This window comes from Pseudofrankia saprophytica, assembly GCF_000235425.2.
In the GTDB taxonomy this organism is placed as follows: Bacteria; Actinomycetota; Actinomycetes; order Frankiales; family Frankiaceae; genus Pseudofrankia; species Pseudofrankia saprophytica.
On sequence record NZ_KI912266.1, the window covers coordinates 333,684 to 447,475 of the forward strand.

At 71.1% G+C, this 113,792-nt stretch carries 104 protein-coding genes, 4 tRNA genes and 1 pseudogene (1 of these 109 only partly in view); 25 read left to right on the forward strand and 84 right to left on the reverse strand.

The window, feature by feature from the left end; all coding sequences use genetic code 11:
* From FRCN3DRAFT_RS0201385 to FRCN3DRAFT_RS0201395, 3 genes are all read left to right on the forward strand, one after another.
* On the forward strand, positions 1-1,461 hold a 1,461-nt coding region (locus FRCN3DRAFT_RS0201385), incomplete at its 5' end, for a hypothetical protein (RefSeq protein ID WP_007520528.1).
* Positions 1,462-1,662: 201 nt separating this feature from the next.
* Positions 1,663-5,322 carry a hypothetical protein gene (locus FRCN3DRAFT_RS53805; protein ID WP_131803355.1) on the forward strand — a complete coding sequence of 1,220 codons (3,660 nt, stop codon included), beginning with the start codon at positions 1,663-1,665 and terminating at the stop codon, positions 5,320-5,322.
* A gap of 165 nt (positions 5,323-5,487) precedes the next feature.
* On the forward strand, positions 5,488-7,044 hold the full coding sequence (locus FRCN3DRAFT_RS0201395; RefSeq protein ID WP_007518656.1) for an ABC transporter substrate-binding protein: 1,557 nt from the start codon (positions 5,488-5,490) through the stop codon (positions 7,042-7,044).
* 168 nt (positions 7,045-7,212) lie between these two features.
* Here FRCN3DRAFT_RS0201395 and FRCN3DRAFT_RS0201400 read toward each other — a convergent pair whose 3' ends face one another.
* The 4 genes from FRCN3DRAFT_RS0201400 to FRCN3DRAFT_RS0201415 form a co-directional block, all read right to left on the reverse strand.
* Positions 7,213-7,809, reverse strand: a complete 597-nt coding sequence (locus tag FRCN3DRAFT_RS0201400) for a GTP-binding protein (RefSeq protein ID WP_007518658.1) — start codon at positions 7,807-7,809, stop codon at positions 7,213-7,215.
* Positions 7,790-8,137, reverse strand: coding sequence for a DUF742 domain-containing protein (locus FRCN3DRAFT_RS0201405; RefSeq protein WP_035925779.1), 348 nt, complete (start codon positions 8,135-8,137; stop codon positions 7,790-7,792). Before FRCN3DRAFT_RS0201405 ends, FRCN3DRAFT_RS0201400 begins: the two co-directional genes overlap by 20 nt.
* Before the next feature lie 127 nt (positions 8,138-8,264).
* Entirely contained in the window at positions 8,265-8,687 is a 423-nt protein-coding gene (locus FRCN3DRAFT_RS0201410) for a roadblock/LC7 domain-containing protein (RefSeq protein WP_007518662.1), read from the reverse strand.
* Positions 8,684-12,541, reverse strand: coding sequence for a nitrate- and nitrite sensing domain-containing protein (locus FRCN3DRAFT_RS0201415; protein WP_232793886.1), 3,858 nt, complete (start codon positions 12,539-12,541; stop codon positions 8,684-8,686). The genes FRCN3DRAFT_RS0201410 and FRCN3DRAFT_RS0201415 overlap by 4 nt, the downstream gene beginning before the upstream one ends.
* Positions 12,542-13,050: 509 nt before the next feature.
* On the opposite strand from FRCN3DRAFT_RS0201415, the gene guaA reads away from it, so the two are divergent.
* The 4 genes from guaA (at position 13,051) to FRCN3DRAFT_RS0201435 (ending at position 17,044) form a co-directional block, all read left to right on the forward strand.
* Positions 13,051-14,634 carry a glutamine-hydrolyzing GMP synthase gene (gene guaA, locus FRCN3DRAFT_RS0201420; protein WP_007518666.1) on the forward strand — a complete coding sequence of 528 codons (1,584 nt, stop codon included), beginning with the start codon at positions 13,051-13,053 and terminating at the stop codon, positions 14,632-14,634.
* Positions 14,635-14,730: 96 nt separating this feature from the next.
* Positions 14,731-15,006: a type II toxin-antitoxin system Phd/YefM family antitoxin gene (locus FRCN3DRAFT_RS42155; protein WP_051466106.1), complete on the forward strand. Its 276-nt coding sequence runs from the start codon at positions 14,731-14,733 to the stop codon at positions 15,004-15,006.
* A complete protein-coding gene (locus tag FRCN3DRAFT_RS42160; protein WP_007518669.1) occupies positions 15,003-15,452 on the forward strand; it encodes a PIN domain-containing protein in 450 nt (149 codons plus the stop codon). Before FRCN3DRAFT_RS42155 ends, FRCN3DRAFT_RS42160 begins: the two co-directional genes overlap by 4 nt.
* A 350-nt stretch (positions 15,453-15,802) precedes the next feature.
* Complete coding sequence (locus FRCN3DRAFT_RS0201435) at positions 15,803-17,044, forward strand: threonine ammonia-lyase (protein WP_007518671.1); 1,242 nt, start codon at positions 15,803-15,805, stop codon at positions 17,042-17,044.
* Positions 17,045-17,095: 51 nt separating this feature from the next.
* On the opposite strand, the gene pcrA is transcribed toward FRCN3DRAFT_RS0201435, so the two are convergent.
* Positions 17,096-19,603, reverse strand: a complete 2,508-nt coding sequence (gene pcrA / locus FRCN3DRAFT_RS0201440; protein WP_007518673.1) for a DNA helicase PcrA — start codon at positions 19,601-19,603, stop codon at positions 17,096-17,098.
* A 268-nt stretch (positions 19,604-19,871) separates the two neighbouring features.
* The gene (locus tag FRCN3DRAFT_RS0201445) at positions 19,872-20,576 is read right to left on the reverse strand and encodes a DNA alkylation repair protein (RefSeq protein ID WP_007518674.1); all 705 of its coding nucleotides are present in this window, start codon (positions 20,574-20,576) and stop codon (positions 19,872-19,874) included.
* Between the two features lie 132 nt (positions 20,577-20,708).
* Between FRCN3DRAFT_RS0201445 and FRCN3DRAFT_RS0201450 the strand changes: the two genes are divergently transcribed.
* The 3 genes from FRCN3DRAFT_RS0201450 to FRCN3DRAFT_RS0201460 all read left to right on the forward strand — a co-directional run bounded on the left by FRCN3DRAFT_RS0201450 (position 20,709) and on the right by FRCN3DRAFT_RS0201460 (position 24,782).
* Positions 20,709-21,578, forward strand: coding sequence for a hypothetical protein (locus FRCN3DRAFT_RS0201450; RefSeq protein WP_007518676.1), 870 nt, complete (start codon positions 20,709-20,711; stop codon positions 21,576-21,578).
* 41 nt (positions 21,579-21,619) lie between these two features.
* Complete coding sequence (locus FRCN3DRAFT_RS0201455) at positions 21,620-23,266, forward strand: NAD(P)H-hydrate dehydratase (protein WP_007518678.1); 1,647 nt, start codon at positions 21,620-21,622, stop codon at positions 23,264-23,266.
* Positions 23,267-23,396: 130 nt separating this feature from the next.
* Positions 23,397-24,782, forward strand: coding sequence for an alpha/beta fold hydrolase (locus FRCN3DRAFT_RS0201460; protein ID WP_007518680.1), 1,386 nt, complete (start codon positions 23,397-23,399; stop codon positions 24,780-24,782).
* On the opposite strand, the gene tsaD is transcribed toward FRCN3DRAFT_RS0201460, so the two are convergent.
* The 5 genes from tsaD to FRCN3DRAFT_RS53810 all read right to left on the reverse strand — a co-directional run bounded on the left by tsaD (position 24,765) and on the right by FRCN3DRAFT_RS53810 (position 28,215).
* Positions 24,765-25,844, reverse strand: a complete 1,080-nt coding sequence (tsaD, locus tag FRCN3DRAFT_RS0201465; protein ID WP_007518682.1) for a tRNA (adenosine(37)-N6)-threonylcarbamoyltransferase complex transferase subunit TsaD — start codon at positions 25,842-25,844, stop codon at positions 24,765-24,767. The two genes, FRCN3DRAFT_RS0201460 and tsaD, sit on opposite strands and share 18 nt — an antisense overlap.
* Positions 25,841-26,467, reverse strand: a complete 627-nt coding sequence (rimI, locus tag FRCN3DRAFT_RS42165; protein WP_007518684.1) for a ribosomal protein S18-alanine N-acetyltransferase — start codon at positions 26,465-26,467, stop codon at positions 25,841-25,843. Before rimI ends, tsaD begins: the two co-directional genes overlap by 4 nt.
* Positions 26,464-27,168: a tRNA (adenosine(37)-N6)-threonylcarbamoyltransferase complex dimerization subunit type 1 TsaB gene (gene tsaB, locus FRCN3DRAFT_RS0201475; protein ID WP_007518687.1), complete on the reverse strand. Its 705-nt coding sequence runs from the start codon at positions 27,166-27,168 to the stop codon at positions 26,464-26,466. The genes rimI and tsaB overlap by 4 nt, the downstream gene beginning before the upstream one ends.
* Before the next feature lie 123 nt (positions 27,169-27,291).
* Complete coding sequence (tsaE, locus tag FRCN3DRAFT_RS0201480) at positions 27,292-27,831, reverse strand: tRNA (adenosine(37)-N6)-threonylcarbamoyltransferase complex ATPase subunit type 1 TsaE (RefSeq protein WP_007518689.1); 540 nt, start codon at positions 27,829-27,831, stop codon at positions 27,292-27,294.
* Positions 27,832-27,882: 51 nt separating this feature from the next.
* Entirely contained in the window at positions 27,883-28,215 is a 333-nt protein-coding gene (locus FRCN3DRAFT_RS53810; RefSeq protein WP_007518691.1) for a hypothetical protein, read from the reverse strand.
* A 237-nt stretch (positions 28,216-28,452) separates the two neighbouring features.
* Here FRCN3DRAFT_RS53810 and FRCN3DRAFT_RS0201490 point away from each other — a divergent pair, with 237 nt between their 5' ends.
* Positions 28,453-30,048, forward strand: coding sequence for a hypothetical protein (locus FRCN3DRAFT_RS0201490; RefSeq protein ID WP_027140155.1), 1,596 nt, complete (start codon positions 28,453-28,455; stop codon positions 30,046-30,048).
* A 78-nt stretch (positions 30,049-30,126) separates the two neighbouring features.
* Here FRCN3DRAFT_RS0201490 and alr read toward each other — a convergent pair whose 3' ends face one another.
* The gene (alr, locus tag FRCN3DRAFT_RS0201495; RefSeq protein ID WP_007514859.1) at positions 30,127-31,275 is read right to left on the reverse strand and encodes an alanine racemase; all 1,149 of its coding nucleotides are present in this window, start codon (positions 31,273-31,275) and stop codon (positions 30,127-30,129) included.
* A 245-nt stretch (positions 31,276-31,520) separates the two neighbouring features.
* Here alr and FRCN3DRAFT_RS0201500 point away from each other — a divergent pair, with 245 nt between their 5' ends.
* The gene (locus FRCN3DRAFT_RS0201500; RefSeq protein ID WP_007514857.1) at positions 31,521-32,045 is read left to right on the forward strand and encodes an SWIM zinc finger family protein; all 525 of its coding nucleotides are present in this window, start codon (positions 31,521-31,523) and stop codon (positions 32,043-32,045) included.
* Between the two features lie 71 nt (positions 32,046-32,116).
* Here FRCN3DRAFT_RS0201500 and glmS read toward each other — a convergent pair whose 3' ends face one another.
* The 4 genes from glmS to rplM form a co-directional block, all read right to left on the reverse strand.
* Positions 32,117-34,096 carry a glutamine--fructose-6-phosphate transaminase (isomerizing) gene (gene glmS / locus FRCN3DRAFT_RS0201505; RefSeq protein ID WP_007514855.1) on the reverse strand — a complete coding sequence of 660 codons (1,980 nt, stop codon included), beginning with the start codon at positions 34,094-34,096 and terminating at the stop codon, positions 32,117-32,119.
* A gap of 142 nt (positions 34,097-34,238) precedes the next feature.
* Positions 34,239-35,612 carry a phosphoglucosamine mutase gene (gene glmM / locus FRCN3DRAFT_RS0201510; RefSeq protein WP_027140156.1) on the reverse strand — a complete coding sequence of 458 codons (1,374 nt, stop codon included), beginning with the start codon at positions 35,610-35,612 and terminating at the stop codon, positions 34,239-34,241.
* Between the two features lie 393 nt (positions 35,613-36,005).
* Positions 36,006-36,413 carry a 30S ribosomal protein S9 gene (rpsI, locus tag FRCN3DRAFT_RS0201515; RefSeq protein WP_007514853.1) on the reverse strand — a complete coding sequence of 136 codons (408 nt, stop codon included), beginning with the start codon at positions 36,411-36,413 and terminating at the stop codon, positions 36,006-36,008.
* Positions 36,414-36,625: 212 nt separating this feature from the next.
* Complete coding sequence (rplM, locus tag FRCN3DRAFT_RS0201520; RefSeq protein WP_007514852.1) at positions 36,626-37,069, reverse strand: 50S ribosomal protein L13; 444 nt, start codon at positions 37,067-37,069, stop codon at positions 36,626-36,628.
* A gap of 332 nt (positions 37,070-37,401) precedes the next feature.
* Between rplM and FRCN3DRAFT_RS0201525 the strand changes: the two genes are divergently transcribed.
* Positions 37,402-39,030, forward strand: a complete 1,629-nt coding sequence (locus FRCN3DRAFT_RS0201525) for a hypothetical protein (protein ID WP_027140157.1) — start codon at positions 37,402-37,404, stop codon at positions 39,028-39,030.
* A gap of 31 nt (positions 39,031-39,061) precedes the next feature.
* Here FRCN3DRAFT_RS0201525 and truA read toward each other — a convergent pair whose 3' ends face one another.
* The 36 genes from truA to rpsL all read right to left on the reverse strand — a co-directional run bounded on the left by truA (position 39,062) and on the right by rpsL (position 63,638).
* The gene (truA, locus tag FRCN3DRAFT_RS0201530) at positions 39,062-39,898 is read right to left on the reverse strand and encodes a tRNA pseudouridine(38-40) synthase TruA (protein WP_007514850.1); all 837 of its coding nucleotides are present in this window, start codon (positions 39,896-39,898) and stop codon (positions 39,062-39,064) included.
* 408 nt (positions 39,899-40,306) lie between these two features.
* Positions 40,307-40,924 (reverse strand): 50S ribosomal protein L17, encoded by a 618-nt coding sequence (gene rplQ / locus FRCN3DRAFT_RS0201535; RefSeq protein ID WP_007514849.1) that lies wholly within the window; start codon positions 40,922-40,924, stop codon positions 40,307-40,309.
* A 589-nt stretch (positions 40,925-41,513) separates the two neighbouring features.
* Positions 41,514-42,566 carry a DNA-directed RNA polymerase subunit alpha gene (locus tag FRCN3DRAFT_RS0201540; RefSeq protein ID WP_007514847.1) on the reverse strand — a complete coding sequence of 351 codons (1,053 nt, stop codon included), beginning with the start codon at positions 42,564-42,566 and terminating at the stop codon, positions 41,514-41,516.
* A gap of 253 nt (positions 42,567-42,819) precedes the next feature.
* Positions 42,820-43,446, reverse strand: coding sequence for a 30S ribosomal protein S4 (gene rpsD, locus FRCN3DRAFT_RS0201545; RefSeq protein WP_007514846.1), 627 nt, complete (start codon positions 43,444-43,446; stop codon positions 42,820-42,822).
* Positions 43,447-43,484: 38 nt separating this feature from the next.
* Positions 43,485-43,895: a 30S ribosomal protein S11 gene (gene rpsK, locus FRCN3DRAFT_RS0201550; protein ID WP_007514845.1), complete on the reverse strand. Its 411-nt coding sequence runs from the start codon at positions 43,893-43,895 to the stop codon at positions 43,485-43,487.
* 87 nt (positions 43,896-43,982) lie between these two features.
* Positions 43,983-44,363, reverse strand: a complete 381-nt coding sequence (rpsM, locus tag FRCN3DRAFT_RS0201555; protein WP_007514844.1) for a 30S ribosomal protein S13 — start codon at positions 44,361-44,363, stop codon at positions 43,983-43,985.
* Between the two features lie 310 nt (positions 44,364-44,673).
* Positions 44,674-44,787 carry a 50S ribosomal protein L36 gene (gene rpmJ / locus FRCN3DRAFT_RS50935; protein WP_003956441.1) on the reverse strand — a complete coding sequence of 38 codons (114 nt, stop codon included), beginning with the start codon at positions 44,785-44,787 and terminating at the stop codon, positions 44,674-44,676.
* Positions 44,788-45,117: 330 nt separating this feature from the next.
* Positions 45,118-45,339 (reverse strand): translation initiation factor IF-1, encoded by a 222-nt coding sequence (gene infA, locus FRCN3DRAFT_RS0201565; RefSeq protein WP_006541558.1) that lies wholly within the window; start codon positions 45,337-45,339, stop codon positions 45,118-45,120.
* A gap of 370 nt (positions 45,340-45,709) precedes the next feature.
* The gene (gene map, locus FRCN3DRAFT_RS0201570) at positions 45,710-46,546 is read right to left on the reverse strand and encodes a type I methionyl aminopeptidase (RefSeq protein WP_007514842.1); all 837 of its coding nucleotides are present in this window, start codon (positions 46,544-46,546) and stop codon (positions 45,710-45,712) included.
* A gap of 404 nt (positions 46,547-46,950) precedes the next feature.
* Entirely contained in the window at positions 46,951-47,604 is a 654-nt protein-coding gene (locus tag FRCN3DRAFT_RS0201580) for an adenylate kinase (protein ID WP_007514841.1), read from the reverse strand.
* Positions 47,604-48,896, reverse strand: coding sequence for a preprotein translocase subunit SecY (gene secY / locus FRCN3DRAFT_RS0201585; RefSeq protein ID WP_007514840.1), 1,293 nt, complete (start codon positions 48,894-48,896; stop codon positions 47,604-47,606). Before secY ends, FRCN3DRAFT_RS0201580 begins: the two co-directional genes overlap by 1 nt.
* A 263-nt stretch (positions 48,897-49,159) precedes the next feature.
* Positions 49,160-49,666: a 50S ribosomal protein L15 gene (rplO, locus tag FRCN3DRAFT_RS0201590; RefSeq protein WP_007514839.1), complete on the reverse strand. Its 507-nt coding sequence runs from the start codon at positions 49,664-49,666 to the stop codon at positions 49,160-49,162.
* Positions 49,667-49,668: 2 nt separating this feature from the next.
* A complete protein-coding gene (gene rpmD, locus FRCN3DRAFT_RS0201595) occupies positions 49,669-49,851 on the reverse strand; it encodes a 50S ribosomal protein L30 (RefSeq protein ID WP_007514838.1) in 183 nt (60 codons plus the stop codon).
* Positions 49,851-50,462 carry a 30S ribosomal protein S5 gene (gene rpsE, locus FRCN3DRAFT_RS0201600; protein WP_007514837.1) on the reverse strand — a complete coding sequence of 204 codons (612 nt, stop codon included), beginning with the start codon at positions 50,460-50,462 and terminating at the stop codon, positions 49,851-49,853. The genes rpmD and rpsE overlap by 1 nt, the downstream gene beginning before the upstream one ends.
* 28 nt (positions 50,463-50,490) lie before the next feature.
* A complete protein-coding gene (gene rplR, locus FRCN3DRAFT_RS0201605) occupies positions 50,491-50,865 on the reverse strand; it encodes a 50S ribosomal protein L18 (RefSeq protein WP_007514836.1) in 375 nt (124 codons plus the stop codon).
* A gap of 10 nt (positions 50,866-50,875) precedes the next feature.
* Positions 50,876-51,412: a 50S ribosomal protein L6 gene (gene rplF, locus FRCN3DRAFT_RS0201610; RefSeq protein WP_007514835.1), complete on the reverse strand. Its 537-nt coding sequence runs from the start codon at positions 51,410-51,412 to the stop codon at positions 50,876-50,878.
* A gap of 12 nt (positions 51,413-51,424) precedes the next feature.
* Positions 51,425-51,832 (reverse strand): 30S ribosomal protein S8, encoded by a 408-nt coding sequence (gene rpsH / locus FRCN3DRAFT_RS0201615; RefSeq protein ID WP_007514834.1) that lies wholly within the window; start codon positions 51,830-51,832, stop codon positions 51,425-51,427.
* Between the two features lie 115 nt (positions 51,833-51,947).
* On the reverse strand, positions 51,948-52,133 hold the full coding sequence (locus FRCN3DRAFT_RS0201620; RefSeq protein WP_006539145.1) for a type Z 30S ribosomal protein S14: 186 nt from the start codon (positions 52,131-52,133) through the stop codon (positions 51,948-51,950).
* Between the two features lie 4 nt (positions 52,134-52,137).
* Positions 52,138-52,707, reverse strand: a complete 570-nt coding sequence (gene rplE / locus FRCN3DRAFT_RS0201625) for a 50S ribosomal protein L5 (RefSeq protein WP_007514832.1) — start codon at positions 52,705-52,707, stop codon at positions 52,138-52,140.
* 9 nt (positions 52,708-52,716) lie between these two features.
* Positions 52,717-53,043: a 50S ribosomal protein L24 gene (rplX, locus tag FRCN3DRAFT_RS0201630; RefSeq protein WP_007514831.1), complete on the reverse strand. Its 327-nt coding sequence runs from the start codon at positions 53,041-53,043 to the stop codon at positions 52,717-52,719.
* 3 nt (positions 53,044-53,046) lie between these two features.
* Positions 53,047-53,415: a 50S ribosomal protein L14 gene (gene rplN / locus FRCN3DRAFT_RS0201635; protein WP_007514830.1), complete on the reverse strand. Its 369-nt coding sequence runs from the start codon at positions 53,413-53,415 to the stop codon at positions 53,047-53,049.
* 128 nt (positions 53,416-53,543) lie between these two features.
* Positions 53,544-53,849, reverse strand: a complete 306-nt coding sequence (gene rpsQ, locus FRCN3DRAFT_RS0201640; RefSeq protein WP_027140160.1) for a 30S ribosomal protein S17 — start codon at positions 53,847-53,849, stop codon at positions 53,544-53,546.
* Positions 53,846-54,088 (reverse strand): 50S ribosomal protein L29, encoded by a 243-nt coding sequence (gene rpmC, locus FRCN3DRAFT_RS0201645; RefSeq protein ID WP_007514828.1) that lies wholly within the window; start codon positions 54,086-54,088, stop codon positions 53,846-53,848. Before rpmC ends, rpsQ begins: the two co-directional genes overlap by 4 nt.
* Complete coding sequence (gene rplP, locus FRCN3DRAFT_RS0201650; RefSeq protein ID WP_007514827.1) at positions 54,088-54,504, reverse strand: 50S ribosomal protein L16; 417 nt, start codon at positions 54,502-54,504, stop codon at positions 54,088-54,090. Before rplP ends, rpmC begins: the two co-directional genes overlap by 1 nt.
* A 4-nt stretch (positions 54,505-54,508) precedes the next feature.
* Positions 54,509-55,507: a 30S ribosomal protein S3 gene (gene rpsC / locus FRCN3DRAFT_RS0201655; RefSeq protein WP_007514826.1), complete on the reverse strand. Its 999-nt coding sequence runs from the start codon at positions 55,505-55,507 to the stop codon at positions 54,509-54,511.
* Complete coding sequence (gene rplV / locus FRCN3DRAFT_RS0201660; RefSeq protein WP_007514825.1) at positions 55,507-55,917, reverse strand: 50S ribosomal protein L22; 411 nt, start codon at positions 55,915-55,917, stop codon at positions 55,507-55,509. Before rplV ends, rpsC begins: the two co-directional genes overlap by 1 nt.
* On the reverse strand, positions 55,910-56,191 hold the full coding sequence (gene rpsS, locus FRCN3DRAFT_RS0201665; RefSeq protein ID WP_007514823.1) for a 30S ribosomal protein S19: 282 nt from the start codon (positions 56,189-56,191) through the stop codon (positions 55,910-55,912). Before rpsS ends, rplV begins: the two co-directional genes overlap by 8 nt.
* Positions 56,192-56,278: 87 nt before the next feature.
* A complete protein-coding gene (gene rplB / locus FRCN3DRAFT_RS0201670; RefSeq protein WP_007514822.1) occupies positions 56,279-57,112 on the reverse strand; it encodes a 50S ribosomal protein L2 in 834 nt (277 codons plus the stop codon).
* 18 nt (positions 57,113-57,130) lie between these two features.
* Entirely contained in the window at positions 57,131-57,427 is a 297-nt protein-coding gene (rplW, locus tag FRCN3DRAFT_RS0201675) for a 50S ribosomal protein L23 (protein WP_007514820.1), read from the reverse strand.
* On the reverse strand, positions 57,424-58,116 hold the full coding sequence (gene rplD, locus FRCN3DRAFT_RS0201680) for a 50S ribosomal protein L4 (RefSeq protein WP_007514818.1): 693 nt from the start codon (positions 58,114-58,116) through the stop codon (positions 57,424-57,426). The genes rplW and rplD overlap by 4 nt, the downstream gene beginning before the upstream one ends.
* A complete protein-coding gene (rplC, locus tag FRCN3DRAFT_RS0201685; protein ID WP_007514816.1) occupies positions 58,113-58,811 on the reverse strand; it encodes a 50S ribosomal protein L3 in 699 nt (232 codons plus the stop codon). Before rplC ends, rplD begins: the two co-directional genes overlap by 4 nt.
* Positions 58,812-58,827: 16 nt before the next feature.
* Positions 58,828-59,136 (reverse strand): 30S ribosomal protein S10, encoded by a 309-nt coding sequence (gene rpsJ, locus FRCN3DRAFT_RS0201690; protein WP_007514815.1) that lies wholly within the window; start codon positions 59,134-59,136, stop codon positions 58,828-58,830.
* Between the two features lie 240 nt (positions 59,137-59,376).
* Complete coding sequence (gene tuf, locus FRCN3DRAFT_RS0201695) at positions 59,377-60,570, reverse strand: elongation factor Tu (protein ID WP_007514813.1); 1,194 nt, start codon at positions 60,568-60,570, stop codon at positions 59,377-59,379.
* A 123-nt stretch (positions 60,571-60,693) separates the two neighbouring features.
* Complete coding sequence (gene fusA, locus FRCN3DRAFT_RS0201700) at positions 60,694-62,787, reverse strand: elongation factor G (protein ID WP_007514812.1); 2,094 nt, start codon at positions 62,785-62,787, stop codon at positions 60,694-60,696.
* A 6-nt stretch (positions 62,788-62,793) separates the two neighbouring features.
* Entirely contained in the window at positions 62,794-63,264 is a 471-nt protein-coding gene (rpsG, locus tag FRCN3DRAFT_RS0201705) for a 30S ribosomal protein S7 (RefSeq protein WP_007514811.1), read from the reverse strand.
* Positions 63,264-63,638 (reverse strand): 30S ribosomal protein S12, encoded by a 375-nt coding sequence (gene rpsL, locus FRCN3DRAFT_RS0201710; RefSeq protein WP_007514810.1) that lies wholly within the window; start codon positions 63,636-63,638, stop codon positions 63,264-63,266. The genes rpsG and rpsL overlap by 1 nt, the downstream gene beginning before the upstream one ends.
* 827 nt (positions 63,639-64,465) lie before the next feature.
* Here rpsL and mug point away from each other — a divergent pair.
* Positions 64,466-65,107 carry a G/U mismatch-specific DNA glycosylase gene (mug, locus tag FRCN3DRAFT_RS0201715; protein WP_007514808.1) on the forward strand — a complete coding sequence of 214 codons (642 nt, stop codon included), beginning with the start codon at positions 64,466-64,468 and terminating at the stop codon, positions 65,105-65,107.
* A gap of 47 nt (positions 65,108-65,154) precedes the next feature.
* Here the strand turns inward: mug and FRCN3DRAFT_RS0201720 are convergent, their stop codons facing one another.
* Positions 65,155-65,544: a winged helix-turn-helix transcriptional regulator gene (locus FRCN3DRAFT_RS0201720; RefSeq protein ID WP_007514807.1), complete on the reverse strand. Its 390-nt coding sequence runs from the start codon at positions 65,542-65,544 to the stop codon at positions 65,155-65,157.
* Between the two features lie 72 nt (positions 65,545-65,616).
* On the opposite strand from FRCN3DRAFT_RS0201720, the gene FRCN3DRAFT_RS0201725 reads away from it, so the two are divergent.
* Positions 65,617-66,345 (forward strand): SDR family NAD(P)-dependent oxidoreductase, encoded by a 729-nt coding sequence (locus FRCN3DRAFT_RS0201725; RefSeq protein ID WP_007514806.1) that lies wholly within the window; start codon positions 65,617-65,619, stop codon positions 66,343-66,345.
* Between the two features lie 105 nt (positions 66,346-66,450).
* Here the strand turns inward: FRCN3DRAFT_RS0201725 and FRCN3DRAFT_RS0201730 are convergent, their stop codons facing one another.
* The 3 genes from FRCN3DRAFT_RS0201730 to FRCN3DRAFT_RS0201740 all read right to left on the reverse strand — a co-directional run bounded on the left by FRCN3DRAFT_RS0201730 (position 66,451) and on the right by FRCN3DRAFT_RS0201740 (position 68,153).
* Complete coding sequence (locus FRCN3DRAFT_RS0201730) at positions 66,451-66,870, reverse strand: PIN domain-containing protein (protein WP_007514805.1); 420 nt, start codon at positions 66,868-66,870, stop codon at positions 66,451-66,453.
* A complete protein-coding gene (locus FRCN3DRAFT_RS0201735) occupies positions 66,867-67,175 on the reverse strand; it encodes a type II toxin-antitoxin system CcdA family antitoxin (protein WP_007514804.1) in 309 nt (102 codons plus the stop codon). The genes FRCN3DRAFT_RS0201730 and FRCN3DRAFT_RS0201735 overlap by 4 nt, the downstream gene beginning before the upstream one ends.
* 174 nt (positions 67,176-67,349) lie before the next feature.
* Entirely contained in the window at positions 67,350-68,153 is an 804-nt protein-coding gene (locus FRCN3DRAFT_RS0201740) for an SDR family oxidoreductase (protein WP_007514803.1), read from the reverse strand.
* 228 nt (positions 68,154-68,381) lie between these two features.
* Here FRCN3DRAFT_RS0201740 and FRCN3DRAFT_RS0201745 point away from each other — a divergent pair, with 228 nt between their 5' ends.
* Positions 68,382-69,203: a MerR family transcriptional regulator gene (locus tag FRCN3DRAFT_RS0201745; RefSeq protein ID WP_007514802.1), complete on the forward strand. Its 822-nt coding sequence runs from the start codon at positions 68,382-68,384 to the stop codon at positions 69,201-69,203.
* Between the two features lie 81 nt (positions 69,204-69,284).
* Here the strand turns inward: FRCN3DRAFT_RS0201745 and FRCN3DRAFT_RS0201750 are convergent, their stop codons facing one another.
* From FRCN3DRAFT_RS0201750 to FRCN3DRAFT_RS0201790, 9 genes are all read right to left on the reverse strand, one after another.
* Positions 69,285-73,175: a DNA-directed RNA polymerase subunit beta' gene (locus tag FRCN3DRAFT_RS0201750; RefSeq protein ID WP_007514800.1), complete on the reverse strand. Its 3,891-nt coding sequence runs from the start codon at positions 73,173-73,175 to the stop codon at positions 69,285-69,287.
* 97 nt (positions 73,176-73,272) lie between these two features.
* Positions 73,273-76,695 carry a DNA-directed RNA polymerase subunit beta gene (gene rpoB, locus FRCN3DRAFT_RS0201755; RefSeq protein ID WP_007514799.1) on the reverse strand — a complete coding sequence of 1,141 codons (3,423 nt, stop codon included), beginning with the start codon at positions 76,693-76,695 and terminating at the stop codon, positions 73,273-73,275.
* A gap of 2,217 nt (positions 76,696-78,912) precedes the next feature.
* Positions 78,913-79,305, reverse strand: coding sequence for a 50S ribosomal protein L7/L12 (rplL, locus tag FRCN3DRAFT_RS0201760; protein WP_007514797.1), 393 nt, complete (start codon positions 79,303-79,305; stop codon positions 78,913-78,915).
* A 119-nt stretch (positions 79,306-79,424) separates the two neighbouring features.
* A complete protein-coding gene (gene rplJ, locus FRCN3DRAFT_RS0201765; RefSeq protein WP_007514796.1) occupies positions 79,425-80,000 on the reverse strand; it encodes a 50S ribosomal protein L10 in 576 nt (191 codons plus the stop codon).
* A gap of 734 nt (positions 80,001-80,734) precedes the next feature.
* A complete protein-coding gene (rplA, locus tag FRCN3DRAFT_RS0201770; RefSeq protein WP_007514795.1) occupies positions 80,735-81,451 on the reverse strand; it encodes a 50S ribosomal protein L1 in 717 nt (238 codons plus the stop codon).
* A 102-nt stretch (positions 81,452-81,553) separates the two neighbouring features.
* Positions 81,554-81,988, reverse strand: a complete 435-nt coding sequence (rplK, locus tag FRCN3DRAFT_RS0201775; protein WP_007514794.1) for a 50S ribosomal protein L11 — start codon at positions 81,986-81,988, stop codon at positions 81,554-81,556.
* Between the two features lie 52 nt (positions 81,989-82,040).
* On the reverse strand, positions 82,041-82,823 hold the full coding sequence (gene nusG / locus FRCN3DRAFT_RS0201780) for a transcription termination/antitermination protein NusG (RefSeq protein WP_007514793.1): 783 nt from the start codon (positions 82,821-82,823) through the stop codon (positions 82,041-82,043).
* Positions 82,824-83,123: 300 nt separating this feature from the next.
* Complete coding sequence (gene secE, locus FRCN3DRAFT_RS0201785) at positions 83,124-83,372, reverse strand: preprotein translocase subunit SecE (protein ID WP_007514792.1); 249 nt, start codon at positions 83,370-83,372, stop codon at positions 83,124-83,126.
* A 33-nt stretch (positions 83,373-83,405) separates the two neighbouring features.
* Positions 83,406-83,478, reverse strand: a tRNA-Trp gene (locus FRCN3DRAFT_RS0201790).
* Positions 83,479-83,656: 178 nt separating this feature from the next.
* On the opposite strand from FRCN3DRAFT_RS0201790, the gene FRCN3DRAFT_RS0201795 reads away from it, so the two are divergent.
* A complete protein-coding gene (locus tag FRCN3DRAFT_RS0201795; RefSeq protein ID WP_007514790.1) occupies positions 83,657-84,865 on the forward strand; it encodes a pyridoxal phosphate-dependent aminotransferase in 1,209 nt (402 codons plus the stop codon).
* A 122-nt stretch (positions 84,866-84,987) separates the two neighbouring features.
* Here FRCN3DRAFT_RS0201795 and FRCN3DRAFT_RS55765 read toward each other — a convergent pair whose 3' ends face one another.
* Both FRCN3DRAFT_RS55765 and FRCN3DRAFT_RS55770 read right to left on the reverse strand, forming a co-directional pair.
* Positions 84,988-85,512, reverse strand: a complete 525-nt coding sequence (locus FRCN3DRAFT_RS55765) for a MaoC family dehydratase (RefSeq protein WP_342435647.1) — start codon at positions 85,510-85,512, stop codon at positions 84,988-84,990.
* A pseudogene (locus tag FRCN3DRAFT_RS55770) lies at positions 85,489-85,938 on the reverse strand (FAS1-like dehydratase domain-containing protein); the annotation flags it as partial. The pseudogene FRCN3DRAFT_RS55770 and the gene FRCN3DRAFT_RS55765, both read right to left, overlap by 24 nt.
* A 230-nt stretch (positions 85,939-86,168) precedes the next feature.
* Here FRCN3DRAFT_RS55770 and FRCN3DRAFT_RS0201805 point away from each other — a divergent pair.
* Positions 86,169-86,585, forward strand: coding sequence for a VOC family protein (locus FRCN3DRAFT_RS0201805; RefSeq protein ID WP_027140162.1), 417 nt, complete (start codon positions 86,169-86,171; stop codon positions 86,583-86,585).
* A gap of 192 nt (positions 86,586-86,777) precedes the next feature.
* Here the strand turns inward: FRCN3DRAFT_RS0201805 and rpmG are convergent, their stop codons facing one another.
* The 3 genes from rpmG to FRCN3DRAFT_RS0201820 form a co-directional block, all read right to left on the reverse strand.
* Positions 86,778-86,942, reverse strand: coding sequence for a 50S ribosomal protein L33 (rpmG, locus tag FRCN3DRAFT_RS0201810; protein ID WP_007514786.1), 165 nt, complete (start codon positions 86,940-86,942; stop codon positions 86,778-86,780).
* Positions 86,943-87,421: 479 nt separating this feature from the next.
* A tRNA-Met gene (locus FRCN3DRAFT_RS0201815) sits at positions 87,422-87,495 on the reverse strand.
* Between the two features lie 90 nt (positions 87,496-87,585).
* A tRNA-Thr gene (locus FRCN3DRAFT_RS0201820) sits at positions 87,586-87,658 on the reverse strand.
* A gap of 560 nt (positions 87,659-88,218) precedes the next feature.
* Between FRCN3DRAFT_RS0201820 and FRCN3DRAFT_RS42170 the strand changes: the two genes are divergently transcribed.
* Positions 88,219-89,862 carry a GH25 family lysozyme gene (locus FRCN3DRAFT_RS42170; RefSeq protein ID WP_007514785.1) on the forward strand — a complete coding sequence of 548 codons (1,644 nt, stop codon included), beginning with the start codon at positions 88,219-88,221 and terminating at the stop codon, positions 89,860-89,862.
* 206 nt (positions 89,863-90,068) lie between these two features.
* Here FRCN3DRAFT_RS42170 and FRCN3DRAFT_RS0201835 read toward each other — a convergent pair whose 3' ends face one another.
* Positions 90,069-90,617, reverse strand: coding sequence for a gamma-glutamylcyclotransferase family protein (locus FRCN3DRAFT_RS0201835; RefSeq protein WP_007514784.1), 549 nt, complete (start codon positions 90,615-90,617; stop codon positions 90,069-90,071).
* A gap of 41 nt (positions 90,618-90,658) precedes the next feature.
* The gene (locus tag FRCN3DRAFT_RS0201840) at positions 90,659-91,426 is read right to left on the reverse strand and encodes a TIGR01458 family HAD-type hydrolase (protein WP_232793887.1); all 768 of its coding nucleotides are present in this window, start codon (positions 91,424-91,426) and stop codon (positions 90,659-90,661) included.
* 366 nt (positions 91,427-91,792) lie between these two features.
* Between FRCN3DRAFT_RS0201840 and FRCN3DRAFT_RS42175 the strand changes: the two genes are divergently transcribed.
* Positions 91,793-92,812 carry a hypothetical protein gene (locus tag FRCN3DRAFT_RS42175; protein ID WP_051466107.1) on the forward strand — a complete coding sequence of 340 codons (1,020 nt, stop codon included), beginning with the start codon at positions 91,793-91,795 and terminating at the stop codon, positions 92,810-92,812.
* A 397-nt stretch (positions 92,813-93,209) separates the two neighbouring features.
* Here the strand turns inward: FRCN3DRAFT_RS42175 and FRCN3DRAFT_RS0201850 are convergent.
* A tRNA-Tyr gene (locus FRCN3DRAFT_RS0201850) sits at positions 93,210-93,294 on the reverse strand.
* Positions 93,295-93,421: 127 nt separating this feature from the next.
* Between FRCN3DRAFT_RS0201850 and FRCN3DRAFT_RS0201855 the strand changes: the two genes are divergently transcribed.
* Entirely contained in the window at positions 93,422-93,910 is a 489-nt protein-coding gene (locus FRCN3DRAFT_RS0201855; protein ID WP_007514781.1) for a YajQ family cyclic di-GMP-binding protein, read from the forward strand.
* Between the two features lie 173 nt (positions 93,911-94,083).
* Here the strand turns inward: FRCN3DRAFT_RS0201855 and pyrE are convergent, their stop codons facing one another.
* The 3 genes from pyrE to FRCN3DRAFT_RS0201870 form a co-directional block, all read right to left on the reverse strand.
* Positions 94,084-94,626, reverse strand: coding sequence for an orotate phosphoribosyltransferase (gene pyrE, locus FRCN3DRAFT_RS0201860; protein WP_007514780.1), 543 nt, complete (start codon positions 94,624-94,626; stop codon positions 94,084-94,086).
* Between the two features lie 166 nt (positions 94,627-94,792).
* Entirely contained in the window at positions 94,793-95,659 is an 867-nt protein-coding gene (htpX, locus tag FRCN3DRAFT_RS0201865) for a zinc metalloprotease HtpX (protein ID WP_007514779.1), read from the reverse strand.
* A gap of 190 nt (positions 95,660-95,849) precedes the next feature.
* A complete protein-coding gene (locus FRCN3DRAFT_RS0201870; RefSeq protein WP_007514778.1) occupies positions 95,850-96,923 on the reverse strand; it encodes a Rossmann-like and DUF2520 domain-containing protein in 1,074 nt (357 codons plus the stop codon).
* Positions 96,924-97,497: 574 nt separating this feature from the next.
* Here FRCN3DRAFT_RS0201870 and FRCN3DRAFT_RS0201875 point away from each other — a divergent pair.
* The 4 genes from FRCN3DRAFT_RS0201875 (at position 97,498) to FRCN3DRAFT_RS0201890 (ending at position 104,609) form a co-directional block, all read left to right on the forward strand.
* Positions 97,498-99,384 carry a 2-oxoacid:acceptor oxidoreductase subunit alpha gene (locus tag FRCN3DRAFT_RS0201875; protein WP_007514777.1) on the forward strand — a complete coding sequence of 629 codons (1,887 nt, stop codon included), beginning with the start codon at positions 97,498-97,500 and terminating at the stop codon, positions 99,382-99,384.
* Positions 99,381-100,454 carry a 2-oxoacid:ferredoxin oxidoreductase subunit beta gene (locus FRCN3DRAFT_RS0201880; RefSeq protein ID WP_007514776.1) on the forward strand — a complete coding sequence of 358 codons (1,074 nt, stop codon included), beginning with the start codon at positions 99,381-99,383 and terminating at the stop codon, positions 100,452-100,454. The genes FRCN3DRAFT_RS0201875 and FRCN3DRAFT_RS0201880 overlap by 4 nt, the downstream gene beginning before the upstream one ends.
* A gap of 338 nt (positions 100,455-100,792) precedes the next feature.
* The gene (locus tag FRCN3DRAFT_RS0201885) at positions 100,793-102,706 is read left to right on the forward strand and encodes a hypothetical protein (RefSeq protein WP_007514775.1); all 1,914 of its coding nucleotides are present in this window, start codon (positions 100,793-100,795) and stop codon (positions 102,704-102,706) included.
* A 280-nt stretch (positions 102,707-102,986) separates the two neighbouring features.
* Entirely contained in the window at positions 102,987-104,609 is a 1,623-nt protein-coding gene (locus tag FRCN3DRAFT_RS0201890; RefSeq protein WP_007514774.1) for a RodZ family helix-turn-helix domain-containing protein, read from the forward strand.
* A gap of 140 nt (positions 104,610-104,749) precedes the next feature.
* Here the strand turns inward: FRCN3DRAFT_RS0201890 and FRCN3DRAFT_RS0201895 are convergent, their stop codons facing one another.
* The 8 genes from FRCN3DRAFT_RS0201895 to nuoH form a co-directional block, all read right to left on the reverse strand.
* Positions 104,750-105,751, reverse strand: a complete 1,002-nt coding sequence (locus tag FRCN3DRAFT_RS0201895; protein WP_027140165.1) for a polyprenyl synthetase family protein — start codon at positions 105,749-105,751, stop codon at positions 104,750-104,752.
* A 7-nt stretch (positions 105,752-105,758) separates the two neighbouring features.
* Positions 105,759-107,345, reverse strand: a complete 1,587-nt coding sequence (gene nuoN / locus FRCN3DRAFT_RS0201900; RefSeq protein ID WP_007514771.1) for an NADH-quinone oxidoreductase subunit NuoN — start codon at positions 107,343-107,345, stop codon at positions 105,759-105,761.
* Positions 107,345-108,904 (reverse strand): NADH-quinone oxidoreductase subunit M, encoded by a 1,560-nt coding sequence (locus tag FRCN3DRAFT_RS0201905; RefSeq protein ID WP_007514770.1) that lies wholly within the window; start codon positions 108,902-108,904, stop codon positions 107,345-107,347. The genes nuoN and FRCN3DRAFT_RS0201905 overlap by 1 nt, the downstream gene beginning before the upstream one ends.
* A gap of 1 nt (position 108,905) precedes the next feature.
* On the reverse strand, positions 108,906-110,879 hold the full coding sequence (nuoL, locus tag FRCN3DRAFT_RS0201910) for an NADH-quinone oxidoreductase subunit L (RefSeq protein WP_007514769.1): 1,974 nt from the start codon (positions 110,877-110,879) through the stop codon (positions 108,906-108,908).
* Between the two features lie 293 nt (positions 110,880-111,172).
* A complete protein-coding gene (gene nuoK, locus FRCN3DRAFT_RS0201915) occupies positions 111,173-111,472 on the reverse strand; it encodes an NADH-quinone oxidoreductase subunit NuoK (protein ID WP_007514768.1) in 300 nt (99 codons plus the stop codon).
* Positions 111,469-112,326 carry an NADH-quinone oxidoreductase subunit J gene (locus tag FRCN3DRAFT_RS0201920; RefSeq protein WP_007514767.1) on the reverse strand — a complete coding sequence of 286 codons (858 nt, stop codon included), beginning with the start codon at positions 112,324-112,326 and terminating at the stop codon, positions 111,469-111,471. The genes nuoK and FRCN3DRAFT_RS0201920 overlap by 4 nt, the downstream gene beginning before the upstream one ends.
* Entirely contained in the window at positions 112,326-112,883 is a 558-nt protein-coding gene (gene nuoI, locus FRCN3DRAFT_RS0201925; protein ID WP_007514766.1) for an NADH-quinone oxidoreductase subunit NuoI, read from the reverse strand. The genes FRCN3DRAFT_RS0201920 and nuoI overlap by 1 nt, the downstream gene beginning before the upstream one ends.
* 3 nt (positions 112,884-112,886) lie before the next feature.
* Positions 112,887-113,792 carry the 3' portion of an NADH-quinone oxidoreductase subunit NuoH gene (gene nuoH, locus FRCN3DRAFT_RS0201930; protein WP_007514765.1) on the reverse strand. Its footprint extends 417 nt past the window's final position, so 906 of the gene's 1,323 nt are visible here — the last part of the coding sequence; its start codon lies off the right edge, out of view; the stop codon is at positions 112,887-112,889.

A 113,792-nucleotide genomic window follows, 5' to 3' on the forward strand; every position in this document is an offset into this window, starting at 1 on the left:
AGAACCGGCAGCTTCCCCCTGTTCGGTTCCGAGGAACGCACGAGCAGGGACCGGGAGGCGACCTGGTCGCCCGTCACGGGCCCCTATCCGCAGCCCGGCAGGGCCGGCGGCTCCCCGGCCGACAGCCACTCTCCGGACACCGGCGCCGACTGGCGCGGCGGCCCGGCCCCGGCCAGGGGCGGGGCGCCGACGCGCGGCGGATCCCCCACTGGCCACGAGCCGGGCGGCCCGTCGTCTCCCGGGTCGACGGGTGGCGGCGCGGGCTCGACCGGCCAGTCCCGCTCCTGGCCGGCCAGGGACCCGTTGGGCACCGGGTCCTACGACCGGCCCGACCCGCTCGCCACCGGCACGGGCCGTGGCTACGACCGCGACGACCCGCTGACGGGACCGTTCGGCCGTGCCGACCCGCTCGGCACGGGTTCCGGCACCGGCAGCTGGGCGCGGGACGCGGGCCGGGGCGTTCCGGGAGGAAGCGCGCCCGGCACCGGCCCGGGCGCGGGCCGAAGCGGATCGGGCACCGGCCCAGGCGTGAGCCGGGGCGGATCGGGCACCGGCCCAGGCGTGAGCCGAGGCGGCCCGGCGCTGACCGGCCCGCTCGACAGCCCCGGCACCGAGGCGATGAACCGGCCGACCACCCCCGTGACCGGCCGGCCGGACGCGACCGGCCCGTTGCCGGAGGACCCGACGCGTACCGGCGCTCGGGGTTCTGCCCGGCAGGCCTCCCAGGTCAGCTTCCCTGAGACGGCGGGAGCCACGGCCGACCCCGACGCGAGAGGTTCGGGTCGTTTCGCCGCGGCGTCGTTCGCCAAGACCGGCGTAGGCACCGGCCCGCGCGCCGCCTCTCCCCCGGAGGGTCGCACCCTCGACCGGGGCCGCGGTCGCGACCTGGACCGTGACGCCCCCGGCCTGCTCGATGACGACGACCGTGACGACCGCGACGAGGACGACGACCCGAGCGACGGCCCCGGCTGGCGGGGGGCGCGCGACCGGTTGCGGGGCCTGGCCGGCGGGCGGCTCGGTTCCGCCCACGACGAGGACGTCCTCGATGACGACGATGACGACGACGAGGACGACGGCCGGGAGAACGGCGGCGGTCTCGTCGGCAGGCTCAGGACGGGCCGTGGCCGGGTTCTCGTCTTCGGCGCGGCGGCGCTGGTCGTGGTGCTGGTCGCTGTCATCCTGCTGCTGAAGGCGACCGGCGACGACGGCGGTTCGCCCGCGGCGACTGGCGGCTCGTCCACCACGGCCGGCCGGCAGTACGACGCCTCGGTCCGCAAGACCTACCTCGACACCTGCGTCGGGGGCAACAACGGCATGACGAACTACTGCAACTGCACCCTGACCAAGCTCGAGGCCGGCTACAGCCAGGACGAGTTCCTGCGCCTGAACGCCGACGTGGAGTCGGCCGCCGCCCAGCGGGTGATCAAGGAAATCCGACAGGCCTGCGACAAGCTCAAGTAGGGGCCGGGTCGCGCGGCGCCCGGTGGGTCAGGTTCGTGCGCTGGACGCGGCAAGTCATACTGGTTGATGACCTTTGGTCGGCTTCGCCGGGACTCGTGACGTTCCGCCGTCGAGAGACACGACATTGACGCTCCACGGCCGCTAGACGCGACGTGGCACTGAGCAGGGGGGCAGGGGTTGCCCACCGACGACCACGGCCGCTTGCTGAGCGATGACGGCGTCTGGGCCTGGGACGCGGCTTCCCACCAATGGGTTCCGCGCGCGCAGCAGCCCGCCGTCCCCGCCGCACCGGTGACCACCCGCCGCGACGACTTCTTCGCGGTCGAGCGGGTCAACGCGCCCGAACCGTCCGCTCCGGCTCACCCCACCCCGGCCTACCCCACGCCGTCCCATACCGGCCAGGCCGCCACGGCCACCGTCCCCGGCGCGCCCGAGTCCGCGTGGCGCCCGCTCGCGGCGGGCCATCCGCCGGCCGCCACCACCCAGACCGGCGCCACCCAGACCGGCGCCGGCTGGAGCGGGACGCCCGCGCCCACCGATCCGCGCGCGAGTCCCGATCCGTTCGCGGTCGGCTCCCTCTGGAGCAGCTCCTACGTCAGCGGGGACACGGGGCTGTCGGTCACGGCGATCGACGTCGGGCCGGCCCCACCGGCCGTCGTCCCGCCGCCGGTGACATCGAGCCAACGCCCCGAGTCGACCGCCGGATACCAGCCGGGCCCGGCGCGCCCCGCGGCGCGGGACTACGGAACGCCGGCCCCCGCCGCGCCGTATCTCCCACCCGCGCAGTCACCGGCCGCGACCGCACACCCGTCGCCGAGCCCGCACCCCTCCCCGAGCGCCTACCCCTCCCCGGCGGCCTCGCCGTTGCCCCGGCCAGCCGCCGTCGCACCGGCACCGACGCTGTTGCCGTCGTCCTGGTCGGCGCGACTTACCGGCCAGGAGGGCACGCCGACCAGCGGTGCCGCCGCCGCGGCACCCGGCCCCCGCCCGGCGAGCGGTCCCGTCCAGATAGGACCGTTTCAGACCACCCGCGTCGGCGGCGTCCCAGCGGACGTTCCCGATCAGCGTCCGGACCTCCCCGACCGCCTTCGCCAGTCGGGCAGGAGCCCCGGGTCCGACTGGGACCCCGGACCTCGCCGATCCGGCGGGAACCCGGTCTCCGATCCGCCAGGGTCTCGGGGCTTCGCCGACCCGCCGGGAGATCGGCCGGGAACCGCGGGCTTCGCCAACAGTGGCGGAACCCCGGGCTTCGCCGCCCCAGGGAGCACCTCGGGGTCCGTCCGGGTCGGCGGCGACGCCCGTGCCCGCTCGGCCGGCACGCCAGGCAGTGGCTACCCACCCGCGGGGAGCATCTCGCCCTGGGAGCCCGCGCCGAGGTCTCCAGGACCCCCCGGCCCAGGAACCGGCGCCGGGGTGGTGGCTGTCGGTGGCCCGGCCGGCTCCGGCGTTCCTCAGGCGCGGGTGTCTCCCGCCCCGCAGGCTCCCGTGTCCCGAGCGGACGGCGGCTCCAGCCCCCCGCCGGCGAGGGACGAGCGGGCGCCGAACATCTTCTTCACCCCGGCGCGGGGCCTCCCTCGGCCCACGGCCGGAACGCCCGGCCCGGGTGGCCCGGGTGGCCCGGGCTTTCCTGGAGGCGGCCCAGGCTTCCCCGGCGCGGGTATGCCGGCCAGCGCACCCGGTGGTCCGCGTACCCCCACCCGTCCCGGGGAGAGCCAGCCACCTGGCGGTGGGCAGGGCAACCGCGCCGCCGGGGTGTCCGCGCCGCCGTCGTCTCCCTGGCGGGTACCCGAGACGGACCCGAGGTCCACCACGGGGGTCGAGCCCACGGGCGGCACCGGATGGTCGCCGTTCACCAGGACGCCGCCCCAGGACGCGACCGCGAGGAGTTCCGACGGCCCGCCGGGCACAGGCTGGCGCTCGCCGCCTCCACCGGTCACCGATCGGGCCGGCGCGCGGTCTCCAGCGCCCCCCGAGCTCGCCGCCAGCACGCCTGCGGGCAGGCCCGTCATCGACCCGCGTGACCCCCTGGGCACCGGCGACCTCCTCGGCCTGCCCCGGCGTCCTTCGCAGGCGACCGGTGCGCCGAGTGGCCCGATGCCCAGCCGCCCCTCGGCCCCTGGTGGCCCGCTGCCCGGCGGCGCGGCACCAGGTGGCCCGGCCACGGGCGGCCCGTTCACCGGCGGCCGGCCCACCGGCGGTCCGGCCGGCGGCGGTCCGTTCCCCGGGCAGCCGATCGACGGGCTCAGCGGAGCCCACCAGAACCTGGGGACGCATCGTCCCGACGCCGGGCCCGCGGACCGCGGGCTGCCACCGGGGACGGCCGCGCCGGTCCCGTGGGGAAGAACAGGCGCGGAGGCCGTGCCGTCCGCGCGGGACGGCTCCCAGACTCGCGGTGGCGGTTGGCGAGGCCGCCGCCGCGATGGAGAGACCGGCCCGCGGACGCCCGCGGAGGCGCCCGGGCTTCCGACACCCGGGCTTCCGGCGCCCGAGCGGGCTGGGACGGGGCGCCAGCCCGCGCCGCCGACGGCACGCGCCGACGGGACCTCGCCAGCCGACTCGTCGGCGCCGCGGGAGGCTCGGGGCGCCGACGGGCACGGCACGTCGACCAGCGAGCGGTCGACGGCGTCGCGACGGCCCGCGCCCGTCGAGATGACCTCCGTCCTGTCCAGGACGGCTGCCAGCCTGCCGCGGCGCGGCATGATGCGCAGTGTGCCGGCGGACCGGCGCAGGACGCCGAACCCGATGACCGACTCGATGAGCCTGCAGGCGGTCACGCCCGCCGCGTCGCCCGGGGCTCCCGAACGCTCGGCGGGCCGGCGGGCACGCGGTGGGCAGGACCAGACCGGCGCGACGACCGGGTCGAGGACCAGCTCCAGAACCGGCCCCGAGACCAGTCCAGGCAGGAAGTCGCGCGGCGCCGGTGAATCCGACGAGCCGCCCGCGGACCCTGGGCGCTCGGCCGGTCTGGCGGGAGCGCCGCGGGGCCTCGAGGCCGGGGCCGGCGTGGGTGGCGGCCGGGCCGGGCAACGCGAGGACGGGTCACGGCCGCGGCCGCACGACCCCGGGGCGGGCCTCGACCCGCTCACCGGGCCCAGGGGCGCCCAGGAAGCCGTTGGCTCGGACGATGGCGGCCGGCTGGCCGGCCGGGGCGCCACCCAGTCGAGAAAGCCGGCGGGCGGTGCCGGACGCCGCTTCGCCGCGGACGACCTCGAGGACGCGTTGGAGCTGGGCGAGGCCGAGAGAACGTCGCGGCGGCCGCCCACCACGGACGGCGACCACGCGGCGGACGACCGGCTGGCGTGGTTCCGGCAGGGCTGGCTCGGTCCCCTCACGGTCGCGGTCGTCGTGGCGCTTGTCTCGCTCGGGATCTACGTGCTGCTCGCGGGGCGCGGGGGTGGCGGCCGCTCGGGCGCAAGCGGCGCCGCGGCGAGCGCCACGCTCTCGCCCGCCGGGACCAACGCCGACGCGAAGGCCGGCAAGGCGCTGGTCGATGGCACCTACAGCTGCGTGGCGGGCGCCGCTCCGGCCGCTCCCGCCGCGAGCGCCACCGCGGCGGCGGGCGCGACCCCGGGCACCGCCGGGCCGTCGGCGGCCGGGGGAGCCGCTCCAGGCGCCCATGCGGGTGCCCTCGTCATCCCGCCCACGAGCGGGAAGTACCAGTGGAACGGACAGCAGGGCGACTACACGATCGCCACCCCGAAGTTCGATGACGCGTCCAACGTCATCGCCGCCGTGGCGTTCACCAGCGGCCCACTCCAGGGACAGGTCGGCAACAGCATCGCCGTCTGGCCGGCTGGCGCCCGAGTTCAGGCCACCGTGTACGTCACCAAGGGTGGCAACATGTCCTGCGCCCTCGACTAGTGGATTCTCAGAGTCACCAATAGAGCGCGAAACGTCGGATACGGGCGCGGCATGCTCACGCGGCACTACGCAGCGAGTTCTCTCGACCGGCGGCGGGCCGTTCCAGCCACACCGAAATGGACCCAGTCGACAGGTTTAGACCGGGGTGCGGCAGGATCAGAAGCCATGCGCAGGTCTGACCGGTTGACGGGCAAAAAGCGGCCGATCTCTCAGGCAGCCGACGGCAGCGACGCCGCGGCCCGTCCTCAGCTTGCCTCCTCCCCCACGACCTCCCCCACGACGGTGGTCGACGCCGCCCACGGCCTCGCCGCGCCCGCCGCCGCTGACGGGCAGCGGCAGCCCGTCGTGGCCGGTGGCCAGGGTTTCCGGTTCGTCGACCGGCGCGCGCTGCTGCGGCTCGCGGGCACGGCCGCCCTCGCCGCGCCGGCGGGTGGCCTGCTCGCCGCCTGCAGCGGCTCCGACTCCTCGTCGACCTCGAAGATCCGGCCCGTACGCATCGGCCTCGTGACGCCCCAGTCCGGCGCGCTCAGCAGCTTCGCCGACGCCGACCTGTTCGTGACCGACGTCCTGAAGAACTTCTTCACGAGCAACGGCGGACTGTCGGTCGGCGGCACCACCCATCCGGTCGAGATCTACATCCGGGACAGCCAGTCGACCTTCGCCAGGGCGGCCAAGGCGGCGAGCCAGCTGATCTCCGACGACCAGGTGGACATCGTCCTGGTGGGCGCCACCTCGGACACCGTCAACCCGGTCGCCGACCAGTGCGAGGTCAACGGCGTCCCGTGCATCTCCACGATGGCGCCCTGGCAGTCGTGGTTCGTCGGCCGCGGCGGTGACATCAACAAGCCGTTCACCTGGACCTACCACTTCTTCGCCGGCCTGGGCGAGTACTTCAGCGCCTTCTCGTCGATGTGGGGGCAGGCGGAGGTCCCGAGCAACCACACGGTCGGCGCCCTGTGGCCGGACGACGTCGACGGCCGGACCTTCGCGAACCAGGGCCTGCCGTTCCGGCAGAGCCTCGCGGCCACGAACCTCGAGCTGGCCAGCGCGGGCGACGCGGTCGGGACCACGGACTACCACCTGTACCCGCCGGGCACCAAGAGCTTCACCGACATCATCGACCGGTTCAAGGACCAGAACGTCCAGATCGTCACCGGCATCCCCCGCGCGGCGGACTACATCCAGTTCCAGCGGGACGCCGTCGACCAGAAGTTCTTCCCGCGGATCATCACCCTCTCCAAGGGGGTGCTGTTCGACACCGACCTGAAGGTCCTCGGTGGCACCGTCGCGGACGCGCTGACCACCGAGATGTTCTGGTCACGCAGCCTCCAGACCCGCAGCTTCCTGACCAACTGGACGCCGGCGCAGCTCGCCGACCAGTACCAGAAGGCGAGCGGCCAGGGATGGTCGCAGCAGCTCGGCACCTCGCTCGCGCTGTTCGACGTCGCGGCGCAGGCGCTGGCCAAGGTGAACTCCCTCGACGACAAGAAGGCGATCGCGGACGTCCTGAAGAACAACTTCACCGCCCGCACCATCGTCGGCGACGTGAAGTTCGGCGCCCGCAGGGACGTGCCGCAGAACGTCGCCACGCTTCCGCTGAACGGCGGCCAGTGGCGCTGGCACGCGGACACGTTCACGTTCGACCTGGAGCAGATCAACAACTCTGGTAACGGGAACATCCCGAACACCGGCAGCCTCAGGCAGCTCAACCAGGACGCCTAAGCCGTCGCACGCACGAGAAAGCCGTCCTCGGCGAAGACCAGCTCGCCGAGGACGGCTTCTCGTCGTGCTCGTCAGTTCAGCGGCTCTGTGCCGCCGCCCAGGCATACGAAGGCACGCGAAGGGGGAGGGCGCGATGCCCTCCCCCTTCGTGTTGCCGGCGTCGTCGTCCTAGGCGCGCAGGGCGGCCCGGGACATCGTGTGCTCGACGACCGCGATCAGCGCGCTCTTGGTCGAGTCGCGGTTGCGCGCGTCACAGGTGATGATCGGAACCGACGGCCCGATCTGCAGCGCCTCACGCACGTCCTCGATCGAGTGCCGCAGCACCCCGTCGAAGCAGTTCAACCCGATGACGAACGGCAGCTGGCGCTGCTCGAAGTAGTCGACGGCGGCGAAGCAGTCCGCGAGCCGGCGGGTGTCCGTGAGCACGATCGCGCCGATCGCACCGCGGACGATGTCGTCCCACATGAACCAGAACCGGTACTGTCCCGGCGTTCCGAACAGATACAGGATCAGGTCCTCGTCCAGCGACACCCGGCCGAAGTCCATCGCCACCGTGGTCGTGGTCTTGTCGACCAGGTGAGTCAGGTCGTCGACGTGCGCGCCAGCCTCGGTCATGACCGCTTCAGTACGAAGCGGGACGATTTCCGATACAGAGCCCACAAAAGTGGTCTTCCCTGCGCCGAAACCGCCGGCAACCACGATCTTGACCGAGGTGGTCGCGACCGAGGAGTTGACCCTTCTGTTGTCAGAGCTTTCGTAGGCCACTGAGAACCCTTTCGAGCAACGCGAGATCCGGTGCCTCGTCGCGGTCCGGCTGCTGGTGTACGCGGACGAAGCCCTCGTCCGCCATGTCACCGACCAGCACCCTGGCGACCCCGAGGGGCACCCGCAGGCCGGCGGCGATCTCCGCCACGGACCGGACCTGACGGCACATCGCAGCGATGGACTGCTGCTCAATGCTGAGGCCGATCGCGCGTTCCTCGCCGTACTGGGTAGTGATGACGAGCGCCTCGATGGCGAGTTCGTAACGCGACCGGGTTCGCCCTCCGGTCATGGCGTACGGCCGGACCACCGGTCCGGGCGGCCCACCCATGTCACTCACGCTGACTCCCTCGTGGTAACTCCGGGGACAGAAGCCACCGGGCGCGCGCGGGCGGACCGTTTCCGCGCGCCCGGTGGCCCGCTAGCGCCGGACTGGTCCGGGGCGGCCGTGCCCTCGCTCATCGCGGGAGCGTCCCTTGCAGCTCCTGGCGCAGCTGCGGCGTGAGTACGTCCTTCGCCCGGTGCACGAGCAGCGCCATCTCATAGCCCACCAGGCCGATGTCACACGACGGCGCGGCCAGCACCGCCATGCTCGCCCCGTCGCTGATCGCCATGATGAACAGGAACCCGTGCTCCATCTCGACGACCGTCTGGGTGACCATCCCGGCCTCGAAGACCCGGGCCGCGCCCTGCGTCAGGCTGACGAGGCCCGACGACACGGCCGCCAGCTGGTCCGCCCGGTCGCGTGGAAACCCGTCCGACACCGCGAGGAGCAGACCGTCGGCCGACACGACGACGGTGTGCGCGACACCTGGAACCCGGTCGACGAAATTGTTGATCAGCCAGTTCAGGTTCTGCGCCGCTGCGCTCACCGGTCTCACCGTTCCTCCTGCCCGTCACGGCGGGCGCTTCTTGTCTCGGCACCCATGTCCCGTCCCTGCCGGACACCCTGGTAGAAGCTGGCAAGACGCCCGCCTACCGCCTCGGGGGACCTGGCTGCCTCGTCGGCTGGCCGTGGCGGGGCCGCCTTGCGATTGCTTGCCGGCTCGGCCGAGCCGGGCACCAGGTTGCTCATCGGCACCCGCACCGGCAGCCCAGCCCTGGTCGTGGACGTGTCCGACCCACCGGGCTGGCGCAGCACCTCGGCCGCCTGCCAGCCGGCGTCGCCGGCCGACTCCCAGCCGCCCGAGTTGTCTGCGCCACCGCGCCTCGGCAGCGGTTCCACGGGCGCCTGGACGGGCCGAGGGCCAGTCGCGGAGCCGTTCGAACCGTTGTCGGCGTACGCGGCGGGCTGGCGGTACCCGGAGTCCGGCGCCGGCGTCCGCATGGCCGCCGCCGGCCGGACCGGCACGGCGGCCGGCGCCGGCGCCGGCTCCTGACGCTGGATCGGGTGATCCGTGGTGCCGTTGCCCGCCCCGTTGCCCATGATGCGCATGCCCGCCGATGCCCGCGGCGCGGTGAACGCGGGCGGCGGCGTCGCCTCGACGACCGGGTCCGGCGCCGTGGGAACGGCGCGGACCTCGTCGCTGGGCGAGCGGCGCTGGAACCAGGCGGAGACGGAGTCGAAGATCGGCGTGGTGTCCAGGTCCTCGCCGTCGCCGAGGTAGATCTCGCCGGTGTCCTCGGCCTGCGGCCGCGGGTAGCCACCCGTCGCCGCGGCCGGCCGCTCCTCCCAGCGAGGCTGGGGCACGTCGACCGGATCCGGCTCGGGCCGGTGTGGCGGCCTGGCGAAGACGTTCTCCTGCGGGCCCGAGTAGTCCGCCTGCTGACCCGCGTAGTCGCGCTTGTCCGCGTAGTCCCGCGGCTCGGCGTAGCTCTGGGGAGGCTGCTCCGGTGGTCGGTAACCGCCGCCGGCGCCGTTCGACCCGTAACCACCCTGGCGGGCCATCGGGCCGGTCTGGCGAGGCATCGGGCCGGTCTGGCCCGGGGACTCCGGCGCGGCCGGGCGCTGGAACCCGCTGTTCCAGTCATCCCGCGGGCCGCGCGTGTCCAGCGGGCCGGTCGCCGGGCCGCCGGGCTGCTCCGCCCGGTCGGGACCGTCGACGCCCGGCCGCTGACCGGACCTGGCCACCGGCTGCCCGTTGGTGAACGGGTTCGACCCGAGCCGCTGTGTGTCCTGCTCGGTGTACCGGCTGGCCGGCTCCCGGCTCGGCAGCGGGCCGGTCATCGGGCCCGAGGGCGCGCCGTCGCGCTGCTGGGGTCCGCCCGGACCGAGCGCCAGCGGCGGTGGCCCGAACCGGCTGGCGTCCGGGGGTCCCGCCGGATCGGCGGGGCCCGGGGTCGGGGGGGTCTGCCTCGAGGTCAGGGCCGGAAGCGGGCCGCTAGGTGGCGCGAACCGGTCCCGGTCGCCCATCTCCTCGAGCAGATCGTCCGGGTGCTGCCGAGGACCGCCACGCCCACCATCGGCGCCGGTCGTCGGCGGACCGTACTGCTGTGGGCCGCCGTAGGCCGGCTGGCGCTGCGGACCGGTCTGCGGGGTCGGGACGGAACCACTACCGAGCTCCGGCCGGCCGGCGGGCGGGGGCCCGAAGGCACCGAACGCCTGGGCCGGCCGAGCGGGGGCCTCACCGGTCCGGCCGATCGCCGCCGGCCGGGGGGCGGCCGGGCTGGTACCGCCGGCGCCGTCCCCGGTGACCAGCTTGGCTGGCAACCGGATGACGGCGGTGATGCCGCGTGACGGCGACTCGCGCAGCTGGACGCGGATGCCGTGCCGGCTGGCCAGCCGGCCGACGGCGAACAGACCCATCGTCCGGGACACGGAGACGTCCACGACCGGCGGGTTCGCGAGCCGCTCGTTGATCCGCTCCAGGTCCTTGGCCGGCATGCCGATGCCCTGGTCGACGATCTCGATCATCGCGCCGGCGCCGGGGCCGAGGGAGTGGCTGGTGACGACGACGTCCGTCGCCGGCGGGGAGTACGCCGTGGCGTTCTCCAGCAGCTCGGCGATGAGGTGGACGACGTCGCTGACACCGTTACCGGCGATGGACACCGGCGCCGCGTTGGTCTGCTTGACCCGGGTGTACTGCTCGACCTCGGAGATGGCCGCGAGGACCACCTCGTTGAGCGGGACGGGGTGGGTCCAGCGGCGGGCGGTGTCGGTGCCGGCGAGGACCAGGAGCGACTCGTTGTTCCGTCGCATACGGGTCGCGAGGTGGTCCAGCTTGAACAGGTTGGACAGCTGGTCCGGGTCCTGCTCGCGGTTCTCCAGGTCGTCGATCAGCCGGAGCTGACGCTCGACGAGGCCCTGGCTTCGCCGGGAGAGGTTCACGAACATCGCGTTGACGTTGTTCCGCAGGACCGCCTGCTCGGACGCGAGCTTGACCGCCTCGCGGTGGACCTGGTCGAACGCGCGCGCGACCTCGCCGATCTCCTCGTCGGTATCGATACCGACCGTTTCGATCTCGTCGTCGATCACCTGTTCGGACGAGTCTCGGATCCGCCGGACGGCCTCCGGCAGGCGCCGGTCCGCGATGTCGAGCGCCGCGGTCCGCAGCGCGAACAGCGGGCGGATGAGCGACTGCGCCACGATCAGGGTGATGACGAGGGCGGCGGCCAGGATCAGGACGGTGAACAGCGCCGACAGGAGCGCGCGCCGCTGGATGTCACCGCGCAGGTTGTCGACCCGGCTGTCGATCTGGCTGAACAGCTTGTCGACGACGTCGTAGTTCAGCTCGATGTTGGCGCGGGTGTTCTGCAGCCATTTCGTCTGGTCGATGCCGTTGACGCCGGTAAGCGTCCCCTGGTCGCCGGTGAGCGGCCGGTCCGGCAGCGCGTTCAGCACCAGGGCGGTGTACTGCTGCGTCTTGATGACGTCACCGTTGGTGCGCTGGTTGACCGTCGACGTGAACAGCGCCAGCTGCTCGGGCGTCGCCGCCTTGGCGAACTCGTCCAGCTCGGTGCCGCGCTGGGAGTCGAGACTCAGCGCCGCGCGGAAGTCCTCGTTGTTGAACGGTAGCTGCGACGACAGGTAGATCTCGATCTGCGCCTGCTGCTGGGCCAGCATGTCGGTGGCGCGCACGAGGTGCGTCGTCGCCTCGACGGAGCTGTCGAGCTCACGGTCGTCGTTGCCCTGCGGGATGAGGGCGACCAGGTCGGTGAGCGGCTCGATGACGGCGTCATAGGCCTCCATCACGGAGGCCGGCTCGGTCATCTTCACCAGCACGTCGCGCTTGGTGTTCAGGTTTTGCATTTGCAGGGCGACGGCGTCGAGCGCCTCGTTTACCTGGTCACCGAAAGTCCCGCGCTTGCCCTCGGCGACATCCTGATAACCCTTGTAGGCACGGTCGACGTCTGTACGACGGGCTTTGACCGGGTCGAGGGTGGCTGTCGATTTCCGCGGGCTCAGCTGGGCCGCGACATAGTCGACGGTGAAGGTGCGCTCGCGCTCGAGCTCGTAGGTCAGCTCGATGGCCGCCCGGTTGATGGTGACCAGGTTGGACACCCGGTTGATGTCACGGGTGCTGGTGAGCACCGAGCTCGCGTCGATCAGCGCGTTGACGATGATCGCAACGACCGGGATCGCGAGGATCGCGATCAGCTTGGTACGGACCCGCCAGCTCGTCGGGCTGGTCAGGACGCCACCGCGAGCGCGCGTCCCGTTGCCGTCGTCGGGGGGTCGGGCCGCGGCGGGCCGCTCGCCGTGACCCCCGTCGTCCACAACGGGGGAACCCGGTGCCGGCACCGGCATCGAGTCCGCGGCGAGGCCCGTGCTGCTGGCCATCGGTTGTCTGCGCACGTACTTCGCAACCTCTCCGCCGGCCTCCCGGAACAGGGCACTCCCAGGATGGCCCGGTATCGGACCGGATGTCCCTCGGTCGGCACCATAGCGGTACCGAGTTAGCGCGTGAAAGGCGGCTACCTTACGCCATGTTCTAGGAAGCCACGAGTTGTGCCCCTGATGCGAGTGTCATGAGGCCTGACGACACCCCAGACGGGTCCGAGCCCGAGGGTCGATGTCACGTGCGTCACCACCCGCTTACCCACGGGTCATCCACGATGCGACCGCTTCGCCGGCCACGACACAGATCGGTAACAGTATGGGGTGGTCTGGGCGCCACGGGAACTTCCTCCCCGTCAAAGGCCCAAACTGGTCGCCGAACGTCCCATGTCAGATACGGATGGTCGGGGCTCCAGCCAATCTCGACATTCCGATCCAACTCTCGCCGCCACCCCGGCTGATGGCCAGACATCGCGGCAACGCGTCCGCGAAGACCCGCCGCGGGCGCGCCTCCGTAGACTTGGGAGGTGAGCGCACCCTCGGCCGGCCGAGCCGGCTATGACACCGCCCTGGTCATCGACTTCGGCGCCCAGTACGCGCAGCTGATCGCGCGCCGGGTGCGGGAGTGCCACGTGTACTCCGAGATCGTCCCCTGGAACACCCCGGTGTCGGAGCTGCTCGCCCGCCGCCCCACCGCCGTGATCCTCTCCGGCGGCCCCAAGTCCGTGTACTCCCCCGGCGCGCCCCGGGTGGATCCGGCGCTGTTCGACGCTGGCATCCCCGTGCTCGGCATCTGCTACGGCCATCAGGTGATGGCGCAGGCCCTCGGCGGAACCGTCGAACGCACCGGCACCGCCGAGTACGGGGCGACGGAGCTGGCCGTCACCAGCCCCGGCGTGCTTTTCGACGGCCTGCCGATCCAGCAGCAGGTCTGGATGTCGCACGGCGACGCCGTCACCGCGGCACCCACCGGTTTCGACCTCACCGCGTCGACCCGGTCGACCCCGGTCGCCGCGTTCGAGGACGTGCGGCGCGGGCTGTTCGGCGTGCAGTTCCATCCCGAGGTGCTGCACACCGAGCACGGCATGGAGGTGCTGCGCCGGTTCCTGCTGCACGGCGCGGGCGCCCGCCCCGCCTGGACGATGGTCAACATCGTCGACGAGGCGGTCGCCGCGGTGCGCGCCCAGGTCGGCGACGCGAAGCTGATCTGCGCGCTGTCCGGCGGCGTGGACTCCGCGGTCGCGGCCGCGGTCGTACACCGGGCGATCGGCGACGCGCTCACCTGCGTCTTCGTCGACCACGGCCTGCTGCGCGCCGGTGAGGCCGAGCAGGTCGAGCGTGACTTCGTCGCGTCCACCGGCGTCGAGCTGGTGCACATCAAGGCCGCGGACCGCTTCGCCGCGGCACTGGCCGGGGTCACCGACCCGGAGCAGAAGCGCAAGATCATCGGACGCGAGTTCATCCGGGTCTTCGAGGAGGCCGCCCGCGAGCTCGACGCCCGCGCGGAGGCCGCAGGCAGCCGCATCGAGTACCTCGTCCAGGGCACCCTGTACCCGGACGTGATCGAGTCAGGTTCGCCGGACGCCGCGAAGATCAAATCGCATCACAACGTCGGCGGGCTGCCGGAGGACCTCCAGTTCGGCCTGGTCGAACCGCTGCGGACGCTGTTCAAGGACGAGGTGCGCCGGCTCGGCGAGGAGCTCGGCCTGCCCGAGGAGATCGTCTGGCGCCAGCCGTTCCCCGGCCCGGGGCTCGCCGTGCGGATCATCGGCGAGGTCACCCAGGAACGGCTGGACATCGTGCGCGCCGCCGACCAGATCATCCGCGACGAGATCCGCCGCGCGGGGCTCGAGCGCGAGATCTGGCAGGTGTTCGCCGTCCTGCTGGCCGACGTGCGCTCGGTGGGCGTCCAGGGCGACGAGCGCACCTACGGCCATCCGGTCGTGCTGCGCGCGGTGACCAGCGAGGACGCGATGACGGCCGACTGGGCGCGGCTGCCGGCGAACGTGCTGGAACGCATCAGCAACCGCGTCGTCAACGAGGTCCCCCAGGTCAACCGCGTCGTCTACGACATCACCTCCAAGCCCCCGGGCACCATCGAATGGGAGTAGAGGAGTGACGGGCGCTTCGCGCCCGTCACTCCCGCCCTGTTTTGCCGCCGAGACCCGGCCTCGCCAATGTGGTCACATTGGGCCTACAGTTACCACATGGCGAGGCCGGCCCGAGATGTTGATGATGCCGACGACGAGGATGACGAGGAGCACACGGTCGGAATTCGCGATCTGTCGCACCACACCAGCCAGGTCCTGGGCAGGGTCCGAGCCGGCGAGAGCATCACGATCACCGATCGCGGCGAGCCGATCGCGAGGATGGTTCCGGTCCGCGTTCGGGAATGGACGCGGCCGTCTGTAGGGTTCGTCGACAGCGGCGACCCGGACTGGGCGGCTCGCGCCGCCGAGGAGCTCCGAGGATTCGGCGAGTGATCATCGCGGACACGAGCGCCATCCTCGCGTCCATCGACACACACGCGGCCGACCATGCCGCCTGCACGGAGATCATTAAGCGTATCCAGCGTCCGATGCTGGTCTCGCACATGGTCATCGCCGAGGCCGACTACCTGCTCACCACCCGGTTCGGCCTTGCGGCCGCGAACCGGTTTCTGACCGACGTCGCCCGAGGCTCGTGGGAACTGGCGGCCAGCGATACCGACGACATCAACACCGTCGTCACCATCAACACCCGCTACGAGGACCTGAAACTCGGCGCCACGGATTGCCTCAACGTCGCACTTGCCGCCCGGTACGGCGCCCGGACGCTGTTCACTCTTGACCATCGCCACTACCGCGTTACGGCCCAGCTCGGGCGTTCCGAGCCGTTCGCGCTTCTCCCCGCCGACCGCGACTCGTGGCTCAAGCAGCGACGTCACTGAGCCCGTGGTCCCGGGCCACGACCCAAGGCCCAGGGTCGGACGTGTCCTACCGTAAACGGTTTACAGTAGCTGTTAAGTAACGATGGGTAGCCGGTTTGACGAGCGCAGGGGTGGCGGAGCACCGTAGAGGAGTGCAGCGGCACCTCATGGCCATTACGTGGGCGCGCGACTGAGATCGTCACGACGATCTGGCCGCGCGCCAAGCCTTCCGCGTCTGCGGGGGGCTTTTTTGTTTGCCGCGGCCACGGCGCACAGGTGGCCGCCCAGCCACCAGTCACTCTGATTCACGGCCGCCGAGTGTGCGAAGAAAGATCATTTTCGCACACTCTTTGGCCCGAGGAGCAGCCCCGATGACCCAGCCAGCAGCGACAACGCCGTCGCCGCGCGCCTCCGACCCCGCCGGAAAACCGGGCCAGACCGGGGTGTTTCGGACCTCTCGGATCGACTCCGCGAGCTCCCAGACCTCCCCGATCGGCTTCGCCAATCGGGCAGGGACCCCGGATCCGGCAGGAACCCCGACCCCGGCGTCGCCCGTCGACCAAGCCGACGACGTAGCGGGAACTACCAGCCAGCCGGACGACGGCCCCGAGGGCGTCGACGTCGGGACCCTGCTGCGGACGGTCGACGTCGAGCGGGCCGCCGCCACCCTCGCCGGTGTCTCCCGGCTCACCCGGGTCGTCAGGCATCCGGGGCTCGGCCTGCGCACGGGCGCGTCGATCTGGCTGAAGTGCGAGAACGAGCAGCACACCCGGTCGTTCAAGCTGCGCGGCGCCTACAACCGGGTGGCGCAGGCCGACCCGTCGCGACGGGCCCGCGGCCTGGTCGCGGCCAGCGCGGGCAACCACGCCCAGGGCGTCGCGTACGCGGCGGCCCAGTTCGGCGTCGAGTCGACGATCTTCGTCCCGACCGGTGCCAACCCGGTCAAGGTGGCCAGGACTCGCCGCTGGGGTGCCCGAGTGGAGCACGTGGACGGCGGTGTCGACGCGGCGCTGGCCACCGCCGGGGCGTTCGCCGCCGACGGCGGCCGGCTGATGGTCCACCCGTTCGACGACCCGGCCGTGATCGCCGGCCAGGGCACGGTCGGGCTGGAGCTCCTGGAGCAGGTACCCGGCCTGCGTACCGTCATCGTCGGTGTTGGCGGCGGTGGTCTCGTGACCGGGATAGCGGCGGCCCTGGCGGCCCGCGGCGCGGACACCAGGGTCATCGGCGTGCAGGCGGAGGGCGCCCCCGCCTTCGCCGACTCGTTCCACGCGGGTCGGCCGCTGTCGCTCGCCGCCGACACCGTGGCCGACGGGATGGCGGTGCGCACCCCCGGCCGGCTCACGCTCGCGCTCGCCGCGTCCCTGCTCGACGACGTCGTGACCGTCGACGAGGACGCGTTCTGGGAGGCGATGGTGCTGCTGCGCCGCACCGGTGGGCACGTCGTCGAACCGGCCGGCGCGGCGGGCGTGGCCGCGCTGCTGCGCCACCCGGACCTCGCCCAGGGCCAGACCGCGGTGGTCCTCTCCGGCGGCAACCTCGATCTCGCCACCGCCGAGCGTGTCACCACCCTGGCCACCGCGGCCACCATCCCGGCCGCCCGCGCCCGCTGAGACGGCGCCGCGGCCGGGCTTTTGGTAGCTGACCTCGGTGGCCGAAGAGCCTCAGAGCTTGGTGAGGGGGGCGTAGCGCAGGAGGAGGTCCTTCGTGCCGGTGCCCTCGCCGAAGTCGACCTTGGCCTGGGAGGACTCGGCGACGCCGCTGGTGGCGATGACGACGCCGAGGCCGAACACGTCGTGGGTGACCCGGTCGCCGGCCGAGAGCTGGATGATCGGGCGGCTGGCCGGGCGGGAACGGGCCTGCCCGGACGGGGAACCGCTCGCGGCGCCGGCCCCGCCCGCGCCGCGGCCCCCGCCACCGAAGCCACCACCCCCGAAGCCACCGCCCGCGCCGAAGCCACCGCCGAACCCGCCGCTGGGGCTCGCCGGGGCGGGGGCGAGGCGGCGCCAGTCCAGCAGGGACTCGGGCACCTCGGTGAGGAAGCGCGACGGCGGGTTGTAGGCGGGCTGGCCCCAGGCGCTGCGGACCAGCGAGCGCGTCAGGTACAGGCGCTGGCGGGCGCGGGTGATCCCGACGTACGCGAGCCGGCGTTCCTCTTCCATCTGTGTCGGGTCGCCGAGCGTGCGCAGGTGCGGGAAGATGCCGTCCTCGAGCCCGGTGAGGAAGACCACCGGAAACTCCAGGCCCTTGGCGCTGTGCAGCGTCATCAGCGTGACGACGCCGTCCGAGCCGTCGTCGGAAGGTATCTGGTCGGCGTCGGCGACGAGCGAGACCTGCTCGAGGAAGCCGGCGAGCGTGCCCTCGGGGAACCGCTGGACGTACTCCCGGACGACCTCGACCATCTCCTGGAGGTTCTCCACCCGGCCCTGGGCCTCGACGGTGTCCTCGGCGACCAGCTCGGCGAGGTAGCCAGTCCGGTCGAGGATGGCCTCGGCCGTCCCGACCAGGTCACCGTCGGCGGTCTCGCGCAGCTCGTCGAGCAGGGCGGCGAACTCGCGGATGGCCTTGGCGGAGCGGGTCGCCAGCCCCGGTACCTCGCCGACCCGGCCGAGCGCCTCGGCGAACGGGATGCGCTCCCGTTCGGCGAACGCGCCGAGCATCGCCTCCGCCCGGTCGCCGATCCCGCGCCGGGGCACGTTGAGGATGCGGCGCAGGTTGACCGTGTCCGACGGGTTCGCCAGCACCCGCAGGTAGGCGAGCAGATCGCGGATCTCCTTGCGCTCGTAGAAGCGCACGCCGCCGACGACCCGGTAGGGCAGGCCGACGCGGATGAAGATCTCCTCGAAGACCCGGCTCTGCGCGTTGGTCCGGTAGAAGACGGCGACGTCGGCCGGGCGGGCGTGGCCGTCGTCGGTGAGCTTGTCGACCTCCTCGGCGACGAACGCGGCCTCGTCGTGCTCGTTGTCGGCGACGAAGCCGACGATCTTCTCACCGTCGCCGGCGTCCGACCACAGCCGCTTCGGCTTGCGCTGGCTGTTGCGGGCGATGACGGCGTTGGCCGCGGACAGGATGGTCTGGGTCGAGCGGTAGTTCTGCTCCAGCAGGACGACCTTCGCGGCCGGGAAGTCCTGCTCGAACTCGACGATGTTGCGGATGTCCGCGCCGCGGAACGCGTAGATCGACTGGTCGGCGTCGCCGACGACGCAGAGCTCGGCCTGCCCCGGCATGCCCTCGTCGGCCGCCCGCCCCGCCGTCGAGACCGAGCCGCCGACGAGTTCGCGGATGAGCGTGTACTGGGCGTGGTTGGTGTCCTGGTACTCGTCGACGAGCACGTGGCGGAACCGGCGGTGGTAGTGCTCCGCGACGTCGGGAAACGCCTGCAGCAGGTTCACCGTCGTCATGATCAGATCGTCGAAGTCCAGCGCGTTGGCCTCGCGCAGCCGGCGCTGGTAGAGGGCGTACACCTCGGCGACCGTTCGCTCGGGGTGACTGGCCGCCTTGGCCTGCGCGGTCTCGTGGTCGATCAGCTCGTTCTTGAGCGTGCTGATCTGGGCGGCGAGCCCCCGGGCCGGGTGGCGCTTGGAGTCGAGATCCAGATCGCGGCAGACCAGGGTGATCAGCCGCTGCGCGTCGGCGGCGTCGTAGATCGAGAACGAGGAGCCGAACCCGAGCCGCTTCGACTCGCTGCGCAGGATCCGCACGCAGGCCGAGTGGAAGGTACTGACCCACATGGCCCGCACCCGGCCGCCGACGAGCGCGCCGACCCGCTCCTTCATCTCGTTCGCGGCCTTGTTGGTGAAGGTGATCGCGAGGATCTCGCCGGGGTGCACCTGGCGGGCGGCGAGCAGGTAGGCGATCCGGTGAGCGAGCACCCTGGTCTTGCCGGAGCCGGCGCCGGCGACGATCAGCAGCGGAGCGCCCTCGTGCACCACGGCGGCGCGCTGCTGCGGATTCAGCTCGGCCAGCAGCGCGTCCGGGTCCAGTCGCGGTGCCGGCCGGCGGCCCTCGGCGCCGGGCGGGGTGACCGGGGCAGCGGCCAGCACTCCGGGCGCGAACATGTCGTACGGGTCGTACGGCTCGTAGGCCGCATCGCCCGCCGGGGCACCCGCATTGGAGCCACCCGCGCCAGGGGCACCCGCGCCAGGGACCATGTCGTCGAAAAGGGTGCTCATGATTCCTCGATCGTACGTTCGAGAGGCCGTCCGCCCTGGCCGCCGCGGAAGTCGGGGGTCGGTCGCTGGCCAACTAGGCATAGCCCCGTGGATTCGATCCGCCGGGGCGGATCGAATCCACGGGGACCCCAACGGCTTCTGACTGAACTAGGGCGCCACGCGGCGACCTCGGGGCGCTCAGCACCGCTGGGCGCGATGTAGGCGACGCCATCTGTCGACCCTACGTAGCTTCGGAGCCGTCAGGTAACAACGGCTCACCATTGCGTGGCTAAGCGCCGACATTACGCAGAGCCTCCCGCTTGGAGAGCGGGGAGAGTCGATCAACCCGCGTCGCGACGTAGCGGCGGACCTCGTCGGGGTCCGTCCAGGCATACTGCCGCAGCGCCCAGCCGATGGCCTTGCGGAGGAAGAAGTCCGGATCGTCGAGGTTCGCCTCGATGCAGGCGTAGAGCAGGTCCAGGTCCGTGTTCTTCTTCGCGCCGAGCTGGCAGATGATCGACGTGCGGCGCAGCCAGCGGTCGGGGTCGCGGCTCCAGCGCAGCATCACCGGTCGCAGCGCCTCGGGGCTCGCGGCCAGCAGCGGGCCGATGCGGCGCGAGGCGAGCTCGTCGACGTAGTCCCACCAGGCACCAGTGACGATCATCTCCTGGTAGACGGGCAGCGCCGCCGGGGTCCAGTACACCTGGTAGGGCCGGTGACCGGTGAGCGTGATCGCGGCATAGCGCTCCTCGCGGAAGCCCGCGTCGCGCCAGAGCCGCAGCGCCGCCGTCCGCCAGTCCGTCATCGTCTCCAGCCGGTGCGCGGCGAAGACGGGCCGCAGCGCCAGCTCCCTCGGCGGCTTCGGGACGCCGAGGTAGGGCATCGAGGACTTCATGTAGGCCTGCATCCCCGGCGCCTTCACCGGGTCGGCCGCCGCGGCCAGGGCCGCGCGCACCGCGTCGACCAGCCGGTCCACCGCCGGAGAGGAGTCCACGGCCGAATTGTCTTCCAAGGGGTGGACGGGCGATCTCCCCAGGTCACCCCGCACCTGGGCGCCGGGCCGCCCCAGCGCGCCGATATGCCGGGATCACCGACGGAAGTCCGCCAACAATGCGAGGCGGCCGAGGTGAGTTTGAGCCTGGACTACCGCCTGGCCACCACCCAGGACCCGGTCGTCGCCACGTCAGGAGAGCAGGCTCTGCCGATCGCGCCCGGCACGACCGCGTCGTTCCCGGTCACCACGACGACGTCGACCTGTGACTGCCGCTGGCGGGTCGAGGTCGAGCTGCTGGCCGGCGATGAGCGCGAGGTGGTCACCGTCGGCCCGGACGGCGCGCGCCCCGGCACCGCGGCCGACAATCCCGACCAGCCGTCCTTCGAGACGACGACGGCGGACCAGACCGGTCTCCCCGTCCGCTACGTCACCGGACGATGGCAGCTGGACCGGCGGACCGAACCGGCCATGCCCTATCCGGCCACTCCCGTGTGCCCGCTCGCGTCCACCTCCGAGGTCATCGCGGCGCTGGACTCGGTGGGCGTGACGGCACGGAGCACCGCCCGGTTCAGCGCCGGGGCGAACCAGAACACGGACACCCCTGGCACGCGGGAGACGGCGATCTGCTCGTGGCGGCTCCCGTCCGCGTCCACGGATCTGGGCGCCGTCATCCTCGTGGGCGCCACGATGGCGGACGAAACGGCGGCACGTACCGAGTTCGCCGCGTGGAAGCAGGCATTTTCATTTTCGACCGCCACCGTGGATCAATGTGGCTTCCTGTCCAACCGCCCGCCCGTTGGCCTCGCGGCGGTCGGGGGCCTCGGCGACGAAGCGGCCAGTTTCCCTGGCCTGCTGGTCGCCCGGGCCGGCAACCGGATCGTCCGCGCCAGCGTGTGCGCCCCCGCGAGCGACGACGGCGATCCGGCTCGCGCGCCGGCGGCGCCCGGCGACCTGGCGGGGCTGCGCCTGGTGGCCGAGGCGCTCCTGGGCAGTACGTGGTGACGGGCGCCTGAAGGGCGCCGACGCGGGGCAGGATGGGCGGCATGCGTGCTGCTCATACCGTGGCGCAGGTGCGCGCCGCCGAGGCTCCGTTGCTGGAAGGCCTGCCGCCGGGGGCGCTCATGCAGCGGGCGGTGCACGGGCTGCTCAGCCACGCCGTGCGCCGCCTCGGCCGGCGGGTGTACGGAAGCCGCGTCGTGGTGCTCGCGGGCGGCGGGGACAACGGCGGGGACGCGCTGTGGACTGGTGCGCGCCTCGCCGCCCGCGGCGCCCGGGTGGACGCGCTGGCCCCTGGCCGGACCCACCTGGAAGGTACGGCGGCGCTGCTCGCCGCCGGCGGCCGGTTGCACCCCGTCGCCGCGCCGGGCGAGGTCCCAGCCGAGCCGACCGAGGACGGCTCCGAGGCGCTGCCGGACGCCACGGTCGCCGCGCTGCTGGCGAGGGCCGACCTCGTCCTCGACGGGCTGCTGGGGATCGGCGGGCGGGGCGGCCTGCGGGCGGCGCACGCCCGGCTCGCCGAGCTCACGCCGCCCGAGCGGACGATCGCCGTCGACGTGCCGAGCGGGGTCGACGCCGACACCGGGGCCGCGCCGGGCACCGCCATCCGGGCGGCCCTGACCGTGACGTTCGGGACGTACAAGCGCGGCCTGCTGCTCGGCGACGGTGCCGCGCACGCCGGGGAGCTGGCGCTCGTCGACATCGGCCTGGGCCTGCCCGCCCCCGACCTGGTCGCGCTCGACGACGCGGACGTCGCCGCCCTGCTGCCCGCACCGGGGCCGGCGGACTCGAAGTACACGCGCGGCGTGCTGGGCCTCGTCGGCGGCAGCGACCGGTACCCCGGAGCGGCCGTGCTCGCGACCGGCGGGGCGCTGCGCGGCGGCGCCGGCTACCTGCGGGTCGTCGCCGAGGCGCGGGCGGCCGAGCATGTGCGCGGCGCGCACCCGGAGACGGTGGTGACCGTCATCGAGCCGGGTGACGCCGACGCGATGCTCGCGGCCGGTCGGGTCCAGGCCTGGGCGTTCGGCCCGGGGGTCGTGCCCGACGCGGCCGCGCGCCGTCTGCTGGATGCCCTCGTCGCCACCGACGTGCCGCTGCTGCTCGACGCCGGCGCCCTCGACCCGTTCGCCGACGCGTTCGCCGCCGGCTTCCCCGCCCGGGCCGGCGCGGGCGTCGGCGTCGGCTTCACCGCGGGCTTCACCGGGGGCGGCGGGGGCGGCGCCGCCCGGTCCACCGGGCGGGACGTCCTGGCCCGGCGCGCCGGGCCGGTGGTGCTGACGCCGCACGAGGGCGAGTTCGCCCGGCTCACCGCGACCGCGCTCGGCTGGGATGCCGCCGGGACCCGGCGTGAGCTGGCCGACGACCGGCTCGGCACGGTCCGCCGCGCGGCCGCGGCCCTGGGCGCGACCGTGCTGCTCAAGGGCAACCGGACGCTCATCGTCGGGCCGGACGGTGCCACTCGGGTGAACACCACCGGCACACCCTGGCTGGGCAGCGCCGGCACGGGCGACGTCCTCACCGGCCTGGCGGGCTCCCTGCTCGCCACCGGTCTCGGCGCTCTCGACGCCGCCAGCGTCGCCGCCTACCTGCACGGCGTGGCCGGTCAGCTCGCCCCCCACCCGCTGTCGGCCGCGGATCTCCCCGTGGCGCTTCCCGCCGCGATCGCGCGTGTCCTCAGGAGCGCCGCCGGGTAGGAATTCGGCCCGATGGCCCGGTTGATGCCTCGGTGGGCGGATAGCGGGGTACTCACCGGTGCATCATCGGGTGCGGGCCGGTCACGACCGGTCGATAACCATGTGGGTCGACGAGCGGCGAGGTGGGCGGGTGGCGGGCGCGGCGACGGGGGTCGGCGGTCTCGCGCGGGGCGCGGCGACGGGTGCCGTCGACCTGATGGGCACCGTGGCAGGGTCGAAGACCGTCCGGCGGACGGGCGGCGGTCTGGGCCTGGCCGGCGCGGTGATCGCCGCCGGCCTGATCGCCGAGCGGCACGCGGTCCGGCGCGCGAGGGCCCTGCCGGACGTTCCCGTCGAGCACCGGCCGGGCCCCCTCGCCGGCCGGGCCACGACCGTGATCGCGACCGACGGCGTCCCGCTGCACGTCGTCGTGAGCGGCCTGGACGACGTCGCCGCCGCGAGCAACGCCCGGCAGGCGGCCAGCGCCGACTCCTCGGCCACCGCCGGCCACGAGGACCCGGGGGCGAGGGCCAACGGCGACGGCAACGGTGACGGTGACGGCGACGGCGACGGCTCGCACCACACTGCGGCCTGGACACGACGGGCGCGTCGGCGCCGTTCGGCGCCGGACGGCCCGACATTCGTGTTCGTCCACGGGTTCTGCAACACCGCCGACTCGTGGTGCTTCCAGCAGCGGGCGCTGGCGGACCTCGGTCCGATGGTGTTCTACGACCAGCGGGCCCACGGCCGCTCCGGGCCGTCGGAGGTGTCGCGCTGCACGATCGACCAGCTCGCCGACGACCTGTACGCCGTGCTCGCGGCGACGGTGCCGACCGGGCCGGTAGTGCTGATCGGCCACTCGATGGGCGGGATGACGATCCTCGGCCTGGCCGAGCGCCACCCGGAGTTCTTCGACGACCGGGTGATCGCGGTGGCGCTGTTGTCGACCAGCGCCGGCGATCTCGCCCGGGTGACGTTCGGTCTCCCGGCCGGGGTGACGGCGGCGGTCCGGCGGGTGCTGCCCGGGCTCGCCGTCGGCATGCGGCACACCCCGTCCCTGTTCGAGCGGGCCCGGCTGCGCGGCAGCGACCTCGCGTACTCGATCACCCGACGGGTCGGCTTCGGCACCACCGACGTCCCGCCGTCCGTGGTCGAGTTCCTGGAGGGCGAGATCGCCGGCACCCCGATCTCGGTGATCGGATCATTCCTGCCGACCCTGCTCTCGCATGACAAGCTGGCCGCCGCGGCCGTGCTGCGCCACGTCCCGACACTGCTCATGGTGGGCGACCACGACCTGATGACCCCGCTGCCGCACAGCCGCACGCTCGCCGAAGCCCTGCCCGAGGCCGAGCTCGCCGTCGAGGAGGGCGCGGGGCACGCGCTGCCGCTGGAGCGGCCCGACGCGGTCAACGAGCGGATCCGCGCCCTCATCGCCCGCGCCCACCCGGTCCGCCGCCCACTCCTGCGCTGGCCGCTCCCAGGCCGCCACGAGCACAGCCAGTCAGCCGCAGGCTCAGGCTCAGAGCGCGAGAGTTGACGACGCGGGCAGGTCCAGCGAGGACGGCGCGACGCCGGCGGCCGCCTTCAGCGAGCCGAGAGCGGCGACCATGGCGCCGTTGTCGGTACACAGGCCGGGCCGCGGCACACGCAGCGTGATGCCGGCCGCCGCGCAGCGCTCGGCGGCGAGCGCGCGCAGCCGGCTGTTCGCGGCCACGCCGCCGCCGATGACCAACGTCTCGACGCCGTGCTTCCTCGCCGCCGCGACCGCCTTCGCCGTCAGCACGTCGACGACGGCCTCCTGGAACGACGCGGCCACGTCGGCGACCGGGACCGGCTCGCCCGCGCGGCGGCGCGCCTCCACCCAGCGGGCGACGGCCGTCTTCAGCCCGCTGAACGAGAAGTCGAAGGTCCCGTCGCCGGCCTTGCCGCGCGGGAACGGGATCGTCGCCGACCCGTCGCGGGCCGCCCGGTCGATCGGGGGCCCACCGGGGAAGGGCATCCCGAGCAGTCGGGCGACCTTGTCGTAGGCCTCGCCGGCCGCGTCGTCGACGGTCGCGCCGAGCGAGACCACCGGCGCGCTCGCGAGGTCCTCGACCAGCAGCAGCGACGAGTGGCCGCCGGACACCAGCAGCGCGACCGACGGCGACGGCAGTGGGCCGTGCTCCAGGGTGTCGACGGCGACGTGCGCGGCGAGGTGGTGGATGCCGTAGAACGGCACGCCGAGAGCGAGCGCGTACGCCTTGGCGGCCGCCACGCCGACCAGCAGCGCCCCGGCGAGCCCGGGGCCGGCGGTGACGGCGACGGCGTCGATGTCGGACGCCTTCGCGCCCGCTGACGCGAGGGCGCGCTCGATCGTCGGCACCATCGCCTCCAGGTGCGCCCTGGCGGCTATCTCCGGGATGACGCCGCCGTAGCGGGCGTGCTCGTCGACCGAGGAGGCGAGCGCGTCGGCGAGCAGCACGCCGTCGCGCACCAGCCCGACGCCGGTCTCGTCGCAGGACGTCTCGATCCCGAGGACCAGCGGCCCCGGTGCTCCCGAGACCGGCGTTCCCGGGGCCCGGGTACCCGGGATCGTCCCGGTCAGGGTCGGCCGGCTCATGTCGTTCCTTCCACGGGGTTGCTGGCCACGGGGTTGCTGGTCGGGGTGGCGCCCGCTCTCACCACGTCCGCGGCGGCCTCGCCGTCCTTCTGGACCAGCGCGGCCCAGGCCGCGTCGAGCCGGGCACCATAACCGGGGGTGTCGATGGGGCGGGCGCGCATGACGTAGGCGTCGCCGCCGGACGGCTGGTAGTAGCCACGGCGTATGCCGATGTCGACGAAACCGAGCCGGGCGTAGAGGGCGCGGGCGCTCAGGTTCTCGGTACGTACCTCCAGCCCGCAGCTGCGCGCCCCCCGCCGGCGCGCCTCGCGCAGCAGCGCGACCATCAGCCGGGCGCCCAGCCCACGCCCCCGGTGGCCCGGCTGCACGCCGACGGTCTGGACAAACGCCTCGTCGTCGGTGATCGCGAGCCCGGCGTAGCCGGCGATACGACCGCCAACCAGGGCGGCGACGTAGTACCGGCTCGCTCCCTGAGCGAGCTCGGACCAGAACATCTCCGGTGTCCACGGGTCGAGGTCGAAGACGTCCTTCTCGAGCTCGGCGACCTCTGCCAGGTGCCACCAGCGAAGCGGGGTGAGCTCGACGGCGGGCGGGCCTGGAGGCGGCCCGCCGCCGGCGGTCATCCCGTCACCGCCTTGGCCGGGCCCGGCTCGGCCACGTCCGGCCGCCGCAGGTAGATCGGGGTCAGCGGCCCGGGGGCACGGCCGGCGAGCAGGTCGGGTGCCGCGAGGACGGCGAGAACCGCGGGATCCGGGTATTCGGGCACCGCGGCGCCGGCACCGGCGCCGCCCCGAGCCGCGGTGAAGTCCGCGAACGCGTCCGGGTAGAGCGCGAGCCCCGGCCCGGTGGCGTCGCCCACTCCGTCGGCGCGCAGCAGCTCGGCGGCTCGCACCGGCCTGTCGACCGCCGGGCCGGCGATCCGCGCGCCGTCGGCGTAGGCCGCCCAGAACACCTCCCGGCGACGCGCGTCGGTGACCACGCCGGTTCGCCCGCCGGTCGCCGCGCCGAGGCCGTCGAGCGAGCAGACGCCGTGGCAGGGAAGGCCCAGGGCTGCCGCGAACGTGGCGGCGGTGACGATCCCGACCCGCAGGCTGGTGAACGGGCCCGGTCCCAGCCCGACGACGACACCGGCGAGATCCGCCGGCTTGACGCCGGCCTCGACGAGGGTGTCCCGCGTCAGCGGGCTGAGCAGCTCCCCGTGCCGGCGGGCGTCGACGACCTGCCGAAAGGCCAGGGGACGCACCGCCGCGGGCCGAGGCGCAGCGTCCACTACGTTGACGAGCGCCACCGAGCAGGCCGGCGTCGAGGTGTCAAGGGCGAGCACCAACACCTGTCCAGCCTACGGACCGCGACCAGTGCCGCCTCGCACCGATCCAGTGGCCCGCCCCCAGTGGCCCGCCGCGTCAGCCGGTCAACGGGTCGGCGCCGCGGGCGGACGGGCGACTGGTCAGCCGATCGGCCCGTCGGCGGTGAGCAGCGCGCGGAGGCGGGCCGACCAGTCGGGCCCGGTGGGCGTCAGGCGGACGCGGCGCGCCTCGCCGGCCTCCTCGCCCTCGGGGCGTTCGATGTCGACGCGCAGGTGCTCCTGCGCGAGCTGCTCGACCCGGCCGGCGCCCCATTCGACGACGGTCAGCGCCACGTCGGTGTCCGCGTCGAGGTCCAGGTCGTCCACCTCGGCGATGCCGCCGAGCCGGTAGGCGTCGACGTGGACCAGCGGCAGCCGGCCGCCGGTGTGGACGCGGGCGAGCACGAACGTCGGCGACGTCACCGGCCCGCGCACGCCCAGCCCGGCGGCGATCCCCTGCACCAGCACGGTCTTGCCCGCGCCGAGCGGGCCGGCCAGCACGACCAGGTCCCCGGGCCGCGCGACATCGGCGACCCGGGCGCCCAGCAGCCGCATCTGCTCTGGCGTCTCCACGACCAGCGGGTCCGCCCCGGCGGGCGACGCGATGCCTGGCGGCGCGCCAGGCGAAGGTGAGATCGTCACCAGCTCATCATCCGCCCGCCCGGAGATGGAAGCGCCGCACGGCGCGGGCCTTTAGTGCGAGCAGCCGGGACCGCAGCCACCACCGCTGGCGGTGCCACCGAACGCGCCACGACCCGGACGCACCCTGACCACCTTCGGGGCGGCTTCGGCCACCGCGGCCTTCTCGACCTGCTCGCGGGTGGTCAGCATGAGCATCACCGGCCCGCCCGCGCCACCCGTCCCGCCCGGCTGAACCGGCCCCGCGGGCTCGTCGAGCCCGTCGCGGTCGTCCAGGGCGCCAAGCTCGTCAAGGTCATCCAGGTCGTCGCGCTCGTCAAGGTCCACGCCACCGGTCGGACCAGTCGCCGTGGTCGTGCGCCGCTCACCGCGTCGCCAGAGCCTCACGTCGTCTCCTCCACCATCACTTTTCAGCCAGCCACGGAGTCTTCGCCATCGATGACATCCGGCACCCGTGGCCCGCCCGCGCACGCGCGCCCTTCATGTCGAAGGTAGGTCGCCTCCGCCTCGCCGTCTCGGCGAGCCCGTATGCGGCGACCCTCTGTGACAGATCTGGCGAACGGCGCGCGGCGGGGAGATGCTCCAAAGGATGCTGATCGCGTCCTTCCTGGAAGGAGGGAACGCATGGCCGGCATGAACGGCCCCTGGCGGCCCGGAGAGCCGGCCGGCTCTCCGGGGCGGGACCACGTCGGCTCGGCGCGAGACCCCGACGCGCCGGACGGCCCGCTGGCGCGCCTGCTGACCGCGGCGTCCGGCGCGGCGCGCCGGGTGCTCGCCCGGCCGGGTGGCCGGGCCCTGGCCGCGGTGGGCGCCGTCCTGCTGCTCGCGGTCGCGGGCGGCGCCGTCTGGGTCGCCACGGCCGACCCGCCACCCACCGGCCCGAGCTGCGACGCGGCCGGCGTGGTCTGCACCCGTGAGGCGCGGTTCGCCGCCCAGACGGATCCGGACCGCGCCATCCTGGACCTGTCCGGCGTCCCCGCCGTCGCCGGCGCCGTCGGCGAGAGCTACGTGACCACCCGCCCGGTCGACTCGCTGCCACCGCCGCCCACTGGCGGTCGCGACGAGTGCGCGGGGCGGGCCGCCTGGGCCGCCTCGATCGGCGCGGCCCAGGCCGACGTCTCGCCCGTGCGCCTCGATGTCAGCGCCCGGCGGGACGTGCCGGTCGAGGTGCTCGGCTTCGAGGTCCACATCGACGCCAGCCACGTCGACGAGCCGGAGGGCGCCCTGCTCACCTGCACGGCGGCCGAGCGGCCGGACCAGTTCTCCCATCCGGTCCACCAGCTCCCGCAGGCGCAGGCGCTGGCCCGCGCCGACGCGGTGCTGCTCGACCTCGCGCGCATCACCTCCGAGCTGATCCCGCCGCGGCCGGAAGTCGCCACGGTCACCGTCCCGCCGTCCCCGCGCACGGTCGAGGTGGCCGCGGGCCGGACCGAGTCGATCCTCGTGGCCGGCCTCGCCGGCGCCTGTGACTGCCGGTGGCGCCTCGAGGTCTCGCTGGCGGTGGGCGGTGAGCGGCAGGTGGTCACGGTCGGCCGGGATGGCGCCCGTCTCGGCTCCGCGGACCGCAACCCGGGGCAACCACCATTCCAGACGGTGTCGTCGACGCAGCTCACCCCGTACCGCTACCTCGAGGGCCGGTGGCAGCCGGCCGAGCTTCCCCTGGGAGCCGCCCAGCCGGTCTGCCCGCTGCTGCCGTCCACCGAGGTCGCGGCCGCGTTCGGCTGGCGGACATCCGACCAGCAGAAATCCGATCCGTTCTTCCAGACCTACGCGCAGGAGAGCGAGATCCTGGGCTCCACCGACCGACCGGCTCACCTGCTGTCCTGCGCCTGGCAGGCCGACCCGGACCGCTACGGCGTGGGAAATCTCAGCGTGGACGTGCTGGAGCTCGCGGACGGCGCGGCCGCCCGGGCCGAGTTCGAGGCCGACCGGGCGCTGCTCGGGGGCGCGCAGCCGCTGTTCAACTGCGACCCGGGGGCAGGCACCGGCGGCACCGCGACGGTCCCGGTCACCGGAGTGGGCGACGACGCGGCCCGCGCGCCGGGCAGGCTCATCGCCCTCGCCGGCAAGAAGGTCGTCCGGGTCGAGCTGTGCGCCACGCCGCGGCCCGACCCGGACCAGCCCGCACCGTCCACGACGACGCCCGCGTCCAATCCGTCCGGGATGGTCGGCGATCCGGCCGCCCTCGCCCGCGTGGCCCGCGCCGCCCTCGCCGCGTAGCGGCGCGGGGTGGGGGCGGCTCGCGAGGTGAGGACAGCGCGGGGTGGGGGCGCCGCGGCGCGGTGACGGCGCGCGCCGTCAGGCGCCGCGGTAGACGCGGGGGACGCGGACGCCGACGCGGGTGACGATCTCGTAGTTGATGGTGTCGAGCGCGGCGGCCCAGTCGTCGGCGGTCGGCTCGCCGTCGTCGCCCGCCCCGAACAGCACCACCTCGTCACCGGCCGAGACCCGGTCGTCGCCGACATCGAGGACGAACTGGTCCATGCAGACGGTTCCGGCGATACGCCGGCGCCGGCCGGCCAGCAGCACCTCTCCGACGTTCGCCGCCGACCGGGGGATGCCGTCGGCGTAACCGACCGGGACGACCGCGAGCGTCGTCTCCGCCTCGGTGGTGTAGCGGTGGGCGTACGAGACGCCGGTACCGGGTGGCACCCGCTTGGCGAGTGTCACCCGGGCCGTCAGCCGCATCGCGGGCCGCAGGCCCAGCTCGGCCGAGCGGCCGACCTCCGGGCCAGGCGAGAGCCCGTAGACCGAGATCCCCGGTCGGACCAGGTCGAAGTGGGCCTCGGGGCTGACCAGGGTGGCGGCCGAGTTGGCCAGGTGGCGGACCTGGGGACGAAGCCCCGCCTTCTCGGCCACCGCGACGGCGTCGGTGAACCGGCCGATCTGCCCCTGCACCGTCGGGTGGCCAGGCGCGTCGGCGAACGCGAAGTGGCTCCACACGCCGACGACGTCGATGAGCCCCTCGGCGCGCAGCGCGGCCGCCGCGTCGCACAGCGCCGGCCAGTCGGCGGGACCCGCGCCCGCGCGGCCGAGCCCCGTGTCCGCCTTGAGGTGTACCCGCGCCTGGCGACCGGTCGCTCGGGCCGCCGCGGCGATCTCGTCCAGCGCCCAGCCCGCGGACGCGGACAGGTCGACGTCGGCGGCGAGCGCGTCGCCCAGCGGCTCACCGGGCGCCATCAGCCACGACATCACCGGCACCGTGAAGCCGGCGGCGCGCAGGGCCAGTGCCTCCTCGAGGACGGCCACGCCGAGCCAGGTCGCGCCGCCGTCAAGCGCCGCCCGGGCGCACGGGATCATGCCGTGGCCGTAGCCGTCCGCCTTGACGACGGCCATCGTGGCGGCGGACCCGGCCCGAGCCACCAGCGTCGCGGTCGACTCGCGCACCGCGTCCAGGTCGACGATCGCGCAGGCACGCGGTGCCACGGAGGCGTCCGGCTGGCTCATCGGCTCTCCAGGGGTCGGACGAGGTCGGAGTGAGACGGGGGCCTGTCCTGGTGGACACGGGCCTGCCAGCACCCTACTGGCCGCCGCGTCGCCCCCTCCGTTCCCGACAGTCCACGCCTGATGCGGCCCGATGCGCTCCGGACTGGCCCATTTGGGCGTGACACCACCGACGGGCCCGGAGGTCGCGCCTCCGAGCAAGGAACCCGCGGAGGCGGGTTGGTAGGGCGGGTGCGTAGGATTGGACGGTGATCATCAGGGTTTCCGGGGACGGCCCGCACGACGAGGTCGTCCTCACGCCGCTCGAGGCGGCCTTCACCGAGACCGCCTGCGCGGAGCTCGCGGGGGCCGAGACCTTCAGCCGCGGAGTCGGGCTCGCGCTCCTCGGCCGGGTCGCCGACCTGCGGATCCGGCCGAGCGACGCCACCGGAACCGTCGAGGACAGCCGCGAGTTCACCGTCAAACTGGCGGTGGGCGAGGACGGCCCGCAACAGCAGTGCACCTGTGAACGCGCGGCCGTGACGGCGCTGTGCCAGCACGGTGTCGCGGTAGCGCTGGCCGCGACCGGCCTTATCCAGGCCGACGACGACGAGGACGACCAGGACGACTACGTTCGCGCCGCCGTCGGCGTGTTCCTGGAGAGCCTGCCCAAGGCGGAGCTCGTCGATCTCGTGCTCGGCCTGGCCGACGACAACGAGGACCTCGCGGACGCGCTCTGGGACGAGACCGTCCGCTGGTATCACGACCGAGCCACCAGCGAGGCGGCGGACTAGCGGACGCCCCCGCCCCCGGTCGCGGGGCGGGGACGAAACGCCTGCCCGGCCGACGAAACGCCTGCCCGGCCTTATTCGACGGTGACCGACTTCGCCAGGTTGCGGGGCTGGTCCACGTCGAGGCCGCGGGCGAGCGCCAGCTCGCAGGCGAAGACCTGCAGCGGGATCGTCGTCACCAGCGGGGCGAACAGCGACGGCGTCGCCGGCACCCGGATCAGGTGGTCGGCGAACGGCTCGACCAGATGGTCGCCCTCCTCGGCGATCACGATCGTGCGGGCGCCGCGGGCCCGGACCTCCTGGATGTTCGAGACGACCTTGTCGTGCAGCACCGCGCGGCCGCGTGGCGAGGGCACCACGACGACCACGGGCACGCCCTGCTCGACCAGGGCGATGGGCCCGTGCTTGAGCTCCCCGGCAGGGAAGCCCTCGGCGTGCATGTAGGCGAGCTCCTTCAGCTTGAGCGCGCCCTCCAGGGCCACCGGGTAGCCGACGTGCCGACCCAGGAAGAGCACGGTCTTGGCGCCGGCGAGGCTGCGGGCGAGCTCGCGCACCGGGCCGACGGTGCTGAGCGTGCGGGCGACCAGGTCGGGCATCTTCTGCAGCTTCTCGACGTAGGCGCCGACCTCGTCGCCGTAGAGCACGCCGCGGGCCTGCGCGAGGAAGAGCCCGACGAGCAGGCAGGCGGCGACCTGGCCGAGGAACGTCTTGGTCGCGGCGACCCCGACCTCCGGCCCGCAGCGGGTGTAGAGCACCGCGTCGGACTCGCGCGGGATGGTCGACCCGTTGGTGTTGCAGATCGCCAGGACCCGGGCCTTCTGCTCGCGGGCGTGCTTGACGGCCATCAGGGTGTCGAGCGTCTCGCCGCTCTGGCTGATCGCCACCACGAGCGTCGAACGGTCGAGCACCGGGTCGCGGTAGCGGAACTCGGAGGCCATCTCGACCTCGCAGGGCAGCCTGGTCCAGTGCTCGATCGCGTACTTGGCGATCAGCCCGGCGTGGTAGGCGGTGCCGCAGGCGACGATGAACACCTTGTCGATGTCGCGAAAGTCCTCGCCGGAGAGGCGCTCCTCGTCGAGGACGATCGCCCCGTCGGCCGACAGCCGCCCGCGCAGGGTGTCGGCGAGCACCGCCGGCTGCTCGCTGATCTCCTTGAGCATGAAGTACGGGAAGCCGCCCTTCTCGGCGGCGCTCGCGTCCCAGTCGACGTGGTACGGGCGGCCCTCGACCGGCTCGCCGCTGAAGTCGATGACGCTCACGCCGTCGCGGCGGGCCTCGACGATCTGGTCCTGCCCGATCTCCAGCGCGTCGCGGGTGTGCGCGATGAAGGCGGAGACGTCGCTGGCGAGGAACGTCTCGCCCTGGCCGAGCCCGATCACCAGTGGGCTGTTGCGCCGGGCGCCGATGACCACGTCTGGGAAGTCCCGGTGCAGCACCACCAGGGTGAACGCGCCGGCCAGCCGCTGGCAGACCCGGCGCACCGCCTCGGTGAGCGGGTGGCGCCCGCCCTCGGCGCCCTCGGCCGCCGCGGCCATACCGCCCGAGCCCCGCGTCGGCTGGCCGCCTGCCAGCCTCCCAGCCGACGCGGCGAGGTTCGCCTCGCCCGAGCCCGGCCGGCCGAGCTCGGCCTCCAGGAGGTGCGCGACCACCTCGGTGTCGGTCTCGCTGACCAGCTCGTGCCCGGCGGCGAACAGCTCGGCGCGCAGCGCGGTGAAGTTCTCGATGATGCCGTTGTGAATGACGCCGATCGCGCCGGTGCAGTCGGTGTGCGGGTGGGCGTTCACGTCCGTCGGGCCGCCGTGCGTCGCCCACCGGGTGTGGCCCATGCCGGTCGTGCCGGCCATGCTGTCGCCGACGACGGCGCCGTCGTCGCTCTCCGCGAGCGCCTTCTCGAGGTTGGCCAGCTTTCCGGCGCGGCGGACGACCCGCAGCGCGCCCGCGCCGACCACGGCGATTCCCGCCGAGTCATACCCTCGGTACTCGAGCCGGCGCAGTCCACCGAGGGCGACCTCGAGAGCGGACTGCTCCCCCACGTAGCCGATGATCCCGCACATGCGGCTCAGCGTACGCAGCCTCGCCGCCGCCGTGCCGACGGACCCACGAAGCCGCGAGCGGTTTCACGAGCAGTCCAGCCCAGAAGCCGCGAAGACCCTGCCCGCGTTTCGTGAGTTTTGTTACGCCCGTTCCCGTCCTGGCTCACTGGGCCGCCGCGGTGCCCAGTTCCCGTTTGACGGCCTCCGCGAGGCGGGTGGCGATCGCGCGGGCCTGGGCGTCGGTGGGCGCCTCGACCATCACCCGCACCAGCGGCTCGGTCCCGGACGGGCGCAGCAGCACCCGGCCCTCGTCGCCCAGCTCCGCCTCGGCGGTCCGGACCGCGGCGGCGAGCCCGGCGGACGTGGACGCCCGGGCCCGGTCGACCCCGCGCACGTTCACCAGGACCTGCGGCAGCCGGGTCATCGCCTTGGCCAGCTCGCCGAGCGGCTGGCCGGTCTCGCGCATCCGCCCGACCAGCGTGAGCGCGGTGAGCAGGCCGTCGCCGGTGGTGGCGTGCCGCAGGAACACCACGTGGCCGCTCTGCTCGCCGCCCAGCGCGATGCCCTCGCGGCGCATCTCGGCGAGGACGTACCGGTCGCCGACCGGGGTGGCGAGGACCTCGATCCCGGCTTCCCGCATGGCGTGGTGGAAGCCCAGGTTGGACATGACGGTGACGACCACCCGCCGGTCGGCCAGCTCGCCGCGCTCGGCCAGCGCCAGCGCGCACACGGCCATGATCTGGTCGCCGTCGACGACCTCGCCCGCGGCGTCGACGGCCAGGCAGCGGTCCGCGTCGCCGTCGTGGGCGATTCCGACGTCCGCGCCGTGCTCCAGGACGGCGGCCCGCAGGCTGTCGAGGTGGGTGGCCCCCGAGCCGTCGTTGATCAGCTTGCCGTCGCCGTCAGCGTGCAGCGCGACGACGTCGGCGCCGGCGGCGCGCAGCACCCGCGGCGCGAGCGTCGACGCGGCGCCCTGGGCGCAGTCGACGACGACCCGCAGACCATCGAGCCGGACGGGCAGGGTGGACAGCAGGTGCTCGACGTAGCCGTCGACGAGCCTGGCGATGTAGCCGGGCTCGTCGCGGACACGCCCGACCGCGGCGCCGGTCGGGCGCCGCGCCGGCGGGGCCGCGAGCCGGGTCTCGATGGCGTCCTCGACCTCGTCGGGCAGCTTGTGGCCGCCCGCGGCGAACAGCTTGATCCCGTTGTCGGGCATCGGGTTGTGGCTGGCCGAGAGCATCACGCCGAGATCGGCGCCGGTCGCGGCGACGATGTGCGCGACCGCGGGCGTCGGCACCACGCCGACGCGGACGACATCCGCGCCCCTGGACGCGAGCCCGGCGACGACCGCCGCCTCCAGGAACTCGCCCGACGGGCGGGTGTCCCGCCCCACCACCACCACCGGCCGGCCCGCGTCCGCCGCCCGGTCCTCGGTGAGCACCTCGACCGCCGACTCCGCCAGCCGTAGAGCCAGCTCAGCGGTCAGGTCCACGTTCGCCACGCCACGCACGCCGTCCGTACCGAACAGCCGCCCCATGGGGATCTCCCAAAACCAGTCGCACATCGCCGAGCACCTTCACGGACACCGGCGGCGCCCCCGCGCTCGCCACGTCCTGTGGCGGCCGCCGGCGCCGCTCGCCGGCCTGCCCCGAGGCCCGGGCCGCCTCGTCCGGCCCTGGCGTCAGAGACACGCCTGAGCCCGCGGGTGCAATCAGGCTCGCCACATCTTCGCCGACCTGGCGCCGGCTTCCTACCGAGCCTCGCCACGAGTCGGCCAGCCTCGCCCGGAGGGCGGGCAGGCGGACGGGCCCGCCGCGACGGGCGGGCAGGCCCCGCGGGCGGGCGCGGCGGGCACAGCAAAGCCGCCCGTCGAGGACGGGCGGCTTGCCGTGCTGGGTGCCCCGCCGGGCGGGTACCCATGGAGCTCTGGCTACCGCTTGCTGTACTGCGGAGCCTTACGGGCCTTCTTGAGGCCGTACTTCTTGCGCTCCTTGACCCGGGAGTCGCGGGAGAGGAAGCCGGCCTTCTTCAGGGTCGGCCGGGACTCGTCCTCGACGATGAGGAGCGCCCGCGCCACGGCGAGCCGCAGCGCGCCGGCCTGGCCGGAGATGCCACCGCCGTGCAGCAGGGCGATCACGTCGTACGACTCAGCCCGGTCGAGAGCCTTCAGCGGCTCGTTGACCATCTGCTGGTGCACCTTGTTCGGGAAGTAGTTCTCGAGGGTGCGCCCGTTGAGGGTCCATTTCCCCGTGCCGGGCAGCAGGCGCACGCGGACAACGGCCTCCTTGCGGCGGCCGGTCGCCCTCGGGTTGCCCTGGACGTCGGTCACGACAGACACGTCGCGTTCCTTCCTTACATTTGGTGGTCGCGCCAGGCGCGAGATCGGGGGTCCGGGGCCCCTGGGTCCCGGGGATCCGGGCTAGCGGATCCGCGAGGGAGATGCTCCCCCGGGCAGACATTGCGGCCCCCTGGAAGCCGACCGAAGGCGTTCCCCTCGCGGATCAGCGGGGACCCCTTCTGGCGACCAGGGCAGGCCGGCTGGGTCCGCGGCTACTGCGCGACCTGGATGATTTCGAACGGCTGCGGCTGCTGCGCCTGGTGCGGATGGGTCGGGCCCGCGTAGACCTTCAGCTTGCGCGCCTGGGCGTGGCCGAGCCTGTTCTTCGGGAGCATGCCCTTGATGGCCTTCTCGACCAACAGCTGCGGCCGGGTGTCGAGCAGCTCGCCGTAGCTGGTGCTACGCAGACCGCCCGGGTAGCCCGAGTGGCGGTAGTACTGCGACTGCTCCCGCTTCGACCCGGACAGCGCCACCTTGCCGGCGTTGATGATGATCACGAAGTCGCCGGTGTCAAGGTGTGGGGCGAAGTACGCCTTGTGCTTGCCACGCAGCAGCTGGGCAGCCTGGCTCGCCAGCTTGCCGAGGACGACGTCGCTGGCGTCAATGACATGCCACGCACGCTGGACATCCGCGGGCTTGGGCTGGTACGTGCGCACAGATCTGCCTTCTTCGTCGGGACGACGCTCGCGATACCCACCCGAGTCCGACCCAATTGGATCTGATCCCCAGACGACGAGCACGTCAAGAATGTGAGGAACGGACACGTCGACAGTCATGTCACGCGTCGCAGTCCTTGAGGTTACCAGGCTCCGGACATCTCCCGTCGCCGGCGTCTCCCGCGCGGCTCGTTCTGGTGCTCAGCCCGATGCTCGCCCCGGTGTTCGGCGCCTCGGGCCGGTGCCCGGTGCCCGGCCCGGACGATCGCCGGACATGTCCGGCGACGGAGCCAACGTCGGGAGGATCATAATTGTCAGCTACCGTCGGTCGAATGAGCGGCACGGATCCATGGCCGGACGCCGATCGGTACGACAGCGCGAGACCTGTCGGTCACGGCGGCGGGGCCCACGACGCGGCGACCCCCGCTGACCGGAGCCCGACGGGCGGCTCGGTGCCACGCGGCGCCCGGGCCTCGGACGACGCTGCGCGGGACAGTTGGGGACCGTCGCCGCGCCGCCAGGCGTCGCCCGGCGGCTGGACACCGGGCGACGACCCGCTCTTCGGCCCGATGCCCTCCGAGCCCGCCACGGGCGGCCTGGCCAGGCCGCGCGGTCTTCCCGGCCGCTTCGACGGCGATGCGTACCCCGCGGCCGACAGCGCCGGGGCGGACAGACTGGGCGAGGCCGGCCCTCGCTTCGTCCGTGCCTGGAACAGCCGCCGCGGCTTCCCCGACGGCGACTACGGCGACGACGCCGCGGACGACCAGTCAGACCTCGATGAGGGGTTCGAGGACGACGGGTTCGACGAGGACGACGGCTTTGGCGGGGAGGGGTTCGACGAGGACGGGTTCGGCGACGAGGAGCCCGGCAACGCGACAGCCCCGCACGCGCTCGGCCTCGACGGCCTCGACGAGGCCGAGGGCGTGGACGAGGGTCCGTATTCCCGGGCTGGTGGCAGGGGTCTGGGTGCCGGGGGTCTGGGTGGCGGATCCAGGACCGGCGGTCGTTTCGGTGCCCGAGGGGCGCGCCTCGCGGCTCGGCGCTGGTCGGAGGACCCGCCCGGCGAGGATGCCGACGGGGACCCCTACGACGAGGCGGATCAGCCACGTGCCGACCGGGTGGGCGGGCCGTCGCGACGGAAGTGGCGGCTGTTGTTCATCGCGGTCGGCGTGCTGGCGGTGCTTGCCGTGACGTACCGAACGATGACGGGCTCCCCCACCGAGAGCACCCCGGCGGCTCCCATCCCCTCGGTCAAGCCGGTTCCCGCCGACTTCCTCAATTCCGCGGCCACCGACGCCGATCCCGTGACCGAGAACGAGTTCTTCCGGGACGCGACCGTCACAGCCGGAAGCCACACCTACTCCAGGGTCGCCCGCAAGCTCGACACCGGCTGCCCCGACCTCACCGGCCAGATCAAGAGCGCGCTCGACCACCCAGCCGTGCCGATGCCGCCCGCGCCCGCGGCGCCGAGCGCCGGACCCACCTCCGTGGCCGCGGCGGCACCCACCTCCGCCGGCCCGGCCTCCGCCGCGGCGCCCACGGCGGCGCCCACGCTCACGGGGCCCGCCTGCCGCCAGCAGGTCCGGGCGCTCTACCTCGGTGAGCCCGACAAGAACGGGCGGCGACTGCTGGCCGGCGTGACCGTCCTCGTCGTCGACAACGCGGACACCGCGCGGCAGACCGCCCAGATGCTCGAGACCCGTCAGGGCGGGGTGAGCCCGCTGCCGCTGCCGAACGGGGCACTGCCCGGCGCGAAGATCACCGGGCCGAACGGTGACAACGAGCTGCGGGGCGCGTTCGCGGACGGTCACTACGCGATCATGGTTCAGCTCGCCTACTCCGACGGGAGCCAGGGCGCGCAGAACGACAAGCAGGTGTCCGACGCCGCCGCCGACCTGCACGCCCTGACGAACCAGCCGCTCGACGAGCGGTTGCTGATCGGCCGCGGCTACCGGGGCTGAGCCACGCATACCGGAGCCGAGCCGCGCGTCCTCAGCCCGACAACGTCGGCGAGACGCGAACCGCGCGGGTGGCCTCCGCGCGGGCGGCGAGCGCGGAGTCGGGCGGGTAGCGCACCTCGACGAGCGTGAGCCCGTGCGCGGGGAGCACGGTGACGCCCGGGTCACGGACGGCCCTGGCCAGAATGTGGGACACCCAGCCGGCCTGGTGCCGACCCTCGCCGACGGCGACCAGGGCCCCGACGAGAGCCCGGACCATCGAGTGGCAGAACGCGTCCGCCTCGACGTCGGCGATGACGACTCCGTCCGTGGCGCGGCGCACGTCCAGGCGCAGCAGCGTCCGGATCGTCGTCGCCCCCTCCCGCCGGCGGCAGAACGCGGCGAAGTCGTGCTCACCGAGCAGCACCAGCGCCGCCCGCCGCATCCCGTCGGCGTCCAGCGGACGCGGCCAGGCCAGCGTGTCGTGCCGGCGGAGTGGGTCGGCGCCGTAGGAGGCGTCGCTGATCCGGTAGGCGTAGCGCCTGGACAGGGCCGAGAACCTGGCGTCGAACCCCGGCGGCGCCGGCGCGAGCCCCGTGACCCGGACCGCGCGGTCGAGCACCCCGTTGAGCCGGCGGGCAAGGCCGCCGAGCGGGACCTCCGCGGGGATGTCGACGTGGGCAACCTGCCCGGCCGCGTGCACCCCGGCGTCCGTCCGGCCCGCGACGGTGAGCCGCACGGCGGGCAGCCGGGCGACCCGCATCAGGGCGTCTTCCACCTCACCCTGCACCGTGCGCTGCCCAGGCTGGCGGGCCCATCCGGCGAAGGGCGTGCCGTCGTAGGCGATGTCTATCCGCAGCCGCTGGAGGCCGTCCGCGCTGATGCTCGTCAAGGCGGCTCGTATCTCCTTGCTTCCCGCGCTTCCCGGGACTGTCCGAACGATCCGCGTATCCATTGGCGCACGGGATTCTGTGAGCTCGGTGCCCGCATAGATCAGAAACAGCTCTCCGGGACCCGGGAAGTGCTCATGGTCGCACTTTCGGCTGCTCTTTGTCAGCGGGGACCGCCCGCCCAGCTTTGTGCCGGCGCCAGCGCCTGCGCCTGCGATCACCGGTGCAATGCCGGCTATGGGCGCCAAACGGCGAGAAGCCCGTCTCCCTCGCGGGGGACGGGCTTCCTAGCCGCCGAGGTTGACCCAGACGGAGACGGGCTGCCCTCGGCGTCGACCACCCTCAGCGGGTCCTGACGGAGCCCCTGACGAGGCTCGGGTCCGGCGCCCCGCTGAGGACGGGGGTCACGCTCAGGCGTCCTTGGTGTCGCCCTCGGCCGTTTCCGTGGCCTCAGAGGCCTCGGGGGCCTCGACCTCGGCGGTCTCGGACTCGGCGGCGGTGGCTTCGGCGGCCTTGGCCTCCTCGGCCTCGACGGCGACGGCCGCCGCGGTCGGCGACTCCTTCGCCAGGTCGGCGGCGGCCTCGGCGGTCGCGCCGGTCGGCGCCTTGCGGTCGGCGAACCGGGTGCCGCGGGCACGCTCGGCCTCGGCCACGGCCGACTGGCCGACGGTCAACGCCTCGACCAGCTCGATGCGGGCCAGCTGGGCGTTGTCGCCCTTGCGGAAACCGATCTTGGTGATCCGGGTGTAGCCACCGGGCCGGTTCTCGTAGCGCGGGCCGATCTCGGTGAACAGCTCGTGCACGACCGACTTGTTCCGGATGACGCGCATGACGTGCCGGCGCGCGTGCAGGTCGCCGCGCTTGGCCAGCGTGACCAGCCGCTCGGCGTACGGGCGCAGCCGCTTCGCCTTCGTCTCGGTCGTGGTGATCGCGCCGTGCTCGAACAGCGCGGTGGCCAGGTTCGCGAGAATCAGCCGCTGGTGCGCCGGGCTACCGCCGAGCCGAGCGCCCTTTGTCGGAGTGGGCATCGAGTTCCCTCGTTCCTTTCACGGTGCTGAGCACCTATCGGACGACCTCCCGACGCGCGAGAAACACCTGATCACGCATCGTTCAGCCACGACCGGGACGGACATTCCACGGCCACCAGCCGTCTTCCGACAAACCGGCGGCATCGGCCCGCCCGCTGCGAACTCGTCGCCTCAGGCGGACCAGGTCGGGCTGGTGTTCCGGAGCCCCGGTCGGCTCCGAAACACCACCCAACGTGGATCCCTGCGAACAGGTCCTACTGATGAAGCAGTCCTTGCTGGTAGAGCTGTCTTACCGGTCGAGCTGTACCCGAGCTCCTCGCCGGCAGGCCACCAGCGAAGCCAAATGGCTCCCCGCGAACAGGTCTTACCGGTTGAGCAGGCCTTACAGATCTTACGAGTCGACCTGTGCCCGAGGTCTTCGCGTAGTCGGGTGGGCCAGGAGGCCACGAGCGAAGCGAGGTGGCCTCACTGGCCCACCCGACGGAGCGAAGACCCGTTCGTGGCGGAGGACACGGCGCGGAGGTCCCGACCGGAGCGAAGCGAGGATCGGGGCCGTAGCGCCGTGCCCGGACGCCACGAACAAAGCAACTCAGTACTGCTCGGTCTCGACGTACTCGGTGCCGTCCTCGTCCTGGCCGGCGGAGAACGGCGGGTTGTACGTGTCGGTGCCGTAGGTGTCGACCGCCTGCCGCGGGTCGAATCCGGGGGGCGAGTCCTTCAGCTGCAGGCCCATGGCCCCAAGCTTGGTCTTCACCTCGTCGATCGACTTCTGGCCGAAGTTGCGGATGTCGAGCAGGTCCGCCTCGCTGCGCGAGACCAGCTCGCCGATCGTGTGGATGCCCTCGCGCTTGAGGCAGTTGTAGGAGCGGACGGTCAGGTCCATCTCCTCGATCGGCAGGGCGAGGTCCGCGGCCAGCTGGGCGTCCTGCGCGGACGGGCCGATGTCGACACCCTCCGCCTCGGCGTTGAGCTCCTGGGCCAGCCCGAACAGGCCGACCAGGGTCTTGCCGGCGCTCGCCATCGCGTCCCGCGGCGAGATCGACGGCTTGGCCTCGACGTCGACGATCAGCCGGTCGAAGTCGGTCCGCTGCTCGACACGGGTCGCCTCGACCTTGTAGGTGACCTTGAGCACCGGCGAGTAGATCGAGTCGATCGGGATGCGACCGATCTCCTGGCCGGGCTGCTTGTTCTGCGCGGCGCTGACGTAGCCACGGCCGCGCTCGACGGTCAGCTCGATCTCGAGCTTGCCCTTGTCGTTGATGGTCGCCAGGTGCAGGTCGGGGTTGTGCACCTCGACGCCCGCCGGCGGCGCGATGTCCGCCGCGGTGACCTCGCCGGGGCCCTGCTTGCGCAGGTACATCACCGTCGGCTCGTCGTTGTCCGAGCTGACGACCAGCTCCTTGAGGTTCAGGATCAGGTCGGTGACGTCTTCCTTGACCCCGGGAACCGTCGAGAACTCGTGCAGCACGCCGTCGATCCGGATGCTCGTCACCGCCGCGCCCGGAATGGACGACAGCAGGGTGCGACGCAGCGAGTTGCCGAGGGTGTAGCCGAAGCCCGGCTCCAGCGGCTCGATCACGAACCGGGACCGGAACTCGGCGATCGGCTCCTCAGTCAGAGTGGGACGCTGAGCGATAAGCATGTGCTACTTCCTTCCAACCACGACGCCCGCCATATGACGCCGTGCAGGGCACTCCCCCTGTGCCACTAGGACTCCGAGGGAGTCACGGCGGGGTACGGCCTCTGTCCGCCCGCCCCACCGTCACGCGCGCCGGGCCCAAGCCACGACGCGCCGTCTTCCATTGTGCTCCCGTCCCGCCCAGTGGGCGGACCGGGCAGGAACGCAGCCATGGCCGCCGGGAAAATCCCGGCGGCCAGCGACCACTACTCCGCGGTTACTTGGAGTAGAGCTCGACGATCAGCTGCTCCTGGACCTGGGTGTCGATGGCGGCCCGAGCCGGCAGCGAGTGAACCAGGATCCGCATCTGGCTGGAGATCACCTCGAGCCAGCCGGGGACGGTCCGCTGACCGGCGGTCTCCCGCGCGATGATGAACGGGGTGAGCTCCCGCGCCTTCGGCGCGATCTCGACGATGTCGCTCTCGCTGACCCGGTAGCTGGGAATGTCCACCTTGTGGCCGTTCACCTGCACGTGGCCATGCCGCACCGCCTGGCGGGCGGCGTCCCGGGACGGAGCGAAGCCCGCGCGGTAGATCACGTTGTCCAGCCGCGACTCGAGGATCTTCAGCAGCTCGTCACCGGTCTTGCCGCTGCGGCGGTTCGCCTCGTCGTAGTAGCCGCGGAACTGCTTCTCCAGGATCCCGTAGATCCGGGCGCACTTCTGCTTCTCGCGCTTCTGGAGCAGGTACTCGGAGTCCTTGGTGCGCCCACGACCGTGCTCACCCGGCGGGTAGGGCCGGATCTCGATCGGGCACTTCGGCGACTCACACTTGCTGCCCTTGAGGAACAGCTTCGTCTTCTCGCGACGGCAACGCTTGCAGTCCGGGCCGACGTAACGGGCCATTCGTCCTTCTTCTCTCTGTCTCGTCCGGCTCGGACTGGTCAGACCCGGCGCCGCTTCGGCGGGCGGCAGCCGTTGTGCGGGGTGGGGGTGACGTCCTGGATCGTGCCAACCTCGAGGCCCGCCGCCTGCAGCGACCGGATCGCGGTCTCTCGACCGGAGCCCGGGCCCTTCACGAACACGTCCACCTTGCGCATGCCGTGCTCCTGCGCCTTGCGGGCCGCGTTCTCGGCGGCCATCTGCGCGGCGTACGGCGTTGACTTACGGGAGCCCTTGAAGCCGACGTGGCCGGCCGAGGCCCAGGAGATCACGTTCCCACTCGGGTCCGTGATCGAGACGATCGTGTTGTTGAACGTGCTCTTGATGTGGGCGTGCCCATGAGCGACGTTCTTCTTTTCCTTGCGGCGCACTTTCTTGACACCGGCACCGCCGGAGCGAGTCTTGGGAGGCATGTGCTGTCGTGGTCTCCGTCTGCGAGGTCGTCGGTCGGCCGGTGGGCGCCGCCCCGGGCCCAACGGGCGGGGGCGGCGGACCGGTGACTACTTCTTGCCGGGCTTCTTCTTGCCGGCGATGGCGCGACGCGGGCCCTTACGAGTGCGGGCGTTGGTGTGCGTCCGCTGGCCGTGCACGGGGAGGTTGCGCCGGTGGCGGATACCCTGGTAGCAGCCGATCTCCATCTTGCGCCGGATGTCCTGCTTGATCTCTCGCTGCAGGTCACCCTCGACGCGGTAGTTCGCGTCGATCCACTCACGCAGCTTGATGACCTCGTCCTCGGTGAGGTCGCGGACCCGGGTGTCCGGGTTGACCCCGGTCGCAGCCAGGGTCGCCCTGGAGCGGGTGCGCCCGATCCCGAAGATGTAGGTCAGGCCGATCTCGACCCGCTTCTCGCGGGGCAGGTCAACGCCTGAAAGGCGTGCCATGAAGGTGGTTCCTTCCTGCTTGCTTCGGAGGTTTCGGGCGTCGCCGCCCCCATCGGTCCCATGACCGACGAGGCCCCGGCCTCCGACCGGGGGTTGCGACGCGGGCTGCCGACCGCGCATTCCGCGTGAACGGCCCCACCGCGCCCTGACGACGCTTCTACTTGGTGAGAGCTGCTGCTCCGGTGAGACTCCGCAGAGCCTTCGCTCAAGATCTCACCAAGGGCAAGGACGAGCTTACTCCCCGCCTGACCGGCACTCTCACACTGCGTGCTGCGCGAGAGCCGGCCCTTCACCCGGCGGCAGGCTCAGCTCAGCCCTGCCGCTGCTTGTGGCGAAGATTGTCGCAGATGACCATCACGCGCCCATGACGACGGATGACCTTGCACTTGTCGCAGATCTTCTTGACGCTCGGCTTGACCTTCACGGCTGCCGTTACCTCCCGCGCGCAGCCGTAAGCCGCGCCTGAGTGAACTTGTACAGATCCAGCGAACACCCTGGGGCCAAGCGAAGCTCGACACCGGGGCTCCGGGGTCGCCCCCGGAGCAACATCAGTGGCAGAACTCTCGAGGACCAGCCAAAGGTCGGCGAACAGAGTCACCGCGACCGGACACTCGCTGAATTTACACGGATCCAGCGAACCCCTCGGTCGAGCGAAGCTCGACATCGGGGGTCCGGGGGTCGCCCCCGGAGCAATATCAGTGGCCGGTCCCCTGGGAGCCAACCGAAGGTTGGCGAACAGGGTTGCCCCGACCGGTCACTTGTAGCGGTAGACGATGCGTCCGCGGGACAGGTCGTAGGGCGACAGTTCGACCACCACCCGGTCCTCCGGAAGAATCCGGATGTAGTGCTGGCGCATCTTGCCGCTGATGTGGGCGAGAACGCGGTGACCGTTCTGGAGCTCCACGCGGAACATCGCGTTGGGAAGCGGCTCCACAACTCGGCCCTCGATCTCGATGGCCCCGTCCTTCTTCGGCATGTCCTCCACTGTCCTGACGTATACGACTGTCGGGGGTCCGGGGTGTTCCCCGGACCGATATCCCGGGCCCGCGAGGAAGCCGACCCGAAGCCGGCGACCATGCTGGGCTGCCTCGGTGGCCCATCCAGCCGCGCCCAGTCAGGAACGCCCAGTACCACCAACCGACGGCAACCGGGCGATCGAGAGGTCCGCTCGCCGCGGACGCTCTACACGCTGATGATCACCCGCCCTGGCGATCGCCCAAGCGAACGACCATCCACGCGAGCGATCAGGCGAACCTGCGCCACGGCACAACAGATCGGTGGACGCGAGAGACCACCGCCTTGAAAGTCTACGCGCCGCCTTCGTCAAGGGCTAATCGAGCGTGGGCTCAGGTGGACGCTCCGGCCGGCTGGCCGCAGGTGACGCCGAGAGCCGCGAGCCTGGCGGCGCCGCCGTCGTGGGCGGTCAGGACCCATGGGCCCCGCGGCGTGATGGCGACGGTGTGCTCGGTATGCGCCGCCCAGGAACCGTCGGACGTCGAGACCGTCCAGTCGTCCGCCAGCACCTTGGTGTCCGGCGACCCCAGGGTGATCATCGGTTCGATCGCGAGCGCGAGTCCCGCGACCAGCTTGATCCCGCGGCCAGGCCGGCCATGGTTGAGGATGTGCGGCGGCTGGTGCATCTCGGTACCGATGCCGTGCCCGCCGTAGTTGTCCACGATGCCGTAGCCGAACGGGCGGATGTGCTGCTCGACGGCCGAGGAGATGTCCGTGAGCCGGCCGCCGAGCTGTGCCGCGGCGAGCCCATGCCACAGCGAGTCCTCGCAGACCCGGATCATGTCGAGCACCTCGGGCGCGACGTCGCCGATCGGCACGGTGATCGCCGCGTCGCCGTGCCAGCCGTCGACGATGGCGCCGCAGTCGATAGAGATGATGTCGCCGTCGCGCAGCACCCGACGCTTGTTCGGGATCGCGTGCACCACCTCGTCGTTGACCGAACTGCAGATCGACGCCGGGTACGGGGGGTGCGCATAGCCCTTGAAGGAGGGGATGCCGCCGCCGGCGCGGATCGTGCGCTCGGCGACCGCGTCCAGGTCGGCGGTCGTCACGCCTGGCACCGCGGCCTCGCGCAGCCGGTCGAGGGCCTGCGCGACCAGCAGGCCGGCGATCCGCATCTTGGCGATCTCGGCCGCCGTCTTGATCTGGACATGCTCTCGTCGCGCCATACTCTGTCCCGGTCTCGCCTCTCGATGCTGCCCCCGCCGACCCGCTCGCGCAGCGATGGCCATCAACGCCCGAGCTGCCCAGCACCCGACGTGCTCAGCAACCCGACCGTAAGCCCACCCAGCGGGAACCTCGCGCCGGGCCCGGATGTTTCGGCACGTTCTACCCGGTCCGTCCCGTCACGCGATGCGGCCTGTTCAGAAGACCATAGCCCGCCACACCCAGCAGGGCGCCGAGTAGATCTTGTCTACCGCGCCGCATCGGCCCAAAAGGAGGCGCGCGACCAGGACATGGATCAAGGACGGCCCGTCCATGCCAGGCCGGATCAGGCGATGGGGGACGCGAGACCTCCCTCAGGCGAACACCTCGGGCACCTCGGGCGCACGCCCTGGCGCCCCCGTCCGCCTTAGGCGCCGTGGTGACGCAGCGCGTCCAGAGCCCGCTCGGTGACGTTGTCGACCGGGCCGGTGGCGTCGATACCGATCAGCACCCCGCGCTCCGCGTAGTAGGCCACGAGCGGGGACGTCTGCTCGGCATAGACCTCGAGGCGGTGCCGAACCGTCTCGGGGAGGTCGTCGTCGCGCTGGAACAGTTCGCCGTTGCACCGGTCGCAGACGTCCTCGACGGTCGGCGGGTCGAAGTCGACGTGCCAGATGTGCCCGCACGAGCGGCACGTGCGTCGCCCGGACAGCCGGCGGACGACCTCGTCGTCATCGACGACGAGCTCGAGCACCACGTCCAGCTGAGTGCCCATGGTGTCGAGCATCCCGCCGAGCACCTCGGCCTGGGGGACGTTGCGCGGGAACCCATCGAGCAGGAAGCCCTTGACGGCGTCGTCCTCGGCCAGACGGTTGCGGACCATGCTGATCGTGATCTCGTCGGGTACGAGGTCGCCGGCGTCCATGTAGCGCTTCGCCGCGACACCCAGCTCCGTGCCTTCTCGGACGTTCGCACGGAAGATATCACCGGTGGAGATCTTGGGGATCGACCGCGCCGTGGCGATGAACGCGGCCTGCGTACCCTTACCTGCTCCCGGTGGTCCGACCAGTACGAGGCGCACTACCGGAGGAAGCCTTCATAGTTGCGGAGCATGAGCTGGCTCTCGATCTGCTTCACGGTCTCCAGTCCCACCCCCACCATGATCAGCACCGACGTCCCTGCGAAGGGGAAGGGCTGGTCCTTCGTCAGGTTCAGCAACGCGAGCGGTAGAACGGTGATCACCCCCAGGAACAACGAGCCCGGCAGGGTGATCCGGGAGAGGACATGATCCAGGTACTCGGCCGTCGGCCGGCCGGGCCGGATACCCGGGATGAAACCGCCGTACTTCTTCATGTTGTCGGAGACCTCGGTCGGATTGAACGTGATCGCGACGTAGAAGTACGTGAAGAAGATGATGAGCAGGCCGTAGGCCGCCAGGTAGAGCGGATGGTCCCCTCGAGAGAGGTAACGAGACTCGAAGTCCTGGAAGGACTGGTTGTTCCACACCTGGCCGACCAGCTGCGGAAGCTGCAGCAGCGAGGAGGCGAAGATGACCGGGATGATGCCGGCCTGGTTCACCTTGATCGGCAGGTAGGTCGAGGTCCCGCCGTACATGCGTCGACCGATGAGCCGCTTGGCGTACTGCACCGGGATGCGTCGCTGGGACTGCTCGACGAAGATGACGAAGACCACGATCGCGAGGCCCAGCAGGCAGACCAGGGTGAAGACGACGCCGCCGGCGACCTGGAGGATGGCGGTGCCCTGCGAGGGCAGCCGCGCCGCGATCGAGGTGAAGATCAGCAGCGACATGCCGTTGCCGATGCCGCGGGCCGTGATCAGCTCACCGAGCCACATGATCACACCGACGCCGGCGGTCATCGTGATGACCATGGTGGCGATCCGGAACAGGCTGGTGTCCGGGATGACGGCCGCGTCGCAGCCGGGGAACAGCCGGCCGCTACGGGCCAGCGCCACGATGCCGGTCGCCTGCAGGATGCCAAGCGCGATGGTCAGGTAGCGCGTGTACTGGGTGATCTTCTGTTCACCCGCGCTGCCTTCCTTCTTGAGCTGCTCCAGCCGCGGAATGACCACGACGAGCAGCTGAAGGATGATGCTCGAGGTGATGTAGGGCATGATGCCCAGCGCGAAGATCGACAGCTGCAGTAGCGCGCCACCGCTGAACAGGTTGATCAACGAGTAGACGTTGCTCGCGCCCGTACTCGCCGTGCTCAGGCAGGTGTTCACGGCCCTGGTCGACACGCCCGGCGACGGCATGACGCTGCCGATCCGGAACAGAATCACGATCCCGAACGTGAACAGCAGCTTCTTGCGCAGGTCCGGCGTGCGGAAGGCCCGCGTGAAGGCGGTGAGCACGGCTCCTCCTGCCGGGGGGGGAAGGACGCGAACAGCTACGGCGCCTGGGTCCGCGTGGCGGGTATCCGATGGATCGTCCAGACGCCGTGAGCCGACTGTAACAGCACCGGAGGCCCACGAGTCCCGACATGACATCGGCCAACGCCTGTCGGGTGTCCGTGGTCCTTCCGGTTCACCGGGCGACCGGCGCGGCGAGGATAAGTCGGCGCGCAAGCCCAGTGTCCACCGAAAGGGGACGAGCGTGTGCACGCCCGTCCCCCAACTCACACTTCGGTGACGCTCCCGCCGGCCGCGGCGATCTTCTCGCGCGCGGAGCCGGAGAACGCATGCGCGCTCACCCGCAGCGCGACGTCGAGCTCGCCGTCGCCCAGCACCTTCACGAGCGTGTTCTTGCGAACCGCGCCCGCGCCGACGAGCGCCTCGACGGTCACGTCGCCGCCCTGGGGGAACAGCTCCGCGAGGGTGGCGACGTTCACCACCTGGTACTCGACGCGGAAGCGGTTCTTGAAGCCCTTGAGCTTCGGCACCCGCATGTGCAGGGGCATCTGGCCACCCTCGAAGGTGGCCGGGACCTGCTTGCGGGCCTTGGAGCCCTTGGTACCGCGACCGGCGGTCTTGCCCTTCGACCCCTCACCGCGCCCGACCCGCATCTTGGGCCGGTTCGCGCCGGGAGCCGGCCGCAGGTGGTGGATCTTGAGCGCGCGACCGCGCTCGCCACCGCTGGCCGCCGTCGTGCCTTCGGCGGTGGCGTCCTTGGTCAGTTCCGCCATCTTCAGTTCACTTCCTCAACCGTGACGAGGTGCGCCACGGTCCTGATCATGCCACGAACCTGCGGGGTGTCCTCACGCGTGGTGGTCGCCCTGATCTTCCGCAGGCCGAGGGTCCTCAGCGTCGCCCGCTGGTTATGGGTGCCGCCGATCTCGGACTTCACCTGGGTGATGAACAGGGAGGCCATCACGCACCAGCCGCCGCGGCCCGGGCTCGCAGCATCGCCGGCGGGGCCACGTCCTCGAGCGGCAGGCCGCGGCGAGCCGCGATCTCCTCGGGACGGGTCAGCCCACGCAGCGCGGCCACGGTCGCGTGCACGATGTTGATCGGGTTGGACGAGCCGAGCGACTTCGACAGCACGTCGTGCACGCCGGCGCACTCCAGCACCGCGCGCACCGGACCACCGGCGATGACGCCGGTACCCGGGGACGCCGGCTTGAGCAGCACGACGCCGGCGGCCGCCTCGCCCTGGATCGGGTGCGGAATCGTCGCCCCGATCCGCGGGACCTTGAAGAAGTGCTTCTTGGCCTCCTCGACGCCCTTGGCGATCGCCGCGGGCACCTCCTTGGCCTTCCCGTAGCCGACGCCGACGGTGCCGTCCGCGTCTCCGACCACGACGAGCGCGGTGAAGCTGAACCGGCGGCCACCCTTGACGACCTTGGCTACCCGGTTGATCGCGACGACGCGCTCGACGTAGGCGGTCTTCTCCTGCGCCTGGCCGCCTCCCGAGCGGTCTCTGCGCTCGCGGCGGTCGGAGCCGCCGCCGGCGCCGCCGCCACGGCGCTGCTGCCCTGGCATCTCTAGAACATCCCCTTAGTAGAACCCATCAGAAGTCCAGCCCCGTCTCGCGGGCCGCGTCGGCGAGCGCCGCGATTCGGCCGTGGTAGGTACGCCCACCGCGGTCGAACACCACGGCGGACAGCCCGGCGGCCTTCGCGCGCTCGGCTATGAGCTTGCCGACCTCGCGAGCGAGCGCGGTCTTGTCGCCTTCGGCGCCGCGCAGCGAGACGTCGAGCGTGGAGGCGGAGGCCAGGGTGTGGCCGGCGACGTCGTCGATGACCTGGGCATAGATATGCCGCGAGGAACGGCTGACGACGAGGCGTGGACGAACCGGGGTGCCGGAGACACGCTTGCGCACCCGGACGTGCCGGCGCAGCCGCGCGGTCCGGCGCCGAGCGCTGGCGGTGAGGCTCACAGCCATGATCTATCTCCTACTTCCCGGTCTTCCCGACCTTGCGGCGGACGACCTCGCCCTGGTATCGCACGCCCTTGCCCTTGTACGGGTCGGGCTTGCGCAGGCCACGGATCTTGGCCGAGACCTCGCCGACCAACTGCTTGTCGATGCCATGCACGACGAAGCGGGTCGGGGCCTGGACCTCGAACCGAATACCCTCCGGGGCCTTGACCGGCACCGGGTGGCTGTAACCGAGCGCGAACTCCAGGTCTGAGCCCCTGGCCTGGACACGGTAGCCGACGCCGACGATCTCCAGGGTCTTCGAGTACCCGGTGGTGACACCGATGACCATGTTGGAGACCAGCGTCCGGGTCAGGCCGTGCAGCGCGCGCGAGTTGCGCTCGTCGTTGGGACGGCTGATCACGATCTTGCCCTCTTCCTGGGCGACCGTGATCGGCTCGGCGATGGTGTGCGAAAGGGTGCCCTTGGGGCCCTTGACGGTGACGTGCTGGCCGTCGAGGGACACCTCGACGCCACTCGGCACCTCAATCGGCAGACGGCCGATGCGTGACATGTCGGCGTCCCCCTACCAGATGAAGGCGAGGACTTCGCCGCCCACGCGCCGCTTACCCGCCTGTCGGTCGGTCAGCAGCCCCGTGGACGTGGAGATGATCGCCACGCCCAGGCCGCCGAGCACCTTCGGCAGGTTCGTCGACTTCGCGTACACCCGCAGGCCGGGCTTGCTGATGCGCTTCACACCCGCGATCGAGCGCTCCCGGTTGGGGCCGTACTTCAGGTCGACAACGAGGTTCTTGCCAGGCCCGTCGTTCTCGGGCTCCTCGACGTGCCAGCCGAGGATGTAGCCCTCCTGCTGCAGGATCTCGGCGATGTGCACCTTGATCTTGCTGTGTGGCATCACCACCCGGTCGTGGTACGCCCGGTTGGCATTGCGGACGCGCGTGAGCATGTCCGCAATCGGATCGGTCATCGTCATGAGGTGACGCCTTCCTCACGGGGGTTCCCGCGCCCCTGCTGGGTGCCGGGCCTACCGCGATGGGTGGTGTTACTGAGCAGACCTTCGAAGAGAGCCCCGAAAGCCCGAAATGATCTTACCAGCTGCTCTTGGTCACGCCCGGGAGCTCGCCCCGGTGCGCCATCTGCCGCAGACACACCCGGCAGAGCCCGAACACCCGGTAGACCGAACGCGGACGGCCACACCGCTGGCAGCGGGTGTAGCCACGGACCGCGTACTTCGGCTTGCGAGCGGCCTTCTCGACTAGCGCCTTCTTCGCCATGCTTCTAGTTCTCCCTGAACGGGAAGCCCAGCGCGCGCAGGAGCGCCCGGCCCTCGTCGTCAGTGGTGGCGGTGGTGACGACCGTGATGTCCATACCGCGCACCCGGTCGATCCTGTCGATGTCGATCTCGTGGAAGATCGACTGCTCGGTCACACCGAACGTGTAGTTGCCGCGCCCGTCGAACTGCTTGGGCGACAGGCCGCGGAAGTCGCGGATGCGGGGCAGCGCGATCGTCACGAGCCGGTCGAGGAACTCCCACATCCGGTCGCCGCGCAGCGTCACCTTCGCGCCGATCGGCATGCCCTCGCGCAGCTTGAACTGGGCGATGGACTTCGTAGCCCGGCGCACCGCCGGCTTCTGCCCGGTGATGGCGGCCAGGTCGCGCAGCGCGCCGTCGATGAGCTTGGCGTCGCGAGCCGCGTCGCCGACGCCCATGTTGACGACAACCTTCACGACGCCAGGGGTCTGCATGACGTTCGCGTAGCCGAACTGCTCACGCAGCGCCGGCGAGATCTCCTCGCGGTAGCGCTGCTTGAGCCGCGGCAGCGCGGGCGCCTCAGTAGTCACAGTCATTAGTCGCCCCTACAGCTCGGCACCCGTGCGCCGCGAAATGCGCACCTTGGTACCGTCATCGTTGATCTTGTATCCGACGCGGGTCGGCTTGCCGTCGGTCGGGTCCACGATCGCCACGTTGCTGACGTGGATCGGAGCCTCCTGGGTGACGATGCCACCCGACTGCGAGCCACGGGTCGTGGTCTGGACGCGGGTGTGCCGGGTGACCCGGTTCGCGCCCTCCACGACCACCTTGTTCTCCGCGGGGATGGCCCGAATGACCTTCCCCTTCAGGCCGCGGTCCTTGCCGGAGATGACCTGGACCGTGTCGCCCTTCTTGATCTTCAAACCGGCCACGGTCTACAGCACCTCCGGTGCCAACGAAATGATCTTCATGAACTTCTTGTCCCGCAGCTCGCGGCCGACCGGCCCGAAGATGCGGGTGCCTCGCGGGTCCCCACCGTCCCGGATGAGCACGGCGGCGTTCTCGTCGAACCGGATGTAGGAGCCGTCCGGCCGCCTGCGCTCCTTGGCGGTGCGCACCACGACCGCCTTCACCACGTCGCCGCGCTTCACGCCGGCGCCGGGCAAGGCGTCCTTCACCGTGCCGACGATGATGTCGCCGATCCCCGCGTACCGACGACCCGAACCGCCGAGCACCCGGATGCACAGGATCTCCCGCGCGCCCGTGTTGTCGGCGACCCTCAGGCGCGTCTCCTGCTGAATCACTTCAAGCTCCTGACCCGCTTGCGGCGAATTTCCTTATCACCGTTGAAGCCCGCCGCGACCGGGAGGCTTCGCCATCCTGCCGGACGCTCCGCCGCCGATCGCGACGGAGCCTCCGGCACCGCCTGTTACTACTTGGCCTTCTCCAGCACGCGGACGACGCGCCAGCGCTTGGTGGCCGACAGCGGCCGAGTCTCCATCAGGAGCACCCGGTCGCCGACGCCACACGCGCTTTCCTCGTCGTGTGCCTTGACCTTCTTCGTCCGGCGGATCGTCTTGCCGTAGAGCGGGTGCTGCACCCTGTCCTCCACCGCCACGACGACCGTCTTCTGCATCTTGTCGCTGACCACGAGGCCCTCACGGACCTTGCGGAAGCCCCTGGAGGCGCTGTCCGCGCCGCCGGGCTCGTTGGTGCTCTCGTCTGCCACTGCGCTCACTCCGCTGTCTCGTCGGCAAGGCTCGGGTCGACGGTCAGGCCGAGCTCGCGCTCACGCATCACCGTGTAGATCTTGGCGATGTCACGCCGGACGGCCCGCAGCCGCCGGTTGTTGGAGAGCTGGCCGGTCGCGTTCTGGAACCGGAGGTTGAACAGCTCCTCCTTGGCCTCGCGGAGCTTGTCCACGAGGTCATCGCCGGACAGCGCGCGCAGATCGTCCGCGCTGGTGGCGGTAGCCATCACGCACCACCTTCACGGGTCACGAACCGGCACTTCATCGGGAGCTTGTGGATCGCGCGGCGCATGGCCTCGCGGGCCACCGGCTCGGCGACACCGGACAGCTCGAACATGATCCGGCCGGGCTTGACGTTGGCGATCCACCACTCGGGCGAACCCTTGCCGGAACCCATCCGGGTCTCGGCCGGCTTCTTGGTCAGCGGGCGGTCCGGGTAGATGTTGATCCAGACCTTGCCGCCACGGCGGATGTGCCGGGTCATAGCGATACGAGCCGACTCGATCTGCCGGTTGGTCACGTACGCCGGCTCCAGCGCCTGGATCGCGTACTCGCCGAACGCGATCGAGGTCCCGCCCTTGGCCGCACCGGTCCGCCTCGGGTGGTGCTGCTTGCGGTGCGCGACCTTACGGGGAATCAGCATTGTCCTACTCCTCCGCCTTCTCCGGCGCGGCCGACTCAGCGGCCGGTGCCGGCGACGCGTCCGGGGTGACCGCGGCGGCGGTCGGCTCCGGCGCCACGGCGGGCGTCGGCTCCGGCGCGGCCGTAGCCTCAGGCCCGGCGGGGGTCGTCTCGGGCGTAGTCGGCGTCTCGGTCGCGGCCTGCTCGCCGCCACCGCCACCGCCACCGCCACTGCCGCCCCGGCCCCGGCGCTCGCCGCGCTGCCGCTCGGCGGCCGCGCGACCTGCCTCGGTGCCGCCCGCCGTCGTGCCGGACGAGCCGGACCGCGGACCGCGACGCGTCGGACGCTCACGCCGGTGCTGGCGCGTCAGCGCCTCCTGGGCCTCGCGCTCGGCGCGGCTCTGCACCACGTCGCCCTTGTAGATCCAGACCTTCACGCCGATACGGCCGAAGGTCGTGCGTGCCTCGTAGAAGCCGTAGTCGATGTCGGCCCGCAGGGTGTGCAGCGGCACGCGACCCTCGCGGTAGAACTCCGACCGGCTCATCTCGGCGCCGCCCAGGCGTCCGGAGCACTGCACCCGGATGCCCTTCGCGCCGCCCTTCATCGCGGTCTGCATCGCCTTGCGCATCGCCCGGCGGAAGCTGACCCGGCTGGACAGCTGCTCGGCCACGCCCTGCGCGACGAGCTGCGCGTCCACCTCGGGGTTCTTGACCTCGAGGATGTTGAGCTGGACCTGCTTGCCGGTCAGCTTCTCCAGGTCGCCGCGGATACGGTCGGCCTCCGCGCCGCGGCGGCCGATGACGATGCCCGGCCGGGCGGTGTGGATGTCGACGCGCAGGCGTCCCTGGGTCCGCTCGATGTCGACCCGGCTGATGCCGGCCCGCTCCATGCCCTTGGACATCATCTTGCGGATCTTGACGTCCTCACCGACGTACGCCTTGTACTGCTTGTCGGCGTACCAGCGCGACGTGAACTCCGACGTGATGCCGAGCCGGAACCCGTGCGGGTTGACCTTCTGCCCCACTACCGGGCCCTCCTGTTCGTGGCATCCTCCGCGGGCGCAACGCTTTCAACCACGATCGTGATGTGGCTGGTCCGCTTGCGGATGCGGTAGGCGCGGCCCTGCGCCCGAGGGCGGATCCGCTTGAGCGTCGGGCCTTCGTCCACGTACGCCTCGCCGACGAACAGCGTGCTCGGGTCGAGGCCGTGGTTGTTCTCCGCGTTCGCGATGGCGCTGCGCACGACCTTGTAGACGTCGGTGCTGGCGGACTGCGGCGCGAAGGTGAGGATGTCGAGCGCCTCCTGCGCGGACCGGCCGCGGACCAGGTCGACGACCCGGCGGGCCTTGGTCGGCGAGATCCGCACGTAGCGGGCCGTGGCCTTGGCGCCGGGCAGGCCGGCGCGGGTGAGGCCGTCGACGAGGTCGTCAGCCACGGCGCGACCTCCGGTCTTCCTTCACGTGGCCGCGGAAGGTCCGCGTCGGGGCGAACTCTCCGAGCTTGTGACCGACCATGCCCTCCGTGACGAACACCGGCACGTGCTTGCGGCCGTCGTGCACCGCGATGGTGTGGCCCAGCATGTCCGGAATGATGGTCGAGCGGCGTGACCACGTCTTGATGACGTGCTTGGTGCCCTTCTCGTTCTGCACGTCCACCTTCTTGAGCAGGTGGTCGTCGACGAACGGGCCCTTCTTCAGGCTGCGTGGCATTGTGTCTCCTCCTCCCTGCTCAGCGGTGATTCCCGGCGGGAACGCCGGCGCGGTGGCTGGATGCGGCCTGGGCCGCGGTCACCGTGCTCATCGGCGCTTCGCCTTCTTGCGGCTGCTGACGATCAGCTTGTCGCTGGCCTTGCGGGTGGCCCGCGTGCGGCCCTCCGGCTTGCCCTTCGGGTTGACCGGATGACGGCCACCGGAGGTCTTGCCCTCACCACCGCCGTGCGGGTGGTCGACCGGGTTCATGGCCACACCACGGACGGTGGGACGGCGGCCCTTCCAGCGCATGCGGCCGGCCTTGCCCCAGTTGATGTTGCTCTGCTCCGCGTTGCCGACCTCGCCGACGGTCGCGCGGCAGCGGACGTCCACCCTGCGCATCTCCCCGGAGGGCATCCGCAGCTGGGCGTACGGCCCGTCCTTGGCGACCAGCTGCACGCTCGCGCCGGCGCTGCGGGCGATCTTCGCCCCGCCGCCGGGCCGCAGCTCGACGTTGTGGATGACGGTACCCGTCGGGATGTTGCGCAGCGGCAGGGCGTTGCCCGGCTTGATGTCCGCGCCGACACCCGAGCTGACCACGTCGCCCTGCTTGAGCTTCACCGGGGCGACGATGTAGCGCTTCTCGCCGTCCGCGTAGTGCAGCAGCGCGATCCGGGCGGTGCGGTTCGGGTCGTACTCGATGTGCGCGACCTTGGCCGGCACGCCGTCCTTGTCCCGGCGGAAGTCGATCAACCGGTAGGCGCGCTTGTGGCCGCCACCCTGGTGACGAGTGGTGATCCGGCCGTGCGCGTTGCGGCCGCCCTTGGAGTGCAGGGGGCGGACCAGCGACTTCTCCGGATGGTCACGAGTGATCTCGACGAAGTCGGAGACACTCGAACCGCGGCGGCCCGGGGTGGTGGGCTTGTAACGACGAATTCCCATGACTAATCCAGCTCTCCGTTACGCGCCCGGGCCACCGAAGATCTCGATGGAGTCCCCGGGGGCCAGGCTGACCATGGCCCGCTTGGTGGCCTTGCGCTGGCCCCAGCCGTACTTGGTCCGCTTGCGCTTGCCAGGCCGGTTGATGGTGTTGACGCTCAGCACCCGGACGTTGAAGATCTGCTGGACCGCGATCTTGATCTGGGTCTTGTTCGCGTCTGGGCGGACGATGAACGTGTACACGTTCTCGTCCAGCAGGCCGTAGCTCTTCTCCGAGACGACCGGCTTGAGGATGATGTCGCGCGGGTCGGGGATCACTGGTCCGCCTCCTCGGCGCCGTCCGCCGTCTTGCCGCGGCCGACGAACGCGGCGAGCGCGGCCTCGGTGAACACGACGTCGTCACTGATCAGCACGTCATAGGTGTTGAGCTGGCCCGGGTCGAGCAGGTGCACCGCCGGGACGTTGCGCAGGCTCTTCCAGGTCAGCTCGTCGATGCGCTCGGCCACGACGAGCACGTGCCGGCTGCTGGCGAGCGTGCTCAGCGCGGTGATCGCCGCCTTGGTCGACGGGGTCTCGCCCTCGGCCAGCGAGGAGACGACATGCACCCGGTTGGCGCGGGCCCGGTCCGACAGGGCGCCGCGCAGCGCGGCGGCCTTCATCTTCTTCGGGGTCCGCTGCTCGTAGTTGCGCGGCGTCGGGCCGTGCACGGTGCCACCGCCGGCGAACTGCGGCGCGCGCGTCGAGCCCTGCCGGGCGCGACCGGTGCCCTTCTGCCGGTACGGCTTCTTGCCACCGCCGCGAACCTCGCCACGGGTCTTCGTGTCGTGGGTGCCCTGACGGGCCGCGGCCTGCTGGGCCACCACGACCTGGTGGATCAGCGGGACGTTCACCTGCACGTCGAAGATCTCGCCGGGAAGCTCGGCGGTACCGGCCTCGCCGCCGGCCAGCGCGTGCACCGTCACGGTGCGCGTCTCGCCGGCGTCGGCCTTGCGGAACGTCGTGGTCATGCCGACACCTCAGCCTTCTGAGCGTCCGCCGGCTGGAAGTCGGCCGGAGCCGGCCGCTTCGCCGCGCTGCGCACGAAGACCAGCCCGCCATCCACACCGGGGACGGCGCCCTTGATCAGCAGCAGGCCCCGCTCGGCGTCGACCGCGTGCACGGTCAGGCCGGCGACGGTCACCCGCACGTTGCCCATCCGACCGGCCATCCGCAGGCCCTTGAAGACCCGGCCCGGGGTGGCGCAGCCACCGACCGAACCCGGCGAGCGGTGCTTGCGCTCGACGCCGTGACCGGCGCCCAGGCCCTTGAAGCCGTGCCGCTTCATGACACCTGCGAAGCCCTTGCCCTTGGACGTGCCGGTGACGTCGACGACCTGGCCAGCCTCGAAGACGGAGCTGTCGAGCTCAAGGCCGGCGGTGTAGTTGCCCGCGTCGGCGGTCCGCAGCTCGGCCAGGTGGCGGCGCGGAGTCACGCCGGCGACGCCGAAGTGTCCCCGGGCCGGCTTGTTGACCTTGCGGGGGTCGATCTCGCCGTAGCCGAGCTGGACAGCCGAGTAGCCGTCGGTGTCCGGGGTCTTCACCTGGGTGACCACGTTCGGACCAGCCTCGATCACGGTGATCGGTACGACGCGATTCTGCGCGTCCCAGACCTGGGTCATCCCGAGCTTGGTGCCCAGGATCCCTCGGTAGTTTCGGTTGAGCATGGCTGCGCCCGGCCCCTTACAGCTTGATCTCGATGTCGACACCGGCGGGGAGGTCGAGGCGCATCAGCGAGTCGACCGTCTTCGGCGTCGGGTCAAGGATGTCGATAAGCCGCTTGTGCGTCCGCATCTCAAAGTGCTCGCGGCTGTCCTTGTACTTGTGCGGCGACCGGATGACGCAGTAAATGTTCTTCTCCGTCGGCAGCGGCACCGGACCCGCGACCTGCGCCCCGGTCCGGGTCACGGTCTCGACGATCTTGCGCGCCGAGCTGTCGATGACCTCGTGGTCATAGGCCTTGAGCCGGATGCGGATCTTCTGTGCCGCCATGGTGGGCTTCGCCTGTCCTGTCTGTCTCGTCACCCGGGGTACCGCGACCGGGCTATCTGGGCTTTCACCAGTCGCCGGGCGTTACCGCTTCTTCTCTGCCCATCCCCCGGGCGCTCCGGGTTCAGGGCCGCATACCAGCCGCGGGGCCGAAACCCCCCGACTGGCGGTCGTGCTGATAGCCAGCGGCGGGCGGCGGGGCCTGGCGCCAATGACGCCCGGCCCACGCCGCCCCCCTTGGAACTACTTGACGACCTTCAGGACCTGGCCGGCGCCGACGGTGCGGCCACCCTCACGGATGGCGAACCGCAGGCCCTCCTCCATGGCGATCGGCTGGATCAGCTCGACCACCATCTCGGTGTTGTCGCCCGGCATGACCATCTCGGTGCCCTCGGGGAGGGTCACGACGCCGGTCACGTCGGTCGTCCGGAAGTAGAACTGCGGCCGGTAGTTGTTGAAGAACGGCGTGTGGCGGCCGCCCTCATCCTTGTTCAGGATGTAGACCCGGGCCTCGAACACGGTGTGCGGCGTGATGCTCTTCGGCTTCACGACGACCTGGCCGCGCTCGACGTCCTCACGCTTGATGCCGCGCAGGAGCAGACCGACGTTGTCACCGGCCTGGCCCTGGTCGAGCAGCTTGCGGAACATCTCGACACCCGTGACCGTGGTGGTCTGGGTCTCGTTCTTGATGCCGACGATCTCGACGGTCTCCGACACCTTGACGATGCCGCGCTCGACTCGACCGGTGACGACGGTGCCACGACCGGTGATCGTGAAGACGTCCTCGATCGGCATGAGGAACGGCTTCTCGATGTCGCGGACCGGCTCGGGGATCGACTCGTCGACCGCGGCCATCAGCTCGAGGAGCTTCGCGCCCCACTCCTTGTCGCCCTCGAGGGCCTTCAGGGCGGAGACGCGGATGACGGGAACGTCGTCACCCGGGAACTCGTACTGGCTGAGCAGCTCGCGGACCTCGAGCTCGACGAGCTCCAGGATCTCCTCGTCGTCGACCATGTCGGCCTTGTTCAGGGCGACGACGATGTACGGCACGCCGACCTGACGAGCGAGCAGCACGTGCTCCTTCGTCTGGGGCATCGGGCCGTCGGTCGCCGACACGACCAGGATCGCCCCGTCCATCTGGGCGGCACCGGTGATCATGTTCTTGATGTAGTCGGCGTGACCCGGGCAGTCCACGTGCGCGTAGTGCCGGGCGTCCGTCTGGTACTCGACGTGCGCGATGGAGATGGTGATACCGCGGGCCTTCTCCTCGGGCGCCTTGTCGATCTGGTCGAACGGGGTGAACGGGTTCAGGTCCGGGTGGGCGTCGTGCAGGACCTTGGTGATCGCCGCCGTCAGCGTGGTCTTGCCATGGTCGATGTGACCGATGGTGCCAATGTTGACGTGCGGTTTGGTCCGCTCGAACTTCTGCTTCGCCACGGGTGTCCCTCCAAGGACGGGTGGTGTCTTGCTGTAGATCGTCTTGTTCGGGGTCCGGGGGGACCGTGCCCCCGGGCCTCCGCTGGCGCGGAGATCCGGGGACCGCTGGGCCCCGGGCGGGTATTACTCCCCGCGGGCCTTCGCGATGATGTCCTTAGCTACGTTGTTGGGGACTTCGGCGTAGGAGTCGAACTGCATGGAGTAGTTCGCCCGGCCCGAGGTCTTCGACCGCAGGTCGCCGACGTAGCCGAACATCTCCGACAGTGGCACCAGCGCCCGGATGATCCGGGAGCCGCCGCGCTCGTCCATCGCCTGGATCTGCCCGCGCCGCGAGTTCAGGTCGCCGATGACCTCACCCATGTAGTCCTCGGGGGAGGTGACCTCGACGGACATCATCGGCTCGAGCAGCACCGGGTCGGCCTTCCGTGCCGCGTCCTTGAACGCCATCGAACCGGCGATCTTGAAGGCGAGCTCGGAGGAGTCGACCTCGTGGTACTGGCCGTCCAGCAGGGTGACCTTCACGTCGACCAGCGGGTAGCCGGCGAGCACGCCGAACTCCATGGCCTCCTGGCAGCCCGCGTCGACGCTCGGGATGTACTCCTTCGGGATGCGGCCGCCGGTGACCTTGTTCTGGAACTCGTAGCCACCGCCGTCACCGCCGGAAGGCTCCAGGCTGATGATCACCCGCGCGTACTGGCCGGAACCACCGGTCTGCTTCTTGTGGGTGTAGTCGACCTTCTCGACCTTCCGGCGGATGGTCTCCCGGTACGCGACCTGCGGGCGGCCGACGTTGGCGTCGACGCTGTACTCGCGCTTCATCCGGTCGACCAGCACCTCGAGGTGCAGCTCGCCCATGCCCGAGATGACCGTCTGACCGGTCTCCTCGTCGGTGCGGACCTGGAAGGTCGGGTCCTCCTCGGCGAGCCGCTGGATCGCGGTGCCCAGCTTCTGCTGGTCGGCCTTCGTCTTCGGCTCGATCGCGACGTGGATGACCGGAGCCGGGAATGTCATCGACTCCAGCACGACCGGCGCGTTCGGGTCGCAGAGGGTGTCACCGGTGGTGGTGTTCTTCAGCCCGACGACCGCGACGATCTGACCTGCGCCGACGCCGTCCCGGTCCTCCCGGTGGTTGGCGTGCATCTGCAGGATGCGGCCGATCCGCTCCTTGCGGTCCTTGGTGGAGTTGAGCACCGCGGAACCGGACGAGAGCTTGCCGGAGTACACCCGGATGTAGGTCAGCTTGCCGACGTACGGGTCAGACATGATCTTGAAGGCGAGCGCGGAGAACGGCTCGTCCTCGCTGGCCTCGCGGACGACCTCGACCTCTTCGTTGCCCGGCTTGTGACCGACGGTCTTGCCGACGTCGGTCGGGCTGGGCAGGAAGTCGACGACGGCGTCGAGCATGGGCTGCACGCCCTTGTTCTTGAACGCCGTGCCGCACATGACCGGGTTGATCGCACCGGTGAGGGTGGCCCGCCGGATCGCCGCGAGCAGTTCCTCGACGGTGGGCTCCGTGCCCTCGAGGTACTTCTCCATGAGGTCGTCGTCATTCTCGGCGACGGTCTCGAGGAGCTTGTCGCGCCATTCCTGCGCGGCTTCCTCGTGGTCGCGCGGGATGTCGACGACGTCGTAGGAGGCGCCCTTGTCCTCGGAGTGCCAGATCAGGCCCTTCATCCGGACCAGGTCGATGACGCCCTTGAAGTCGGACTCGACGCCCCACGGGAGCTGGATGACGGCCGGCGTCGCGTCGAGCCGGTCGATCATCATCTCCACGCAGCGGTGGAACTCCGCGCCGACGCGGTCCATCTTGTTGACGAACGCGATCCGCGGCACGTTGTACCGGTCAGCCTGGCGCCACACCGTCTCGCTCTGCGGCTCCACGCCGGCAACCGCGTCGAAGACCGCCACCGCACCGTCGAGCACCCGCAGCGACCGCTCCACCTCGACGGTGAAGTCGACGTGGCCGGGGGTGTCGATGATGTTGATGGTGTGGTCGCGCCAGATGCAGGTGGTGGCGGCGGAGGTGATGGTGATCCCCCGCTCCTGCTCCTGCTCCATCCAGTCCATCGTGGCGCCGCCGTCGTGCACTTCACCGATCTTGTAGTTCACACCGGTGTAGTAAAGGATGCGCTCGGTGGTGGTGGTCTTGCCCGCGTCGATGTGGGCCATGATCCCGATGTTGCGGGTCGTGGCCAGGGTGGCACGTACGTCAGCCATGACAGGTCACCAGCGGTAGTGGGCGAAGGCCTTGTTGGACTCCGCCATCTTGTGGGTGTCCTCCCGGCGCTTCACGCTCGCGCCGAGACCGTTGCTCGCGTCGATCAGCTCGTTCATGAGCCGCTCGGTCATCGTCTTCTCACGGCGGCCGCGCGAGTAGGCGACCAGCCAGCGAAGCGCCAGCGTGGTGCTACGGCCGGCGCGAACCTCGATCGGCACCTGGTAGGTGGCGCCACCGACCCGGCGGCTGCGCACCTCCAGCGTCGGCTTGACGTTGTCCAGCGCGCGCTTGAGCGTCACGACCGGGTCGTTGCCGGTCTTCTCACGGGCGCCCTCGAGCGCGCCGTAGACGATCCGCTCGGCGATCGACTTCTTGCCGCTCATCAGCACCTTGTTGACCAGAGAGGTCACCAGCGGCGACCCGTATACCGGGTCGACGACGACAGCGTGCTTGGGAGCGGGCCCTTTGCGCGGCATCAGCCCTTCTCCTTCTTCGCGCCGTAGCGGCTGCGAGCCTGCTTGCGGTTGCGGACACCCTGGGTGTCCAGCGCGCCACGAACGATCTTGTAACGAACGCCCGGGAGGTCCTTCACTCGGCCGCCACGGACCAGGACCATCGAGTGTTCCTGGAGGTTGTGGCCGACACCCGGGATGTACGCGGTGACCTCGATCCCGCTAGACAGCCGGACACGGGCGACCTTGCGCAGCGCCGAGTTCGGCTTCTTCGGGGTGGTCGTGTAGACCCGGGTGCACACGCCACGACGCTGCGGGCTCCCCTTGAGGGCAGGGGTCTTGGTCTTCTCGACCTTGTCCTGCCGGCCCTTGCGGACCAGCTGCTGGATCGTGGGCAACTGCGCTCCCGTTCCTCTTCCGTCGCGGTGCTGTTCTTCTCGCCTGGCGTGCCGGACACCCGAAGACAGCCCACCACCTGGGATTCCAGGTGGCTGGCCGACCCACGAGGTCGGGCGTGTCGCGCCTGCCAGCACGTATCGACCGAGGGCCGATCGTCCTGAGAGGAGCGCGCCTACCCGCTCGTCACCGCGGTCCCGCCGGCATTGGCCGGCGTCCCTTGAGGTGAAGCAGGCCCGATAGTCGCCGACGGCAACCAGCCCGCCGACCGTTCCTGGTCGCGGTTGGCCCGGGGATACCCGTAGGTCACCCGCGCTCCGCGGCCCGCGTCACCTACCCGGGAAGAGATCCCCAGGCAGCGACGCTCGGTCGTCAGTCTGGCGCCACAGCGCCACAACGGGGCGCAGGACACACGCCAGAGCCGCATGGACTCTGGCCACAGGACGCAACATTACTCCACGCCCACGTCAAGTGTCGAACCGGGTGTCATCCGCGCCCACGGCTCTTCTCAGAGCCGCCCGCCGAGCGCCATCGGAGCTGGGGCCGCCTCGCCCGCCGCCTCCAAGATGACCTGCCGAGTCCGGGATGTCCCCCGACTCGCACAGCCGGTCAGTTCGTCGCCGTTGACGTGTCGTGTGCTGGCTATGGGGCCAGCCGCCCGGTTCCGCCGCTACGGCGCCCGCCAGCTCGCGGTGGGTTGCCGATGTCGGTCCTGCGGGAGTCATTGTGCAGCTCTGGCAGGCCGAGTGGGAGTGAAATGACAAGGTTGGTGTTAAGAACCCACCGGCGGTCACCGAGCCTTCGCCCAACGATGACGATGGGAGCGCGCATGGTGAGCACAAATCCCGCGACCCAGGTAGCACCGGACATCAGTGCCAGTACCGGGACCAGCGCGAACGCACCCGCCGACCCGCGCCGCAGGCCGACCCGGGCCGAGCTCGACGCCGCCTACGGACGGGCCGTCCCCGATCTGGTCGCCCCTGGCCTGAAGGTCCTCATCTGCGGGATCAACCCGTCGCTCGCCGCGGGCGCGACCGGCTTCCACTTCGGCGGCACCGCGAACCGGCTGTGGGCGACGCTGCACCAGGCGGGCTTCACCGAACGCCAGCTGCACCCGTCCGAGACGGGCGAGCTGCTCGCCCACGGCATCGGCATCACCAACATCGTCAACCGCGCCACCGCCCGCGCGGACGAGATCCACGACGACGAGATCCGCGCCGGCGTCGGCCGGCTCACGACCACCGTCGAGCGCTACCAGCCCGGTTGGCTGGCCTTCCTGGGCCTCGGCGCCTACCGCGTCGCGTTCGGCCAGAAGAAGGCCCCCGTCGGCCGCCAGCCAGATCACCTCGGCTCGACGGGAGTCTGGCTCCTCCCCAACCCGAGTGGCCTCAACGCCCACTACTCGCTCCCGGCTCTCGTCGAGGCCTACCGCGAGCTCTACGACGTCGCCTACGGGCCTTCCCTTCCGTAGCTAGGTCCATCGAGCCTGGGAGCACTTGGCGCCCCTCCACGTCGCCGTCACGCGGCTTGGCGTCGCACCACCCAATCGGCGAGATCGGTGAGTGGCACCAGCAGGCTCCGCCCCTGGTCGGTGAGGGAGTAGTCGACGGCCGGCGGAACCGTCGGATGGACCGTACGGGCGACCAGCCCGTCGGCCGTCAACGTCTGCAGTGTGCGAGTAAGCATCCGCTGGCTGATCCCGCTGATCCGCCGCCGAAGCTCGTTGAACCGATGCGGCCGCTCTGCCAGCAGCATGAGGACAAGAAGAATCCATTTGTCCCCAAGCAGGCGGACCATCTTCGTCACTGGGCAGGCCTCGTACTCCGCCGACTCGACCTGCTCCGGAAGTTTCACCGTGAGCGCCGTGGCGAGCCGAGCGGCGGTCACATCCGTGTTCCCAGCTGACATGAAAGTGCCTTCTTCCAGATCCTGCGCGCGGCGGTCAGGGTTGGCTTCCGACGAAGCTACGTGGGAGGCAACATGGGTTCGACGGGCACACTGCTGGTACTGGGCGCGGGACCGGGCCTGGGGATGTCCGTGGCCCGCCGGTTCGGCGGGGCGGGATACGCGGTCGGCCTGGTCTCACGCGGCGCCGACCGCCACGACGGCTATCTGACCGACCTCGGACGCGCGGGCGTGCACGCGTTCGCGACAGCCGCGGATGCCCGCGACCCCGGCCAGTTGCACCATGCTCTCGACGTGGTGGAGTCCGCGCTCGGCCCGATCGACGTCCTCTATTGCGGCCCCGGCGCCGACAACCCGGCGGCCTATCCTGTCGACATTCTCCAGACCGGACCTGGGGATGTCCTCGAGGCGGTCGCGGCGGCCGTGAGCCCCGCTGTCGAGGCCACGAACTACCTGCTGCCAGCCATGACCAAGCGTGGAACCGGCGCGCTGGTGTACGTGACGGGCCTGAGCGCCGTGGTACCCCTGCCGTTCCTCGGCCCGCTCGCTCCCGCGTCGGCGGCGCTGCGGACGTACGCCCTGACGGTCGCCGAGGCGGTGGCCCCACGCGGTATCCAGGCCGGCGCCCTTGTCGTTGGCGGCCTCATCGAGCGTGGCGACATCCACCGACTGGCCACGGCGGCCGCCCCGGACGGGGCATATCCGACCCTCGACCCCGACGACCTGGCCGACGCCGTCTGGCGGATCGCCATCGACGGCGAGCGCGAGATCGTCGCCAGCGCGTTGCCGGTTTCGGGTACCTGATCTCCATCGAGGCAGGCGAAATTGGGCCGGAAAGCGTGGTCGCGGCCCAATTTCACCTGCCTCGGTACGCCGACCCGTGCTTCTCCCTGGCGTCGGCGCCCGATGCTATTTGCTGTCCAGCTTCTCGATGACCACGGTCCGATAGGGCGCTGCCAGGCGGGACAGATCGTCGGGATCGCCCGTCAGCACTACCCCACCGCCAACCTCGACCGCCGCTGCGACAGCATGGGCGTCCGCAAGGTATTCAGAACCGACGCGCGCTTCCGCGAGGATCGCCCCAACGAGGCGGGCGAGCCCCCGGTCGGTATCGCGCAGCAGCAGAGCGGCTGACTCACGCGCCAGCATCGCATCCAGAGCACGGTTGCGGCCGGCGCCTCGATAGAGCTCGGCGAGTGTCACGGTAGGAACGACGACGTCACGGCCGAGTCGCTCGGCCGCCGTCATCGCGCGTCGGACGGCGAGCCGTGCCGGATGCCGCTCCTGAATGAGCGCGTTGATCGCCTCCGCGTCGAGTACGACGTTCACCGAACGGGACCGCGCCGCGCAGCCGGCTGGTCGGCATCGTCGGCCGGACCGCCCAACAGCCGCATATACCGCGCGATCTCCTCCTCGTCCTCGGCGGTGTCGAGCGGGCCATCCTGCTCGTCGAGACGCTCCAGCAGAGTCCGCAAGGCCCGCCGCCGACGGCGGCGGGCCAGCTCGTCCCGGAGCACCAGGTTGACCTCCGCCGACAGGCTCTCGCCGCCGGACTCCACCTCCGCGACGAGGTCCGCGTCGAGCGTCAGCGAGACCTTCCGCTTCGCGGGCTGAGGCTGAGGTTCTCGGATCACGATCTAATCCTACCCCCATCCTCCTTCAGTCCTACCTCCAGCAGGGCGCGGCGGTACACCTGGCCCTACCAGGGCGAACGCCCGGCCCGGAATCGATCATCCGCCTCCGAGAGGTAGCGCAAGCCACCCATCATGCTAACTAGCAGTTAGTTAGCATGATCTCTTGAGGTCCGGTCAGACGGTTGGGACGGTGCCACCGTCGATGACGTACTCGGCACCGTTGATCGACTGGGCCCGGTCGGAGACCACGAACGCCACCAGTTCAGCCACCTCCTCGGGCCGGGCCGGGCGGCCGATCGGAATGCCGCCCAGAGAGTCCATGAGCCGTCCGAGCGCGGCGTCACGGTCGATACCCGCGACGCGCGCGAGGCGGCCGACGAGCGCCTCGGCGCTGTCGGTCTGGATGAACCCAGGCGCCACGACGTTCACCCGCACACCCCGTGGCCCGACCTCGTTCGCCAGTCCCTTGCTGTACGTGGTGAGCGCCGCCTTCGCTGCGGCGTAACCAAGGGTGGCGTCGTACAACGGCATCCGTCGCTGGATGGACGACACATGCACGACGGCGCCGCGGCCAGCATTGATCATCGCGGGCAGTAGCGCCCGGTCGAGACGCACGGCCGCGAGAAGGTTGAGATCCAGTTCCTCTCGCCAGTCGTCGTCGCTGAGCGCCGCGAAGCCACCGGGACTCGCGTGCGAGCCACCAAGGGAGTTGACCAGAATGTCTACGGCCCCCAGTCGCTCGCCTACCCGGTTGACCACCGCGCGCACACCCTCAGGCGTGCTGAGATCGGCGGCCACGAAAAGGCTCGGATCCGGGTGCCCGTCGGGGATCGCCCGCGCGGTGGTGAGCACGGTCGCCCCGGCCGCGGCGAGGCGCGCCACGATCGCCCCACCGGCGCCCCGGCTCCCACCGGTCACCAGCGCCCGCCGCCCCGCGAGCGAGTCGCCGATGACCGTCATCGCGGCCTGGACCGTCATCGCGGCCCGGTCTCGTTGAGGAGGAGCGCGAACGGCGCGGGGGGCGCCGTATGGGTAGACGTGGTCATCAGGACCTCCTCGGTGGCGCCGGCAGCGGCGCCCCGGTGCGGCGCCTGTCCTGCGGGGACATGGGCTACCGTCGGGCCTCCCCCGCAGGGAGAGTCAAAGCGCGTTCCGCGACCCGTCCGAGTTGCCCCTCCCCCCGGGGGGAGGGCGCAGAGTGCGGCCATGCGCACTGCCCTGACCATCGGCGACTTCTCGCGGATCACACACCTGAGCGTGAAGATGCTCCGCCGCTATCACGAGGCAGGGCTCCTGGAACCGGATGAGGTCGACGAGTCGACCGGCTACCGCTATTACTCGACCGAGCAGGTGCCCACCGCCCAGGTGATCCATCGTTTCCGCGAACTCGACATGCCCGTCCAGGAGATCAAGAAGATCCTCTCCACCTCCGACCCGGAGACGAGAAGCGCCCTGATCGCCGGGCACCTGGCGCGGCTAGAGCGTCAGCTGGACGCGACCCGCGCCGCTGTGACCTCGCTGCGTCGCCTCCTGGATCCCGCGTCGCCACCGCTCCAGGTCCAGCTACGGGCATCGGCCGCGATCACGACCGCCGCGATCCGGGCGACGGTGGCTCACGACGAGATCCTGCCGTGGTACGACGGCGCGATGGCCGAGCTCGCGACGGCGCTGGCGGCCGTGGGGCTCGCCTCTTCGGGGCCCCCCGGCGGTCTGTACGACGACGCTCTGTTCACCGACGAGCGGGGCTCCGCGGCCGTCTACCTGCCGGTCGCCGGGACACCGCCGACCAGCGGCCGGGTGACACCGTTCGTCGTACCGGCCGCCGAGCTCGCCGTGACGGTGCACCGCGGGCCGCACGATGACATCGACGTGACCTACGGCGCTCTCGGCAGGTACGTGACCGAGCAGGCGCTCGGCGTCGCCGGTCCCGTGCGCGAGGTCTACCTCGTCGGCCCGCGCGACACGGACGACGAGACAGCCTGGCGCACCGAGATCGGCAGACCTGTCTTCCGGACCTCCACAACCTGAGCGTCCCGAACGCCGACGGCGGGCGCCCCCGAGGGGACGCCCGCCGTCGTTCGTGCGGCCGGGGTTACCGGTTATTACCGACTACCGGTAGTCGCGGCTGCCGAAGTCGAACTCATCGAGCGGGACGGCCTGGCCGGTGCCGGTGCCGAAGGCGCCGTACTCGACCGTGCCGGCGTCGTCGAAGCCGCCGACCGTGTACATCGCGGCCCGCGCCTCCTCGGTCGGCTCGACCCGGATGTTGCGGTACCGCGGAATGCCGGTACCGGCCGGGATGAGCTTGCCGATGATGACGTTCTCCTTCAGGCCGACCAGCGAGTCCGACCGGGCGTTGATCGCCGCGTCGGTGAGCACCCGGGTGGTCTCCTGGAAGGAGGCCGCCGACAGCCACGACTCGGTGGCCAGCGAGGCCTTGGTGATGCCCATGAGCACCGGCCGGGCCGACGCCGGCTGGCCGCCGGACTCGACGACGCGCCGGTTCTCGCCCTCGAACCTCGCCCGCTCGACCAGCTCGCCCGGCAGCAGCGTCGTCTCACCCGACTCGAGCACGTTCACCCGCTTGAGCATCTGGCGAACGATGATCTCGATGTGCTTGTCGTGGATCGACACACCCTGCGACCGGTAGACCTCCTGCACCTGCTCGACCAGGTGGATCTGCACCTGGCGCGGGCCGAGGATGCGCAGCACCTCGTGCGGGTCGACGGCACCGTCGATGAGCTTGGTGCCCACCTCGATGTGCTCGCCCTCGGCGACCCGCAGGCGCGAACGCCGCGGCACCGGGTAGGCGATCTCCTCGGAGCCGTCGTCGGGGACGACGACGACCTTGAAGGTCTTCTCCGTCTCCTCGATCTTGATCCGGCCGACGACCTCGCTGATCGGGGCCTTGCCCTTGGGGCTACGGGCCTCGAACAGCTCGACCACTCGCGGCAGACCCTGCGTGATGTCGTCGCCGGCGACGCCGCCGGCGTGGAACGTACGCATGGTCAGCTGGGTGCCCGGCTCACCGATCGACTGGGCGGCGACGATGCCGACCGCCTCGCCGACGTCGACGAGCTTGCCGGTCGCGAGCGACCGGCCGTAGCACTGGGCACACACGCCGCGGCGCGACTCGCAGGTCAGCGCCGAGCGAACCCGGACCGTCTCGATCCCGGCCTCGAGCAGCTGGCCGATGACGACGTCGCCCAGGTCGGCGCCCGCGGGCACGATGACCTCGCCGCCGACGTCGACGGCGTCCGCCGCCAGCGTCCGCGCGTAGGCCGAGGTCTCCGCGTACCTGTCACGCACCAGCTCGCCCGTCTGGGCGCTCTTGGTCGCGATCCGGGTCAGCACGCCGCGCTCGGTGCCGCAGTCGTCGTCACGGACGATGACGTCCTGGCTCACGTCGACGAGCCGGCGGGTCAGGTAGCCGGAGTCGGCGGTCCGCAGCGCGGTGTCGGCGAGGCCCTTGCGGGCGCCGTGCGTGGAGATGAAGTACTCCAGCACGGACAGGCCCTCGCGGAAGTTCGCCTTGATCGGCCGCGGGATGATCTCACCCTTCGGGTTGGAGACCAGGCCACGCATGCCGGCGAGCTGACGGATCTGCATCATGTTTCCGGCCGCGCCGGAGTTGACCAGCGTCGCGACCGGGTTGGTCGGCGGGAAGTGGTCCTCCATCGCCTTCGCGACCTCGCTCGTCGCGTTGGTCCAGATCTGGACCAGCTCGCTGCGGCGCTCGTCGTCGGAGAGGAAACCGCGCTCGAACTGCTTCTGGACCTTCTCGGCGAGGTCCTCGTACTTGCTGAGGATCTCGGTCTTGTTCGGCGGCGCGATGACGTCCTCGATCGCGACGGTCACGCCGGACCGGGTGGCCCAGTAGAAACCGGCGCTCTTGAGCGCGTCCAGCGTCGCCGCGACCTGGGCCTTCGGGTACCGCTCGGCCAGGTCGTTGACGATCGCGGCCTGGTCCCGCTTGTGCAGCAGCGCGTTGATGAACGGGTAGCCCTCTGGCAGCGCCTCGTTCAGCAGGCAGCGCCCGAAGGTCGTGTCCAGCGTGAACGGGTCGCCGGGGATCCAGTCCGCCGGCGCCTCCCACTCGGTCGGCGGCGTGTGGTCGCGCAGCCGGACCTTGATCTGCGCCTGCAGCTCGATCTCGCGCGCGTCGTAGGCCATCTGCGCCTCGGCGACGCTCGAGAAGAACCGCCCCTCACCGACGAGGCCCGTCGAGGTCCGGGACAGGTGGAACACCCCGGTGACCATGTCGAGGCTCGGCATGGCCAGCGGACGACCGGACGCCGGCGAGAGGATGTTGTTGCTCGACAGCATCAGGATCCGGGCCTCGGCCTGCGCCTCGGCGGACAGCGGCAGGTGCACCGCCATCTGGTCGCCGTCGAAGTCCGCGTTGAACGCGGTGCAGACCAGCGGGTGGATCTGGATGGCCTTGCCCTCGACCAGCTGCGGCTCGAAGGCCTGGATGCCGAGGCGGTGCAGCGTCGGTGCCCGGTTCAGCAGCACCGGGTGCTCGGTGATGACCTCCTCGAGCACGTCCCACACGACCGGCCGCGCGCGCTCCACCATCCGCTTCGCGGACTTGATGTTCTGCGCGTGGTTGAGGTCGACCAGCCGCTTCATCACGAACGGCTTGAACAGCTCCAGCGCCATCTGCTTGGGCAGGCCGCACTGGTGCAGCTTCAGCTGCGGGCCGACGACGATGACCGAACGGCCGGAGTAGTCGACGCGCTTGCCGAGCAGGTTCTGGCGGAACCGGCCCTGCTTGCCCTTGAGCATGTCCGACAGCGACTTGAGCGGACGGTTGCCGGGCCCGGTGACGGGGCGGCCGCGGCGGCCGTTGTCGAACAGCGCGTCGACGGCCTCCTGCAGCATCCGCTTCTCGTTGTTGACGATGATCTCGGGCGCACCGAGGTCGAGAAGCCGCTTGAGCCGGTTGTTCCGGTTGATGACCCGGCGGTAGAGGTCGTTCAGGTCCGACGTCGCGAACCGACCACCGTCGAGCTGCACCATCGGGCGCAGGTCCGGCGGGATGACCGGGACGCAGTCGAGCACCATCCCCATTGGGGAGTTGCGGGTGTTCAGGAACGCCGAGACGACCTTGAGCCGCTTGAGCGCGCGAGCCTTCTTCTGGCCCTTGCCGGTGCGGATCGTCTCCCGCAGCGACTCGGCCTCGGCCTCGAGGTCGAAGTCGGCGAGGCGGCGCTGCAGCGCCTCCGCGCCCATGCCGCCGTCGAAGTACTGGCCGAACCGGTCGCGCAGCTCGCGGTAGAGCAGCTCGTCCGGCTCCAGGTCCTGGACCTTCATGCCCTTGAAGCGGTCGAAGACCCGGTCCAGCTCGTCGATCTTGCGCTGGGCGCGGTCGCGGATCTGGCGCATCTCGCGCTCGGCCGACTCCCGCACCTTGCGGCGCGCGTCACCCTTGGCGCCCTCGGCCTCGAGCTGGGCCAGGTCGGACTCCAGCTTGCGCTGGCGAGCCTCGACGTCGGCGTTCTTGCGGTCCTCCATGCCCTGCTTCTCGACGCCGATACGGGCCTCGAGGGTCGGCAGGTCACGGTGGCGCGCGTCGACGTCCACCTTGGTGATCATGTAGGCGGCGAAGTAGATGACCTTTTCCAGGTCCTTCGGCGCCAGGTCCAGCAGGTAGCCGAGCCGGCTCGGCACACCCTTGAAGTACCAGATGTGGGTGACCGGGGCGGCCAGCTCGATGTGCCCCATCCGCTCACGGCGCACCTTCGCGCGCGTGACCTCGACGCCGCAGCGCTCGCAGATGATGCCCTTGAACCGGACCCGCTTGTACTTACCGCAGTAGCACTCCCAGTCCCGGGTCGGACCGAAGATCTTCTCGCAGAAGAGCCCGTCCTTCTCCGGCTTGAGGGTGCGGTAGTTGATGGTCTCCGGCTTCTTGACCTCGCCGTGCGACCACTGGCGGATGTCGTCCGCGGTGGCCAGGCCGATGCGCAGCTCGTCGAAGAAGTTGACGTCCAGCAAGACTGTCGCCTGCTCTCTCTTTCTCAGTCGGGACGCTCAGTCGGGTCAGCGGGTGCCGGCCGGGCCGCCCAGGTAAGCGGGCGGCCCGGCCAGACCGTTAGACCTCTTCGACGCTGCTCGGCTCACGCCTCGACAGGTCGATCCCAAGCTCCTCCGCCGCCCGGAACACGTCCTCGTCGGTGTCGCGCATCTCGATCTGAACGCCGTCACTGGAAAGCACCTCGACGTTCAGGCACAGCGACTGCATTTCCTTGATGAGCACCTTGAAGGACTCGGGAATCCCGGGCTCCGGGATGTTCTCACCCTTGACGATCGCCTCGTAGACCTTGACCCGGCCGTGGACGTCGTCGGACTTGATCGTCAGCAGCTCCTGCAGGGCGTAGGCGGCGCCGTACGCCTCCAGCGCCCACACCTCCATCTCGCCGAACCGCTGGCCACCGAACTGCGCCTTACCACCCAGCGGCTGCTGCGTGATCATCGAGTAGGGGCCGGTCGAGCGAGCGTGGATCTTGTCATCGACGAGGTGCAGGAGCTTGAGGATGTAGATGTAGCCGACCGCGACGGGGTACGGGTACTGCTCACCGGTGCGGCCGTCGAACAGCTTGGCCTTGCCGGATGCCCCGATCAGCTGGACGCCGTCCCGGTTCGGGAGGGTGGAGTCCAGCAGGCCGGTGATCTCTTCCTCGCGGGCACCGTCGAACACCGGAGTGGCGACGTTCTGGCCCGGGTTGGCAGCGTCCGCGCCGATGGTGCGCAGCCGCTCCTTCCACTCTTCCTTGCCGGCGTCGACCTGCCAGCCGGTCTTGGCGACCCACCCGAGGTGGGTCTCCAGGATCTGGCCGATGTTCATACGCCGCGGCACACCGTGCGGGTTGAGCACGACGTCGACGGGCGTGCCGTCCTCCAGGAACGGCATGTCCTCCTGCGGCATGATCTTGGCGATGACGCCCTTGTTGCCGTGGCGGCCGGCGAGCTTGTCACCGTCGGTGATCTTCCGCTTCTGGGCGACGTAGACCCGGACCAGCTCGTTCACGCCGGGCGGGAGCTCGTCGCCGTCCTCGCGGGAGAACACCCGGACGCCGATGACCTTGCCGGACTCACCGTGCGGCACCTTCAGTGAGGTGTCCCGGACCTCCCGGGCCTTCTCGCCGAAGATCGCGCGCAGCAGCCGCTCCTCCGGGGTCAGCTCGGTCTCGCCCTTGGGGGTGACCTTGCCGACCAGCACGTCGCCGGGGTTCACCTCGGCGCCGATCCGGATGATCCCCCGCTCGTCGAGGTCGGCGAGGACCTCCTCGGCGACGTTCGGGATGTCGCGGGTGATCTCCTCCGGGCCGAGCTTCGTGTCCCGGGCGTCGACCTCGTGCTCCTCGATGTGGATCGAGGAGAGGACGTCGTCCTGGACGAGCCGCTGCGAGAGGATGATCGCGTCCTCGTAGTTGTGCCCCTCCCACGGCATGAAGGCGACCAGCAGGTTCTTGCCGAGCGCCATCTCGCCGTTGTCGGTGCACGGGCCGTCCGCGATCACCTGGCCGGACTCGACGCGGTCACCCTCGTCGACGATCGGCTTCTGGTTGATGCAGGTGCCCTGGTTGGAGCGGCGGAACTTCGCCAGCCGGTAGGTGCGGCGGGTGCCGTCGTCGTGCATGACGGTGATGTAGTCCGCGGACAGGTCCTCGACCACGCCGGCCTGCTGACAGACGACGACATCGCCGGCGTCCTTGGCCGCGCGGGCCTCCATGCCGGTGCCGACCAGCGGCGACTCCGAGCGCAGCAGCGGCACGGACTGCCGCTGCATGTTCGAGCCCATGAGCGCGCGGTTGGCGTCGTCGTGCTCGAGGAACGGGATCATGGCGGTCGCGACCGACACCATCTGGCGCGGCGAGACGTCCATGTAGTCGACCTCGTCGGGCGGGATGAACTCGACCTCGCCGCCCTTCCGGCGCACCAGCACCCGGTCCTCGGCGAAGGAGCCGTCCCCGGTCAGCGGGGCGTTCGCCTGGGCGACGACGTGCCGGTCCTCCTCGTCCGCGGTCAGGTAGTCGATCTGGTCGGTGACCCGGCCGGCGACGACCTTGCGGTACGGGGTCTCGACGAAGCCGAACGGGTTGACCCGCGCGAACGTCGACAGCGAGCCGATGAGGCCGATGTTCGGGCCTTCCGGCGTCTCGATCGGGCACATCCGGCCGTAGTGGCTCGGGTGCACGTCGCGGACCTCCATGCCGGCCCGCTCACGGGACAGACCGCCGGGGCCGAGCGCCGAGAGGCGGCGCTTGTGGGTCAGGCCGGCCAGCGGGTTGGTCTGGTCCATGAACTGGGACAGCTGGCTGGTGCCGAAGAACTCCTTGATGGAGGCGACGACCGGCCGGATGTTGATCAGGGTCTGCGGCGTGATCGCCTCGACGTCCTGAGTGGTCATCCGCTCGCGGACGACCCGCTCCATCCGGGCGAGGCCGAGCCGCACCTGGTTCTGGATCAGCTCGCCGACCGTGCGCAGCCGCCGGTTGCCGAAGTGGTCGATGTCGTCCACTTCGTACGCCGGGTCGATGCCCTCGTGGAGCTTCACGACGTACTCGATCGTGCGGACGACGTCTTCCTCGGTGAGCACGCCCACCGGGCCCTCGACGTGCAGGCCCAGCTTCTTGTTCACCTTGTAACGGCCGACCTTGGCGAGGTCGTAGCGCTTCGGGTTGAAGAACAGGTTCTCCAACAGCGTCTGCGCGGACTCACGCGTCGGCGGCTCGCCAGGGCGCAGCTTGCGGTAGATGTCGAGCAGCGCGTCGTCCTGGCCGGCGGTGTGGTCCTTCTCCAGCGTGACGCGCATCGACGGGTAGTCGCCGAAGCGCTCGAGGATGCGCGCCTCGTCCCAGCCGAGCGCCTTGAGCAGCACGGTGACGGACTGGCGCCGCTTGCGGTCGATGCGGACACCGACCGTGTCCCGCTTGTCGATCTCGAACTCCAGCCAGGCACCCCGCGACGGGATGACCTTGCAGGAGAAGAGGTCCTTGTCGGACGTCTTGTCGAGCGACTTCTCGAAGTACACGCCGGGCGAGCGGACGAGCTGGCTGACGACCACCCGCTCGGTTCCGTTGATGACGAACGTGCCCTTCGGGGTCATGAGCGGGAAGTCGCCCATGAACACGGTCTGGCTCTTGATCTCACCGGTGGTGTTGTTGGTGAACTCGGCGGTGACGAACATCGGCGCCGAGTACGTCATGTCCTTGTCCTTGCACTCCTCGACGGAGTACTTGGACGGCTCGAACCGGTGATCCCGGAACGAAAGGGACATGGAACCGGAGAAGTCCTCGATCGGAGAGATCTCCTCAAAGACCTCCTCCAGACCCGAGGTGAGGGGAACATCGTCACGGCCGGCGTCGATGGACTCCTGGACCCTCTCCTGCCAGGTATCACTGCCGATCAGCCAGTCGAACGACTGCGTCTGTAGGGCGAGAAGGTCCGGGACCTCGAGGGGTTCGACGATCTTGGCGAACGAGATGCGGGAGGCGGAGCGCGAGGCGGCCAAGGTGGTCCTTCCGGGGGCCTGGCGTCGGGCGGGAGACGCCGAGGAGCCGTCGGGGTGGTCAGGTGATCAGTGTCTCGCCGCGTTTACACGCGGCGCCAGCGGGGTAGTGCGCAACTCGTCTCTGTGGTGACCGTCACGCCAGATCGATTCGAACGCCGGGACCGTCAGACGTGTTCCGTCGGTCCCGGTCGCGCGAGGCGCGGCACCAGGAGGTCCGAAGTCGTCTGAGGGCGGGCGTCGGAGCCCGCCGGGCCGGCTGACACCGGCAGGCGGGACGAACTAGCTGGGCGGTTCTCTCGTGGATGGGCGGGCAAGGACCACACCGGCTTGTAGCCGGCACGATCACGCTGGCCCCTTTTCGCCGCACAGAGCCCACCAGACCAGGTCCCACGGGTACGCGAGCCCACCGGCCCGAACATGCGGCGGCGGGGCGTGGCTTCAGTGGCTCCGCGGGATGAGTACCGGCGGATCCACCACGGCTGGCGGGAACGAGTCTGAGCGGCTCAGTGCAACGAAAAGGACAGCGCAAACTAGCAGTGTAGCCCTAGGCCGCACTGCTGACAAGCCCCGTCGTCATGTCCGTTGTGCACTACTTTCGCGCTGCTCACTGTCTGCCGCTGACCTGCCGTGTGCCCGCCGCTCCCGCCTTTCCTGTCCGCCCGTCGGCCGCGCGCCCGTCTGACGCCCACGGCCCTCCGGCCACCGCCACGCTGTGTCGCCATCGTGAGGTCGTCGCGGCCAGCCGACCCCAGGGCCCCAGAGCCCTGGATCGACCGGCCACCCGACGCACCGGCTGGTCGGCTGGGTTGCCCCGATGGGAGATACCCTGCCCGACTTCACCAGATCACGGCGGTGGTCCGCCAAATGATGGAACTCCGTTGTTGGGGATCGAGTCAACCCCTCAGACGGACCCCATGTGCGGGTAGTTACCGTTCTGCCGCCCCCGCCGGGCTGCAACCGTGTCGTCCCGATGTCACACCGGGCCGGCAACGCCCGGCCATCTGGCCTGTCCCCAGCCCTACGCCGAGCGTCCCACCAGCATCGGACACCCTGGCGGCCGCGGCCACTCCGGAGGACTGGCGGTGCGCGCCAGCCCGCTGTGCGCTGAACGCCGAATGCGTTCCCTGTGGTTCCGGGCCGAGGCCACCTGGCGGTGGCCGGCCTTGTCGTGGGCCGGTGCGAGGGACCCGGGGCGCCGGGCTGATGCGCCGTCCCCGGCGGGCGCCCGGCCCGACGGACCGTAACGCATCTCGCCAGAGGCAGGCCACAACCAGGTCGGCGCGGCGGCGGCCCCGCCGGGGTTCCCGCCGGATCGGTGGAGGTTGCGGGGCCGATCCGGCGGGTCCGGGACTCTTCGCGCCCCGGACATCCCAGCAGACCTGCCAGATCACGACCTCCCAGATCGGCTTCGCCAATCCGGCAGGGACCCCGTTCGCCGATCTGGCAGGGGACCCCGGCTTCGTGATCCGACAGGCACCCGGCCGGGCACCGCCTGCCAGGCGCGCAGCGCCCTCCCTGGTGGCACTTCGTCGGTTGGCTGTGGCTGGTCGGTCGCGGTTCGTGCGAGGCGTGGCAGCTGCCCGTTGGGGTGGGTCTACGTGCGGAGACAGGTGGAATTGGGGCGAAAGCGCGGTCGAGGCCCCAATGTTGGCTGCCTCGACGAAGACCGGGTGCCGAGGATGGTGGTCATTGGCTCCCGGCGGTCCCGCCCAGGCCGGCCGCACGAAGTCACGGCCAGGCCAACTCTCGTGGACCTTTGCTGACGAGGCCTGGAAGCCCGTCTGCATACCCAGTTTGTGATCTTCGACGCGCCCAGGAGCTGTGCCGCCGGAAGATCGCGGGCTGGGTATGCACAAGTTGGACAAACCGGGCCACGGTGCGCCAGTTCGCATACCCACTCGACAATCATGGGGTGGATCTCGGCCGTCGCGGCCCGGTGATCGCCAGTTGTGTATGGGGACTGCGCCCGGCTGCCGGCGAAAGCCGTTCCCGAAGATCCGCGGGAAAGCCTGTCGGGCGCGCAGCGCCTCCCCAGCCGGTTCCGGGCTGATGTATTTGGCGGTGGCTGGGCTGATTCCGGGCTGACGACGTGGTTGTGCTGACGCTGCGCTGATGCGCCGTCGACGGGCACGGATCAGACGGGGAAAGCACGAAGCGAGCCCGGTGGCGGGGCCACCGGGCTCGCTTCGTCGCACGGCCAGAGCGGCCGCGCGGGTGCTACTTGACGGTGACCTTGGCGCCGGCGCCCTCGAGGGCCGCCTTGGCCTTGTCCGCCGCCTCCTTGGTGGCCTTCTCCAGGACCGGCTTCGGCGCGCCGTCCACGAGGTCCTTGGCCTCCTTGAGGCCCAGGCTCGTCAGGGCGCGGACCTCCTTGATGACCTGGATCTTCTTGTCGCCAGCGGCCTCGAGGATGACGTCGAACTCGTCCTTCTCCTCCTCGGCCGGGGCAGCCTCGCCGCCGCCACCCGGGCCCGCGACGGCCGCGACGGCGACCGGGGCGGCGGCGGTGACGCCGAAGGTGTCCTCGAACTGCTTCACGAACTCGGACAGCTCGAGCAGCGTCATCTCCTTGAACGCGTCGAGCAGGTCGCCTGTCGAGAGCTTCGCCATGATGGCGGTTCCTTCCTGTTCTGTGACTTGGATCGTCGTGGTGCGGTCCGGCGGCCGGGCCGCATGGTCTGGCCGCCGTCGCGGGTGATACCTGGCTGGCTTGTCGCCGGCCGGGACGGCTACTCGACGGAGACGGCCTCGGCAGGCGTCTCGGCCGAAGCCTCGGCGGCGCCACCGGCCTCCGCCTCGCGCTTGGCGCGCAGCGCCTCGGCGAGCCGGGCAGCCTGCGACAGCGGCGCGGCGAACAGGCCGACGGCCTTGGCCAGCGAGCCGTTCATGGCGCCGGCCAGCTTGGCCAGCAGGACCTCGCGGGACTCGACGTCGGCGAGCTTGCGGATGTCGTCAGCCGACATCGCCTTGCCCTCGACGAAGCCGCCCTTGACGACCAGGGCCGGGTTCGCGCGGGCGAAGTCCCGAAGGCCCTTGGCCGCCTCGACCGGGTCGCCGCCGACGAACGCGACGGCGGTCGGCCCGACGAGCAGCTCGTCGATGCCGGTCACGCCGGCCCGCTCGGCAGCGATCTTGGTGAGGGTGTTCTTGACGACCGCGTACTTGGTGCTGGCGCCCAGCGACCGGCGCAGCTCAGTGATCTGGCTGACGGTCATGCCGCGGTACTCGGTCAGGACGGCCGCGGTGGAGCCACGGAACTGGTCGGTGATCTCCGCCACGGCGGCGCTCTTCTCAGGGTTCGCCATCGGGCTCCTTGTGGGGAACGGTGCCGGCCGTACCCGAAAGCCCCTCGAGAAACGACGAACGCCCCGGCGCAGGCGCTCGGGGCGGGATTCCGTACTCGCGGGGCTGGCACCTGGTGGGCCCGCCGCCTCGGCGTACGGTTCGCGTCCGTCACCTGCGCGGGCCGCCCGGACGTGTCTCCGGGACCTTCGGTCGTCCTCCCCGGCGGAGCGGGCGGACGGCGACCAGCGGTCTGTGGTGTGGAACTACTACCAATACTACAGCTCCCAAACCACACACCGGTGGCGCCCGGCCGCATCCCTCAAACCACACACCGGTCACGCCCGGTACAGCTCTCAAACCACACATGCTTTGCCGGTCAGAGCAGAAGGTTGTTTCTGGTTCGCTCCGTCCGGGCGGCGCGCTCCGGCCCCTTACTCGCTTCGCTCCCAAGGGACCTCCGCGCGCCGTCCTCCTCCGCTCACGGGCGCTCCGGCGACCTCGCTGCGGCCCGACCCACCTCGCTTCGCTCGTGGGCCGGGCCTCCGCGAGGCACGCCTCCGCGCCCGCACGGTCGCCTACCGCTGAACGTCACCAAACCAAAGCAGGCTCGTCCGTCGGGCCACTTCGCTTCGCTCGTGGCGGGTCTCCCGGCCAGGGTGATTACGTGACCCGCCGAACGGGACGAGCCGTGCCGGTCTAAGACCGGCACGGCTCGGCGCGCGTATCAGGAGGTAGGCCCCAGGGGGCGGGCGGCTCAGCTCGCGGCCGCGTCCTCCAGGAGGTTGCGGGTGCGGTTCGGGTCGACCGAGATGCCGGGGCCCATGGTGGTGGCGATGGTGATCTTCTTCAGGTAGCGGCCCTTGGCCGCGGACGGCTTCACTCGCACGATCTCGTCGAGCGCGACGCCGTAGTTCTCGACGAGCTGCTGCGCGGTGAAGTTCGTCTTCCCGATGACGATGTGCAGGTTGTTCTGCTTGTCGATCTTGAAGTTGATCTTACCGCCCTTGATCTCCTTGACCACCTTCGTGACGTCGAGCGTCACGGTGCCGGTCTTGGGGTTGGGCATCAGGCCACGCGGGCCGAGGATCCGGGCGATCCGGCCGACCTTGGCCATCTGGTCGGGGGTCGCGACGGCGGCGTCGAAGTCCAGGAAGCCCTCCTGGATCCGGGCCACCAGGTCGTCGCTGCCGACGACGTCCGCGCCGGCCGCCTGCGCCTCGGCGGCCTTCTCACCGGCGGCGAACACCACGACCCGCGGCGACTTGCCGGTGCCGTGCGGCAGGTTCACCGTGCCACGGACCATCTGGTCGGCCTTGCGGGCGTCGACGCCGAGCCGGAAGGCGACCTCGACGGTCGCGTCGAACTTGGTGGCCGACGTCTCCCTCGCGAGGTTCGCGGCCTCCAGCGGGCTGTACAGCTTCTCCGGGTCGATCTTCTCGGCCGCCGCCCGGTATGCCTTGCTGCGCTTCATTGCTTCTCCTCGTGGTCCTGGCGGGCCCCCCAGGCAGACGCCTGGCGCCCTCCCACCGGTGGGACTGGCTGCCTTTGCCGTACCGCCGTGCTCTCGCCCGGCCTACTTCTCGACGACGATGCCCATGGAGCGGGCGGTGCCGGCGATGATCTGCTCCGCGGCCTCGATGGTGGTGGCGTTGAGGTCGGGCATCTTCATCGTGGCGATCTCGCGCAGCTGCGTCGCGTTCAGCTTCGCCACCTTGTCACGGTGCGGCGTCGCGCTGCCCTTGTCGACACCGGCGGCCTTGAGGATCAGCCTCGCGGCCGGCGGGGTCTTGGTGACGAAGGTGAACGAGCGGTCGTCGTAGACCGTGATCTCGACCGGCACGACGTTGCCGACCTGCGACTCGGTCGCCGCGTTGTACTGCTTGACGAACTCCATGATGTTGACGCCATGCTGGCCGAGCGCCGGGCCCACCGGGGGCGCTGGGGTGGCCTTGCCGGCGTTGATCTGGAGCTTGATCACCGCAGTGATCTTCTTCTTCTTGGGAGGCATCTCGTTCTTCCTGAACTTTCGGTGGCCCAGCCCGGCGGCCCACCGGGACGGATCAGATCTTCGCGACCTGGTTGAACTGCAGCTCGACCGGCGTCTCGCGGCCGAAGATGGAGACCAGCACCTTCAGCCGCTGGGCATCCGTGTTGATCTCGCTGATGGTCGCCGGCAGCGTCGCGAACGGCCCATCCATCACGGTGACGGACTCGCCGACCTCGAACTCCTGCACCTTGACCGTCTCGACCTTCTTCTCCTTCTTCGCCACCGGGGCGAGGATGGAGAGCACCTCCTCCTTGCGCAGCGGGGAGGGCTTGTTGGTCAGGCCGACGAACCCGGTCACGCCGGGGGTGTTGCGCACAGCGGACCAGGACTGGTCGGTCAGGTCCATCCGGACGTAGATGTAGCCCGGGTACTTCTTCTGCAGGACCAGCTGGCGCTTGCCGTTCTTGACGACCGGCACCTCCTCGAGCGGCACCTCGATCTGGAAGATGAAGTCCTCCATGTTGAGGCTGGAGATCCGGGTCTCGAGGTTGGTCTTGACCTTGTTCTCGTAGCCCGCGTACGAGTGGATCACGTACCACTCGCCGGGTGCGTCCTCGAGAGCTCGACGCAGCTCGTCGGCGTCGTCCTCGTCATCGGCGGCGGCGACGCTGGCGGAGCTGGGGGTGGCAGGCGAGCCGGCGGTCAGGCCGGCCGGCGCGGCGGCCGTGTCGTCCTCATCCGGCGCGGCGCCGGCGTCCGTGCTCGCCACCTCGTCGTTCTCGAACGCCGCGAGCGGGCTGAGACTGTCGAGAGCCTCCCCCTGCTCGGAGGCGGCATGCTCGGGAGACTGGGACACGCGGACGATCCTTACTCGTGTGGTCGCCCGCGGAGCACGTTCGGTTACGTGCGCCTCCGGGCGGATGCGCTGGCTCGTGGCTTTGACTCGGACCTTGACTCGGACTTCGCGGCTCGTACTTGTCGGTGCTGGCGGGCTGACGCTGGCGGAGCGACCGTCTGACCCACATCCAGTAGTACCCCGACTCGCGCGAGGCACCGGCCCGACCGGTCACGGTCGAACCTCCGCGCCCGCCCTTCCGAGCCGGTCGGCACCGGCCACGGACCGCCAGCACCGCCGCATCCGGCGGGCACGGACCGGTCAGCCGAAGATCTGGAGCACCAGCTTCGTGAGGCCGAAGTCGAGGGAGGCCACGATCGCGGTCATCACGGACACGAAGATGAGCACGACCACCACGTAGGTGATCAGCTCAGTCCGGCTCGGATAGACGACCTTCCGCAGCTCCGCCACGACCTCGCGGTAGAACCGCAACGGTGTCGTACGACGCCGGCCGCTCGCCCGCGCGGGCTGCTTGGCCCGCGGGGCCGCGTCAGTGTCGGTCGCCGCCACAGCTCTTCACCACTCTCGATCGTCTGACCTGCGCAGGGGCGACAGGACTCGAACCTGCAACCGCCGGTTTTGGAGACCGGTGCTCTACCAATTGAGCCACGCCCCTTGGAGCTACCCGGGCCTGACTCCGCCTGGTAACTACTCGCGCTGCCTGGCTACCAGCGGTTAGCTACCAGCAGGCGCGCACGTACACCGGCGATGACGGCCCGAGCGGATCGAGCATACCCCCTGGAGGCGAGCAGGCCCCGCCTGGCTCACACGAGGCTCCCAACATCTCTGGCAGCATGGTCGCCATGAGCAGGATCTCGCGCCGCATCGGCGGCATCGCCCCATCCGCCACTCTCGCCGTCGACGCCACCGCCAAGGCGCTGCGCGCCGCGGGCCGCGACGTGATCGGGTTCGGCGCGGGCGAGCCCGACTTCCCGACCCCGGACCACATCGTGGCCGCCGCGGAGAAGGCATGCCGGGACGTGAAGATGCACCACTACACCCCGGCCGGCGGCCTGCCCGAGCTGAAGGAGGCCGTCGCCGAGAAGACCCGCCGCGACTCGGGCCTCGCCGTCGAGCCGAGCCAGGTGCTCATCACCAACGGCGGCAAGCAGGCCGTCTACGAGGCGTTCGCGACCCTGCTGGACCCGGGCGACGAGGTGCTGCTGCCCGCCCCGTACTGGACCACCTACCCGGAGGCGATCCGGCTCGCCGGCGGCGTGCCGGTCGACGTCGTCACCGGCCCCGAGCAGGGCTACCGGGTGACCGTCGAGCAGTTGGAGGCCGCGCGCACGCCGCGCACGAAGGTCCTGCTGTTCTGCTCGCCGTCGAACCCGACCGGCGCGGTGCACAGCCCCGAGGAGGTGCGCGCGATCGGCCAGTGGGCCGTCGAGGCCGGCCTCTGGGTGGTCACCGACGAGATCTACGAGCACCTGGTGTACGGCGACGCGCGGTTCACGTCGCTGCCGGTCGAGGTGCCCGAGATCGCCGACCGGTGCGTGGTGCTCAACGGAGTGGCCAAGACCTACGCGATGACGGGTTGGCGGGTCGGCTGGCTGATCGGCCCGGCGGACGTCGTGAAGGCGGCTTCGAACCTGCAGTCGCACCTGACGTCGAACGTCGCGAACGTCTCCCAGGTGGCGGCGCTGGCCGCCGTCGCCGGCCCGCTGGACGCGGTGGCCGAGATGCGCAAGTCCTTCGACCGGCGCCGGCTCGCCATGCACGGGATGCTCAGCGACATTCCCGGCGTGCGCTGCCCGCTGCCGGAGGGCGCCTTCTACGCCTACCCATCCCTGCGGGACGTCGTCGGCCGGACGATCCGTGGCAGGACGCCGGCGTCGTCGAACGAGCTCTGCCAGGTGATCCTCGAGGAGGTCGGGGTGGCGATCGTCCCCGGCGAGGCCTTCGGCACCCCCGGCTACGCCAGGCTTTCGTACGCCCTCGGCGACGACGACCTCGCCGAGGGTGTGCGCCGCATCGCCACCCTCCTGGGCGAAGCGGTCTGAGACCGCCCCCGCGACGGGCGGTCCGCGCCCGTCGCGGGGCAGGTTCTCCGCGTCTTCCCCACGTCCGCTTCTCCAGGTCCGCCCGCCGGCCGCTGAGCCTCGCCGGCCGTGGGGCCGGTTCGTCAGGCGAGCTGGACCTTGGCCTTGGCCGCCATGAGGACCTTCGCCCCGTCGCAGCGGACGGTCAGGTTCACGACCACGACGTTGTCGGGAAGCTTCTTCTCGACGGTGGCACGAACCTCGACGAGGGCACCGGTGTCGCCGCCCGGAACGACCACCGGCGACGAGAACTTGACGCCGTACTCGCGGATCGCGCCCGGGTCGCCCGCCCAGTCGCTGACGACGCGGCCCGCGGTCGCCATCGTCAGCATGCCGTGCGCGATCACGCCCGGCAGGCCGACCTCGGCCGCGATCTTCTCGTTCCAGTGGATCGGGTTGAAGTCGCCGGAAGCGCCGGCGTACCGGACCAGATCCGCGCGCCGGATCGGAAAGTCCCTCGCGGGCAGCTCCGCACCGACCTCGACCTCGTCGTACCGGACAAGCGCGACCCGAGCGGCTCCGCCGGACACCTCGGCCGCGCCCACCGCGCCGGCCGGCGCCCCGACGCGCACCGGGCCCGCGTTCGGGTCGGCGGTGCCGCGGGACACCAGCCCGCACAGACCGGTCGCCACCAGCTCACCACCGCTCGTGCGGAACTCGTAGCCCGCGGTCAGCACCTCGTTGGTCGCGACGGTCCGCAGCCCGGTGAGGGTGGTCACCGCGGTCAGCTCGTCGCCGGCGACCACCGGGCGCAGCAGGGTGAACCGCTGCTCGCCGTGCACGATCAGCGAGAAGTCCATGCCGAACGCCGGGTCGTCGACCGGCAGGCCCAGCTGTCCCGGGATGGCGGCCACCAGGAAGGTCGGCGGCGCCACCAGGTCCGGGTAGCCAGCGGTCCGTGCCGCCGCCAGGTCGTGGTGAAGCGGGTTGGGGTCCCCGATCGCCCGCGCGAACTGCCGAATGTGCTCGCGGCCGACCAGAAAAGGCCGTGCGGCGGCGAACTCGCGCCCGACAAACGCCTGGCTCAGCGGCATGAACGGCTCCGATCCACAAGGTGTCCCGGCTCTGACCGGGACGACCATCCCTACCACTACCACGCGACCGCGCCTGTCGGTCCCGCGCGCCGCCCAGCCGCCCGACGCGTGGATGAGGTGTGGACTGCCCGCGTGCGGGGCGGGCGGGCGGCGCCCAGTTCCGCGTCGAACAGGCCTCCCGCCCCGCCGAGCCCACCCGGACTGTCGGCGGGCCATGGCACCGTGCCGATATGGAGCAGCGGATCAGCTTTGTCACCCTGGCCGTCGCCGATCTCGCCGCCACCCGTCGCTTCTACCTCGACGGGCTGGGTTGGACGGCCGAACTAGACGTGCCCGGCGAGGTGCTCATGATCAGAACTGGCGAGCGCCTCGTCCTCTCGCTCTGGGCTCGGGAGGAGTTCGAGAAGGAGGTCGGCGCGATCGGGACCAGAGTCGGCGTGCCGCCGATCACCCTCGCCCACAACGTTCCGACCACGGCCGAGGTCGACGCCGTCCTGCGTACAGCCCGCGCGGCCGGCGCCGATCCGGTGCACGACGCGGTGGAACGCGACTGGGGCGGCTACACCGGTTACTTCGCCGATCCCGACAGCTACCGCTGGGAGGTGGCCTACAACCCCGGCCCGATCGGTCAGCTGGTTCTGCCGTAGCCGACGCGAGGTATGGGCCGAAGGATCGAGGCGGTTAGGACAAACACAACCAGGCCGGCGACCGTCGGTCGCCGGCCTGGCCGGTGCGCGTGCGAAACCCTCGTCGTTGTCACCACCGGCCCGACGCGCGAGGCGCGATCTCGGGGCCGCGGGGAGCCGTCTCCCGCCGGCGTCCGGTGGTGGAGCCGAGGACTAGCGCGTCTCGCGGTGCTCCGTGTGCTTCCGGCAGTTCGGGCAGAACTTCTTCAGCTCAAGACGGTCCGGGTCGTTGCGCCGGTTCTTGCGCGTGATGTAGTTCCGGTGCTTGCACACCTGACACGCCATAGTGATCTTCGGACGAACGTCGGTGGCGGCCACGGCGTGTTGCCTCTTCCTCTAGCGGTTATCGGGTGCAATTCTCAACAGCCGCGAAGCCGCCCCCTCTTCCCGGGGCCCGCCACTCCACGACCAGCCGCACGCTACGCGCGACCCCTCCAGCCCGGGACTAGCCCCAACCGAAGTCCTGACGAGTCTAGCCGACAGCCAGACCCCTACTCCGCTCCCACCGTCCCACCCACCCCGACCACGCCACAGCCAGGTCCCAGTGAGCACCCCCGAGGACCGAACATCCCGCAAAGCTCCCCGTAGGGGAGCAAGCCACCCGAGAGCGCCCCGCAAGCCCAACGAGGGCCTCGCACCCACAAGGAAGCCGGCAAAGCGCGAAGCGCAAGCCGGCGGGGGTGTCGGGGGCAAAGCCCCCTGACCCGGGGTTCCAGGGGGTCGCCCCCCTGGGCAAACATTGCGGGCGCCCCGCGAAACTCCCCCGAAGGGGAGCAAGCAGGATAAGCCCGCCTCGGTAGCGGTGGCCGGACTTGAACCGGCGACACAGCGATTATGAGCCGCTTGCTCTGCCAGACTGAGCTACACCGCCTTGGACCGCTACGCGGCGACCCCTGCGACAGCGTACCGGCTGGGACCGCCGCGTGACACCAATCTGATCATGGCGACTGGCGGACCGTCGAGCCCCTTTACGGAATCGAACCGTAGACCTTCTCCTTACCATGGAGACGCTCTGCCGACTGAGCTAAAGGGGCGCGCTCTCATGCTCACGCGGGACACACGTTACACGATGGCTGGGCCAGTGTGGGAAGCAGGTTCCGCGGCGATGCCCATGGTCGAACCCATGCCCAGCGCGGCCCTTCCCGAAGGTCAATCCTTTCTGGCGCCGCCGCCCTACCAGGCGCTTGCCAGCCGACCGTGATCCACCGCGGGCCGTCGCCCGGCGGCCGATCGACGGCAGCCGATCGACGGCAGCCGACCAGCCGTCGGCCGACGACCAGCTGACCGGCGGTCAACGCCGCGACGCCGCGACGCCGAGCGCGCCGAGGCCCGCCACGCCGAGTCCTCACCCGCGCTGGAGGCGGCGGCACATCGGCGGCGCCCGGATGGCCTGATCTTCCGGAAACGCCGGGACATGCCGAGCGATCACGAGTGAGGGCATCGACAAACTCGTTGCGACCCGCGAACTGATTGCGCTAGGTAGCCAAGCTCGCGCTTAGCGTAGTCGTCGGCCGTCGGCATCCGCTGATCGGACGCACGGCCGCGCTCTGTCCGAGCGGACCCGAGCGGAACCCGCGAGCAGCGAGGGTTGCCCATGCGCTTCACGCACCACCCCGGCCGGCACCACCAGGACAGACAGGCGACACCCTTCGGCGGCGCGGCCGACGATCTGCCGCCAGGCAGCGGCCTGCTGTGGACCCAGGGCGTGGAAGGTGGACCGCGCGGCATCCAAGTGCCGGCAGGCACGCCGCTGCCGCCCGGCACGACCTTCGGCGACCCTCGGCAGAACAGCCACCACCGTGCCATGCCGTTTCGCGGGTTGCCACCGGCGCAGCCGCCCGCCCGCGACCAGCGCCTCGGCGGCAGGCATTCCACCCGCGGGCAGGACGTCGCGGCCGTCACGATGAAGGTCGCTCCCGGCCGCACGGGCGGCCTGCCGCGAACTCGTCCTCCAGGCGGTCGCGAACCGCGGGCGGCCGAACAGCGGCGGAACGGGCAGCTCGCGCCGCGGATCGCCCTGTTGGCCGTCACCGCCCTCGCGCTCTCGACGACGGCGACGGCCGCCGCCGCCGCGCCGAACCCGGCCTGGCCACGCGGCGTCGACATCTCGTCCTGGCAGCATCAGAACGGCGCCTCGATCGACTGGAACGCCGTCAAGGCCGCCGGCAACTCGTTCGCCGTCATCAAGGCGACCGAGGGAACGAAGTACACCAACCCGAGCTACGCGGCGGACAAGGCCGGCGCCCAGGCCGCGGGCCTGGTGGTCGGCTCCTATCACTACGCCCGGCCCGCGCTGCCGATCTCCACGGCCATCGACCAGGCCCACCACTTCCTCGCGGCGGCGGGCAACGTCAACACCCCCGGAATGCTGGCCCCGGTGCTCGACCTGGAGATCACCGGTGGCCTCAGCCCCACGGACCTGACCGCCTGGACCCAGGCCTTCCTGCGCGAGGTGGAGAGCCAGACCGGCCGGACCCCGATCCTCTACACCTTCCGCTCGTTCTGGACCGACAAGATCGCCAATACCCAGTCGTTCGCGAAGTACCCGCTCTGGTTCGCGATCTACAACAGCAACGCCGACCCCGGCTGGCTGCCCGGCGGCTGGCAGAAGTGGCTGATCTGGCAGTACGACTCCGGCGGCGCGGTCCCTGGCATCCCCGGGCATGTCGACGTCAACGCGTTCTGCTGCAGCGCGGCCGACCTGACGAGCAGCGCCGACGGAACCCGCGACGAGATCGCCGCCCGGTACGCCGCCGAGCCGCTGCTACACCTCTCCCTGGGAGCGCCGGCCCGCGCCGAGGGCCCGGCCGGCGGGGGCGGCCGGTGGCAGCCGTACGCCAACGGGCTGATGTTCTGGTCGGTCGAGACCGGCACACGCGCGCTGTTCGGCCCGATCGCGCAGAAGTATCTCGCCTACGGCGGCAGCAACGGCTCGCTGCGCCGCCCGCTCGAGGACGTCTCCTGGACGACGGCGCCCGACGGCCTGCAGGCCGTGTTCGAGGGCGGCCGGATCTACTGGCACCCGGCGCTCGGCGCGTTCGTCGTACGCGGCGAGATCCTCAACAAGTACCTGGCACTCGGCGGCTCCGCCTCGTGGCTCGGCATGCCGGTCAGCGACGAGTACGACGTGCCCGGCGGCAGGGAGAGCGCCTTCCAGAACGGCAAGCTGCGCTGGAACGCCGCCACGAACCAGGTCACGGAGATTCACAACACGCCGGTCCCGGCACCCGCGCCGTAGCTCAGGCTCGGTCGCCGTCGCCCCGTGGCGCCGCCGGCCGGCAGCGATGCCGGCCGGCGGCCAATGCCACTCGGCGGCCAATGCCACTCGGCGGCGATGCCACTCGGCGGCGATGCCGACCAGCGGGGTCGAGGGCGCGCCGCGATACGGCGGCCAGGACAAGGCCGCTCCCCCGACCGTCACTCCCCGACCGCGGCTCGCCGCGGTCAGACGTCCGTGCCCGGGCGCAGGCGGTCGGCATAGCGGCGAAGCCAATGTGACGCGAACCAGTCGGGATCCCAGTCGTCGCCCGCCTCGACCTCACCCACAGCCCGCCAGGCATAGGTCAGCGCGCCCGGCGTCGCCCCCCTGCCCGGGCCCGCTCCCTCATTCGGGCCGTCCAGCCCGTCACCCGCACCGAGGGTGTGCGCCTCTACCGGGCACAGGACGTACGCGTCGCCCTCGAAGTCGTCGAGCACGGCCCACTCCGCCGCGCTGAGCCCGGACAACACCAGGCCCGACGCTCGCCGGCCCGGCGCCGGAACCAGCCCTGGGTACACCAGCCCCGGCAGCCGGGCGGCGCGCCAACCCGGGGCCACCGCCGCCGTGAGGTCGGGGCGGCGACCGAGAAGCTCCTCCACGATCTCGCCGAACATCAACGTGCCATAGACGAACAACGCGAGTCCCGCGCGTTCGTTCACCGGTATGTCCGCCTCGACTATCTCCGCCTTGGCCATGTCCGCCTCGGCGATCCCAGCCCGCTCGCGCGACCGCATCGCGCCTCCCGTCGGTCCCTGGCGGTCCGCGCCGGCCGTCGTCACGGGTTCGCGGCCAGGAGGCGTGGAAGATCCGCGACCGAGTCGATGACGTGGTCCGGGGTACCACTTGCGGCCGCGAGCGTCTCCGCCCGGAACTTGCCGGTACGGACCAACACTCCGGTCAGGCCCATCGCCTGCGCGGCAAGCACGTCGCTGGTCACGTCATCGCCGACCATCAGCGCTTCCGCGGCCTCGACGCCGACCAGGTCCAAGGCGGCGCGGAAGAACTCGGATGCCGGCTTCCCGACGACGCTCGCGCGCACACCGGCCGCCTGTTCCAGGCCGGCGAGGTAGGCCCCGGTATCGAGGGTGAGGCCGCCGTCGGTCGCCCAGTAGTGGTTGCGATGCAGCGCGACAAGCGACGCGCCGTCGAGCAGGTGCCGGAACACCGTGGTCAGCGCCTCGTGCGTGAACTCGGGTCCCGCCCCGCCGACGATGACGACGTCCGGTCGCTCGTCGGGGCCGGCGACGGCCACACCCGTTAGGTCCGCGGTGATGTCGCCGCTGTTGAGCAGGTGCACCCGCGCCCCGGGATGGTGTCGGCGCAGGTACGCGGCGCCGATCACCGGGGCCGTGATGATCTCGTCATCGCCGGCCCCGATCCCGGCCGCCCGCAGCGCCGCCCCGATGGCGGCCCTGGTCCGCGAGGTCGTGTTCGTCAGGAACGCCACCGCCAACCCCGCGTCCCGGAGCTGGCGCACGGCATCCGCCGCCCCCGGCAACGCCCGCCAGGAGACGGTCAGCACCCCGTCGATGTCAAAGAACACCGCCCGACACCCCATGCCCGGCACCGTAACCGCCGACGAGCACCCGAAAACCCGCTCCCTCAACCCGGAACCCAGCCGTAACACCCGCCCTCCGGTCCACCCACCTATCACCCCGCGCCCACCTCAACCCGTACTCACCCCTATCCCCACCCGTCCGCTCGTCCACCCGTCCACCCGTCCGCTCGTCCGCTCGTCCGCTCGTCCGCTCGTCCGCTCACTCGCGGCCGCCCGGGAATCAGTCAGACGAAGCGCGTCACCCATGACGCGGAGCGTCTGACTGATCTTGAAAGGTCGCCCCACGGGCGGCTGTCCACAGGCGGCCGGGTGCGGGTGGCGGGTCGGCGGGATTCGGATCACCGTCGCAGGGTGAACGACGTCGGGGCGGAGGGCCTCTGGGCGGCCCGGTCCCCAGACCGGAGCCTCGCCGAGCTGGCCGCGCGGCAGGAAGGCGTGGTCTCGCGTGGCCAGCTGCATCTGTTCGGCGTGTCGCGCCACCTGATCAGGTCGCAACTGCGGGCCCGACGGTGGCGCCTGGTCGCCCGCTCGGTCGTCCTCCTGGATCGTGGCCCGGTCGGCGAGTCGCGGCGACGATGGGTCGCGGTGCTCGCGGCCGGTCCGCACGCTGCCCTGTGCGGGGTGACCGCCGCGAATCTCGATGGATTGCGCGGATTCAGCGACCACCTCGTGCACGTCCTGGTCCCGCGCGGTTTCGGGACCCGCGTCCCACGGCTGCCCGGCGTCCAGGTCCATGAGTCACGGCGGTTTCTCACCTCGGACGTCCATCCGACCCGAATGCCGCCGAGAACCCGGACCGCCCGGTCCGTGATCGACGCGGCGGGTTGGTCAGCGAACGCGACCCGCGCCGCCGCGCTCATCGCCGCCACCGTGCAGCAGCGGCTCGTCCCGGTCTCGGCTCTTCGGGCAGAACTCGGCGCGGTGGGCCGGCTGCGCCATCGTCGCCTGCTCGCCCTCGTTCTCGACGACGTCGAGGGCGGCGCCCATTCCCTTGCCGAGCTGCGCATGGGCGCGCTCGTCCGGCGGGCCGGACTGCCGCCGGCCACCCGCCAAGCCGTCCGAACGGACGCCGCGGGCCGACGGCGCTACCTGGACATGTTCTGGTCCGGGCTCGGGCTATGGGTCGAGATCGACGGCGGGTTCCACTGGCACGGTGAGACCTGGTGCGACGACATGCTCCGCCAGAACGAGATCACCATCGCCAGCCCAGACATCTCATTTCTGCTCCGCTTCCCCAGTCTGATCATCCGCACCAGACCGGGCATCGTCATCGATCAGCTCACCCGCGCCGCCCGCCAGGCCCTTCCCCACCGCCAACGACCAAGTCACGGCCTAGCCCACGATCAGTCAGACGGAACGCGCCGCCGGTGACGCCAACCGTCTGACTGATCTCGGAAGACACGGGACGCGGGCGACCTCACGGCGGGCGCGAAACGCGATGGTCCGGTTGGCGTCGACGGTGGTGATCCGCGGTTGCGTGCCTGGGTGGGGTCCTTGGTCTACGCCACATGCGCCGACGGCGCCGACGTGGTGGCCAGCCGGTGAATCGAGGCCGCGCCGGCCCTGGACGACGACCGGCGGCCGCGCACCGCCCACGGCCCACGGCCCACGGCCCACGGCCCACGGCCCACGGCCCACGGCCCAGCATCGTCCACGGCCACCCGGCAACGGCAACGGCAACGATCGACCAGGACTGGCCGTGGGCATGAAAAAGGCCCCGGTGTTCGCTCCGGGGCCGGTGACCTGCCGCTTTGCGACTAGATCGGGGTGGTGGCAGGTGATGGATTCGAACCATCGTAGGCTGAGCCGACGGTTTTACAGACCGCTCCCTTTGGCCGCTCGGGCAACCTGCCGTGTCGTGGATGAGCATACCGGTAGCGGCGGAGGTGCCGCCGGGGCGAGGTCCCCGGTATGCGGCCCTGGCCTCGTGGGCAGCGGCGACTGCCCCTCACAACCGACCCCGACAGGAGGCTCCTCGCTGTGGCGGACCCGTCCTTCGACATCGTCAGCAAGGTGGACACCCAAGAGATCGACAACGCGGTCAACCAGACCGCCAAGGAGATCAAGAATCGCTTCGACTTCCGGGGCACCGACGCCGCCGCGACCCACACCGGCGACTCGATTTCGCTGGTCGCGAACAGCGAGGAGCGGGTCAAGGCGGTGCTCGACGTGCTGCAGGAGAAGTTCGTCAAGCGCGGCATCTCGCTCAAGGCCCTCCAGCACGACGAGCCCAAGCAGGCCGGCAAGGAGTTCCGCCTGGCCATCACCGTGACGCAGGGCATCCCCGACGAGAAGGCCAAGGCGATCGCCAAGAAGATCCGCGCGGACGGCCCGAAGGGTGTGCAGGCCCAGATCCAGGGCGACCAGCTCCGCGTCAGCGGCAAGAAGCGCGATGACCTGCAGGCTGTCATCCAGATGCTCAAGTCCGAGGACTTCGAGGTCGCGCTGCAGTTCATCAACTACCGCTGACGGACTGTCGAGCCGCCCGATCCCGCGATCATCGCGGTCGGTGGGGCGGAAGCGGGGGTGGCTCCGGAGTGATCTCCGGAGCCACCCCCGCTTCGCGAACCTGGCCATCCGGCCTGGTCATGCGGCTTCGGCATGCGGCTTCGGCATGCGGACCGACTATGCCGCCTGCCTGCCTATGCCACGGCGTCGAGCTGGGCGCGGGTGAGCGCCGGGTGGAGGGTCAGACCGAGGTCGGCCAGACGCTCGGCGCCGCCTTCCTGACGGTCGATGACGCAGACGACGTGCTCGACGGTCGCGCCCTGCTCGCGCAGGACCCTCGTCGCGTCCAGGACCGCGCCCCCGCTGGTGACGACGTCCTCGACGAGTACGACGTACCGGCCGGCGAAGTCACCGCCTTCGGCGATCTGACGGGTGCCGTACTCCTTCGCCTTCTTGCGGACGAAGCGGGCCGGAAGCCCGGTGCGGGCCGACAGCAGGGTGGCCAGCGGAACCCCGCCGAGTTCCAGGCCGGCGAGCAGCTCGGCTCGGGCCGGCAGCAGCGGGACCATCGCGGTGACGATGTCCGCGAGCAGGACCGGATCCGCCTCGAACCGGTACTTGTCGAAATACTCGGTGCTCGTCTTCCCGGAACGCAGTACGAAGCTGCCGGTCAACAGCGCCGCCGCCCGAACCCGGGCAGCCAGCGTCGAGATCTCAGTCGCGGAGTCGTCGGCCACGTCTGCCGACTCTAGCGATCGACGACCTCCGCTCACCGCCGCCAAGTCCTTTCAAGATCACTTTTGTGCGGCGGCGACGACGTCGCGGCGCGGGCACGTCCGGCCGCGCGACGCGACGACGACCGGAAGGACCGGATCGGCCAGAAGATCCCGGCAACCGGCGAGATCAGCGGTAGGGGTTCAGACGGGCCATTTCTTCCAGGCGGGCGATGCGCTCGTCCATCGGGGGGTGGGTGGAGAAGAGCTGGACGACCCCGCCCGCCCGGAACGGATTGGCGATCATCAGGGAGGAGACCGGGGCAAGCCGAGAACTCTGGGCAAGCGGGCGGGCGGCGGTGCCGGCCTCCAGCTTGCGCAGAGCGCTGGCAAGACCGAGCGGGTCGCCGGTCAGGGTCGCGCCGGACGCGTCGGCCTGGTACTCCCTGGCGCGGCTGATGGCCAGTTGAATGATCGTCGCGGCCACCGGGCCGAGGATGATCAGGAGCAGCAGCTCGAACATGCCCGGGCCGTCCTCGTTGCGTCCGCCACCGAAGATGGCGGCGAACTGGGCGAAGTTGGCGAGATAGACGACCACGCTGGCGAGCGCGCCGGCGACCGAGGCGATGAGGATGTCCCGGTTGTAGACGTGGCTGAGCTCGTGGCCGAGGACTCCGCGCAGCTCGCGGTCGTCCATGAGTTCCATGATGCCCTCGGTGCAGCACACCGCCGCGTTCTTAGGGTTCCGGCCGGTGGCAAAGGCGTTGGGCGCGCTGGTGGGACTCAGGTACAGGCGCGGCATCGGCATCCGAGCGCGCGTCGCGAGGTCGCGGACGATGGCGTAGAGGCGTGGCTGCTCGACCTGGCTCACCGGGTACGCGCGCATGGCACGCAACGCGAGTTTGTCCGAGTAGAAGTACGAGAAGCCGTTCATCAGGACGGCGAGGACGAGCGCGATGATCAGCCCGTTCCGTCCGAAGATGGATCCCACGGCCAGGATGGCGGCCGACAGCACTCCGAGTAGCAAGGCGGTCTTGAGACCGTTGAGGTGAGACATGGCGTCCCGTTGTCCTGTCGTGTCAGAAGGTTGCACCCAGCTCAACGCCAGAGACGTCGCGAGGCGTTCCCATCCATGCCCGTTGCGTCGGTAACGCCCGGCTTGCACGGCAATCTCCGCAGGCCGAGCCTGCCTCGTAGGTTCCCCGACCATCCCCGGACCGCGAGGCCCTGAACCCTCCCGGCTCGGATCATGACCGGTCGGGCCCGTTCGGCCCGTCCGACCTGTCCGACCTGTCCGGCCCGGCGGAGGCGGCGGAGGTGCCGGAGGCTTCGAGCGTGGCACGGAGGTCCGCGGCGGCGCGAGTAGAGAGGAGACCGGCGGCCACCAGGCGCTGAACCGCGAGCTGGGAAAGCGCGCGGTAGGCGGGGACGGCGGCCGGGTCCGCCGCTCGCAGCGCCTCGAGATGGGCGGCGACCGTACTGGCGTCGCCTCGGCGCACCGGGCCGGTGGTGGCGACGTCGCCGTCGCGCAGCGCGTTGTCGAGTGACACTCGCAGCAGCGGGGCAAGCGCCGCGCTCGCGTCGGTCACGCCCGCGGCGGCCAGCAGGTCGGCGCTCGCGCCGGCCAGCGCCGCCAGGTAGTTCGCACCGAGCACCAGCGCCGCGTGGTAGAGGGTGCGCGCCTCGTCGGGCACCTCGACGAACCGGCCGCCCACGTCCGTGACCACCCGCCGGGCGACGGAGGCGGCCGCCGGATCGGCCGTAACGCCGAAGGTGGTGGAGCGCAGGTGGGCGGCGTCCATGGCCGGGTCGAGACCGGCCAGGCTCATGATCGGGTGGATCGCGGCGCGGCTCGCGCCGCGGGCCACGACCGGCGCAAGAGGGGCGAGCCCGTGCCGTCCGCTCAGGTGAACGACGACGCTGCCCGCCCGCGGGCCCGCGGGTTCGGTGGCGCTGGCGAGCTCGGCGGCGACGGGAGCGATCGCGTCGTCGGAGACCGCGAGGATCAGCACGTCGACGCGGGCGGCCAGCTCCGTCGCGGCCAGTGGCGGGGCCCCGGGGAGGAAGCGGCGGGCGCGGGCGGCCGAGGCGTCGGAGTGTGTTGTCACCCCGACGAGACGATGGCCGGCCTCGGCGAGCGCCACGGCGAACGCCGCGCCGGCGCGGCCGAAGCCGACGAACCCGACGTCGAGGGCGCCCGTGGGGGTGCCGTGGAAGGCACGCCCACGGGCGCCGTCACCGGTCTGGCCGGTCCTGTCGGGACCGGCCAGACCGACGGGGGCTGAGCCAGCCGAGGCGGAGTTGGGTGGGTCGGCATCCACCGGCCGATTCTCCCGCCGTCCGTACCCCACTTCCTTCTCCCGCTGTCCGTCTCCCGCTGTCCGTCCCCACTTCCTGCCCGGCCGGACCGCGGTTTTCACCGGTCCGGCACGTCTCGAGCGGCCCGGGTCTTGGGCGGCCGGGTCTTGGGCAGAGCCCGTCGCGACCACGAGAGAGACGAATCACACACTGTGGGCGAAGTCATCGGATGAGGTGTGCGACGACTGGCTGGAATGGCTCGCGCCATGCCATGCCGGGAAGTGGCGGTTGCGATCGCCCGAGTGACAAATACCCGACATCGGCGGCCGGCGAGGAGCCGACGTGCACAATTTCGCCGACAGGGGTGCCGTCCTGGCCAACGCCGTCCTGGCTCGTGGCACCGTCACCCATCCGACAACGCGCGAGTGACACGACAGGCAGAGATGCCGCCAACACAGAGCGTGATAGGACTACGGACGAGCTGGTGCCACCCCGACCTGCTGGACGGCTCACCCCCCGGCAGCACAGGCGCCGCTATGCGCGCGCCCAAATAGGCCGCCAGGTAGGCTGGGCCGGTACCTGAGGAGGTTACTGAAGGTGTCTGAGCAGGTCCGCGAGCAGGCCCGGGAGCGGGAGACCCGCCGGCTCGACCGGGTCGTCGTGCGGTTCGCCGGCGACTCCGGCGACGGTATGCAGCTCACCGGCGAGCAGTTCACGAGCGAGACGGCGACATTCGGAAACGACCTGTCGACGCTCCCGGACTTTCCCGCCGAGATCCGCGCACCAGCGGGTAGTCCGGCCGGTGTGTCCGGTTTCCAGCTGCATTTCTCCGACCACGACATCCTGACGCCCGGTGATGCGCCGGATGTCCTGGTGGCGATGAACCCGGCCGCTTTGAAGGCCTACCTGAAAGACCTCCCGCCGGGTGCCGACCTCATTGTGAACACGGACGCCTTCACGGGTGGAAACCTGAAGAAGGCGGGCTACACGGCGGATCCGCTGACCGACGGCACGGTGGACAAGTACCGCGTGCACAAGGTCCCGCTGACCTCGATGACCATCAACGCGGTGAACGCCACCGAGGGCGTGGCCGGCGTGGTCAACAAGAAGGAGGCCGAGCGGGCGAAGAACATGTTCGCCCTAGGCCTGATGAGCTGGCTGTACCACCGGCCGACCAAGGGCACGGAGGAGTTCCTCCGGCAGAAGTTCGCGAAGCGCCCGGAGATCGCCGAGGCGAACGTCGCCGCGTTTCGTGCCGGGTTCAACTACGGCGAGACGACCGAGTCCTTCTCGGTGACCTACGAGGTCGCGCCGGCCCGGATGAAGGCGGGCACCTACCGCCGTATCTCCGGCAACCTGGCACTGTCCTACGGCCTCGTCGCCGCCGGTGAGCTCACCGGTCTGCCGGTGTTCCTCGGCAGCTACCCGATCACCCCGGCCTCCGACATCCTGCACGAGCTCTCGAAGCACAAGCAGTTCGGCGTCCGCACCTTCCAGGCCGAAGACGAGATCGCCGGCATCGGCGCGGCGCTCGGCGCCTCGTTCGGCGGCTCTCTCGGGGTCACCACCACCTCCGGCCCGGGTGTCGCGCTCAAGTCCGAGACGATCGGCCTCGCGGTCAGCCTCGAGCTCCCGCTGCTGATCGTCGACATCCAGCGCGGCGGCCCGTCGACGGGGCTGCCGACCAAGACCGAGCAGGCCGACCTGCTGCAGGCGATGTTCGGCCGCAACGGCGAGGCGCCGGTGCCGATCATCGCCCCGCGCTCGCCGTCGGACTGCTTCGACGCCGCGATCGAGGCCGCCCGGATCGCGACCAAATACCGCACGCCGGTGTTCCTCCTCTCCGACGGCTACCTGGCCAACGGCTCCGAGCCGTGGCTGCTGCCGGTCCGGGAGCACCTGCCGGAGATCCCGGTCCAGCTCACGACCGAGCCGAACCACGACGGCGACTTCTGGCCGTACCTGCGTGACCCGCAGACGCTGGCCCGCCCGTGGGCGGTGCCGGGCACGCCGGGTCTGGAGCACCGGATCGGTGGCCTGGAGAAGGCGGACGGCTCGGGCACGATCTCGTACGACCCGGACAACCACGACCGGATGATCCGGCTCCGGCAGGCGAAGATCGACGGCATCGCCGCCGACATCGCGCCGCTGGAGGTCGACGACGTGTCCGGCTCGGCCCGGGTGCTCGTGCTCGGCTGGGGCTCGACATACGGCCCGATCGCCGCGGCCGTCCGCCGCGTGCGGGCCAAGGGCCTGCAGGTGGCCCAGGCGCACCTGCGCCACCTCAACCCGTTCCCCGCCAACACCGGCGAGGTACTGCGGTCCTACGACCGGGTGCTCGTGCCCGAGATGAACCTCGGTCAGCTGCGCACCCTGGTCCGGTCCGAGTTCCTGGTCGACGCGATCGGCTACAACCAGGTCCGAGGCCTCCCGTTCAAGGCGGCGGAGCTCGCGGGCGTTCTGGAGGATGTGATCAACCAGTGACCATCACCACTAACGGCAAGGTCAGCGCTGGCCGGGTAACCAACCGGCTGCTCGACCTGGTCCCGGCCGCGCCGGGTCCGCAGAGCCGCAAGGACTTCGCTTCGGACCAGGAGGTCCGCTGGTGCCCGGGCTGCGGTGACTACGCCATCCTCTCGACCGTGCAGGGCTTCCTGCCGGAGCTGGGGGTAGCCCGCGAGAACATCGTCTTCATCTCGGGCATCGGCTGCTCGTCCCGCTTCCCGTACTACCTGCAGACCTACGGCATGCACTCGATCCACGGCCGCGCGCCCGCGATCGCGACGGGCCTCGCCACCTCGCGGCCGGACCTGTCCGTGTGGGTGATCACCGGTGACGGCGACTCGCTGTCGATCGGCGGGAACCACCTGCTGCACGCGCTCCGCCGGAACGTGAACATCAAGATCCTGATGTTCAACAACCGGATCTACGGCCTGACCAAGGGTCAGTACTCGCCGACCTCCGAGATCGGGAAGATCACGAAGTCGACCCCGCACGGCTCGCTGGACCGGCCGTACAACCCGACGTCGCTGACGCTCGGCGCGGAGGCGACCTTCGTCGCCCGCTCCATCGACTCGGACCGCCAGCACCTCACCTCGGTGCTGCGGGCCGCCGCGGAGCACCCCGGCGCGGCCTTCGTCGAGATCTTCCAGAACTGCAACATCTTCAACGACGGCGCCTTCGAGACCATGAAGGACCGGGACACCCGCGACGACGTGACCCTGCGCCTGGAGCACGGCCAGCCGCTCGCCTTCGGCGCCGACGGAAGCAAGGCGATCCGCCGGGCCGCCGACGGGAGCCTGGCGGTCGGCGCTGCCAGCGACGAGGGTGTGCTCGTCCACGACGCGCACGCCGTCGACCCGAGCCAGCAGTTCGCCCTGTCTCGGCTGACCGGTGACTCGCACGGTGTCACCCCGATCGGCGTCTTCCGCGACGTCGACGTGCCCAGCTACGACGAGGAGCTCAACGCCCAGATCGATCGGGCCAAGGAGCGCCAGGGCGAAGGCAATCTGATGTCCCTGATTGCCGGCAAGGAAACCTGGACGATCTCCTGATCCGGAGCTGGCCGAGGTCAACCGAGGTCAGCGGGCAGCGATCTCCCGATGGCCGGGGCGGCACACATGCCGCCCCGGCCATCGCCGTTTTGGCTGGATTTTGACCGGGCTCTGGCCGGACTTTGATCGAGCTTTGGCCGGAGACGACGGCAGAGCCCGCGGAAGGGTCCGGATGACGCCGAGTACCGCACCGTCGTCGGGGACGACTAGCTTCTACCGGCTAGTCCGGCAACGGTAGGGCCACGAACTCTGTGCCAACTCACCCGCCGCGTGAGGGTCGCGGGTATCCGGTGGAACTATGGTCAGTAGCAGGCCCCGTTCCATTCGCGGACGGCGGCATGATCGATCGGTCCAGGGACGCGGAGGCGCTACCGGCGATGGATGGCAACCCGACCGAGCCCGCCGGCCCGGACGGCGCCGCGTCCCGCCGGGACGACGTCTCCCCGTGGCCGCGGACCGGCGAGTTCGCGCTCTCCTACCAACCCCCGCCCACCGACTTCGGCGGCGGCTTCATCCCCAGCGAGACGAGCGCCATTCCGCTGGGCCCGCTCTACCTGCAGACTCCGTACCGCGATCCGGCCGACTACGTGGCGCCCGCGCCGCCGCCCGGCTATCCGGGACAGACTCAGGGCCAAGGCGGCTACCCGCCGCCGTATCCCGATCCCGCGGCGCCCGCGGGCGACGCCACTTACTACGAGCAGGCGTCCTACCACGAGCAGGCGCCGCCCTCGCCCTGGCAGGAGCAGTCCGTGCCCTGGCCGGCGGCTCCCCCGGAGCAGCAGCCGGGCTGGTCGGCGGGACAGCCGGGGCCGGCGGAACAGTCGGGCTGGCCGGTGACTCCCCCGGCGGAGCAGTCGAGCTGGCCGGCCGCCTCCCCAGCCCCAGAACCGCCGGGCTGGCCGGCGTACGGCGAGTCCGGGACGCACCTGGCGCCCGGTCAGGCGTCGGTGCCCATCGACGCTTCGGCGGACTACGGCATTCCACCGCCGGCGCCCTATGGCCAGTGGGTATACGGGCAGCCCGACCAGGGGTCGCCGCCAGATCCCGGCGACTGGTTCACGCCCGCCGACACCGGCGCGATCCCGATCGGTCCCCGCCACGAGTCACCGCCGGTACCCCAGCAGTACCCGGCCGCCCCGTTCGCCGGCCCGCCCACCCAGCTGCCCGGGCCGCCATACGAGGGCCAGTTCACGCCGGACGCGTATGGCGGCGGGTACGGCGCGTATGGCGCGTATGGGCAGAGCCCGTCCTACGGCGACCAGCCGGACCCGGAGCAGTCCCGCCAGGTCACCGGCTACCAGGTCGAGTTCTACGCCTACCAGCGGACGATCTACCAGCAGCCGCCGGGCGCTCCGGGAAGTACGCCGTTCCCGCCGGCGGAGGACCCCGCGGCGCAGACCGGCGCGTTTCCGCTCTACTACCCGCCGCCGCCGGCGGACCTCGGTGGCAGCGGGTTCGCCGCGACGGACACCAGCGCCATCCCGATCATGCCGGTGGCGCCCGCCTGGTCCGACGACCTGACGCAGCAGGCCACCGCGGCGCCGGACCTGGCCCCGGCTGACACGGCGTGGCCATACTCGACGTGGCCGGCCGACGCCGGCGACGCGTGGCCACCGATGACGTTCGCGGCTCCGGACGCCACGGCGGTTCTCCCCGCGGGAGCCTGGGCGGACGGCTCAACGGCCGAAGGCTCCACGGACGACTCGACGGCCGGCGCGACGTCGGCGGACGAGCCTGCGGCGTCGAGCGACGAGCCGGCCGCCACGGGGGCCGTCGTCGCACCGACGGGAACTCGTGGTCTACGGGCGCGGCGGCGCCGGCGGCGGCGGGTCGCGCTGCTCGCGGTCTGCTGCCTCCTGGTGGCCGCGGTCGCGGGCACCCTCGCGCTGCGGCTGGTCGGCGCGGGCGATGACCAGGGTGGCCGGGACGCGTTGACGGCCGGGACGCTCGCCCCCGGCGGTGAGCAGCCGCGCGTGACCAGGACCTATCCCTTCCCAGTGATCGCCCTGACCCAGCGCGGTGCCGCTGGCGCGCCGGCCGCGCCGGCCACGTCGGCGGCCGGGACGATGCCGCCGGGCGGCGCCTTCGGCCAGGCCGTCGGTGCCCCCGTCCACCCGTCGCAGGCCGGCGCGACCCCCAGCGTGGGGAAGCCGCGCGCGCCGGCGCCGGCGCCGACGACGACCGTGACGCCAGCGGTGCGCGGGAACTTCCCACCAGCTCCCCCGGCCCCGTTCCCGGTCCCAGGGGAATGATCATCCGCCATCCGTTGACTAGTTGTTGTCTGCCCGGACGGTTTCCGATGGTGGCACCCCGATACGCGAACGTGATCGATGTCCGGTATGGTGTGGTGTGCGCGTGGGGGTGCGTGCGGTGTCGCCCGGGGGGGTCCACACCGATCCAAAGCCGGAGGCTCCGTGCATCGCCGTAACAGGCACAGTCACGACTGGCACAGGCGCAACTGCCGCCACCATGAGAACGCGGTCGGGTGCCATCTGGTGCTCGTCGGCGCGCTGACGCCCACTGGAGCGCGACGTGGCTAACTACACCGCCGGTCAGCAGAGCTGGGCCGGCACCCAGGACGCCCACCTGGCCTACCCACCGGCCGAGGAGCCCGCGGGCTGGCCATTCGCTCGCGGGCACGGCCTCGCCTCCAGGGGCGTGCCACCCCAGCCGACCTTCCAGGCGTCGGTTCCACCGCGCCCGGCGGTGCTTCCGCCCGGCGAGCTCGACACGGTGACCGGCCCGATCTCGCTCAGTACCTCCGCGCGCCGCGACCGCGCCGCCGAGCCACAGGGCGGCGGTTACGGGCACAGCTACGAGGGCTATCGGAGCCACCCGGACCCCGCCGGCCACGGCCGCCCCGACTACTCGGGCGGCCACGGCTACCCGCCGGGCGGCCAGGCCTATGCCGATGGTTACGGCTACGGCTACCCGAACGCTGACGGTGGCTACGCCGCCGACAGCGAGTACGCGGACGACACCGACTACGCGGTCCTCGATGACGGGTCGTCCTACGACGACGCACTGGTCATCCCGGCCGTTCCACTGGGCACGACGTTCGTCGCCGCCACCCCGGCCGCTCGCTCGGCGCGGGGCACCGACACCAGGGCCTTCGACACCGGGGCCGACCAGGAGACGCGTACCCCCGGCAGGCGAGGCGCGCCGGGCGGCGGCAGCACCCGGGCAAAAGGCGAGAAGAGTGAAGGCGCACAGCAACGGGCTCCGGGAGCGCACCGGGCGCCTCTCGGGCGGCCTGGCAGCGCCAGGGCGAAGCTCGCCATCGCGAGCACGGCCTCGCTCGCCGGTCTGTCCGCGCTCGTGGGCAGCGCGGTGCTCGCCACGGACACCGGACCGCTGACCATTCCGGCCGGGCCGGGTGGCGGCACGTCGACGGGCCAGTTCCCAGCCGTCCAGTCGTCCGGCTCCGGGGCCGACTCGTCCGCGGCGAGTGCCTCGTCGCCGATCACGCCGGGCCTTACACCAGCGGTGCCGGTGATACCGCTCGTGCCCAACCAGTCCGACTCCTCGGACGCCGGTGACGGCTACCTCGACGCCGCGGCCGGGTACGACCCGACGCTCGAGGCCCTCGCCCCGACATACGACGGCACGTACGACCCGACCGTGGACACCTCCACGGACTCCTCGTACCCGACGGACGGGCTCGGTAGCGGCGGGGTTCCGATCATCCCGCTCACCCCGCGAGACGTGTCCGCGCCCGACCCGACGACCGGCACTCCGGCCACCACGGCCGCGGACCAGCCGCCGACGGAGGGCTCGGTCTTCAACTGGTTCGGGATCGGCACCGTCCCCGAGACCGAAGCCGGCACGCCAAGCCCGTCGCCCACGGCCTCGCCGGGGCAGGACGACACGGCGCCCCCGCCGGACGCCACGACCGACCCCACCACCGCCCCCAGCGCCGCGGCGCCGACCGATCAGGCACCCGCACAGGCACCGGCACAGGCACCGGCATCGCAGGGGACCGACCAGGCTTCGACCACCCCGCCGCAGGACACGGCCACCCCGGCCGCGACCGACTCGGGCACCCCGGCCGACTCCACGGCCTCGATGCCCGTCGACCCGATCACGGTCGTCACCCTGGACCCGCTGGAGAACGTCGACTATTTCACCAAGGCGACGATCGGCTGGTTCTCCTAGCCGACAAGGTCGACTGGTTCTCCTAGCCGACGAGGAGCCCGAAAAGCAGGCCGGCCCCGTTCCCGCATCGCGGGACGGGGCCGGCCTGCGTCCGGGTCCGGTTGGGACGCGCTGATGGTCGGTCTGCTGGTGGTCGCGGTCTAGCCCGTGCGTGCGACGACGAAGTCGGCCAGGCTCTCGAGAGCGGCCTTGGCGGAGCCCTCCGGCAGCGGAGCCAGGCAGTCACGGGCGCTCGACGCCCAGGAGCTCAGCTGGGCGCGGGCCTCGTCCATTCCGGGGTGGGCGCGCAGGATCTCGATCGCCTCGCCGAGCGCCGCGTCCGAGGCGAAGCCGTCGGCCAGCAACTCGCGCAGCCGGTCCGCCCCCGCGTCCCGGCCGCGCAGGGCGTACAGCATCGGCAGCGTGCGGACGCCGGCCCGCAGGTCGGTGCCGGGGGTCTTGCCGGAGGCGGCGCTGTCGGAGGCGACGTCGATGATGTCGTCGGACAGCTGGAAGCCGACGCCGATGCGCTCCCCGAAGGTGGCCATGATGTCGGCCGTCACCGGGTCGGCGCCGGCCATCATCGCGCCCAAGCGGCCGGACGCGGCGATCAGCGACGCGGTCTTGCCGGTGACGACCCGAAGGTAGTGCTCGACGGGGTCGTCGTCCGGCATCGGCCCGACGGTCTCGCGGATCTGGCCCTCGCACAGCGTCGCGATCGTCTGCGCGAGGATCCTGGTCGCCTCGGGGCCGAGGTCCGCGGTGATCTCCGAGGCCCGAGCGAACAGGTAGTCCCCGACGAGGATCGCCACCGTGTTCGTCCACCGGGCGTTGGCGGACGCGGCCCCGCGTCGCAGCGGGGCCTCGTCCATCACGTCGTCGTGGTACAGGGTCGACAGGTGGGTCAGCTCGATGGCGGCCGCGGCCTGGATCACCTCCGGCGCGGCCGAGTCGGCGAAGTGCGCCGCGAGCAGCACCACCATCGGACGGAAGCGTTTCCCGCCCGCGTCGGTGAGATGCCGCGACGCCTCCGTGACGAACGTGAACTCACTGCGGACCGCCTCGCGCAGGAGTCGCTCGACGTCGGTGAGGCCCGCTCGCACGGCGGATTCGAGATCAGGGTCTGCCCTGATCCCCATCGTGTCCAGCCCGGTTCTGCTCATACCGCCATCAGCGTACGAAGCCTGAGGCCGCCGCGTGACTGGCGAGGTCCAACAAAGGCTGCGGAGCCACGCCGAGAAGCAGGGTGACGAGCGCGCCGACGCCGACCGTGGCGTAGGTGAGGCTCGGCCGGGTGACCACGACCGGGCCGTCGGCCGGCGGGTCGGAGAAGAACATCAGCACGATCACCCGGACATAGAAGAACGCGGCGATCGCGCTGCACACCAGCGCGATGACGACCAGCGGGGTGGCGTCCCCCTCGATGGCCGACTGGAACACCGCGAACTTGCCGGTGAAGCCGCTGGTGAGCGGGATGCCGGCGAGCGCGAGCAGGAGGAAGGCGAAGATTCCCGCGAGCCATGGCGATGTCCGCCCAAGACCCTGCCACTGGGACAGGTCGCTGGCCTCGCCGTCGCTGGTGCGGACCAGCGAGACGACGGCGAACGCGGCGATCGTCGTGAACCCGTAGGTGACCAGGTAGAACATCGAGCCGGACAGGCCGTCGGTGTTCGCGGCCGCCAGCCCGACGAGCAGGAAGCCGGCGTGCGCGATGGCCGAGTAGGCCAGCATCCGCTTGATGTCGCGCTGGGTCAGCGCCAGCACGGCGCCGATGGCCATGGTGAGGATCGCTACACCCCAGACGACCGGCCGCCAGTCCCACCGCAGCCCGCCGAAGGCGACGTAGAAGACCCGCAGCAGCCCGCCGAAGGCGGCGACCTTGGTGGCCGCGGCCATGAAGGCGGTGACCGGCGTCGGCGAGCCCTGGTAGACGTCCGGCGTCCAGGAGTGGAACGGCGCCGCGCCGATCTTGAAGAAGAAGCCGACGGCGAGCAGACCCACCCCGAGGTAGAGGTAGGTGTCGTTCGCGCCCGCGGTGCCGGCCGCGTCGGCGATGGCGCCGAGGCGCACGGTGCCGGCGTAGCCGTAGATCATCGCCAGGCCGTACAGGAAGAACGCCGACGAGAACGCGCCGAGCAGGAAGTACTTCAGCGCCGCCTCCTGCGAGAGCAGGCGCCGGCGGCGGGCGAGCCCGGCCAGCAGGTAGAGCGGCAGCGAGAGGATCTCCAGCGCGACGAACATCACCAGCAGGTTGTTCGAGGCGACGAACATCAGCATCCCGGAGACCGAGAAGGCCAGCAGCGGGTAGGCCTCGGTCTGGACCTCCTTGGAGGTCTGCATCGCGGTCGACCCCGCCGCGCCGGGAGTGACCGCCGCCGAGGCGACGATGGCACCGCCCGAGGAGTCCAGCCGGCGTTCGGCGACCAGCAGCACCGTGAACAGGCCGAACAGCAGGATCGTGCCTTCCAGGAACAGCGTCGGGCCGTCGATGGCGAGCGCGCCGGACACCAGCGTGGAGCGGCGGGAGTGCAGCAGCACGACGGCGATGAACGCCGCGGCGAAGCCGGCGAAGGCAAGCAGCGGCTGGATCCGCCGGCGGGCCGCGGGCGCCGCGAACGCCTCGACCAGGATGCCGGCGAACGCGAGCCCGAGCACGATCAGCAGCGGGCTGATCGAGGAGTACTCGACGTGCGGCGTCTGGATCGGGGCGATGGTCGTCGCGGACGAGGCGCCGAGGAAGACGGGAGCGGCGCTCACTAGTGGCCTCCGGTGGTGGTCACACCGGCCACCGGGACGCTCGGTGCCGGGTCGTGGTGCCCGACATCGGAGAACGTGGCCGTGACCGTCGGGTTGATGATGTCGATCAGAGGCTTCGGGTAGACGCCCAGGGCGACGATGAGCGCGACCACCGGTGCGACCACCAGCTTCTCCCGCAGGGAGAGGTCTGCGACGAGCTTGTTCTCCTCGTGCACGACCGGCCCGGTCATCGTCCGCTTGTACAGGTGCAGCACGTAGAGGGCCGCCAGCACGATGCCGCAGGTCGCGACGATCGCCAGCGCCTTGTACTCGGTGAACGTGCCGACCAGGACGAGGAACTCCGACACGAAGCTGTTCAGGCCGGGCAGCGCCAGCGACGAGAGCCCGGCGACGAGGAACACGCCCGCGAGGACCGGGGTGACCTTCGCCATGCCGCCGTAGGCGTCGACGTCCCGGCTGCCGCGGCGGGCGACCAGGAAGCCGACCACCAGGAACAGCAGGCCGGTCGACAGGCCGTGGTTGACCATGTAGAGCACCGCGCCGGTGCCGGCCTGCGAGGTGAAGGCGAAGCAGCCCAGCGCGATGAAGCCGAAGTGGGCGAGCGACGTGTACGACACCAGCCGCTTCATGTCACGCTGCCCGATCGCGAGCAGCGCGCCGTAGAAGATGCCGATCACCGCGAGCGCGAGCACCAGCGGGGCGAAGTAGTCGGCCGCGTCCGGGAACAGCGGGATGCAGTAGCGGATCAGGCCGAAGGTGCCGACCTTGTCGAGCACCCCGACGAGCAGCACCGCGCCGCCGGTGGGCGACTGGGCGCCCGCGTCCGGCAGCCAGGTGTGGAACGGGAACAGCGGAGCCTTGATGGCGAACGCGATGAAGAAGCCGAGGAACAGCCACTTCTGCGTGCCCTCGCTGATGTGCATCTGGCGCAGCGCGGCGAAGTCGAACGTGCCGTGCCCGAGCTGGTGCACCGAGACCACGTAGAGGCCGATGACCGCGGCGAGCATCAGCAGGCCGCCGAACAGGCTGTAGAGCAGGAACTTGACCGCCGCGTACGAGCGCTGCGTCTGCTCCTTCGGCGCCCCGTAGCTCCCGATGAGGAAGTACATCGGGATGAGCATCGCCTCGAAGAAGACGTAGAACAGGAACACGTCGGTGGCCGCGAAGACGCCGACCATGCCGGCCTGCAGCGCGAGCAGCAGCGAGAAGAACGCCCCGACGCCGCGCTTGCCCTGCTCGGACTCGTGCCAGGAGGCCAGCACCACGACCGGCATCAGGACCGAGGCCAGCAGGATCAGCACGATCGAGATGCCGTCGGCGCCGACCGAGTAGGACACGCCGAACTGCTTGATCCAGTCATACCGCTGGGCGAACTGGAAGCCGGGCTTGTCGGGCTCGTAGGCGATGGTGGCGAGCACCGCGAGCACCAGCTCGACGAGCGTGAGGAACAGGGTGGCCTGCTTGGCCAGCGTGCTCGCACTCTTGGGCAGCAGCGCGACCAGGATCGCGCCGGCGACTGGGATGACCAGCAGGATCGTCAGCCAGGGAACGCTATGCACGTCAGCCCGCCCTCACCAACAAAAGGGCACCGACCACGAGGACCGTGCCTCCCAACATCGAAAGTGCGTACGTGCGGACGTAGCCGGTCTGGGTGCGCCGTAGCCGGCCGGACAGGCCACCGATGGCCGCCGCGGTCCCGCCGACCAGGCCATCGATGATGATCTTGTCGAACCAGACCAGGAAGCGGACCAGGTAGTTGCCCGGGATCATGAACGCGGCCTCGTTGAAGGTGTTCGCGTACAGGTCGTGGCGGGCGGCGACGGTGAGCGGGCTGACCGCGGCGTCGGGCTTGGCCACCGCGTCCACCGGGCGCAGCTGGTAGCGCAGGACGGCGCCGGCCAGGCCGCCGGCGCTGACGACCAGGGTGAGCAGCGTGAGCACCGTCGGCGAGATCGTGTGGTCGGCCTCGCCGTGCTCGCCGACGACGGGGGCCAGCCAGTCCTGCAGGGTGCCACCGAGGACGAGCAGCGCTCCGGCGGCCACCGAGCCGACGGCCAGCAGGATCATCGGGCCGGTCATCGTGACGGGCGACTCGTGCGGGTGCTTCGCGTCCTCACCCTCGTGGGACCAGCGCGCCTTGCCGTGGAAGGTCATCAGGAACAGCCGCGTCATGTAGAAGGCGGTGATCCCGGCGCCGAGCAGGGCGACGATCCCAAGGATGTAGCCCGATGTCCCACCCTTGTCGAACGCCGTCTCGATGATCTTGTCCTTGGTGAAGAAGCCGGAGAACGGCGGGCAGCCGATGATGGCCAGGTAGCCGAGGCCGAACGTCACCCAGGTGACCTTCATGTACTTCCACAGGCCGCCGTACCTGCGCATGTCCTGCTCGTCGTCCATCGCGTGGATGACCGAGCCGGAGCCGAGGAACAGGCCGGCCTTGAAGAAGCCGTGCGCGAGCAGGTGGGCGATGCCCAGGGCGTAGCCGGCCGGCCCGAGCCCGACGGCGAGGAACATGTAGCCGATCTGGCTGACCGTCGAGTAGGCGAGCACCTTCTTGATGTCGTCGTAGGCGCAGCCGATCACGCACCCGATGAGGATGGTGACCGCGCCGATGATGACGACGACCGTGCGGGCGTCCTGCGTCTCGTTGAAGATCGGCGCCGACCGGGCGATCAGGTAGACACCGGCGGTGACCATCGTCGCCGCGTGGATGAGCGCGGAGATCGGGGTCGGGCCCTCCATGGCGTCCGGGAGCCAGGCCTGCAGCGGGAACTGGCCGGACTTGCCGCAGGCGCCGAGCAGCAGCAGCAGCGCGATCGCGGTGATGGTGCCCTGGCCGATGCCGCCGCCCGCGGCGGCGGTGAAGACGTGGTCATAGCTCGTGGAGCCGAGCGTGCTGAACATGAACATGATCGCGATCGCCAGGCCGACGTCGCCGACGCGGTTCATGTAGAAGGCCTTGTTCGCCGCGGTGGCCGCCGCCGGCTTGTACTCCCAGAACTTGATGAGCAGGAAGCTGGAGAGGCCGACGAGCTCCCAACCGGCGTACAGCGACAGGAAGTTGTTCCCCAGCACCAGCAGCAGCATGGAGGCGAGGAACAGGTTCATGTAGGCGAAGAACTTCCGCCGGCCCGGGTCGTGGGCCATGTAGCCGATCGAGTAGACGTGGATCAGCGTGCCCACACCGGTGATCAGCAGGACGAAGACGGCCGAGAGCTGGTCGACGAGCAGCCCCGCGTCGACCTGGAACCCGTTCACCGGTATCCAGGTGAACAGATGCTGGGAGACGGCGCGGTCCGAGCCGTCCCGGCCGACGAGAGTGAAGAAGACGACCAGGCCGACGACGAAGCTCGCCAGTGCCGCGAGCGTGCCGAGCACGTGGCCGAACCTGTCGGTGCGCTTCCCGCCGAGCAGCAGCACCAGGGCGCCGGCCAGCGGCAGCGCGATGAGCAGCCAGGTCAGCGAGAACGCACCGCTCGCGGCGGCGTAGTGCACGGCGCCGCCCTCGGCGGCCGCGGGAAGCTCCGGCGTCATCGCGGACCGGTCCCGAGGTGCGACGGCGTAACGCCGTCGAGGACTTCCAGCTTCACTGCAGTTCGTCCGTTCTTCGCTTAGCCGGCGGCGCGCACGCGTCGCGCGCCTGCGTCGGCCTAGTCCGGATCACTTGTGGGGCGGCTGGACGGGCTGGGCCCGTCAGTACTTCCAGAGGCAACGGCCGCCGGGCGTGCGGAGAAGATCTCTTCCGCGCGCCCGTAGGCCCGTCAGCACCTCAGAGGCAAGGCCGCCGGACGTACGAAGAGGATCATTTTCGCACGCCCTTTGGCCCGTCAGTACTTCAGCAGGTTCACGTCGTCGACCGACGCCGACCTGCGCGTTCGGAAGATCGTCAGGATGATCGCGAGCCCGATGACGACCTCGGCAGCGGCCACCACCATCACGAAGAAGGCGATGACCTGGCCCTCGAGGTTGCCCTGGATCCGGGAGAAGGTGACCAGCGACAGGTTCACGGCGTTGAGCATCAGCTCGACGCACATGAACACGACGATCGCGTTGCGCCTGACCAGCACCCCGACCGCGCCGATCGCGAACAGCAGCCCGGACAGCACCAGGTAGTTCCCCGGGTTCACAGTCCGCTCCCCTTCCCGGCGCCGACCGGCGCCGTACCGTCAGCCGCGCCGGGCCCCGTGGCGTCCGGGCCGGATGGGTCCTCGCCGCCGGGCGCATCGCCGCCGACCGCGTCGCCGCCGGGCGCCAGCTCGGACGGCGCGCCGCCGACCAGGCCGTTCGAGCCACCAGGCAGCATCGGCCGCTGGTCGGCCGAGTCGGTCCGCGCGTACACGCCGGGGCCGGGCAGCGGAGTGAGCACCCCGCCGCTCTCGAACCGCCTGCGCAGGGTCTCCTTCTGCGACGGCCTCGGCCCGGTCCGCTCGCGGTGGCTGAGGATCATCGCGCCGACGGCCGCGATGACCAGCAGCGCGGACACCGCCTCGAAGGCGAACACGTAGTCGGTGAACAACAGCCGGGCGATGGCGTGGATGTTGCCACCGCCGGCCTTGTTCACGTCCGCGACACCGGCCGCGGGCTGCCCCTTGATGACCTTCCCTAGCGGGAAGACGAGCAGGCCCGCGAAGCCGAGGCCGAGCACGGCCGCCGCCAGCCGCTGCCCGCGCAGCGTCTCGACGAGGGACTCGGTCGAGTCGACGCCGATCAGCATCAGCACGAACAGGAACAACACCATGATCGCGCCGGTGTAGACCACGATCTGCACGAAGCCGAGGAACGGCGCGTCCTGCAGCAGATAACAGACCGCCACACAGAACAGGTTGGCGACCAACAGCAGTGCGCCGTGCACGGCGTTCTTCGCGAGCACCATGCCGAGCGCGCCAAGCACGGCGATCGGAGCGATGATCCAGAAGGTCAGCGCCTCACCACCCGAGGTGCTGGTGATCGGCGCCGCCGCGGCGAGAAGGTGCGGGTCCATCAGTGCTCCGAACCGGACCCGCCGTCGCGCGCCAGCTCCTGGAAGGCGGGCAACGGTGTGTTCGGGTCCCAGCGGTAGTAGTCGGTCTCGCTGTCACCGAGGTACATCGGGTGGGGCGCTGCCTCCATCCCCTCCCGTAGCGGCGCGAGCAGCTGCTCCTTGGTGAAGATCAGGTCGTTCCGGCTGTCATCGGCGAGCTCGTACTCGTTCGTCATGGTCAACGCCCTGGTCGGGCAGGCCTCGATGCACAGCCCGCACATAATGCAGCGCAGGTAGTTGATCTGGTAGACCTTGCCGTACCGCTCGCCCGGTGAGAAGCGCTCCTCATCGGTGTTGTCGGCGCCCTCGACGTAGATCGCGTCCGCCGGGCAGGCCCACGCGCACAGCTCGCAGCCGACGCACTTCTCCAGCCCGTCCGGGTGCCGGTTGAGCTGGTGACGGCCGTGGAAACGCGGCGCCGTCTCCTTCTTCTCCTCCGGGTACGACTCCGTGACGGGCTTGCGGAACATGTTGCCGAAGGTGAGGCCGAAGCCCTTGAAAAAATCGAAGGAGCCCATTGTTCAGCTCTCCTGACGCTGGCGCGGGCCAGCCGGCACGACGATGGGTGGCGCGGCGGGGTTCGCGGCGCCGTTCTCAGCGGGCGGGGGCCACGGGATGCGTTCGAGGCTCGGCGGCCCGACGTCTTCCTCGTCCTCGTCGTCGTCCGCACCCCGCCGGCCGCCGAACGCGAACTCGGCGACGACGAACAGGCCGAGGATGACGGCGACGGCGATCAGCCAGGGACGCAGGCCCGAGGTGTTGTTGTCCCGCATCGTCCGCAGCGCCGCGATGAACAGCACCCAGACCAGCCCGACCGGGATGAGGATCTTCCAGCCGAAGCTCATGAACTGGTCGTAGCGCAGCCGGGGCAGCGTGCCGCGCAGCCAGACGAAGAAGAACATCACGATCAGCAGCTTGACGATGAACCAGATCAGCGGGACCCAGCCGTGGTCGAGACCCGACAGCCCCGGAATGGGCGGGGGCTGCCAGCCGCCGAGGAACAGCGTCGTCATGACCGCCGAGACGGTGACCAGGTTGACGTACTCGGCGAGGTAGAAGAACGCGAACTTGATCGAGCTGTACTCGGTGAGGAAGCCACCGACCAGCTCGCCCTCGGCCTCGGGAAGGTCGAACGGCGTCCGGTTCGTCTCGCCGACCATCGAGATCATGTAGATCACGAACGACGGGAACAGCGCGATGTACCACCAGTCGTGCTGGCTCTCCACGATGCCCGAGGTCGACAGCGTCCCGGAGTACATGAACACCGCGACGAACGCCAGGCCCATCGCGATCTCGTAGGAGATGATCTGCGCGGCCGACCGCAGCGACCCGAGCAGCGGGTACGTCGACCCGCTGGACCAGCCGGACAGGATCAGCCCGTACACCCCGAGCGACGCCGCCGACAGCAGGTAGAGCACGCCGACCGG

Coding starts and splice junctions, on each gene's coding strand:
- rplK (WP_007514794.1), bottom strand. CDS start 81,988: ATGCCTCCCAAGAAGAAGAAGATCACTGCGGTGATCAAGCTCCAGATC.
- nuoI (WP_007514766.1), bottom strand. CDS start 112,883: ATGGGCTCCTTCGATTTTTTCAAGGGCTTCGGCCTCACCTTCGGCAAC.
- FRCN3DRAFT_RS0201435 (WP_007518671.1), top strand. CDS start 15,803: ATGACCCAGCCAGCAGCGACAACGCCGTCGCCGCGCGCCTCCGACCCC.
- rplJ (WP_007514796.1), bottom strand. CDS start 80,000: ATGGCGAACCCTGAGAAGAGCGCCGCCGTGGCGGAGATCACCGACCAG.
- FRCN3DRAFT_RS0201795 (WP_007514790.1), top strand. CDS start 83,657: ATGGTCGCCATGAGCAGGATCTCGCGCCGCATCGGCGGCATCGCCCCA.
- rplC (WP_007514816.1), bottom strand. CDS start 58,811: ATGCTCAACCGAAACTACCGAGGGATCCTGGGCACCAAGCTCGGGATG.
- alr (WP_007514859.1), bottom strand. CDS start 31,275: ATGAGCCAGCCGGACGCCTCCGTGGCACCGCGTGCCTGCGCGATCGTC.
- nuoL (WP_007514769.1), bottom strand. CDS start 110,879: ATGACGCCGGAGCTTCCCGCGGCCGCCGAGGGCGGCGCCGTGCACTAC.
- rplF (WP_007514835.1), bottom strand. CDS start 51,412: ATGTCACGCATCGGCCGTCTGCCGATTGAGGTGCCGAGTGGCGTCGAG.
- FRCN3DRAFT_RS0201540 (WP_007514847.1), bottom strand. CDS start 42,566: ATGCTTATCGCTCAGCGTCCCACTCTGACTGAGGAGCCGATCGCCGAG.
- rplQ (WP_007514849.1), bottom strand. CDS start 40,924: ATGCCCACTCCGACAAAGGGCGCTCGGCTCGGCGGTAGCCCGGCGCAC.
- mug (WP_007514808.1), top strand. CDS start 64,466: ATGGTGAGCACAAATCCCGCGACCCAGGTAGCACCGGACATCAGTGCC.
- fusA (WP_007514812.1), bottom strand. CDS start 62,787: ATGGCTGACGTACGTGCCACCCTGGCCACGACCCGCAACATCGGGATC.
- rplP (WP_007514827.1), bottom strand. CDS start 54,504: ATGCTGATTCCCCGTAAGGTCGCGCACCGCAAGCAGCACCACCCGAGG.
- rpsS (WP_007514823.1), bottom strand. CDS start 56,191: ATGCCACGCAGCCTGAAGAAGGGCCCGTTCGTCGACGACCACCTGCTC.
- rpsK (WP_007514845.1), bottom strand. CDS start 43,895: ATGCCTCCCAAGACTCGCTCCGGCGGTGCCGGTGTCAAGAAAGTGCGC.
- rpsE (WP_007514837.1), bottom strand. CDS start 50,462: ATGCCAGGGCAGCAGCGCCGTGGCGGCGGCGCCGGCGGCGGCTCCGAC.
- htpX (WP_007514779.1), bottom strand. CDS start 95,659: ATGTCTCACCTCAACGGTCTCAAGACCGCCTTGCTACTCGGAGTGCTG.
- FRCN3DRAFT_RS42170 (WP_007514785.1), top strand. CDS start 88,219: ATGCGCTTCACGCACCACCCCGGCCGGCACCACCAGGACAGACAGGCG.
- rpsM (WP_007514844.1), bottom strand. CDS start 44,363: ATGGCACGCCTTTCAGGCGTTGACCTGCCCCGCGAGAAGCGGGTCGAG.
- FRCN3DRAFT_RS0201455 (WP_007518678.1), top strand. CDS start 21,620: ATGCGTGCTGCTCATACCGTGGCGCAGGTGCGCGCCGCCGAGGCTCCG.
- FRCN3DRAFT_RS0201740 (WP_007514803.1), bottom strand. CDS start 68,153: ATGACGGTCCAGGCCGCGATGACGGTCATCGGCGACTCGCTCGCGGGG.
- FRCN3DRAFT_RS0201805 (WP_027140162.1), top strand. CDS start 86,169: ATGGAGCAGCGGATCAGCTTTGTCACCCTGGCCGTCGCCGATCTCGCC.
- rpsH (WP_007514834.1), bottom strand. CDS start 51,832: ATGACGATGACCGATCCGATTGCGGACATGCTCACGCGCGTCCGCAAT.
- FRCN3DRAFT_RS0201885 (WP_007514775.1), top strand. CDS start 100,793: ATGATCGATCGGTCCAGGGACGCGGAGGCGCTACCGGCGATGGATGGC.
- FRCN3DRAFT_RS0201920 (WP_007514767.1), bottom strand. CDS start 112,326: ATGGACCCGCACCTTCTCGCCGCGGCGGCGCCGATCACCAGCACCTCG.
- FRCN3DRAFT_RS0201405 (WP_035925779.1), bottom strand. CDS start 8,137: ATGGGTGGGCCGCCCGGACCGGTGGTCCGGCCGTACGCCATGACCGGA.
- FRCN3DRAFT_RS0201395 (WP_007518656.1), top strand. CDS start 5,488: ATGCGCAGGTCTGACCGGTTGACGGGCAAAAAGCGGCCGATCTCTCAG.
- FRCN3DRAFT_RS0201745 (WP_007514802.1), top strand. CDS start 68,382: ATGCGCACTGCCCTGACCATCGGCGACTTCTCGCGGATCACACACCTG.
- rplE (WP_007514832.1), bottom strand. CDS start 52,707: ATGACTGTGACTACTGAGGCGCCCGCGCTGCCGCGGCTCAAGCAGCGC.
- FRCN3DRAFT_RS0201720 (WP_007514807.1), bottom strand. CDS start 65,544: ATGTCAGCTGGGAACACGGATGTGACCGCCGCTCGGCTCGCCACGGCG.
- rimI (WP_007518684.1), bottom strand. CDS start 26,467: ATGACCGCCGGCGGCGGGCCGCCTCCAGGCCCGCCCGCCGTCGAGCTC.
- rplO (WP_007514839.1), bottom strand. CDS start 49,666: ATGGCGGAACTGACCAAGGACGCCACCGCCGAAGGCACGACGGCGGCC.
- rplR (WP_007514836.1), bottom strand. CDS start 50,865: ATGGCTGTGAGCCTCACCGCCAGCGCTCGGCGCCGGACCGCGCGGCTG.
- FRCN3DRAFT_RS0201835 (WP_007514784.1), bottom strand. CDS start 90,617: ATGCGGTCGCGCGAGCGGGCTGGGATCGCCGAGGCGGACATGGCCAAG.
- rplD (WP_007514818.1), bottom strand. CDS start 58,116: ATGACCACGACGTTCCGCAAGGCCGACGCCGGCGAGACGCGCACCGTG.
- glmS (WP_007514855.1), bottom strand. CDS start 34,096: ATGTGCGGGATCATCGGCTACGTGGGGGAGCAGTCCGCTCTCGAGGTC.
- rpsJ (WP_007514815.1), bottom strand. CDS start 59,136: ATGGCGGCACAGAAGATCCGCATCCGGCTCAAGGCCTATGACCACGAG.
- FRCN3DRAFT_RS42155 (WP_051466106.1), top strand. CDS start 14,731: ATGGCGAGGCCGGCCCGAGATGTTGATGATGCCGACGACGAGGATGAC.
- rpmC (WP_007514828.1), bottom strand. CDS start 54,088: ATGGCTACCGCCACCAGCGCGGACGATCTGCGCGCGCTGTCCGGCGAT.
- rplB (WP_007514822.1), bottom strand. CDS start 57,112: ATGGGAATTCGTCGTTACAAGCCCACCACCCCGGGCCGCCGCGGTTCG.
- rpsD (WP_007514846.1), bottom strand. CDS start 43,446: ATGGCCCGTTACGTCGGCCCGGACTGCAAGCGTTGCCGTCGCGAGAAG.
- infA (WP_006541558.1), bottom strand. CDS start 45,339: ATGCCGAAGAAGGACGGGGCCATCGAGATCGAGGGCCGAGTTGTGGAG.
- map (WP_007514842.1), bottom strand. CDS start 46,546: ATGGCGCGACGAGAGCATGTCCAGATCAAGACGGCGGCCGAGATCGCC.
- rpsG (WP_007514811.1), bottom strand. CDS start 63,264: ATGCCGCGCAAAGGGCCCGCTCCCAAGCACGCTGTCGTCGTCGACCCG.
- tsaD (WP_007518682.1), bottom strand. CDS start 25,844: ATGAGCCGGCCGACCCTGACCGGGACGATCCCGGGTACCCGGGCCCCG.
- FRCN3DRAFT_RS0201895 (WP_027140165.1), bottom strand. CDS start 105,751: ATGAGCAGAACCGGGCTGGACACGATGGGGATCAGGGCAGACCCTGAT.
- rpmD (WP_007514838.1), bottom strand. CDS start 49,851: ATGGCCTCCCTGTTCATCACCCAGGTGAAGTCCGAGATCGGCGGCACC.
- FRCN3DRAFT_RS0201490 (WP_027140155.1), top strand. CDS start 28,453: ATGGCCGGCATGAACGGCCCCTGGCGGCCCGGAGAGCCGGCCGGCTCT.
- pcrA (WP_007518673.1), bottom strand. CDS start 19,603: ATGAGCACCCTTTTCGACGACATGGTCCCTGGCGCGGGTGCCCCTGGC.
- FRCN3DRAFT_RS0201725 (WP_007514806.1), top strand. CDS start 65,617: ATGGGTTCGACGGGCACACTGCTGGTACTGGGCGCGGGACCGGGCCTG.
- rplA (WP_007514795.1), bottom strand. CDS start 81,451: ATGAAGCGCAGCAAGGCATACCGGGCGGCGGCCGAGAAGATCGACCCG.
- FRCN3DRAFT_RS0201525 (WP_027140157.1), top strand. CDS start 37,402: ATGAGCGGCACGGATCCATGGCCGGACGCCGATCGGTACGACAGCGCG.
- FRCN3DRAFT_RS0201620 (WP_006539145.1), bottom strand. CDS start 52,133: ATGGCGAAGAAGGCGCTAGTCGAGAAGGCCGCTCGCAAGCCGAAGTAC.
- rplL (WP_007514797.1), bottom strand. CDS start 79,305: ATGGCGAAGCTCTCGACAGGCGACCTGCTCGACGCGTTCAAGGAGATG.
- glmM (WP_027140156.1), bottom strand. CDS start 35,612: ATGGGGCGGCTGTTCGGTACGGACGGCGTGCGTGGCGTGGCGAACGTG.